Source organism: Hominiventricola filiformis (genome assembly GCF_020686965.1).
Classification (GTDB): domain Bacteria; phylum Bacillota; class Clostridia; order Lachnospirales; family Lachnospiraceae; genus Hominiventricola; species Hominiventricola filiformis.
Genome location: NZ_JAJEPS010000005.1, coordinates 115,343 through 215,354, shown reverse-complemented (window position 1 = coordinate 215,354; position 100,012 = coordinate 115,343). Strand labels below are relative to the sequence as shown.

Here is a 100,012-nt window from a genome sequence, read left to right as displayed (position 1 = left end):
TATTTTTTGCTGATAATCCCTTATTTACTGGGATCTCATGAAATATCGGCATAGTTTTTTTATCGGTATAAGTCGTGCTAAGCCGATATCGGCTTAACACGACAAATGCGATTGAAGGATTCAACCGCCAGCTCCGGAAAGTAACCAAAAGCAAGACGGTTTTTCCATCGGATGACAGCCTTTTAAAAATGCTGTATCTTGCGACTATGGACATTACCAAGAAATGGACAGGACACCGACAGGATTGGGGACAGATCCATTCCCAGCTTGAAATCTATTTTGAAGAGCGTCTGGCTGGACGCAGCCTGTAAAAACAGCTTGTTTTAGGCAGGTCTTATTGACATGCCCCAAAACTTCTGTATAATGCAGATATGGGCAGAATCCGGAAAATCGGCTCTGCCCATTTGTAACTATTCACAAATCTTATATCAGTTTTTATAGTTTACACAAAACTTGAAACGGTCTCTCCGCACCCTCCACTCTTTTTTACTTACTTGTCTACTTGACATGGGGCTGATCATTTTTTGTTTTCCCGTTCGCTTTGTCCATTGTAAATATAACACACTTATTTTCGAAAAAAAATACTGTAAAGGTACTTCTTTCATACTGAAAAAGTACTATTTTGGTACTATTTATCAAATTTGTGCTCAGCCAACCATTGCATTTCGCTTTTTAGGTTAAGTAACAAATCAATTACAAAAATACTCTTTAGCGATTTTTCCTCCGTTCCGAAATCCAATTGATCGCCATGACAGATTTTATTTCTCAGCGGGTTATGATCACGATATTCTTCCCCATGACTCGTTAGCACTACATTGTATATGTAATCAGTCATTGCTTCCCAATAAAAGACAGCATTTTCTGTCATTGCAGCCAACCTCAAAATCATATGCTTTTCGCTTGTCTTCGCAAATTTCTTATGATTCTGAAAATCAACCTGGTAGAGTTCACAAATCTCCTTCTCATCATCTTCCGAGCATATTAAGCCATTTTCATCTGTATAATTTGAAATGTCACAAATCAAACCATCCACTTGACACATCATGATAGAAGTCGCACCATAATAGCATCCAGAGTTGTGAAGATTAACTGCCTCCTCCAATAGCAGCAATCTCTCTGAATCATCCTTCAATAGTTTCCTCCATCCGCCTATTATATTATCTAATTTCTCAGAATTATAGTAATTGCAGATAGATGCAGCCAATTCATCCAATGGATAGTTTTCTTTTTTATCCCCACATAGACCCGTAATGATTTCTTTTAATTCCTCATCATCTTCAAGAAATAGTGGCCATGTAATGCTTTTTAACGTATATAGATATCTTAGGTTACCTAGAGTCTTAAGAAATGACTCCGGAATCTCAATTTTAGGAATTGTAGTAGTGATAGCCGCAATTGTTTTACCTAACGATTCTAGTGCTGGCCGAACGGATTCCATTATCTGTTGCTGATATTCAAAAATGGGGCGGATAGTCTCACTAATTCTACGAGCATTTTCCATAAAGGTTTGCGAGATACCTTGATACTGCTTCATACAATCAGCAATTTGTTTTACCGCAGAAACAACTCCCGGATATGCTTCTATGGAGCGGGATGCAATCTTTGCAGCATCTGATAAGGCCTCCATATTTTGAATATAAACAGATGGAATAGTATCCTCTTCCTCTTCGCCCATCGCCCACAGTATAAAATCAATCTTTTTGGTATCACTGATTGATGAATAATCCGGAAAACGACTATCAAAGGATGTTATATATTCGTTATAGCTTGCCTTGTTTGCCTTAAGATCACTATACCATTGTACAATGACATCATATAACTCAATTGTTTCCTCGAGTTTTTGCTGTCCTCGTTTATTTGAAGATTTAATTCCAATTCTATCAAGAACCTTCGAATCCCAAATTGGCATATTCTCATCTATAGATGCCAGCATCTTACTCGCAAAGGATGCCTCAACTTGTCCGGTTCCTTCGTACAGTTCCGTTATAATTTCTTTGTAGGAACAATTCCTCTTTTTCTTCCTTTCGAAAATCTCAAAGAATACTTTCCGCCATTCTGCATTTCGCCTTACCTTGTAAAAAAAGTCAAATTCCCGCTGAAAATCTTGATCATCGGCAACGTTAACCGTCTTTACTTTGCTCATAATATTCATATAGTGTTGAATATCCTGTGCCCTTTTTTCAAGATTATCCAATGCTTTCTCAATGTCATGATTCATTTATTATCCCTCTGATCAATCCTCATTCCACATTCTTCGTTCTTCCCGGCGACGCTCTTCTTCCTCTTCTACCTCGCGGCGATACTCACTGTCATCCCAGTTATAAACGTATTCACCACGATCTATACTGAAGCCGTCTCTTTCTATATATTCATGTTCGCCGGAATCATAATTGAATGCATATTTTGCCATGGCTTATTCCTCCTCCAAAACAAATGTCAGCATATCATATGCTGCCTGTTTCTTCGCATCTTTCTTAGACGAAGATCTTCCATTGGTTACAGTATCTTTTTCTTTTATAGAGCATTTACAATTCCAAACCGGATTACCATCTTCGTCATGTGTTTCTTTGAAGTCATATTGAGGGATAGAGAAATAGCCTCTTCTGGCAAGGATCTCCAACTGCCCGATGGAATCATTATAATTCGGATCATCAATCTCATCTCTAATAGAAAAGAGCATATCCTCATCTTTCAGATATTCATACGCCAATCTCGATGCGTCCATCCTGGCCAGATTCTTTGATCTGCCGTATCCGACGAAATGATAATCAATTCCCGGTATTTGAACTTCACACGCAAAGTGCGTATCCTGCTCCGCTTCTCCACATATACACTTATGATGCCTTAGCATATACCATGTCCCCTGCATGGAAGTAGGATAGAAACAGTGAAGTGGAATGTTTCCTGAATTAGCCGATGACCAAGCTTGTATCTCAGCCACATAGTTTACGTCTTCATCAAACATGAGCTCGCCTGGATTCAGCATAACATTCATGCTATCTTGTAATGCTTCAATATCCCAATTTGAATCCAAGGCTATCGCACCAAGAATCGCTTCAAACAGATCCTCTTTAACCGATAGTGAATCCTGAATGTTTTTCTCCACATCTCCTTTTCCCATTATCAGAAAGTAGGCTATCCCTAAGTTGTCGATTGCATCTGCAAGAGTGTTCTTTTGAACCAATTGCTTCTTAATCTCAGTTAATTCTCCCTCATCCAAATCAGAAATAAAGGTTCCCGTTTCCTCGGTCTTACCCCACTTTTCCCAGTTCTGATACTTCTTTGAATAATGGCCGAATTCCTCGGAGAGCTGCTTCACGACAACAAAATCCAATGCCTTGTCTCCGATAAATTCAAGGACCTCATTATCCTGTCCTCCATTTTCCATTGAATAGGAGCGACGAGTAAATGCTTGAACAAGCAGCTCCTGGTTTTTGAACGTGTATCCAATTTGATCTTGGATAAATTTGATTTTTTTCTCGTCCATAAAAAAAGACCTCCTAGTATTTATACTAAAAGGCATAAAGATAGTCTGGCAGAAAATCCACGTATCCCGGGTACGCTGAATAAGCCAGACATGATAGATTAAATTTGATTCCTTGTTCTTGAGAGTTTACCGATGCTCACTTTCATAAGCAAAGATAAACATGCATAAACAATGTCTCATATTTAACTTATTATGCCTTTTTCAAGTAAAGATTAACACACTTCAAATAGAAACACAAGATATTATAAAAGAATTTAAGGGTTCGAGACATGCTCAAACCCTTAATGTATACGGATTTCAGAGTGCGCCAATTTTTTCAATCAGCATATCACACCAATCCTGCACTGTTATGACAGCCAGCAAAAGAGCCATGATATCTGCAAAGATCAGAGACATAAGAAAGACATCTGACCATCTCTTGCAGACAAGATAATATATAATACCGCCTCCTACAATCATAGTAAGAAGCCCCACGATAGATTCAGTGAGCTTTAGTGATGTTGCTAATAGCCACTTGATAAAGAACAAAACAAAGACCACCGGAAGCAGCATGATCTTGAATAGTTTTCTCAGTATAAACATATTAACCGATCCTCCCTTCGCGCAGTTCGTTCATCACCTTATAGGCAATCAAACGTAAAACATATTCCGGCATGGCTCTCCGACCAAGCTCCCACTCTTGCATGGTACGATAAGGTACACCTAACCACACAGAAAAATCAGTCCTGCTTATACCAGACTTTTCCCTGATCATTCTGAAGCAATAAGCCAAGCGGCGACGCTTTGCATTCTTATCATTCTTATCATATTTTTCTACTTCAATCTCAATTCCTTCGATGTTATATATCTCTTTCTTCATAGGCACTTCCTCTATGTAGTCAGTGACTACATGTCAAGAAATATCCTGCAGTACAAAAAAAGGAGCCGCTCCCGACTCCTTATTTCTGCTTTTCCGCTTGTTTTTTCTCGCTTGCCGCTTGTTTTTGCAAATCCAAGTAGAAAACCATGATCAACTCCCTGCTTCGGCATTCTTATTCTTCCATTCTTCCAATAACGAGAATAGAACTTTCTCCATCTGTGACTTGGTATAAAATGTTGGGAAGTAGTTCATTACATATTACTTGCTATCCATCATACCTTATTCTTTCTACCAGCGTTTCCTTTTTCAGATTACTGCTTAAAACGCAGGAAAGTACAATCTGCAACAGACCGACCAAAAAAATCATAATAAAAATTGGTACGATTGGAACATGATAGATATTCATTCCAAATATTCCATTATGTTTTGCATAGGAAAAAAGTGCATAGCCGAGCGGCAGACCAATGATCAAAGCTACGCATATGGTACCAACCGTAAAAATCAGTCCCTGTAACTGCAGGCATAAATTTAATTGTTTATTTGTCATACCCACAGCCTGTAATATACCATATTCCTGCTTTTTTGTCGTAATATTCATGATCATGGTATTCGCCATATTCATAAACCCGATGAGTCCTACAATAGCCATAAACAGATAACAGCCAAGCTTCATCATGCTGCTTGCAAATTCGGCAGATTGTAACTGCGCATGATAAGTATCCATTTTTATATGCGAAGTATTAGAAATCAAAGTATTCAGACTTTGTTCTACAGATGCCACATCTTTTTTATCACAGTCCACCCACAGATAGCCATAGGCTGTTCCTCTCGGATTCATGGAACGATATACACCTTCCGGAATGACAAGATAAGTGTCCGCACTTACAAAAGATCCTGCAATCATTCCCTGATAGGTATAGGTTCCACTTCCATTCTCAAAGTCAAATGCAATGGATTCACCCGGAGCATATCCATCTTGTTCCATCCACGTTGACCAGCCAAAGAAAATATCACCATTCTTTACCGCCTGATCATAGTCCATAGAGCCAATATCCTCTTCTTGGCGCATAAAATCAAAATCCTTTTTACTCACAATATCAGCCGGAAATCTTGTTCCGTTCAGATTTACAGAGACAATCTCTCTCGTCATGACATCTGTGACTCCCGGAATGCTTTTGATTTCTTCAATCAGCGAATCATTCAATGGGTTGTTCTGTAGGATTGTGTCCAGATTATTCTCCGAATAGGCTTCATCATAATTCTGGGAATAATCCAGCTGCAACTCAAATTGTCCATGGTTGATTGCAATCCGCGCCTCGTGCTCCGTGTCAATATTCCCAACATAATTAGAGATAATTACAAACAATACACAGGAAAGCCCCATGGTAAGAATCGTAGCAATGGTTCTTTTCGGATTACCTGTCACATTTGCCATTGCCATGGAGAAAACGGTGACATCTTTTCTGCCTTTTCGTCTGCCCTGTTTTTGCGTTTTGGAGCCGTCAAGATACCGTGTCGCTTCAATGGGGGAAATCCGGGAAACAATTTTCATGGGTTTGCGCAGAGCCAAAACGACCGTAAGAAACGATACAAAAATGCAGATGAGCATAATTGTCAGTGAAAACAGAGGCACCTGATGGTTCTTGATTCCGGACGATACCAGATTTCCCTGCTCCACCAGCCAGTTGAAGCTGACTTTTGCAATCAGGAAACCAAACAGCAGTCCCAGCGGTATCGAAGGAACCGCCAGAAGAATGCCCTCACGAAAGATCAACTGCTTCATCTGCTTTCTGGTTGCACCCAGCGCCTTGATTTTTCCGTACTCCTGAACCTTCTGGGCGATCCCGACCTGGAAGATATTATAAATGACCACAACGGAAAACAGCACGATTCCGAGGATCAGGGTTCCACAAACCACAATCATTTCATAGCTCGGCTGCAATACCCACTGCAGGTAGAGGTCATTGATGATCACGTTTTTCTGGTCAATGCCGCAGGAATCCGCGATTTCTTTTATAACAGGCGCAACATTATTCATAGATACATTTACAGAATCGCTCAAGGTAAAATAGATATTATATTGCCTGTCACCCTCCGCAACACGCTCATTATAAAAATCCTGCGAACCGAATACAACATAGGAAGCCTCGATGGTATATTCATCCCGGTCATATAAAATCCCGCTGACAGTAAATTCCACCGGTGCGTATTCCGACTGCATGCCGGAACGGTACTCCAATGTTACGGTGTCTCCGACCTTTACATCATGGTATCCCACTGCATCAAAGAAAGCGCGTCCTGCGGCAATTTCCTGCGCCTTTTCCGGATAGGTACCTTCCTTCAACACATATTCCTGATTATAGAGAAGCATTTTCCTGACCGTTTCATCCGCACTGACAAAGCCGCCATTTTCATTTCCTTTCAGGATGCCCTCCGTACACATGATACCGATATCAGATATCTCAGCTCTGCGTTCCACTTCTTTTAATTGCGTACCATCTGCGGCGATAAACAGGCCGTAGTTGCTCCCGTATGAGCTTGCCGCCTGACTTTTCTGTAAATGAATTACCCCATTTCCCACAGTACTGATGATAACAAGCAGCATCGTGGTCAGACAGATTGCCATCATGATCAGTATACTTCTTGTCCTGTTCCTTTTGTCATTGCTATATGCAATCCTGCTTATTGTCTTCATCTGAAATCCACCACCTGTCCGTCCTCAATCACCAGAATACGGTCAGCGACCTGTGCAATTTCGTCATCATGGGTAATCATTACAATTGTCTGTCCATATTTTTTTGCTGTCATCTTAAGCAGAGCGATTACCTCATCACTGGTCTTAGAATCAAGATTTCCTGTCGGCTCATCTGCAAATATAATTTCCGGACGATTCACCAGTGCTCTTGCAATTGCTACTCTCTGCTGCTGTCCTCCGGATAACTGATTTGGCAGATTATAAATCCGGTTTTCAATCCCCAGAGTTGCAATAATATCATTTACATACGCTTCATCCACTTTTCTTCCGTCCAGCCCCAGTGGCAGTACAATATTTTCCCAGACATTAACAGATGAAACCAGATTAAATGCCTGAAAAACAAATCCGATTTTTCTTCTGCGGAAAACAGCAAGGGCATTTTCCTTCATCCTGTATAAATTTTTCCTGCTAAAGTAACACTGCCTTTTGTCGGGGTGTCTAGCCCTCCAAGCATATGAAGTAATGTACTTTTACCGGAACCTGACTTTCCAACAATTGCAACAAATTCTCCCCGCTCAATCTGAATGTCCACCTGATTGACCGCCTTGACCTGATTCTCACCTACGCCATAAAACTTACAAAGCTGCTTGGTTTCTAATATCACACTCATGTGTTGCCTCCTTTTCATCTTACATCCAAATTGTATCAGGGCAATCTTTCATTTCACTTTCAAAAAACGAGCAGAAGTCTTACAGAATTGTAAGATTTCTGCTCACTTAAAATTTAACCAACATATGGTAATTGAATCACAAACGTGCTTCCTTTTTTCTTTTTGCCGGAGGTTACCGTAATCGTACCTGAGTGTTTTTCGATAATTTCTCTCGATAGAAAAAGTCCGATTCCTGTACCACTCTTTTCCATGACCTCCTTGGAACTTCCTCTGTAAAATCGTTGAAAAATTTTGTGATACTCATTCTGCGGAATACCGATTCCCTGATCCTCAATTTCCATTCTTACAAGATCGTTTCTTTTTTGTAACCGGATAAATATTTTTGAACCACACGGACTGTACTTGACCGCATTATCCAGAACGTTGATCACAGCTTCACCAAGCCATCTTTTATCCTGCATAACCATGCATGTTTCCAGCTCTTTTGCATAGTCAAAAACGAATTCAATTTCTTTTTCATCCGCTTTTGGATAAGTACAGTTCACAGCATATATGACAGTATCCATAAGCGGAAGTTTTTTCTTATTAATCTGAATCAGTCCAGTTTCCATCTTGGATATTTCAAGAAGCGACTGCAATAATGTCTCCAGTCCATCCAGCGCACTCCGACAACGGATACGAAACTCCTCCTGTTCTGTGGCACTTAAGTCATTCTGCATCAGCACACTAAAACATGTATCCAAAGCTGCAACCGGTGTCTTTAACTGGTGAGAAATATCAGAAACCATTTCTTTCGTGTTCTCCTTTTCTGCCCTTGCTTCTTCCTTTATCAACTGAATATGATGTCCGATTGCTTCAAGCTGGTCATTCAATTTTTCCAGTTCTGCATGATTTTCCGTTTTCAGTAAATCATCAAATTTATTTTCACGGAATCCGATCAGAATTTCTTCCAACTGGTCTAAAATTTTCTGATGACACGCATCTTCTTTTTTCTTCCAATAAAGTAAAAAAGTCAAAAGAAGCACGCATATCACAGTGCTTACAGCACCGGTCACCATAACCTGATGCCGGAATTGCGAATAAAATGCATTCCCTTTATTCCCCCAGTATCCATATTGCTCCAATAATCGCCTTCCCTGTTCGTTAGTTTCAATATCCTTATCCTTAAGCAATTCCGAAACAGCATCCAGCCCGGAAAATTCTTCCTTTGCAGCAATCTCTGTCATAAGATTCATTTTATATTTATAATCTTCATAAAACACATACGTGGTAAAGCAATTTAATATTGCAAACAATAATATGACAGGTAATACCAAGGAGAGCACTACTGTAATCTTCTTGCGATATCTCTTTGTCACTGCCTTACCTCCTGATTCCATATATACCCAAGACCTCTGATATTCTTTATATAGACCGGTGCAGCCGGATTGTCTTCGATTTTCTCACGGAGTCTTCTGATATTGACAGCGATTGTATTTTCATCCACAAAATCCCCTTCCAGATCAAACACATTTTCCAATATTTGTGTTTTTGAAAGAATCTGTTTCGGATTCTGAAGAAAAAAAGTCAGCATTTTCAACTCCGTTTTTGTCAGACTGATTTCACGACTCTTTATCAGGACTTTCATTTCTCCTGCGATAAATACGATATCTCCCGAAATCATCTTTCCGGCTTCCATTTTCTCCTGTCTGCGGCGGAAATGTGCTTCTATTTTCAAAAGAAGTACCGAAAGACTAAACGGCTTTGTAATATAATCATCTGCCCCTGCTTCATATCCCATGACCTGATCCATCTCCTGATCTAGTGCTGTAAGACAAATAATGTATGTATTATAATTGCATCTCATCCACCTTACAAATTCCAGTCCATTCCCATCCGGAAGATTCACATCACAAATGGTAACATCCACATTATGATCACTTGCAATTCTTTTCGCTTTTTTCACTGATTCTGCTGAAAAAACCTCATATCCGGATTTTTTCAGTGAAAATGTAATTCCACGATTTAAATTTTCATCATCTTCAACCACGAGTATACCTGGCATAGCATCTGCACCTCTCTTTATTAACTATTTCCTAATTCTTCAAACATTTCATTACCTCTGCCAATTCCTATTTGTATTTCTGTTTGTTTTAAAAATGGGCAACTCCGATTGGAATTGCCCACTCATTGCACTAATTATGCGATTTTTTCTTGCTTGCACCGATTTCTGCATCAATTGATGTAAGTTTACGGTACATCTTTACATCATCTTAATAGAGCTTTGCACCTGCCGGAATATGGTTATCAACCATCAGAAGATGCAGTTCTTCATCCTCTGAATCCTTCAGGTTATTCACTGCTGAAAGCAGCATACCGCAAGACTCGATTCCCATCATCTTTCTTGGCGGAAGGTTGGTGATTGCGATCAGTGTCTTACCAACTAATTCTTCCGGCTCATAGTAAGAGTGGATTCCGCTTAAGATCGTGCGGTCTGTACCTGTTCCGTCATCCAGTGTGAACTGAAGGAGCTTCTTGCTCTTCGGAACTGCTACACACTCTTTAACCTTTACGGCACGGAAATCAGATTTGCTGAATGTATCGAAATCAACCTCTTCTTCAAATAAAGGCTCAACCTTTACGTTGGAGAAGTCAATCTTCGCGTTGTCTTTGAAGAATCCGTTGTTGTCGTTTGCAGTTGCTTCTTCTACTGCTCCGGATTTTCCTGCTTTTTTGTCAGAGTCAAGACTCTTCATTGTCGGGAATAAAATTTTGCTCTCTCCATCCCGCCCCATGCCGCTCCGTAGTGCGCAAAATCCGCATAATTGCTGGGTTTTTGAAACTATTTATCATTCGTCCTGTGTCCTATTTGACCGTCCGCTTCACTCGAAAAGTTGTATAAAAATTGTAGTTGTTTGTAGGCATATTTTTTTGTGAAAAAGTGTGTCAGCTCCAAAATGTCAAAAATTGGATAAATTTTCCATGAAAAGGACTGGCACATTGTAGAGCCATGAAGAACATCCCTGATACTGTTTCTTTATCGCTTTTAGCCTATATTATAAGGTATCAATGCTAAAACTGCGGAAACCAGCAATGCACAAACTGCTTATTTGCAGCTCATATAAATATGAGTATACCCCCATCAGTTATTCAAGTCAACATTTTTCAGCGAACTACTTGTCTGCATAAAAAACTAGGAGGTTCACTATGCCAGAATACCAACTTCAAATCAAACAAGTGGTAGATTACCCACGATGCCGGATTTATCGTGAGTTCATCCACAAACTGATCAACGACCGGAGCATCCGCATAAACGGAGGCTCCGGCCTTTTTCATTTTACTGTACTTTGCAGCTATGCAAACTTCCGCACCTCATATCGCCGTATTGACGGGATCAGTTACACAGTCTCCCCCGGCGAATGGGTCTGCACCGTCAAGGAACTGTCTTGCTGGTTCCGCACCCGCTTTCATCGGCAGGCGCTGTCCATGCTGGATACCCTTCAGAAGCAGCACTTGATTTCCTATACACTGCTGGGCCGTGGCAATGTAGTCAAATATAAAATCCTCCACTGGGCCCGCCACAATTCCGCACTGGAGTACAATGCCCCTTGCCAAAAGGATACCGGTTTTTTCTTCCTGCCAGTCTCTGTTGCCCTGGAACTGGTCAGCTCTGCCCGCTGCTCTGAAATGGACATCGTTCTGGATCTGTGGGTATCCGCTGTCTACAACGATACGCAGGTGCAGGGGTCAGAGGTCGGTCCGGTAGCCTACTTTCGCAATGGTACAGGAAACCCGTTGGTCAGTTATACCGAACTCTCCTGCCGCTGGGGGCTGTCACGCGCTACCGTATGCCGGATACTGAAAAAGTTGGACGGTCTTGGGTATATCTCTATCATGTCGTTTCCCGGCCGGCATGGAAGCGTGATCTACCTGCAGAACTACCTGTCCACCATGTTTGAGATTTCCGATGTTTTAATCGACAAGGAGGAAGTTGCCATGACCTTAAACATTCATCTGGAGCTTCCGGAAACTGCTGAAACCGAAGAGAGCCATTCTATCTCTGAGCATGAGGTCATTGTTTCGGATGCACTTTCCAGCGTTTCAAAATCGCACATTGAAACGATACTCCGCAAGATGGCTGACATCCTATCTACGCAAGGGATTTCCTGCTTTTCTTGCCCACTCTCCTGCTATAAGTTATATCCCTTATCGGACGACTGCTGGGAAGAGTTGATTCCGCGTGCGCGAGGGAAATCTACAGTCCACTTTGGTCTGACCATCCTCTGCGGCACAAACACTTCAATCGCCACTTTTGAACTTACACTCACTCCCTCTGAGGAGCACGAAAATAGGAGGAACCTGAAATGAGAAAATTTGTTGAACCTGATGTTGCTGATAATCCCCTGTACCATGATACCTGGAAACTGCTGAAAAAATACCGGGATGTTGTGTGGAGCCTGGAGCTTTCTGTCCAGCATGTCCGCACCAAGTTTGAGATTGAGTATGGTACCTCCATTGAGGATTTTCTGGATTCAGTCTATCTGGCTGGCGCTGATTTGGCCGGAAGCGACATCGAGCATCATGCCAAATGCATTGAACGCAGCCACAAAATGCTCAAGCTGCTGGATTCCGCAATCGAATTGCTGCGTACCAAGCACAAAAACGGTGAGGCATATTACTGGTTGCTGTACTACTCCTTCCTCTCGCCGCAGCAGCTCAAAAATGTTGAGGAAATTATCGAGACCCTGCGACCGCATATCCGCGACATCAGTTTCAGAACTTACTACCGCAAACGCCGGGAAGCCATTGAAGCCCTCAGTTCCGTTCTTTGGGGCTATACCTCCAAGGACAGTTTAGACATGCTGGAGCAGTTCTTCCCAGAGCCAAAATCATCTTCCGGACAATCGGGCAAATAATTGGCACAATTCGGGAACAAAATTGGCATGGTTCTGCTCTTTCAGTGTAAATACCGATGTGTTAAACTGAATATGCTCAAACTTGCACCCAAAACCGAACAGGACAGTAACGGCACCTTTCATCAGGGTGCTTTTTTGCTGCCCAGATGGCCGCCCGGCCATTTGAAAGCCCACATTTGTTTTGACAGGTGTGGGTTTTTCTGTTCCCTATTGAGCATCAAAAAATCATTCAGAATTGGAGGATCGCAAATTGAAGAAAACGAAAACCCCTCAAACTCCGCAGCTTCAGGAGCCGGATACCCAGTCCAAGCGCAGGCTTTCGCTGCCCAAAGTGGCTTACAGCGCCTTCCTGTGTGTGATGATGTCCATGATATTCTGCCAGCCGGCTTATGCGGCAACAGATGTATGGACCAAGGCCAAAGAGATCATGCAGGATGTATACACCCAAATCCTTGCCATCTCCACTATCGCCGCCATCGTCACTGCTTCGGTAGCCTTGCTGCTCATGAACTTCTCCCGTTCCGGACGGACGGTGGATGAAAGCCGCGCCTGGCTCAAACGAATCTGTATCACCTGGGCTATCCTCAATGGCTTGGGCTTTATCATGGCGTATGTGACGCCGCTCTTTAGTGGCGGACAATGGACAGGCTGATTGACCGTCTGACTGCTCGCCGGAAAGGAGGCTTGCATTTATGGGCATTTTAGACGGCATAGTGGAATGGATCGCAGAACAGGTAATGGCCGGTCTTGATCTGGTGACCACATCGGTTTTGGGTGCGCTGGGCTGTGATATGGCTGTATTTCTGCGTTATTTTCCCGCAGCAGAGACTATGTACTCTGTTTTCGTGGCTCTGGCAATCGGGATCATCCTGCTCAACTGGGTCTGGCAGTTATTCAAAAACTTCGGTCTTGGCGCAGGTGTGGAAGCAGAAGACCCGGTAAAGCTGAGTATCCGTTCCGTTATTTTTATCCTGCTGACGCTCTTTTCAGATGAAATCGTCAATATTGTTCTTACCATCGGCGGCACCCCCTACCACTGGATCATGGACTCTGACCTTCCTGCATTAAGCTTTGCAGACTTCAATTCCGTAATGCTGGTCATCATCGGTGTGTGTGCCAATGGGGCTGTGGCGCTGATTACCTTGATTTTGGTTCTCATCCTGGCCTGGAATTACCTAAAACTTCTGTTCGAGGCAGCTGAACGGTATGTGCTGCTCGGTGTACTGGTCTACACGGCTCCTGTGGCTTTTTCTATGGGCGCCAGTCAGACCACAGCAAACATCTGGAAATCCTGGTGCCGGATGCTTGGCGGTCAAATTTTCCTATTGGTCATGAACGCCTGGTGCCTGCGCCTGTTCACAAGCATGGTGGGGTCCTTCCTTGCGAACCCGCTTTCGTTGTAAGGAGGTCTTATCCTTGAAGAAACTCAAAAAAATTTTGTTTGCGGCCTTTACAGTCGCAATTCTCTCCTGCCTGCTCTGCCAGCCGGCTTTTGCCGCTATCTCCGAAAGCGATGTGCAGGCTCAGGTAGACGCTGTGGGAAAAGAAGCCGTTTCCGGCAATGTGTTTATCTGGTTTCTCTGTGCTATCGGCTTTCTCAAAGTCGGCCAGAAAATCGATTCCTTCCTCTCCAGTCTTGGTGTCAATGTAGGACATACCGGCGGCAGCATGCTGGCTGAGGCTATGATTGCTGCCAGAGGCATCGGCGGCATCAAGAACTTTTCCAGTCACCACTTTGGCGGCGGGAGAAACAGCAGTTCCACCAATGTCAACTCAAACGGTGGTAAAGGCAGCGGCGGCTTTGGAGCAGGGTTTGCCAGCGGCGGTCTTTCTGGAGTGGTGAGCCGAAAAGTCACAAACAGTGCCATCAAAACAGCCACCACAACTCCCGGCTCCAAGCCTTCCGGTCTTGGCAGTCTTTTAGGCGATGCTGCAGCCGGAGGAATCGGCGGCCATATGTACGCTTCTTCCGTTAGTAAGGGCGGCAATTTTGCCAACAATGTAATCGGCAGCGTAGCCACGGGCAGTATCAGCCAGATGGGGGCCATTTCCGGTGAAAAAGCCGCCGAAGCCCTGCACTCTTACATGGGATATGCGGCACTGGAATCCGGAGCTGAAAATGTTCCGACCTTCCAAAATGTCGAAATTGGCGGCGGCCGCATCACCGGCACAGAAGTGACTGCGGAACATCCCGAAGGCATCTCCTTTGGTATGTACCACGCAGACCAATATGTTGCCCCGGAAGGCCAGTACACCACCGTTCATGCCGTGGATGGCACAGCATGGTATAAGCAGTACGCTGTGGATGCTGTTGACAAATCGCCCTATATGGCTCCTGACGGTTCTATCGCCTTCAACGAGTCCATTGTCAAAAAGCTGCCTCCAGCCCCGAGGAGAAAGGACAAGATATAAATGCCAGAAGATCAAAAAAGCAGTTTTTCCGAAGCTGTGGAGACCGGTGCCTCCGCAGCGCATACCATCCGCGGCGCAATCAAAACCGGAAAAGCTATTTCCTCCGCTGCCAAAGGCGCTGCCGCAGGCGGTCCTTACGGTGCAGTTGCAGGCGCAGTGTGGGCAGGCCGGAAGCATATCGGAAAAATCATTGTGGCAGTCATTGCCCTGCTTATGCTGCCGGTATTATTTGTTCTCATGCTCCCCGGTCTTATTTTCGGCGGACTGACCAATGCCTTTTCGCCATCTGACCCCGAAATTCCGATTTTGAATAGCAAAACAGCGATTATTGAGAACGCCAACGAGATCACCTTTACCCTCAACGGCATCTTGGGCGAGGCACTGGATGATGTACTTGCCCGGATCGAAGCTGACTTTGCGGCATCGGGAGCCGACCATATGGAGGTCAAAAACGCCTATTCCAGCGGTCCCATTTATAACGCCAACCTATTTATCTCTCAGTATTGTGCGGCCAAAGACAAGGATTTTGAAAGCATTTCTCTGAATGACCTTGCCGCCACCCTGCGGGAAAACAAACAGCATCTATATTCCTACACCAGCAAGCAAGAGATTCGTGAGAGCACCGTGACTGATCCGGAGACTGGGGAAGAAACAACGGTGTCCGAAACATGGATGGTCTATACTGTCCGTTACAACGGTGAGTCCTATTTTTCTGATGTTGTATTCCAGCTTACCGATGACCAAAAGGAGCTTGCATCTGATTACGCTTCCAACCTAAGCCTGTTCTTGGGCGATGGTCTGCTGCAAAATCTGGAAGCGTGGACCGGAAACAGCATCACCGCTCTGGGCGATGTTACTTTCACCGACGGGATCACACCTGTTGTTTACTACAATCAGCTGGATGAACGCTATGCCGGTAAAGCATATGGTACGGACAATATTGGCGGTTATGGCTGCGGCCCTACCGCTATGGCAATCGTGGTGTCCTCTCTGACGGACGATATGGTTGACCCTGTGGAGATGGCCGAGTGGTCTTACAACAACGGCTACTGGTGTAAAAGCAGTGGTTCTTACCATGCGCTGATACCTGCCGCCGCTGGGGAATGGGGGCTTCCGGTTTCCGGCTGTACCACTGCGGAACCACAGCGCATCACAGACGCACTGGCTAATGGTAAACTGGTAGTAGCAATCATGTCTGAAGGCCACTTTACCTCTTCCGGTCACTTCATTGTCCTGCGTGGCGTAAAAGACGGCAAGATCATGGTGGCTGACCCTGCCAGTTACACACGGAGCGAACAGCTCTGGGATCTGTCCATTATCTTAAATGAGGCCAGCCGGCGCGCTGGAGCTGGCGGTCCGTTCTGGATTATCGGCTGATGTGCCCGCCCGGCTTCGGAAACGAGGTTAATCATGAATCATAAAATCGACCGAGATACCTACATAATACCACCGAATTTCATCGAGTCAGGCACCTTCTTCGGTGGTATGTTCAAAGCCCGCAATGTGATTGAAGCCGGTATCCTGGCATTTGCCATTGGTGTGCCGGTTTTTTCATTGCTCCCTCTTGGCCTGACTGCCCGTATCATCGCTTTGTGCCTGACCGCACTGCCAGCAGCATTGGTGGCGCTTATCGGAGTTTCCGGTGAGAGCCTTTCCTCTTTTCTGCTGATTTTCATAAAGTACCTGCGAAACCGCCGCATTGTAGGCGGTAACAGCGCAGAAGATGCGGTTCCTGCGGCAGAGCATGGCGGCAAGCATATTAAAAAGAAGGTACACAAGCCCGACAAGGCTCCCAGACGGTCACGGCGCTCCGGCAGAGAGGATTTCCCAGCGGAGTTTGATGAAGTTCGTAGCTACGAGATCCGCCAAAAACTCCGTCCTGTGAAAAAGCAGAAGCCTGCCAAGGAGAAGAAAGCCGCCAAGCAAAAAAAGAAGGTCTCCAAGGAGCGCAAAGTAAAACGCCCTATCCGCACTCAGGAGCCGAAGCCCGCCTGCCTTAACCCGGTAGCAGATTATCTGCCGATTTCCAAAATTGAAAACGGCATCATCTACACGAAGGACCACCGCTATGTCAAGGTCGTCGAGGTAGTACCCATCAATTTTATGCTGCGCAGCGCCCAGGAACAGCGGAACATCATCTATTCCTTTGTATCCTACTTGAAAATCAGCCCCATCAAGCTGCAAATCAAGGTACTGACACGTCGGGCAGAGATCAACCGCCATCTGGATACCGTTCGGAAGGAGATGGAACAGGAGACCAATGAACAGTGTCTGCTCATGCAGGAAGACTACCTCCAGTTCGTTCAGCAGATCGGTTCCCGTGAGGCAATTACCCGACGTTTCTTCCTGATTTTTGAATATGAGCCGTGGAGCAACACCAAGCGCTCTGATGAAGAAGGCGAGGCAATCAATGCCCTGCAAAGTGCAGTCCATACTGCTACCAACTACCTCCGTCAGTGCGGTAACGAGGTCATCGTTCCGGAAAACTGGGATGAGTTTACCGTAGATGTCCTCTATAACCTGCTCTGCAGAAATGAAAGTGCTGTAAAGCCGCTCTCCGTCCGGGCACAGGAGGTTGTGGCTGAGTACCTTGCCAAAGGGCGCGACAGTGAGATCGACCATATCCCTGCCACCGAATTCTGTGCGCCAAAAAGCATTGACTTCACGCATGGTCACCATATCTGCATTGACGGTCTGTATTATGCTTATTTGCTGGTGCCCTCTGATGGCTACAAAACGCAGGTTCCAGCCGGCTGGCTCAGTCTTATCGTCAATGCCGGTGACGGGATCGATATGGATATGTTCCTCTCCCGTCAGCCCAAAGAAACCATCATCCAGAAAGTCGGACAGCAGCTGCGTATCAACCGTTCCAAAATCAAGGACGCCAGCGACACCAACACCGACTTTGATGACATTGATGGCGCTATCCGAAGCGGGTACTTTCTCAAAGAGGGCCTTGCCAACAACGAGGACTTCTACTACTTGAATCTGCTGATTACCATTACTGCCTCCAACGAGGAAGACTTGGAATGGAAGGTCAGCGAGATGAAAAAGCTCCTGCTCTCACAAGACATGAACGCCTGCACCTGCCATTTTCGGGAGGAACAGGCGTTTTTATCTGCCCTTCCATTGGTGGCAATGGAAAAGAAACTGTATGAGCGCGGTAAACGCAACCTGCTGACAGGCGGTGCGGCAAGCTGTTATCCCTTTACCTCCTATGAGATGTGTGATGATAACGGTATCCTGCTGGGCGTCAACAAGTACAACAGCTCCCTTATTATCGTGGACATCTTCAATTCTGCGGTCTATAAGAACGCCAATATGTCGATCCTTGGCACGAGCGGAGCCGGCAAAACTTTTACCATGCAGTTGATGGCGCTGCGAATGAGGCGGAAAAATATCCCCATTTTCATTGTTGCGCCCCTAAAAGGCCATGAATTCCATCGCGCCTGCTCCAATGTGGGCGGCTCCTTTATCCAGATTTCACCGGCCAGTCCCCACTGCATCAATGTTATGGAGATTCGGCGGGTAGACCGCTCGGTGAATGAACTTCTGGACGGTCCAGGCATCCAGTTATCTGAACTTGCAGCAAAGATCCAGCAGCTCCACATATTTTTCAGTCTGCTGATCCCCGATATGTCTCACGAGGAACGACAGCTTTTGGACGAAGCCCTTGTTCGTACCTATAACACAAAAGGCATCACTCATGATAATGCCTCTTTGGAAGACCCTGCAAAGCCCGGCCAGTACCGTGAGATGCCGGTGCTTGGTGACCTGTACGAAATTTTGAAAACCTCCAAGGAAACGATGCGCATGGCCCACATCCTAAACCGTCTGGTAAACGGAAGCGCCAGCACCTTCAATAAGCAGACCAATGTTCGGCTCGACAACAAGTACACTGTTTTGGATATTTCCTCCCTCACGGGAGATCTGCTCACCGTAGGTATGTTTGTGGCGCTGGACTTTGTTTGGGACAGAGCCAAAGCCGACCGTACAGAAGAAAAAGCCATCTTCATCGATGAGTGCTGGCAGCTTCTATCCGGCGCCGGTGCTGCTGGTGTAAGATTGGCTGGCGATTTCCTTTTGGAAATTGCCAAAACCATACGCGGTTACGGCGGCGCCTCGATTTTTGCAAGCCAGGATCTTGCCGATTTCTTTGACCTTGACGGCGGCAGATTTGGTAAGGGCATCATCAACAACTCCAAGACCAAGATCATTCTGAATCTGGAGGACGACGAAGCCCAGCGGGTACAGGAAGCCCTGCACCTGTCCGATGCTGAAACAATGGAGATCACTCACTTTGAAAGAGGTCACGGTCTGATTTCTACCAATAACAACAATATTATGGTGGAATTCAAAGCCAGCCCTCTGGAAAAGGATCTGATTACTACCGACCGCCGCGAGCTGCGTGAAATCGTAGAGCGAAAACGCCGTGAACAATCCACATCTGCCGAACAGCAGATATAACAATTTGAAGAGCGAGGTGATTCCCATGTGCAACTTTCCTGCCAGACGCCGCTATGCGTCTGCTTTGCGTCTGCATTACGCCTAAAAGCCAGTTTTGCCAACCAGATCATCTTTTGGCTTACACTGACTGGCTTTCCTTCCTATTTTAATGCGTCTTGAATACGCCTATATTACGCCATTGGAGGTGATACCCATGAAGACCAGGGCTGAAATCTATGGAAATGAAGCTGCGGCTCTGCTGCGGATCGTCACGATGTATCCCGGTCTCAATATGCAGCAGCTTCTTTGCTTTCACCCTGGCAAAGAAGAAATCATCAAGACCCTGCTCTCCCATCTACAAAAGCAGGGCCGTATTTTTCAAACTGATACAGGCGGTTACTTTCCGTCTGGTTGGGCAGCAAAATCAGACAACTCCCTGATACGGGCTGCCTGGGTACTCTTGGATTTTATCGGGCAGGTGGAATACCATGCTCCCGGTGATTTTCCGGTCAAGCTTATCTTCTTTGCAAACGGTGAACTATACGAAATCGTCTACGCAGCTTCCGGCCAGGAGGCCCTGATCAACCATGCGCTTCGGGATGACCGCAGCGGTGGACGCCGCATCATTTTGGTCGATAATCCGGAAGACATTCGCCGCATTGACTGCCCTGGCATTTCCGGTTTCTGCACCGTGGATGCAGCGGGCCAGGTGCATTACTTTAAGAAAACAGGAGGAACTTGATTGGAACGAAAAATCATCTCACACCGAATCGGAAGCATTCTTGATGATATATCCCGTTTGAGCAATGCTCTTTACGCGATGGATACCACGGATATTCAGCGCTATCCGGACAACTATGAAGTCTTATCCACTGATGCCGCCCTGCGGGCAGAGAAAATTGCCTGCAGGCTGCGGCATTTGATATATTCCAGCACCACCATCCGCAAAGGCGATTACCTGACATCCGCCGGTATTGTACACGGAATTGAGGTTGTCTATGAGGACGGTGTACTGGAGGTCACCCTGCCTGGTCTGCTCCCAAAACGCAAGCAGAGGCAAAACACTGAGTTTCTGCTCGACCCGTTCTACTTCTCATTGGAGCAATACGCCAAAGAGCATCCCATGCCCCGCTTCAGCGATTGTGTGGTGTGCTTTACGCAGGTTTATGACCAGTGCCTTCCCACCCGGCGTATCCGTGACTACGACAATCTGGAAGAAAAGCAGCTTCTGGATGTCCTCTCCACCTTCGTCATGGCTGACGATACCGGCCTGCTCTGCGATGCCTACAACACCGCTGCGCTGGGCGAAAAGGACTGTACCAGAATCAGTGTCATGGAAAAAAAGCGGTTTCCCGCCTGGCTTGCTGAGCATGAAAACACCCTAAAATCCATCTCGGATTTTTGAGCATTTTCAGCCATTGCTTGTCCGACCTGCCGCAACATCGTATTTAGCCCCGGATTTCGGGGCTTTTTTCTGTCGTTACACCACGGATTTTTACCGAAGTTCCTTGCAGTCTCGGTAAAAGCCACACACCACAAGGAGGTGATCACTTGGGAAATTCCCACAGCCAGACACGATGGCGTACAGGCTTCTCTCTCTGACTGCCATCTCCGGCGAGTTCCCCACAGACCAGCTTAACAGACTTCCCGGCAGTCCATATTATCTGGAGTCTGTTGTCACTGCACTGAAAAAAGACGGGCTGCTGCGTACCTATTACCGGGATAAACTGCGCGGCTACCGTCTGGGGCCGCGAGCCAAAGCCACTCTGCTGGAAAGCCGGCCGGACAGGTTTGCCAGCTACCTGACAGGAGATACCGACACCAACCGTTTGAAATGCGAAATTGACCGAAGACTCCGGCTACACCGCCTGGCAGAAACCTATGTGACCATGGATAATGCGGGTGTATGTGTGTATCGGGATGAAAAACCGGCAATTTTTGCGCCGGATGGTTACGCTGGCGGCAGGATTGTCTATCCTGCTTTTTTCAGTTCCAGAGAAGTGAAAGAAATGGGGATCGACACCACGAAGATCCGCAGTTCCCGCTCCACCGGAATACTCCTTGCGCCCTCCGGCATCTTCGTGACCTACAACAGCAGCAGCGCCCTGATGAAGTGGCGCTACAAATCGGAAATGCGGGTCAAGGCATTGATTTGGAGCGTAATCTGCCAACAGCGCCTGGCCCCACAGTTTCGCCATGAGGATGTTCATGGACTGATTCTGGGCAACAGCATGGATCTGGCTTACCAGATTTTGACCAGCACCGGAGGACGCAAACATGATTTCTTCATGCTGGATGGCAGCTATGAGCATTTTCTTTATCTTACCAACAACCATCAGGGGGAGGTGATACTTGCACTGCTGTGCGACCCTGTGAAAACTGCGGAGCTGGACCGCATTCTGCTCCAAGGTCTTACTGCGAGGCAGCCCGGACTGGCTATTGAGCATGACGGTGTTTCACCGGATGGCTCACCAGTCCTGTTTGGCTATTTCTGCGATCTGCCCCGTATCGCACGCTTCAACACCTCCCTCGAACTATCCGAGCGCCCAGGCACACTGATCTGTTTTGACTTCCAGGCAGAGGTACTTCGCAGCTACTGTGGTTCCCGGGTGCGCTTCCAGACCATTGATTTCACAAAATTCGAGGGGAGGTTGTTCCCATAAACAAGAAAAAACTGATCGTAAGCCTGATTGCAGCGCCCTTTGCCATTCTTGCGATTCTATACGCAGGCGGCTTTCTGGCACAGCTTTTGGGTAACTATGCAACCTGGAAACAGGGCGGCGGTATTCCCGGCGACGGTACTTCACCGCTGGCCGCTTCGCCCGACTTCCTTCTCTGCCTTTCCTCTGTGCTCAGACCGCCTTATGGCGTGTATGGCATTTTGATCTGCATTGGCTTGTTAGCAGTGCTGCTCATCATGGTCATGCGCATGGGATATGGTGATGCCGGTGAGTATGATGAAGACCGCAATTTCTCCTACTCCGCCAAAGGCACTTATGGCACCTCCGGCTGGATGTCCCGCAAAGAAATGTCCGGCGTACTGGATCTGGTGCCCGATCTGCGCAAACACAAGGGTGTTGTACTGGGTATGCTGGATGGCAAAGCAGTCTGCATACCGGAAGATACCAGAATCAACAGTAATCTGGCAGTCTACGGCGCCAGTGGTTCCATGAAAACCCGTTCGTTTTGTATGAACCGTATCCTTCAGGCCACTGTCCGAGGTGAAAATGGCGCCGGAGAATCGTTGATCATCTGCGATCCCAAATCGGAATTGTACGAGAAGTCAAGCGAATTTCTCCGCAGCCGGGGCTATTGTGTCAAGCTATTCAACCTCGTTTCGCCTGAAAACTCAGATTCCTGGTGTTGCCTTGCCGAAGTTGAGGGACAGGAACTAATGGCCCAGCTTTTTGTAGATGTCATCATCAAGAACACCACGAACAACGGCAAGAGCGACCATTTCTGGGATGCCTGTGAGATGAATCTGCTCAAGGCCTTGGTACTGTATGTGGATCAAGGCTATGCGGAAGAAAACCGCAACATTGGCGAAGTCTACCGGCTGCTGACTCTCAATGGGGAATCCCAACTTGACACATTGTTCGAGGCGCTTCCTTCCACGCACCCTGCCAAAGCACCCTACAGCCTGTTCAAGCAGGCCAGCGACACAGTGCGAAGCGGCGTGATTATCGGTCTGGGCAGCCGCCTGCAGGTATTCCAGTCTGAGCTGATCAAAAAAATTACCGCTAAGAATAAGATCGATCTGGAGCTTCCGGGTCAGCAGCCCTGTGCCTACTTCCTCGTTACCAGCGACCAGGACAGCACCTTTGATTTTCTGGCCTCGCTGTTTCTATCTTTCTGCTTCATCAAACTGGTGCGATATGCAGACCACAACTGCGAGGGCGGCAAACTGCCTGTGCCTGTCCATATCCTTGGGGAAGAACTGACAGCGTGCGGCACGATCCCCGACCTCTCCCGCCGGCTCAGCGTAATACGCTCCCGGAATATCTCCATGTCCTGTGTGTTCCAAAATCTCGCAGGATTGCAGAACCGATACCCGCAGAATTTGTGGCAGGAGATCATTGGAAACTGTGACGCGCAGTTGTTTTTAGGCTGTACAGACCAGCTTACTGCCGAATTTATTTCTGCCAGGACAGGGCTTGCCTCCGTAGCAGTATCCAGTAAGTCCAAACAGCTGGGCACCTGGCGTATCTCCAACTATACACCGGAGTTTCGTGAGACCTCCGGTGTTGGAAAACGCCCTGTACTTACTCCTGATGAAGTCCTGCGGCTCCCGCTGGATCAGGCGCTCATCATCATCCGTGGCAAGAAGGTTCTGCAGGTAGACAAAATGGATTACTCCAAACACCCGGAAGCCAAGTACCTGCGTTCCTGCAAAGCATCTGCCCATGTACCGGAATGGCGCCGCTTGGAAGAAGAAGCCGCCAAAACACCGCAGCCCGCGCCGAAACCGGCTCCTGCAGCAAAGAAGCCGGCAAAGCGCAAAGCCACCAAACCGGCATCCCCCACGGATAAATCACCCAAAGAGGCTCCGGCCCCCAAATCTGCCGGTACGCCGGAAGGCATTATCACCACAGACAAGGATTCCATCCTGTCTTAAACAAAACTATCAAATTCATAGGAGGTTTTAATCTATGGCAACCAAGAAAAAAGAACTTCTGGAACAGGAGGCTCCTGTTACCGAAACCGTTATGTCGGAAGGCGAAACTCTGCCGGCCGATACTGCTCAACCTGAATCCCTTCCTGCTGATACTGGCAATAGTCTGGATTTGAACGAACTGCTGGGGCAGATGGATCAGCCCCTGGAGGACACCTCTGCCGAAGATATGGCTGAAGATCCCCTTCCTGAACTCACCGAGGAGGAAATGTTCGGAGATACGCCTGCTGAAACAGACGATCAAAGCGCTGCTCCCACTGATATGCCGGAAGACTTTGATGTGCAGCCGCCTGATGTTTACGAAGATAACGCCGACGCTGTGCAGGAACCCCCTGCATCTCCCAAGCCCAAGCGTACCAGCCGAAAGAAGAAAGAAGCTGCTGCTCCTGAAGAAACTGTCACAGAGGAAGTCCCTGCCGAAACAACAGAGTCGGCGGATACAGCCGACTCTATTCTTGATACGGAGGAACCTGCTGTGGAGCCTGATGTTCCTGTCGTGGAAGAAGCTGCCGCTCCTGCCCCTACTCCTTCTCCTCCCCAGCGCCAGCCCCGCCCCCAGCGCGGCGAGGCCCCCGTCCTTACCATCCGCAGCCGGGATGATGTCGAGACTGCCGAAGACCGTGATGATGTAATCTGGCATGAGATCCATAATGCCTACCGCACCCGCAAGATCATCACCGGCAAGCTGGGCGGCATTGAACAGCTGGACAACCGCAAGACGGTGGCAGTTGTGGATTACAAGGGGTTCCGTGTCATTATCCCTATCAAGGAAATGATGATCAATCTGGGCCGCAGTCCTTCCGGTCAGGAATACGCCGACCTTATGCTGCGCCAAAATAAGATCCTTGGCAACATGCTCGGTGCTGACATTGACTTCATCGTGCGTGGTATCGACTCCAAGACCCGCAGCGTAGTTGCCAGCCGCAAGGAGGCCATGCTGCGCAAACGCCAGATTTTCTATCTGGATACGGATGCTGCCGGTATGTACCGTGTCTATGAGGGCCGCATCGTCCAGGCGCGTGTGATTGCAGTGGCTGAAAAGGTTGTGCGCGTGGAAGTTTTCGGCGTTGAAACCTCCATCCTTGCCCGTGACCTTGCCTGGGATTGGATCGGTGATGCCCATGAGCGTTTTTCCGTAGGCGATGAGGTTCTGGTCCGTATTCTCAGCGTGCGGCGCAACAGTCTGGAGGACTTGGGCATCAAGGCTGACATCAAGAGTATTTCCGAGAACACCGACAGGGACAACCTGCAGAAGTGCCGTATCCAAGGCAAGTATGCCGGCCGTGTCACAGATGTCCACAAGGGCGTTGTCTATGTGCGCCTCTCCAATGGCGTCAATGCGGTAGCCCACTCCTGCTATGACTACCGGATGCCCGGCAAAAAGGACGATGTATCTTTTGCCGTCACCCGTCTGGATATGGAGCGGGGTGTGGCCGTAGGTATTATCACCCGGATCATCCGTCAGAACCTGTAAGCAAAGCGCCTGGGAAGCAGCGGCGAACTGTTTCCCAGGCTTGCTTTTTATCATTACCGAAACTCCCACCGCATATCCTCTCCACACGACTGTTCTCTTAAATCCTCTATATAGATTTTTATTTTTCATTTGCGTTGATTTTTCACAAAAATGCGGATATAATATATTATAGCAAGGATTTAGGAGGTTGTTTTATGCTGATTCAATTTAGTGTAGAGAACTTTCTCTCTATCAAAGATAATGTCGTGTTATCCCTGCTTGCCAGTAAGGATAACGAACATCCGGAACACCTGATTGTGGACGGAAACAAAAAGCATTTGAAGTCTGCCGTGATTTACGGTGCCAATGCTTCCGGAAAGTCCAATGTCTTGAATGCATTTTGGTTCATGGTAAATTATGTGCTGACTTCGCATAACCAGCAGCTCCACAAAACCATTGAGCGTTCGCCGTTCAAGTTTGACCGGGAAACACCCTCTCGCCCCAGCAGCTTTGAGGTCATCTTCACCACAAATGGCATCCGATATGCGTATGGCTTTTCTGTAACAGACAAAGCTGTTATTGAAGAATATCTGTATTACTATCCCAATGGCAGGCAGGCACTCATTTTTGAGCGAAAAGACACAAAAGATTTTCGCTTTACCGTTGATGTCGATGAACAAAATACTCTCAAGGATCGCACTTCGGCCAACAAGCTCTATCTGTCTGTCGCATCAAACTGGAGCTATTCCAAAGTGATTCCGGTTCTGGAATGGTTTGCTTCCTGCCAGATCATCACGAAAAATTCTGTTGCAGACGCCTACGGCCTTGAAGCAGAACAACTCAAAGATGATGACTACCGGCATGTGATCGCCTCTATGCTGCGTGTTGCAGATTTTGGCATACAGTCCCTTCAGATGCGTGATACAGAACCCGCTCCTTCTCAGCGTAATGATATCTTTACCAATATCGAGGCCATTCACACGGTACAGGATACAGAGGGAAATACTTCTTCCTACGCGCTGAACATGGCAGAGGAATCTGATGGCACCAACAGTTATTTCAAACTGATCGGTGTTGTAAAAAAGGTGCTGGATGAAGGAACGCTTCTTGTCGCTGACGAGATGGACGCTCATCTGCATCCTCTTCTGACAAAGCATCTGGTCTCGCTTTTTAACAGCGTGGAGTTCAATCCAAATGGAGCCCAGTTGATTTTCACATCACACAACACCAATCTTCTTGACCTGGATGTACTGAGGAGAGATCAGATTTGGTTTACCGAAAAAGACGAGCAAACAGCGGCTACCGATCTGTTCTCCCTTTACGATTTTTCCATCCGCAAGGATGCCAAGGTGGAGAAAGGCTATCTGATTGGCCGTTATGGTGCAATCCCCTTTATCAAGGGAGGGCTGTAAAATGGCACGTGGAAAAATTGAAAAGCGTGGACAGCGACGCAGAAAAATAAAGCCTGTCATTCTGATTGTAACGGAGGGTTCTCAAACTGAGCCTAAGTATTTTGAACACTACCGCAACCGTCAGACAAACATTGATATTCGTGTGGTCGGCAGCCGCACCAGCGGAGGTGAAACAGATTATCTCAGCCTGATCCGGAAAGCCGTGGAATATCAGAACAAAAATCAGATTTCCGTATCAGAGGGAGACTCTGTATGGGTAGTTGCAGATGGAGATGTGAACTACAACAACCCTGACCCCATCACTGCAAAGGACAGTCTGCTCTCCAAGGCAAGGAAAATGGCAGATGCGAAGGGGATTCAGATTGCACTCTCCAATCCCTGCTTTGAATTTTGGTATCTGTTGCATTTCCAGTACACCACCAAATTTTTCAAAGACTACCCCGCAGTGAAAAACGCATTGACCACTTATCTCCCTGATTATGAGAAAGCTGGCGATGTATATAACCAGTTAGCAGAGCATACAGCCATTGCGATTCAGAACGCCAAACGTGTAGAGCAATACCATCTTCAAAATGACAGCAGCAAACCGTTTGGAATTGCTGTCAATCCATTTACCGACATCTATCAGCTGGTGGAATCACTGCTGTAATGTTGCAAAGAAACATGGTTGGCACAAAATTGTCTCTACATTGGCACAGTCCTGCCCTTTCGCCGTAAATCCATATCTGTTATACTTGGTACAGTCAAAACTTTGCATAGCAGCCGCTCCGGTTTGGAGCGGCTGTTTTCAATTTCAGTAAAGGTGGTGGTTTCTATTCTCTTTCAAAAAGCCCGGAAGGTGCTGAACAACGAGCGGGGCGAGGCCAACTATTTCAGTACGGTGGTCTTCATCTTCATCGCTGTCCTGCTGCTGGCCTTCATTATTGACCTGTTCAGCATCATTTCCACCAAGCAGGAACTTGACCATGCCGCCGATCAGATGGTCAAACAGATCCAGCTTTCCGGCGGCGTCAACGGCGAGACCGATGAGCTGTTTGAATTTTTGAGTTCTCAGATCGAAGGAGCCGAAAATATTTCCTACTCCATTGACGCTACCTACACATCACCCAGGCCATCCGGTATGACAAATGCCATCCAGTTGGGCACCCCCTTCTTCATTACTATCGAGGGAGATGCTAAACTGGGCGGGTTCTGGAATTTTGACCTGGTAAACATCACAGTTGTTGCCCGCGGCAGCGGCGTCAGTGAGCACTACTGGAAGTGAGGTGACCTATGAAACGTATATTCCTGCAGCTGAAACAGCTGCTGCGAAACGAACGGGGCGAGATCACCTTTTTCGCCTGCTTTTTTGTGGTAGGCATCGTGATGCTGATTTCCTTCCTGCTCCTGTACGCTTCCATCCGGATCACCTGCATCAACATCCGCAACGGCGCTAAAATGGAGTTAAATAACCTTAGCGGCACGATTTATGCAGATACCTACCGTTCCCAGCGTGAAACTAACTTTGAAGAGTACCTAAATACCCTTTACTCCAGCAGTGACTATACCGACATGCTGGAGGCTACAGTGGCAGGTGGCCTGGACTCCAAGATTCCGCTTTCAACGGAGGATTACAAGGTTTCCGACATCAGCCTGGAGTTCAATGTAGAGGATGGACGGGTTGAGTACATCTTTTACTGTGACGTGGAGTTCTATGTGCGGATGTTCGGCCACAGTTATCCGGCTATCACCCAACGGGTGGAGCTGACAGGCTACCACAACACAAAATTCTAACCCTACTGTTGAAAGCCCGGCACATTCTACCGTATAGGCTTTATATAACAGCAAAAAAGGAGTGTATGTAAAATATGAAGAAGTTTTTCCAATCCAAAGGCTTTATTGTTTCCTCGCTGGCTCTCCTCTGCGTCACTATTCTGGGTGTCTGCTGGTTCGTAAGCCGCGACCGTACCGGAGATTTTAGGCCGGATGAATCCCCACCCAGCAGCGTCACCGGCGATTGGTCAGATGGCGGCACACAGACAGATGGTGATAATGGAGCAGATGCTTATGCCCCCGGCCAGTCCACAGATGCCGAAGAAGAATATCCCAAAGTAACCTCCCAAACGGAGGATGAGGTTGTGATCGACTTCACCGATACTGAAAAGCTTGAAGAAACGCCTCCTCCGGTGCCGGAAGGTAAGACCGAAATCAAAGATCCTGGTCAGGAGCATACCGTCAATCCCGACCCGTCAGTTCCGGAGGTTACTGCCCCGCCCGCCGAGCAAGCGCCGCCCAGCAATGAGCCGGTTCCAGGCTCCAGCAACGGAAATGGAGCTGTATATGATCCGGTGTTTGGCTGGGTTGTTCCCGGCAATGTACAGCAGTCCACCGGTGACAGCGATGGAGATCTGAACAAACAGGTCGGCAATATGGGCTGATTTACTACAACTGAATATGGCACTACTTGGCCGTCACAGGATTGTGGCGGCCTTCCTATTTTCAAAAGGAATGGAGCGTGATGTATTTGAAACGACTTCTCGCCTTCCTATGCTGCTTTACCCTTGTTTTCTGTCTATTCCCCTCCTCTGCCTTTGCAACGGGCGGAAATGGAAACATAGATGGCGGCGGTGGCAGCATGGGTCATGGCACAAGCAGCAACTTCTGGAACTCAGGCAACGATGGCGTCCGCATTACTGTTGTTGACGCATCCAGCGGAACTGCCGTATCTTCTCCGCTGGACTTTTCAAACCGGACGCAGAAGACCAGTCTTCTCCATTTTGGGAAAGTCAACAAACTGCAATACCTGGGCGGCGCCGGCCTCTCCCTCCAGTCCGGCGTTGCCTATTCCTGCATTAGACCTACGCAATCTATGCCCACAATCGTCAGCAGCAAGGGGCAGAGCAACATCGAAGCCATCAAACGGTATTTCTGTTCTGAATATGCGTGCATGATGGTCGCTCAGGCAGCCGGAGTCGATTATGAGCGGATGATTGCCGGCGAGTACAAGCTGCTGATCGAGCCCATTGCCTATTTCACGCACAACGGCCAGTATTACTGTATGACAGCTACTGCCGCCGGCCTGTATGATCAGATGTCCGGCGGCAATCTGCGGAAAACCATGACCTCGCTTACCCATAAAAATCTGCCGCTGTCAATGTTCCTGGAATTCAGCGACCTTGGCATCTCCGCCTGGACAGGCAGCACCACTGGAAAGCAGAACAATTCCGACATCATCAGCACCCTTGGCGTTGGTATCGTCTGGTTTGATGAAGCTCCGCCGGAAGGAGAAATTGAGGCCCCTGATGTCGAATACCGAGTAGATACGGATGTGATCACCGCCGTCACACTGCGGACAGATCAGGATCTGACGCCGGATAATCCGGCATCGGTTACCTTCCATATTCTCGGCACCACCTACCGGGTCAATGATATAGTGATCCCAGCCGGTGACAGTCAGGTAGTCTGGGTCAAATGGCATACCCCCTCCACCCCACAAACCGTGACCATTACAGTATCTGTCAGCGGTGCCTATACCGCTCAGGATACCTTTGTCGCAAAAATCGTGGATCTGAATGAGCACATTCCACCTGACCCTGTGGCAACCGACACGAATCCCGGCTACTCTGTGCCGCCCCTACCCAGTGAAACGCAGAAGCTCACTGCCAACTGGGGCGTCTGGAGCTGCTACTGGGTGCCTGTATGGGTATGGTGCGACCACGGTGAAGATGGCGGGCACTGGGTGGATGAAGGATATTGGGAATACGAATATACGGGCTACTCCGCTTCCATCAGCGGCGAGATGTCCCTAATGCCAGATGATATTGTACCCACAGCATCCGGCAAGACGATGAAAAGCGGGTACGGCGTTAAAACCGAAGTGCGGGCAACGCTGTCCACAGATGCCCCGACCAGCCACATTACTTATCCCCAAACTGCTTTTTCCGTATTTCCTGAGTTCCAGTATCAGACCTATCTGCGGCTTCTGCAGCGTTCCGGCGGCCAAAGTGCAAAATTCATCTTCAAGCCCAACGAGTTTTCCACCTATGACCGGACAGTGCATTTCACACCGCTGTGGTTCCCAGATGCCACCGACTACACCATCTATACACAGGTGTGGGATACCTGGACTCCTGACGGCATGTTATCCATCAACCTAAATGACTATGTTTCGATCCAAGGGAGCCTTTATGATGACTGGTATACCAATCGAGAATAACCTCTGGACAGCTTACCTGCTTACCATATTTTTTGTGGTGGCCGGCTTTGCTGTCTACGATGTGCTTTACAGACGGGTGCCTGACCGGGCACTCGTCTTTTTTATCCCCTTAGCTGCCCTGGCGCCGGTCCTGCAGGGGTATTTCCTGTTAAACCATGGGCTCCCGCCGCTCTTCCTCTGGCCGGTCGCTACCCATGCCCTGGTAGGCGCCCTGCTCGGCTTTTGTATTCCATTGGCAGCTGCACTGGCAACAAACGGCACCGGTCTGGGCGGCGGGGATATCAAGTTCTGCGGGATATTAGGGCTGGTCTATGGCCCTTCCGGCATGGCGCTGGTCTTTCTGACTGCCGCTGTTACCGCAATGCCTGTGATCTTTCTTCTCAGGCGGCTTTATCGAACTGGGCAGCCCCTTGCTATCCCGTTCCTGCCATTTCTCGCCTGTGGCTGCTGTACAGCGACCCTGGCCCAACTATTTTTAAGATAGGAGACAACGCTTATGAAACTGAATAACCGATTCATCTTCGGGATCCTCTCTCTGCTGTTGGCGGCAGTTATCGCCTTTGTGGCACTTCCAACCATCGCCCGTCAGACCAATGGAAAAGAGGAAATCGTCCGTATCACCCAGCCGGTATTGAAAGGCGAGCAAATCTCGTCAGAAAATGCCGAGGTGGTTGAGGTAGGCGGCTATAACCTCCCCTCCAACATCGCCCATCAGCTCTCCGATGTAAATGGTCTTTACGCTACCGCCGACTTGGCTGTGGGTGACTATATCCTTACCAGCAAGATCAGCTCTGTACCGGTTTCGTCCGATGTGGCGCTCAACAGCATCCCTTCCGGTAAGGTCGCTATCTCGCTGACCGTTAAAACACTTGCTTCCGGCCTCTCTGACAAGCTTCAGCCCGGTGACATCATCCGTATTTACCACTTTCTTGATACGGCGGCCGAAGTACCGGAACTGCGTTTTGTCAAAGTATTGTCCGTCACAGACTCAGACGGCATCAATGTGGATAATGCCAAGGAGCCCACGGAGGATGAAGAAAAGCAGCAGTCAGCCACCATCACTGTGCTGGCAAGCCCTGAACAGGCGAAGATCATTACCGGTCTTGAAAATGACGGCGTAGCTCATGTGGCTCTTATCTCCCGCAACAATGACAAACTGGCAGATGAGCTGCTTGCCGAGCAGGATAAGACTCTGCAGGAAATCTACTTCCCCGAAACTTTGATTGAGGAAGAAGCTGCAGATGCGGAAAATTCTGATGTTGAAAGTGAACCCCAGGAAACGGAAACTGCAGAGTCTGCACAATCCACTAATGAAACTGCACCCTCGGCAGAATAATCAAATCAAGGAAGGAGGATCTTCGTTATGGGTAAAGTTATCACCGTCTGGGGAAGCCCCGGCAGCGGCAAATCCATGTTCTGCTGTATTCTGGCCAAAGCCCTGACCCGGGACAAGCGGAAAGCCATCATTATCAATGCCGATATGAATGTCCCTATGCTGCCGGTCTGGCTACCGGAGCAGATCATCCAGACCAATACCTCTATCGGCCAGGTTTTGAGCAGTGTGGAGATTGATACATCTCTGGTCGCCAGTCATGTGACAGTGCTGAAAAACTATCCCTTCATTGGGATGATGGGCTATGCGGCAGGAGAAAACCCGCTGAGCTACCCAGAGGTCAAATATACCATGGTACTGCAGCTCATTCATGCTGCCGCCAAACTGGTAGATTTCGTCATTCTGGACTGCAGCACCAGCATGACCAATGTGTTCACTCCCGCCGCCATTGAAGCCGGCGATGTGGTCATCCGTATCCTCACCCCGGACCTAAAGGGCATCAACTACCTGAAAGCCCATCAACCTCTGCTTGTGGACGAGCGCTTCCGGTTTTCTGAGCATATGACATTCGCCGGTCTGGCCCGTCCCTTCCACGCCTTGGATGAAATGGGCTATATCATTGGCGGGTTTGACGGCCTGCTTCCCTACAGTAAGGAGATCGACCGCTGTGCTACCGAAGGCGGTATGTTCAAGGCTATCACCTACTGTAACCCCAAATACACTGCTTCACTGAACAAGGTACTGGAAATTCTGGAGCAAATGGAACTGGCCGAACAGTCAGAGGATGATGCAGCGTATGAATGTGAGGAGGATGCCGATGAGTAATTTGAATGATATATTCTTCACACCGGCCGCCAATCAGGAGCTGACCTATGACCAGGTACTGGAGGATGTACAGCGGTATTTTGCCGAAAACCATGCCTCCACCATTGCTGAAGCTGGGGAAGGCAATGCAGAGCGTGCCACAAGCCTGCTGAAAGAACTGATGGAACACTACATTGTCAAACGCAAATATGCCCTTGACGGGCTCTCTACAAAAGAACTGTGTTCCAAGCTCTATGAAGACATGGCCGGCTACTCCTTTTTGAAGAAATGGATCTATAAGCCTGGTGTTGAGGAGGTCAACATCAACGCCTACAACGACATTGAAGTGATCGAATCCAGTGGGCGCAGTATCAAGATCTCTGATAAATTCAGTTCGCCCCAGCACGCCATCGATGTGATCCGCCGAATGCTCAACGCCTGCGGCATGGTCATTGATGATACTATGCCCAGCATTGTGGGATTTCTGGACAAAAACATCCGTATTTCAGTGGACAAAACTCCCATTGTGGATGCAGATGTAGGCGTCAATGCCTCCATCCGTATTGTCAACCAGCAGACCGTCAGTGAAGAAAAACTGCTGAACTCCGGCAGTGCCACCGCTGAAATGCTTCACTTTCTGACTGCCTGTATACGATATGGGGTGTCCGTCTGCATTGCCGGCTCCACCGGCTCCGGCAAGACCACGATCATGGCCTGGCTGCTGTCCAATGTGCCCAATAACCGGCGCCTTATTACCATTGAAGAAGGCAGCCGCGAATTTGATCTGGTCAAGCGGGATGCACAGGGCAATATCCTCAATTCCGTGGTACATCTGCTGACCCGCCCCAGCGAGAACCCTGCGCTGAACATCAATCAGGATTTTCTTCTGGAGCGGGTGCTGCGTAAGCATCCGGATGTCATCGGTGTAGGTGAAATGCGGTCAGCGGCAGAAAGCCTGTCCGCAGCCGAAAGTTCCCGCACCGGCCATACCGTATGTACCACCATCCACTCCAATTCCTGCAACAGTACTTACCGCAGGATGATGACCCTTGCCAAACGCAAGTACAACATGGATGACTCCATCCTCATGCAGATCATGGTAGAGGCGTATCCCATCATCGTCTTTACCAAGCAGCTGGAGGACCGTTCCCGTAAGATCATGGAAATCATCGAGGGCGAGGACTACCAGGACGGGCGGTTGATCGCCCATTCCCTATACAAATATGAAGTGGAGGACAATGTAACTGATGACCGTGGTGAAACCCGTGTGGTGGGGCACCATAAAAAAATCGGCTTGATCTCCGATTCCTTGAAGAAAAGGCTGTTGGACAATGGCATTTCCAACAAGGAATTGGAAGAATTCATGCAGCCGCCAAAGGAGGTGGGTTAATTGCAATGGATCTATCTTATCTGTTTTATCCTGCTCAGTGCTGGGCTTTTGGCTCTGTTTGGTGTGAAGCCGGGTGATTTTATTGACGCCCTCTTCCGCTCCCAGCGAAAATCCGCCACCTTGTCTGATGAACTGAATGTTCTTCTGGGCACACCAGCCAAGGGTTTTTTTAATCAGGATTACGAACTGAAACAGATCTTGAAGGGTACCGGACGGGCGGACCGCTATGAGGCAATAAAACGACTGTCCCTGATTCTGTTCGCTGTGGGGGCTGTGCTGGCTCTTTTGATTGGGAATGTGTACATGGTGCCCATTCTGGGTATCGGTTTTTCCCTTATACCGATCTGGTATCTGCGCAGCACTGCCGCCAGCTATAAAAAGCATCTGAATGAAGAACTGGAAACCGCTATTTCCATCATCACGACTTCCTACCTGCGCACCGAGGATCTGATCCGTTCTGTCAAGGAAAACCTGCCCTATATCAATGAGCCGGTAAAAGCCAACTTTGAAGCCTTCGTTTATGAAGCGGAATTGATCAATGCCAACATCACCAGTGCTATCAACAGCCTGAAGATGAAGATTCCCAACCGGGTCTTCCATGAATGGTGCGGTACCCTCATCCAATGCCAGTCCGACCGCAGTATGAAGAATACCCTGCCTACCATCAACCAGAAATTCTCCGATGTGCGTGTGGTGCAGTCGGAACTGGAGGCAATGATGCAAGGACCGCGGCGTGAAGCCATCACCATGATATTTCTGGTTATCGCCAATGTGCCGATGCTCTATTTCTTGAATGAGGATTGGTTCCACACCCTTATCTTCACCACACCGGGCAAAATTGCACTGGCAATCTGTGCAGCCATCATCCTGTTTGCGCTGACCCAGATTATGAAACTGAGCAAGCCCATCGAATATGGAGGTGATAGCGTATGACCTTTCTGGCGCTCATCGCCATCATCTTCTTCGGTTTTGCTGTCTACAACCTGACCTGTGCCTTTGTGGACATCCCGACCAAGAAGACCTCACAAATGATGATGCTCTCCCGCAAACAGCAGGGCACCAAAAATGAAAAGCTGCTTGATGTCTATGTGACAAAAATCGCCGGTTGGATCGCCCCTTATTTGCGGCTGGACCGGCTCAAGCGCAATAAGGTGCAACGCGCTCTGGACATTGCAGGTCTGCAGCTTACCCCGGAGGTCTATACAGCCAGAGCCTGGGTAACTGCAGGGGCAGTTGGCCTGTGTGCCATCCCCATGGCATTTCTTATTCCGCTGCTGGTACCTATTTTGATTGGCCTTGCGGTAGCGCTGTGGTTTTCAACCTACTATGCAGCCTTTGATTTTGTTAAAAAGCGCCGCAAACTGATCGAGGGAGAGATCCCCCGATTTGCTTTGACCGTCGGCCAGAGCCTTGAAAATGACAGGGATGTACTTAAAATTCTGACTTCCTACCGCCGTGTGGCTGGGAAAGACTTCGGCGCCGAGCTGGATCAGACCATTGCTGATATGAAGACCGGCAACTATGAAAATGCCCTCATTCGATTTGAAACCCGCATTGGCAGCCCCATGCTGTCCGATGTGATCCGTGGCCTGATTGGTGTCCTGCGCGGCGATGATCAGCGGATGTACTTCAAAATGATTACTTTCGATATGCGCCAGATCGAGCAGAACAATCTGAAGAAGGAAGCTGCCAAACGTCCCAAAAAGATTCAGCGTTACTCTATGATGATGCTGATTTGCATTATGATTATCTATCTGGTGGTGCTCTGTACCGAGGTTATGAGTTCGCTCGGGGCGTTCTTTGGCTAATTGGTATCCGACCCGGTACTTCCGGGCGTTTTCATACCTGCTCCTCATATGGAAGACAAATACACAGGGAGGTGAGCGTTTGTACCCAAGCGATTTTCCATAGCGACAGGCACATTATTTCCATTGGTCCTAACTGAGCCGGTCTGTTTCATCAGCCCGGCTTCATTTTTTACAGGAGAATGCCTATGCCCAAAAAGAAATTTTATCCGCCGAATGATACCGGCACCAAAAAACGCCGATTTCGTTGCTTGCTGTTCCAGCGGCCTAAAGCATATCCGAACCGGCCCCGTTCCAACAAAAACAATCTGATCAAGCCTATCCGCCGCGCTTAACAGACGGTGGACTTGATATACCTACCCAACCACAAATCAAACACATAACAGGAGGTTAACCATGAGAAAATTCACGACCCGTATCTATACCAAAGCCAACTATCTGCTCAACCGCGGCCGTATGGCATTGTCCAATCAGCGCGGCGATTTTTACATTTCGGATGCCGTCAAGATCATTATCGCCGTAGTTTTGGGTGCGCTGCTCCTGGCGGCTCTGACCCTCATCTTCAACGATACGGTCATCCCCCGCATCACTGAAGAGATTGAAAGTCTGTTCTCCTAAGCACCAAATCAGGGGCCAGTTTGCAGAACTTCTGCAGCTGGCCCCTTTTTTATTTGCAGATAACGACTAATGGAGGTGAAAGCATGAATCAAAAACCGTGTCAGTTCTATTCCTTTCTGCAGGCAGTCCGGGGTAACTGGCGCAACGCCCTGTTCATCCGCTGCAGCGGTTCACTTTGTCCAATGATCCGGCAGGCATCCTGTGAGGGGTTCCTGATGGCAGCAGACGCAGGCTGTCAGCCGATCTTTCTGTCCGTCCAGACAGTGCGGAAGCTGAGTGGAGAAGCAGTGGACCCCGAAGAATGCTCTGCAATTCTGGAGTGCCGCTCGTTCCGGACTGCTTATACCAAGTTTCTGGAATGGCATACCTCTTCGGACCATGTATGTCCGTTTTTACAGCTATGCCCAGACCGGGATACCTACTTCGGATGATTCTGCCTGTTAAGACGCAATGCCGCCGTCATCGGCGCGTAATGGAGGTGATTTTATTGAAACAAAAGCAAATCAAATGTCCTTATTGTCATGCTCACGCTTCTCTTCGGCCTGCAAGCCTTGTGTATGGATCTACTCCACAGACCAGAGGAAAATTCCTGTATGTCTGCGACAGATGGCCGGCCTGCAATGCCTATGTCAGTGCTCATGAGCGCACATTGCTCCCCATGGGGACACTGGCGAATGGCGATCTGCGCCACAAACGCATTCTGGCCCATCGTGCCCTAAAAAAACTGCAGCAGGACTGCCATATGGAAAAATGGGAGGTCTATATCTGGCTGCAAGCCAAACTGGGGCTTGATGCACACCAGACCCACATCGGCCAGTTTTCCGAATATATGTGTGAGCAAGTCATTTCCCTCTGTCAGCAGGCTCCGGCGTACACATCCGGGCGTGCTGCCTGAACGGAGGTGAAGCCTGATGAAGCAAAACTTTAAGCTTACCAAAGACCAGCAGACACTGGTAGAAAAAAACCTATCCATCGTTCACTGGGTCATTGTCAACAACATCCATGTAAATCCCGGCATCTGTGGTCTGGAGTACGGAGATCTGTTTCAGGAAGGATGCCTGTGGCTCTGCAAGGCCGCTTTTACCTACAATGCCGGACAGGCGCAGTTTTCAACCTACGCCAAAAAGGTTGTGAAAAATGGACTCCTCTCCTACTGCCGAAAAATCTGTAGTCAGGGGCGGCACATCAGTCGGCTGATCATCGGAGAACAGGGCGAGCTGGCCGCAGATGGAGAGCAGGTAGACCAGCCGGATGACCATTTTGACTCCCACCTTTCTCGTCTGGAGACCCTTGATCTGCTGGAAGCCAGCAAACAGAACTATCAGGGCGTTGCCAGACTTGGCATCGAAGCACTGGCGCTGAAGGTTCAGGGAATGCGCATTACAGACATCGCCGCCCTCTATCAAGTCCCTCCTTCCCATGTGGGCGCCTGGATCTCCCGCTCCCTGGAAAAACTTCGCAATGACCCTGACTTTTTAACCTGCCTGCTTTGATCTGTTGAAAATCAGCATCAATAACAGTAAGGGATATGTATAAAAAGGAGGTATCGAAATATGGCAATCAAAACCCTATACACTGCGGTCGGCCGGTTTGAACGAAGGACAAACGGCTGCAACCGCAGTTGTCCAATCATCCTGTTAGGCGGTCAGGAGTACATGGCCGATATGCAGGAAATGGTGATTTGGAGCATGCTCAACTGGAGAATCCTGCGCTGGGATGACATCGCACAAGAATACGAAAAGCTAGCCACCGCATCCGGTTACTGTACCGAGCGTTCTTGGGAAGACTGTACAAACCGACTGCTTACCCGCGGTCTTCTGGTATCCGGCAGCGGTGAAACAGAATACGATGCTCTGTATGACCTGCTTGGTTCGCTCAGCATTATCCCAACCAGCGGACCGTTCTTCCTCCGGCTCGCCTCTTTTGTCAAGCTGACGCTGCTGGCACATGTTCCGGTATCCGCTGCGCGGAAACTGTTCCAGAAAGATAAACGCACCAAATACGAAGTTCTGGTCATGCGCCTTGCCGGCCAAGCCCTGCTCTCCACTGCAGAGATCATCAAGTGCATAGATAAAAATATTTCCCGCCTCCCCAATGAATGTGCGCTTTTGGATTCCCTCTACGGAGATGAAACGACCACCAGTGACAACATTGCCAGCATGGTCAAAATCAGCCAGAGCAGCAAGCCAGTGACATTAGCCGTTGCCAATCTTTATCTGCGGCAGCAGATTATCTTTGAGAGGGTATGAGCATGATGAAACAATGGACTCTTTTTCCCACCGTATTGCAGCGAAAGTTTCTGCTCACTCTGCTGGCCGGAATCGCCAGTGCGGGAATCAGCGTCATCATCTGCGTGGCGACTAAAGATCATATCCTGCTGGCATTGGGGATTGTCGTACTCTGCGCCTGTCTTATATCCTGTCGATGGATCTGGGCGACTGCAGCACATAAGAACTACGAGGTAGTGGAAGGCATCTGCGCCGGTATCAGTACACCTATGCTCCGCCACTACCGCAAAGTACATCTGATAGACAGCCATGGTATAGAGATCACACTGCTTCTCAGTAAATCGGCCCGGCTTAAAATAGGCGCACCCTACCGATTTTACTTTCAGAAAGGGGCGCGGCCTGCCGTGGGAAATGACTATCTGGACGCAGCCCTTTCAACGAACAGCTTTTTGGGCTATGAAGCAATCAGCGAGCCGGAGTAACATCCCGATCCGTCCTCTGAATCCTAAAAATGCGAGGTGGTTTTGAGCCACCTCGCTTTCTTAAAGGGCATTTTGCAAATCACAATGACCAACGCCTGATTTCCTTATATTTTGCAGAATACATTCCTTCTGTCCCTATTTATTGGGTAGATCAAGGAAAGGAGGGTTTCCTATGTATAAGCCCCATACCATCGAACAATATAAAGTCTATCGCTTTCTGGAAGAAAACTTTGCGCTGGAGCATTTCCTGCTCGCTCCTTTGTCGCGCTTCGGACTGATGCTGGAGGACAAAACCGGTGAAAAAATCGCGTTTGCCTTTCTCAATGACTGTGTACAGGAAATACCTATACCAGCTCCAGCTGCTCCAGAAACAGTAATCGCTTTTCTAAAGCAATTCCGCAGCCTTACGCCCCGCCCAGTCGTCCATGACTTTGAAGCGCTGACCCGCTGGTGGCTGGACAATCCCAACCCGCTTACCTACCAGCAGGCACTTGGTATGTCCGATGATCTCTACCACCATTTTCTGTCCCATCCTTTGATCAGTGAAGATGACGCCCTTCGGCTGGCACGCAAAGGACTCGTTACCGAATCGGAATATAATGACCTGCAGCTATGGTATTTCAACGGCCATACAATGTCCTGCTGGTTTGGTCCTCTGGGAGTAGATGGCACCGGAAGCCTATACGGCCTGACCTTTGACTATCAAACGGCATCCCCAACAAAGACTCAGTTCTACCTATTGGATGACTACTACCGCGTTATGAACCATCTTACAGAGTAAAACCTTTTCAACTACTACATATCGTACTTGTCGCTGGCTATAAATCTATATATAGTGTTTTACATCTTGACAGGCACAAGATGCAGTGCTATACTGTATCTGTAATTGATTTTTGTGCGTATCCCATTTGGGAATACAGGTCTTTTTGATCTGTACCGTAGGCCAAAAGCCTGCATTGCACACGCTGTTAAGTTTGTATGCAAGTGTCAGTGATTTTTTGCGCCCTTTTAGGGTCGAAAAACTGCTGGCACTTTTTTATATAGATAATAATGCCAATGGCAGAAAGGAGTGTTATGGCACAGATTTTTGTGTTCGGGCGCGTCATGAACGACCTCGTACCCAAAGAAAGCCAGTCCAAACAAAGCTATGTATGCTTTGATCTGATGGAACGCACCAAAAACTGGACGCAGTTCTATCAGGTGTGGGCCTGGGATGCAGATGTCACCCGGCTCATGCAATTCAAGGTCAAAAAAGGCAGTATGATCTGGCTTGCCGGCTCACAGCGGCTGGTAGATGTTCGCATGAAGGACGGCAAATTGGAAAAGAAACTGAAGGTCAGTCTAAATGACTTCGGTTTTCTCCCCAAACAGCCCGCCGCGGCGAACAGACAAGAGAATGACCCGGACATTACGGCGGAACCCGCACTGCCTCCCGCGGAGGTATTGGACGGTGACCGTGAATCCCTGCCGGAGTAGTTTACTTCGGCTCCTAAGAGGGACCGTATCAAGTTTTTCAGAATGAAACTGAAAGCTTGGTGCGGTCCCTCTTTTTTTGTTTTCCAACAAATTCAGAAAAAAGGATGGTATCAAACATGAATAATGACAGAGGACTTTTGAGTGGCAGCATCACGATCCTGATTGGTGCGGTCATCGCAATTATGGCTCTCGTGCGCAGGCCCTGGCAGATCTGGCTGCTGCTGGGCGTTTTCACTCTCTGGGGACTGTGGGTAGTTTTGATCCTGCTTCTCCCCTATATGCAGCAGGCCCAACGGCGTCGCCAGCGTCAACAGCGCACCAGACAGCTCCATGCAGAAGGCATCCAAACACGAAGTTTTGAGATTCCTGACTTGGGCGGCACCAACTCCGATGACCTTCTGGTGCGCCACACCAACCATCGTATTCTGGCATATCTGCGCTCCGCTTATCCGCAAGCCACCTTCGAGTGGTGTGAAAAGCAGCCGGAGCAGCTGATCCGCAATGGCGGTACCGGCCGAATCCGTGTGTTTGGCATTGACGAGTTTGATCACGCCGATGTGACACTGGATCAGAACGCCAATATCAAATGCGATATGGTCAAAATCGTTCCGCTGTCCAAGGTCGGCGGAGAAACTAACGAGGATGATGCAACACCTCCGAACAGGCAGCCTGTTGATCCCCGTATCTGGTATGAAACGCAAGGACGCTCTGTACTGGAAGCACTGATCTCCGACCTTAATTCCCGTGGGCACAGTAAACTGACGCTTCGGGAAGACGGTGATATCTGCATTGAGCAGGGCGAAGATGCTGTTTCTCAGGAGCATCTGAACAACTTTCCCCAGAAGGTCTACTGGCCCCGTCTGGCAGAGGTTCTGGAAAGCAATGGTCTGGCCGCTGAAGTCACTGCCCAGGGCATTCAGGTGTCCTGGTAATGCTTCTGCTGCCAAGGAACACAGAGAAAGGAGTGAACTTGACGAATGAAATCAGGACTTACCATCGTGGAAATGGCACAGCAGATTGAACGCCAATCCAAACTCAAGCAAGACTATTTGCTTGATACCCGTCGGCTTCAAGTAGAACCTTTTGGTTCTCAACTTTATCTCCACACCTTTGATGACCACGATGACCCACTGGTGGAGCCACTGGAGATCAACCAGATCGCCCATCGGCAGATCGGCACACATCTGAAGATTCCGGCTGCTTACTATGACCGTATGCTTTCCGATTATCCGGAACTGCTGGCGGAGAATGTGAATTCCTGGTTCCAGCGGGAACCGACCCAGCGTATGGTCCGCACCCTGGATGGCACTGTACGGGCGTTTTTGAGCAACCGCTATCGCCGCATTGACAACCTGGACATTGCAGAAATCGTCCTTCCTGTCATTCAGCAAATGGAGGACGCCTATTTTGAAAGCTGCCAGATCACGGACAGCCGTATGTACATCAAGGTAGTCAACAAGCGGCTTGAAGCCGAAGTTGTACCCGGTGACATCGTGCAGTCCGGCGTTATCATCAGCAATAGTGAGGTTGGACTGGGTTCCGTCAACATCCAGCCTTTGGTCTATCGGCTGGTATGCAGTAACGGCATGGTTGTCAACGATGCCCAGACTCGCCGTACTCACATCGGACGGGTCAATGAGGCAGACGAAAACTTCCAACTGTTCTCACAGGAGACATTGGCCGCTGATGACCACGCATTTGCCATGAAGATCAAGGATACCGTGATGGCCGCCGTGGATGAAACACGGTTTACACGGGTAGTCGGCATGATGCGTGAAGCCACAACCGTCCAGATGAATACCACTGATATTCCCAGTGTTGTCCGTCTGGCAAGCAAGGATTTCAATATCACCGAGGAAGAAAGCACCGGCGTTCTGCAGCGTCTGATTGAAGGCAAGGATCTGACCCTCTATGGGCTATCCAATGCCGTAACACGCTTTAGTCAGGATGTGGACAGCTATGACCGCGCCACTGCCCTGGAGGGGATCGGATACAATATCCTGTCCATGCCCCGGCAGCAGTGGAACCGTATCAATCAGATGGCCGCCTGACCATCTGCAACCATCACATTTTTAAGGAGGAACCACTATGTATAATCAGAACAGCGATTTGATGAAACAGGAAAAATTCATGCTCCCCACTATGATCGAAAGCGATTTCAGCGCCGAGGAACTGGCCGAGGACGCCGATGGTCTGCAGATGAGCTTTCCGCGTGTCAAGATTCCCGCCGGCGGCACACTCCAGTTCGAGATGCCGTCCGATGATCCGGACAATCCTGACTATGAAAAGACTCTGGTAGGCGTCATTCTGCATAGCCACGCCACCTGCGCCTACTGGCCGGCCGGCAGCGAGTACGATGACGATACCACGCCGCTTTGTTCTTCTGCGGATGGCAAGATCGGCATCGGTACACCCGGCGGTGCCTGCGCCACCTGCGCAATGAACCGCTTTGGTTCTGCACCTGATGGCAGCAAGGGAAAAGCCTGCAAAAATATGCGTATACTCTACCTGCTCCGCAGTGGAGAGTACATGCCTCTGCAGATAAATCTGCCCCCCACCAGCATCAAACCTTTCAAAGACTTTTTGAATCGAGCTTTTATGTTCCGCTGCCGCGCCACCTGCGGAAGCATCGTGCAGATTGGTCTCAAGCGTGAGAACAACGGCACCAATGACTACAGTGTTGCTACCTTCAAACTGCTGCAGGATTTCCAGGGCGAGGAACTGGCTCAGATCCGGGCTTACGCCAACAGTTTTAAGGAGCAGATCAAACTCCTGCTCCAACAGCGTACCGAAATCACTGAGGAGCAGCGCGACACCGGCTGCGATTATGTAATCGAGCCTGGCGCCATGACCAACGAGCCGGCAGACGGTCACTATACTGTCAGCCAGATCAATGGTGACTGCGAGCAGCTGCCCGCATAAGTATCTTGATGTGACCTGCGCCACATGACACATGAACAAAGGGATGCCTTCGGTTGAACACACCGGAGGTATCCCTCTTTTTTTATTTAAGGAGGAAAATACAATGTTATGTGAAGTACCATTAACCAAAGAACAACAGGCATTTGCCACCGCCCATCATAGCCTGGTCTATAAGTTTCTGAACGAAAACCGGTTGCCAGAAGATGAATTTTACGATGTAGTCATTTTCGGCTATCTGAAAGCCGTTCGGGATTACTTTTCTGATCTCACCGCACAACAGTTCACTTTTTCCACCATCGCTAATCGGAGAATGAAATTCTGCTTATTCGATTACTTCCGTACCCAGGAGCGCCGCAAGCGCAATATGGAGGTTCTCAGTATTCATGTCGGATTATATCCTGATGGTGCACCTTTAGAAGATACCATTCCTGCCCATGACCCAATCATGCAGCAGTTGGAAATGGATCTTCTGCTCCACGAACTGGCCGGCAGAGTATCCAAGCAGCAAATGGATATTGTGCATCTGAAACAGGGCGGCTATGGTATCCGTGAGATTGCCCGCACCCAGAAGGTTCCTATGCGGCGCATTAAAGAGCTTCTGGCCGAAGTCCATGATGTGCTGTTGGACATTTGCTATGGGTAAACCCATTACAGATACGAAATACCCTTACATCCACATTTTCAAAAAGATTGGAGGTCAAACCGAATGAAGAAAGAAAAGAAACAGATCGTTTTGAATGGTTCTCTGCTACGTCCACTGTCTGTTGGGCGGGGTGCGCTTCTGCACGCCGGAGGAAACATCTACCACACTTCGCGTGTGGTGGCGATTCTGGAGGAGTCGGAGGATTGCGTCCGTTTTGAAACGCAGAACTCCCACTACCATCTGTCCATGTCCCCTTTTCCGCTGGCGGCTGTCAGTCCGCTCCCTGTGAGATTGGCCGCATGTGCGTGAAGGGACTGTAAATGGATTGGAACAGCCGGCTCCCGCTGACTATTCCACAAGTTCTGGCCGTGGCGGATACCATTCCGTCACGGCTCTTTTTATGGAGGAACAAAATGAACGAAGAAATCATGAATGAAATTCAACCAGTCCGCCCCAAAGACCAGTTTACCTTTTCCTGCCGTCAATGCGGGGCGTGCTGCCGCAATATCGAAGGCTGTGTAATGGTGGAGAGTCTGGACGCCTACCGCCTGGCTCGCTATCTCCGAACAAAAGGTGAGCCCATTGAAGGAATAGAGGATTTCCTGTTCCGCTACTGCGAACCGGAACCACTGACCGAAGAAGGCTTCCCTATCTATATGCTCAAGACAAAAGCCCCAAACGGCCCCTGTATCTTCCTTATGGATGGGCGCTGTTCCGTCTACCCTGCCCGTACCCGTACCTGCCGTATCTATCCTCTTACCGTAGGTCCAGGGGAGCGTGGCCGTGATTTTGAATACTGCCTGTGTCTGGACCGGCACCGGAGCCACTTTACCGGCAGCCGGGTATCCGTCAAGGACTGGTTGTATCAGAATTTTAAGAGGGAAGACAAAGAATATGTAAAGCGGGAATATGAGATCGCCACCGAACTGGGCAAACTGATGCGCGCCATTGACCCTGACATGCGGCAGGGCATTGTATTCAAGGTGATCTACTACCGCTATTACAATTTTGATTTAGACCAGCCTTTTCAGCCTCAGTATGAGCAGAATAACCGGCACCTGTTAGCAGACCTGCACCGGATTGCCAGGGAACAGTAAAAGGCAAATGGCTTTTAGAAAGGGGGCCTCATTTTATGAATTTACACGAAACAGCAATGGGGCAAAGATTTTTTAATGTTCAGCTCCCTGCACTGATCAACACACTCAAAGATATTGCGGCGGCGCTTTCCCGCCCTGCACCATCTGCTATATCCTTTCCGGCAGACCCACGCTTTCTCACTTCGCTCTATTATGGCGAATATGAAGCAGATGTGTTCAAGCTTGATAAACGCCTCACACCTTTTAATCAGGCAGTACAACAGAAAGAAAAAGCTCTGCTCCCGCTGCTCTCCAACGAGGCATCCATCGCTTTTGAACAGTATCAGACTGCGGTACAATGCCGCAATTCTGCTGTATTGGAGCAGGCATACGCCTCTGGTTACCGTACCGCTGTGCAGATGTTTGCGGCAGGCTTAGGCCCACAGCCGCCAATACCGGAACATGAGGAGGATAGCAATGGATGAGAACAGACTGCCCGAACTGCCCCAGGAAGCTTTTCGGCCAATGATCGCACAATCAGTCCAACTGGAACAGTTTTTGGGGGAAGAACTGATTTTTTGCTTTCGGGATCTTGATGGCGTCCATACCTTTACTACCTGCTATGGCGATATCTACAAAACAGTCAACGCACTGCGGGATTATGTCCGGCTTCTGGAATCGGTGTGCGATCAGTGGGAGCTGACTGGATTCCATCGTGCTACCTATGAGTACCATGCAGAAAAGCTACGTAAAATTGCGGACAAGCTGCAAGCTGGTATCGGCTACGACTATGACAAAGCCGTGGAACGATGCAAAAGAAAACGAGCCCAAAAGTCCCACAGCAGCGATGTCGGGGAAGATGCCCTTCTGCTGACGGTACGGGCTGCCGACAAGTCCACTGACAATGAAAAGGAGGCTGCGCCTTATGAGGAAGATACCCCTTGGGAACCTGAACTCGAATAACCCTATAAAAACATCTGTTAAAAAGTATCATGCAAACGTTGCCCGGCAATCTTCCAGAGAACGGAACCGATTGCTGGCCTGCAAGAGCTTTGCGTTTACCCACGCCAATGTGCATGAGCACTGCCGCCACTTCCGGCGCGGATAACCGCCCGGAAGTTACCCACGGAGGATGCCTATGGAACGAGATGAACTACGCACCACTTTAGTGAACCATCTGGAAACCCTGCGGCGCAATCTGCAGGTCGTATCCATGGAGGTGCTGAAAACCAAGTACAAAAAACCATTTGATGCCTTGCGGCAAGACATCTGTAAAGCCGCTACCGCCTATACCCGCTTTCTGGTATTTGACGGTATGCGGATCAAACACAAATACTTTGATGAGGCCGTACCCTATATAGATGCAGCTGTGAAGCAAACCAAGCGGCTCAAACAGATCTCAGATGCTGCCTTTCAGCGCCAGGATATTGACGAGATCGAATCCCTCGCCCTTGCCCTGCGCAAAGAGATAGAAGCAGCTCTGCAGCCCTTCTATATGGGACATATGTGCCTTTATGTGACGCCGGAATGCTTTGACGACCCGCCCAAGACGCCGGAAGTCTACAACGATGCAACCGCCTGCGTCTGGCGGGATGGTACATGGCAGCTTCTGGAGGATACCAGCAATGGGTTCCTACTCTTTGTTCAATCCAAATCCAAGGAGGAAGCTGCCGCATGAAAAATACATCTCAGCAATATCTAAACAGCGAAGCACACGGTTATCTCATGGAGGCCAAAGCCTGCAAGCTTTTGCTCAAAGACTTGGAGCGCATCCGCGCCAAGCTCAAGCGGCACATCGAAAAGGAAGCCGCAGACCGCGAGGCAGAATTTGAAGCAGCTATGCAATACCATAGCGAAAGCGACATCCAGGAAGCCTACGGCTGGGAATTCATCAGCGAACAGCAATATGAGCGCTATCTGGAATTGTTTCGTCAGGGACGCAAAGCACTTGACGAACACAGCCCCACTGTTACAGAACTGGCTCTCTCCATCCTGAACCGCATCTTTCTGGATATTGATAGGGACTGCCGCCAATGCGAGTTTGAAGCCCTGTCACCGGAAGAACAGCTTGCCGAGTTGAAGCGTGCTGAAGAATCCAGACAGGCATGGAAGCAGTATATCGCCAGTCTGAAGGAAATGATCAACCCCTCCGCTGCGCAGGAATGACCCTTAAAATCGCTACTGAAATTTACTTTGCAGACTGCCTACTTGCAAAATCAGATTTTTTCGGCTAAAATAGGTATATAATAATATATCAGCCGAAATTAAGAAAGGAGGAACGCCTGTGTATATCACCCGACACATGGAGAAACCGGTGATGGAGCTGAATGAACAGTATCCTGTGCTTCTGCTTACCGGCCCAAGGCAGGTTGGAAAAACTACCATGCTGGAACATTTGATAGAGGTCGAGGGCAAGGGGCGCAAAAAGGTCTCTTTGGATGATCTGACGCTGCGGGAACTCGCCAAGACGGACCCAAAGATGTTCTTTCAGCTGTATCAGCCGCCGCTGCTCATTGACGAAGTGCAATACGCACCGGAACTGTTCCCATATATCAAAATCATGGTAGATGAACGCCATCAGCCCGGCGATTTCTGGCTGACGGGTTCTCAGCTTTTCAAGATGATGGAGGGCGTACAGGAATCTCTGGCAGGCCGGGTGGCTCTGCTCCACCTCTCACCGCTTTCCCAGAGTGAGATCATGAAACGGCCTCCTGAACCACCGTTCAGCCTGGAGCTGCCTCTTTTGTCCGAACGGCAGAACGGACGCCAAATGCTGAACACGCCAGAGGTCTTTCAGCATATCCATCAGGGCGGGATGCCTGCCCTGGTCACAGGAACCTATTCCAATGCCTCCATCTTCTATTCCAGTTACATTGACACTTACATGGAACGGGATGTGCGGCGGCTGTCCAATGACATTGACAGCTTGAAGTTTTTGCGGTTCCTGCGTTCTGTTGCCGCCAGGACTTCCCAGCAGGTCAATTACAAGGGCATTGCCGATGATGCGGAGATCGACCAGACCACAGCCAAAAACTGGCTTCATGTTCTGGAGGCGCTGGGGATCATCTTTTTATTGGAACCCTATTCCAATAATGTCCTCAAACGCACCGTATCCACACCCAAGCTCTACTTCTACGACTCCGGCATTGTCTGCTACCTGACCCGTTGGAGCAGTCCGGAGACAGCCATGGAAGGAGCCATGAGCGGCGCACTACTGGAAAACTATACCGTAGCGGAAATCATCAAGACCTATCAGAACGCCGGCCAGGAGCCATTCCTGTACTATTACCGGGATAAGGATGCCAGAGAAATCGACCTGATCCTGGAGCGTGACGGAAAACTGTTTCCCATCGAGATCAAAAAGATGGCCTCGCCGCCAAAGAAATTGACGAAGGTATTTGACCTGATCGACAAGTCCCCACTGCAGCGCGGCACTGGTGCTATCCTGTGCATGGCTGACCAGTTGGGCGCTTTTGATCAGAACAATCTGATCGTGCCTATCTCTTTGATTTAACGAGGAACCCTGCCGCATTACCTGCGGCTTATAACCGAAAGGATCGACAGACTGCATTTAGCGGCCTGCCGGTCCTTTTTTCATTTAGGAGGAAACACCTGATGATAAAACGACAAATATCTTTTCTGTTTGAAGATCCCGGATTCTGTATAGATGTATTCTGCACCATTGCAGAACCGGTACGCTACTACAACCGGGATACCGAAAGCGGCGCATGGTACAGCTCTACACCGGACTGGAATGAAAATGGCAGTCTCATCCGGGAAGACCTCATCTTTGAAGTGATTGCAGATGGCGTAGTCTGTGCACTGGACGGCAATGGTAACTTTGAAGGCAAGAAACCCTTCGTACCTTTCTGCCAATTCCGCCAATCGCTGGTGCAGTCCGTTCATACACAATATCCGCACCTGCAGAATCAGGAAGCACTAAGGGAAAAGCTGCTCTCCCTGCCGGATGTCATAGAAACGGTTGGGCATGGTTGGTACTGGGAAAACTGGCTCTTTGCCACCGATTTTGAGAACACCGTTGAGGAAGCCGTAGACTCAGCTGAATGGCTAAATAGTCAGTTCCACATTCTGGCTGTCCGCTATACCCACAAGCCCACCGGCTTTGTGTTTACCAACTACCGTTTCCGGGACAAAAGAGCCGAAGCCAAATCTTCCGGACATGACCTACTGCTCTATGACTGGAAAGACCAATGACCACACTGCGTCAAAAAATGCAGCAACTATACACAAGGAGGATGCAAAATGAAAATCCACGAAGATCGTTCTCATATGAATATTGATACCAGATGGTTTGAAAAAGGCTATGTCAAAGAAGATGTCCACTCCCTGCGCCTGCAGTCTCTATGCACCGAAGCAGAGGCAGCAGCCAACAAACAGTTTTACGACAGCCACACCCGCGAAGAATGGGATCAGTATATCCGCCAAGCAAGTTTGGAGAGCAGCGCAGCAATGAAACCCGTCATGGAAGCTATCGCACAGGACTTTGTCTGCTACCAGTATGACGAAAATATCCCTGTGTCCTATGGCAGCGACCGATGGGACCTGTACTTCTGGTGTAATCCCTTTAACGGCGCCGCAGACGCATCCGAACGGGATTTCTCATATTTCACGCTGACCTTTAACGAGCGTCAGACGCTGGAGAAACGAAAAAAAGTCTGTCAACAGGTGCTGGAGCTCCTATGCTCACGCTTTCAGGAGCATCCCCATCTCCATGTAGCCGTACAGTATTCCATATGGTTTGACCATCCGAAGATCCACGATGCGGTGGAGCGCGCAAAGCCCCGTCTGCATGGGCTGCGCTGTATCCAGGAGCAAAAAGAAGGAAAGCTGCTCCTGCAGGACGGTACCCTGCTCTTCAAGCCAAAATACGCAAAGAAATATGCCCGCACGCTGAGCCAGAGCCAGATTCTGTCCCTTAGTTGGGAACTGGGCGTGGAGGACGAAGAACCTGATACCGATGCGGCACCTGTTACCTTGCCTTACAAGAAATTTGGCGCCACGCACCCCATCCAGCTGCAGGTGACTTCCTACCTGAATGGAAACCTTGCCATACAAATGGTGACATGGGAAAGCGGCGACCCGGAACCCTGGGCGACTCTCACCGTCAACCTGCCCGGCCAACGGCAAAAAGACCATGCCTTTATCGACACCAATGCCGATTCGGAATTTCCCACCTGGCTCATCCGACATGGTCTGGCTATCCCAACCGGCCGCACCATGCAGAGTGGGTTCTGCACCTATCCTGAATATCGTTTTCGTGCCAACCGGCTGCAGGAGCTGGACCCGGAAGGGTATGCAGGCTACCTGAAAAACTTTGAAAGGCGGTGCAGCGCATGAAATATAAGGCAATTTATGATGTACTGAATGAAAGGCGGCAGACTACCCCCGGTTTCTGTTACCATGACCGCAGCGGCTGGCGTGCTTACCCCCAGACCTACATGACCATGCAGTGCCCTTTATGGATTATTGCTGAAGATGCTGCCACGGGCAGGCGTCTGTGGATCACTCAGGAGGGCACCCGATTTAGCATTTCCATTCGAAGGATGGATGAACAGCGGCACAACTATGGCCCTACCTATCGCATTACTTGTGAAAACAGGACAAAGCTGGCTCAGGTTCTGCGCTATCAGTTCGAGTCAAAAACTTTGGCTGTGTAGCTGACGATGACCAGAGAGGAACTGCATTCCTCTCCCTGCTCCGGTTTCCTTGTCCGGAACACACACTAAGAAGCACCGGAAATCTGCATTTTTGCAGACGTCCGGTGCTTCTTTGGAGGAAAACGCTTATGAATACTCTCGCATTTACGCTGGGCGAATACCGATCCCAGCTGACTTTGAAAATCAGTACCTATCCCAACGGCAATCTCGCCATCAAGCTTTATGAAAAGGATCACGGCATCCTGATTTTTTGGGAAACCCTTACCACCAACTTAACCGGAATCCGGCCCGACCACTGCGCTTTCATCAATATAAAAGCCGCAGACGGACTTTTTCCAGTCTGGCTGTCAGACAATCACCTTGCGGAACCTACCGGGCAAATTCTTGAATCGGATGGCTGCCTTTACCCTGAATACCTGTTTAATGGCAAAGAACTGGATGCCCTGGATCATGAGGGGCATACCCTCTACATCCGGCGGCAGAAAGGCGAGCTGGGGCGCCGCTTTGAGCGGCTGTATCTTGCCCTGCGAAGACTGGCGCGAGAAATCAACGGATTCAGCTACACCGATTACAGCGGCTGGCGGTGTCTGGATGGGAGTTCCTCCACCCTGCCCCTCTGGATCGAGGCATTTGACCCTTCTCATGGCCGCAAATTCATCTTCACGCAGAAAGGTCCCGCACTCCAAACTACCATCCTCTATGCAGATGGTACAGAGAAGCAGCGCATCTATCGGCGTAAAGAGGACATGGCAACCGAGCTGATGGCCATGTTTCAGGAAGAATTGCGTGTCTACCCTCCCTGGTCTGAAGACCGGAGGAAACGGTACGAATATTAAAGGAATAAAATTAGGAGGACATCATCATGAAGATCCATATCTATCCCAAATCCATGTTGGAAACCGTATGGCAGCAGGACAAACTGCTGTTTACCCCAGAAGCGGAGCAACCACCCCTGTGTCTTCGATGTGGGCAGCCACTGGACCACCGGCTGGTCATCAACGCCCTGAGCCGCTATGCAGATGTCCATATCTGCGAGGCGTGCGGTATGGATGAAGCCCTGCGTGATGCCAACCGTTGCCCACTTCCTCTAACAGAATGGGCAGCTGTCAAAAACGGTTTGAGCCAGCAGCAGACCGATTTTGAAGCTCCGCTGCTGACTACTTCCTGCACCTTTGAAGATCTATTCCAGCAGGGTTCCCGGCCTGCCAGCGAGATAGCCTATTCCCGTTCTGATTATGATGGATGGAAATGGTGGACCACTTGGCATCAGTGCCAAAAGAGCGCGCCCATTCTGGAAGCTGCCCATGAAATTGATGCTTTCCAGAATGCGCTGTTCCAACTGCCGGAGTTTCGGAATTTGGACACCTTGACACGGTTCTGCCGAGGGTACGCCCAACCCACCAGCGAGCCCACCGAATTCAATTTGTATTCGGAAACTGCTCACTTTTATATCTGGCTGCGGTTGATTACCAGGCGTCGAGATTATAATGCCTATGTGCATTACTATCTGAAAGGTTAAAAAGTCTGCAACGCACCGGATACAGTATGCCTATCGACTCTGTATTCGGTGCATTTTTCTCTATGAAATAGTTATTTATTTTTATGTACACTTATAAAATCTTGTTGCAAAAGTCAACCTGCTATATAATTATAAAGAAATATATTTTTCAAAATCTGTCCGTTGTAATATTTCGCAGACATTTGCCTGTTATAATATCCGCAAAAGCAAAGGAAGTTGAGGGATTTTTGAGATTTACCATATATCATATAAAGAATGGAGGTGCATGATTTTGAATCCTAAATTACTGATCGTTGATGATGAACGCGGTATTGTTGATATGATACAGAGTTATTTTCAAACACGATATGATATTCTGACCGCTTATAGCGGCCAAGAAGCACTCAAAAAAGTAGCCTACAAACCAGATTTAATTTTATTAGACATCAATATGCCTGGAATGGATGGCCTGACTGTATGCCAGAAGATACGGGAACACATAGCCTGTCCCATTCTTTTTTTGACTGCTCGTATTGAATCCAGCGATAAGATTATTGGATTTCAGGCCGGGGCGGATGATTATATCGTCAAGCCCTTTGATTTGGATGAATTGGGGGCGCGTATTGCTGCACATTTGCGCCGTGAGCAGCGACGCCAAAATAATTCGGCAGTACGCTTCTTTGGTGAATTGATACTGGACTATTCCGCCCGAACAGTTACAATCAATAATCAGAACATCCCGCTATCTAAGAGGGAGTTTGAGATTGTAGAACTTTTATCCCTCAATGCAGGACAGGTTTTTGATCGTGAGCGGATTTATGAGCGTGTGTGGGGATTAGATGGGGACGGAAACAGCGATACAATTATGGAGCATATCCGGAAAATACGCGCTAAATTTGCAGCACATACATTGCACAATTACATTGAAACAGTTTGGGGGTGTGGGTATCGGTGGAACGCCTAAAAAATATGGGACTAAAGAAATCTTTCCTGTTATTATCCCTCTCCTGTTTAGCGGTGGCATTTCTCCTGCTTGGTGCGGTTATCTTTCTTTGCCGTGGCATTGAAAACTATTATCCTTTAGGCGGTGTAGAAATCCTATCGGATGGTTCAATCGTACCCCTGCCATCTCCTACGGCGTCACAACAGCGCATTTTGGCTATCCTAAATATTGTGCAGACGCTTTCCTGTATTCTTTTCCCGGTAGGTGGATTGATTGTTTCAGTCTTTCTTTTTTATTATCTCAAATTGAAGCAGCCTATTTCCTGCCTGCAAAATGGCATTATGCGGATTCAGAATAATGATCTGGATTTTTCGCTGCCGATTTTGTCTTACGATGAAATGGGACAACTATGTGCTGCCTTTGAAGAAATGCGGAGTGAACTTCTGAAATCGAATCGGCTGTTGTGGCAACAGGCCGAGGAACGCAAACGGCTCAATGCCGCATTTTCCCATGATCTGCGTAACCCGATTACGGTATTAAAAGGAAGTGTAAAACTTTTACGGCAAGGTATTCAGGACGAACAGACCATAGACCGGCTGGAAAGTTACACTTTACGGATTGAGCAGTATGTAGAAGCTATGAGCAGTGTTCAAAAGTTGGAACAACTCTCTGTTAAGCCAAAAGAAATCAGACTATCCGTTTTGCAGAGTGAATTGCAGGAAACAGCACGACTGTTGGCGCTATCCAAAAAAGTTTCTGTTTTAGTCCCATCAGGCGGAACTGTTTGTATAGATCACGGGCTATTTCTTACCGTAGCGGAAAATCTGATTGGAAATGCGGCGCGATTTGCAGAAAAAGCAATCTCTATTCAAATAACGCTGCAAAATGATTCTATGACCTTGAATGTAGAAGATGATGGTGCTGGTTATCCGCTGTCTCTCGTGCAGAATGGGCCAAACCCTTTTGAAACGACAAGTAGTAATTCCTCACATTTCGGAATGGGGCTTTACAGCAGCAGAATTTTATGTGAAAAACATGGTGGCCGATTGATTTTGGAAAATAGGGTTGGGGGCGGTGCATCCGCAACTGCTATTTTTCATTTCGTGTAATCCTTGAGCGATTTTTGAGATTTATCATTTACACTCTCCTTATACCACAAATAAGGAGAGTGTTTTTTATGAATATTGAGGCAAAGAATTTATCAAAGATTTATGGTGACGGTGAAAACCGAGTGGTGGCTTTGGATCATGCGAATCTCGAAATTGTATCCAGTGATTTTATTTCTATTATGGGACCATCTGGAAGCGGAAAAAGTACCCTGCTTCATTTGCTTTCCGGCTTGGATAAGCCATCTTCCGGCTCGCTGACCTATGATGGTAAAGATATTTACAGTTACAGCGATAAGGAGTTGTCGGCATTCCGCCGGAAGCGGATTGGATTTATTTTTCAGCAATTTAATCTGCTTCCGGTTCTGACGGCGAAAGAAAATATTATCATGCCTCTTTTGCTGGATAAACAAAAACCGGATGAAGCATACCTGAAACAGCTTACAGAACTGCTTGGCATTCAGGGCCGCTTGGAACATCTGCCCCATGAGTTATCCGGCGGCCAGCAGCAGCGTGTAGCCATCGCCCGCGCTTTGATTGCAAAGCCGGATGTAATTTTTGCTGATGAGCCTACGGGAAATCTGGACAGCAAAAGCGGCGGCGAAGTCATGGAACTGCTTCAAAATGTATGGAAAAAGATGGGTAAAGCTCTCGTTGTCATTACCCATGACAGCCGTATTGCGCGAATGGCAGACCGCCAGTTTCAGATCGTAGATGGTGTGCTTGCGGAGGTGACAGCGAAATGAAATCTTATCGTACATTAGCATTGAAAGAACTACTGTCCCAAAAAGTCACTTCTATTCTTATTTTGATTGCCGTTGTGCTGTCTACTATGATGACAACCATTGTAGGACAATCCATTGGCGTACTTAGTGCAATGCGGGAACAGCAGGCCATCGCTATCGGAGGAAACCGATATGCCACTTTTTTGCAGATGAATGCAGAGCAGCTTCATGCACTGGAACAGGATGAGCGTCTTTCCTATGTAGGCAAATCTATTTATATGGGAAGTTTAGAACTCTCCCCATCTCTTACTCTTGGTTTGATGGAATATTGGGATGATACTGCCGCTATCTATCCATCCAGTACCAGTGTAGAAGAAGGTCGTCTGCCGGAAGCCCCGATGGAAATAGCGCTTTCTGAAGATATTCTGAAATATCTTGGCTTTGAGGGCGGTATTGGAGATAAGATTACACTTTCACTGCAAAAAAATCTTCGCCACAACATTGCGGACAGCTATTCCTATACAGCAGAATTTGTTCTTACAGGGATATTGAAAAATAACTACTTGGGATATACAAGCGGCACTGTTACGGGAGTTGTAGGGGAAGGAACTGCTGAACAACTTTTAACGGAATCTTATATTTATTACAATGTGGATATTCGGACTGCCGATAAAAAGAATTTTCAAGCAGTTGTCGATGACATCAATAAGGAATTTAATATCCATGAGCTTGATACCAGCTATAATATTGTATATTTGAACGCCTTGGGAATTTCCTATACTGCAAATTCCGAGGGTGCTAATGATAAGGGATTCTCTTTTATGACAGTCGCAGGGATATTAGTGGGTACTTTGATTTTGCTGGCTGCTGGTCTTGTGATTTACAACATTCTGAAAATATCTGTATCAAAACGGATAAAGGGATATGGAACACTTCGGGCTATTGGAGGCGAAAAAGGACAGCTTTATCAGATCATTGTAATTGAAGTAATCCTATTGTGCCTGATGGGGATTCCTATTGGTATGCTTCTTGGTTTCCTGAGTGCCAGAGGAATTTTAGAGGCAGCTACCGGCCTGGTTTCCCCTGAATTGTTCTTGGTTCAGGATGCTTCTGAATTGAAAACTCTAATAGCAGAGAACAGTTCTTTGAATGGAACCTTACTGGTTTTAAGCGGAGCAATCACTTTGGCGTTTGCGTTGTTTGCAGCATTACCAGCAGCCAGATCAGCCGCAAGGGTATCTCCCATTATGGCGATGTCTGGAACAAATCTAAAAATTCGGCGCAGAAAGCGTAAAACAAAGAAAATCCATCATTTTGAAGCATATTATGCCCGCCTGAACTTAAAGAGAAATAAAGGCCGTACTGCAATTACAATTTTGTCCCTTGTTATGAGTATCACGGTTTTTATTGCCCTGCAAGGGTTTTCCTCTCTCCTGAACGCTGCAAGCGCCCTGCAAGATAATCATGTAGGAGATTATCAGATCACAAATGAAAGTATTGGATTTACCACAGATGATCTGAACACTTTGCGGAAAAATGAAGCTGTGCAAAGTGTAGCCGCCATACAATTTTCGCTTTACGAACAAAATGAAAATGGGCTGCTCGATGAAATCAGTCTTGAATTTCAACTGAAACCCGGCGAAACTTTTCAGGTTGTCGGATTGAACAATGAATATTGGGATTATTTTATGGGGGATCAATTACCAGAAGAACAGCTTGGACAACTGAAATCAGGGAACGCCTGTATAGTAAGGAATCCTATTCCCATGAGCTACGGCGAAGATGTTCTTGAATTTACAAATATAGAGGCCGGAGAAAGCATCTGTGTTGCGGGAATGGAGCTGAATGTTTTGAAAACCTTGGATGGCTATGACGGTTATCTTGGTATTGGAAATGGCGGTTTCACAAATGGTGTTCAAGTGATCGTTGATGATGCTATCTATGAACGCCTGACGGGAAAAGATACCTATTCAGAGTTTTTGCCTACACTGAACGAGGGTGCTGACAGGGAAAACTTTGATACATTTATCGAGGCGTTTTGTAACAGAATACCGGGGACAACATTCTTGTCATATGAAGAAACCGACCAGCAACTAAAAGAGAGCTTTGCACAAATTCAAATGCTGGCATGGGGGCTGATTCTTTTCGTTGGCCTGATTGGTATTCTTAATATCATCAATACCGTTTACACAAATATTCACACCAGAGTAACAGAAATCGGTATGCAGCGGGCCATTGGAATGAGTGCCGATAGCCTTTATAAAACTTTCCTTTGGGAAGGTGCATATTACGGAATCATTGCCTCTGTGATTGGAAGCGTGCTGGGATATGTTTGTACGATCTTCATTGAGGCGGCCACGAGCGACACCATCCAGCTTGTTGCAATCCCTGTCATGCCCATTCTTGAAGCAACCCTCTTGGCAGTAGGAGCTTGCTTGCTGGCAACAGCAATTCCGCTACGGAAAATTTCAAAAATGAATATTGTGGATTCGATTGAAACGGTTGAGTAGAACACTATTTTTTGAACTGTCCGAACTTTCTAATATTTTGTGGACATTTAGGTTTTAGAATGACCTTATCAGTGAAAGCAGGTGGATAAAGAAGCTTTTGTCTATTTGCTGTGCTGATTCTGGTACAGTTGGCGGCCACTGGCACAACAGTTTTCCGCATTTACCCCAAGCAAAGGAGGCGAACAATATGGGCAAAATTTTAATATTATCCGTCACTGACCACGAAGAACATATACTCAATAAAATTATGGAAACTATCGCAAACGAGCCGAAGCTTAACCATATTGCGCCTCCTCTCCCTTGCAACATTCTTTCTTTTAAAAATCTGGAAATTCGGCTAAAGGAGCAGACAGTATCCTGCAGAGGTCAACTTGTTACTCTGACTCACCATGAGTTTGCTGTCCTTACATATCTGGCTCGTCATCCCAGCTGGGTATTCTCAGCCAGCCAGATTTATGAGGCCGTATGGGATAGAGACGGTGAACACTGCGGCACCGCCGTTGCCAGTGTCATCGGTCAGATCCGGCGCAAGTTGACGCCGGATACACCAAAGAGTGGCTATATTCGCACTGTACTGGGTAGTGGATATAAATTTGAATCCGTGATATAGGAAATGCCGGACATAGGCTTATTGGCTCTGTCCGGCGCTTCTTTTTATATAAAATAAGGCTGCAAGTATTGCTTCCTGTATTACTTGAAAAAAACATATATAAATTCGACAAACGGCAGTCTACTCTTCCCCAAATAGACTATTTACAGTTTTGAACCACAAGGCGGTGTAATATCCAATCCTTCAAGAAAGTGTATTCCCCAGTTACACATAGAATCTAATACCGGAATGATACTTTTTCCAAAGGCGGTAAGTGAATACAAGGTTTTAGGTGGTTTTTCTGGAATTACTTCTCTGTGAATCATGCCACATTCTTCCAAATCGCGAAGTTGTTGTGAAAGCATTTTAGGTGTGGCTTTTGGAATTAAGCGTTGTAATTCCATGTAGTGCAAAGGTTTTTCTATCAAATGCCAAAGAATGAGAGGTTTATATTTTCCTCCAATCAGAAAAAGTGTGGCTTCCACTGGACAACTAAATTGATCTTTTTGATAATTCATTTTTATATATTCACTCCTTTTTGGGTACTTTCTTTGAGGGAAGTATCTACCTGAAAAGTGCAATCTTGTTATTCTACTGCACCATGTTAAAATTAGTACGACGATTGAACATGTCAACTAAATTATACAGCACCAAGAAAGGATTGACCATGATGAATTTTATTGAGATTGCAAAAAAACGGTATTCTGTACGCAATTACAGTGGCAAAAAAGTGGAGAAAGAGAAGCTTGATAAAATTTTGCAGGCTGCTCATGTTGCACCAACAGCAGCAAACCTACAGCCGGTTCACTTAATTGCAGTAGAAAGCAAAGAGGGACTGGAAAAAATCAGCAAAGGGGCAAATATTTATAATGCTCCTCTTGCAATTATTGTATGTGCAGATCATAACAAAGCATGGGTTCGCCCCTTTGACCAAAAGCAAACCGGAGACATTGACGCAGCTATCCTAACAGACCATATGATGTTGGAGGCAACAGAATTAGGTTTAGGTACCGTATGGGTATGTTACTTTCAGCCTGATGTTATCCGGAAAGAATTTGATTTACCCGATAATTTAGAGCCAATCAATATTTTGGTAATCGGTTATGGAAATGAAGCGCCATCAGATACAGAAAGACATGAACACATGAGGATTCCACTCACTGACTTAGTTTCGTATGAAAAACTGTAACCGAGTATGACTCGATTTCCGAAATACTTCCGAACTATCTTCAACTCATTGCTTCCAAAAATAGTTGATGTTATAATTGCGGGGAAACAACTGAATAAAAGTGTCTTCGGGGCAGGGTGAAATTCCCGATTGGCGGTAAAGTCCGCGAGCGTAAAACGCACGATTTGGTGTAATTCCAAAACCAACAGTATAGTCTGGATGAAAGAAGATATGGTTAGATTTCCGCAGATTTTAAGGGGCTTACTTTCTTTTCTGTGGCCTAATTATAATGTTAACACCCGAAAGACCTTTTCTTTTGGGTGTTAATTTTTTGCCACGGAGGAAAGCAATTATGAACAGTAAAACAAAAAGAGTCACCACTATTGGGATGCTATGTGCGATCACTTATGCCACCATGGTTGTCGGCAGGATTCCGATTATTCTATTCTTAAAGTACGACCCATCCGATGTTATTGTAACTTTGGGCGGCTTTATTTGGGGACCGATGACTTCTTGTATCGTATCTGTCATTGTGGCAATCCTTGAAATGATTACAGTAAGCGATACTGGAATATTAGGTTGTATCATGAATATCGTACAAACACTATCTTTTGCGTGTACGGCATCTGTCATTTACAAAAAAAAGCACACTTTATCTGGTGCAGTGATTGGTCTGGCATCGGGATGGCTCATAACGGTTGTTGTTATGCTGTTGTGGAACTATTTGGTAACACCGCTTTACATGGGGTATCCAAGAGAAGCAGTTGTAGAATTGTTACTTCCTGCCTTTCTTCCATTTAACTTGTTGAAAGGTGGGTTAAATGCATCCATTACCTTTTTACTGTATAAGCCCATAGTTACCGCTTTGAGAAAAAGCGGATATGTTGCTGCTTCGGAAAATGAAGCAAGACAAAAGCATACTGGTCTGCTTATATTGGCAAGTTTTATTATTGTAACTTGTGTTTTGATTATCCTGTCAATGAATGGGATTATATGAGGATTGAAATGAAAGAAAAACTAAATGAGCCTATTTACACACTAACAGGAACCGTTATACATGGCCGAGGTATTGGAAAGCATGTGGGGACACCTACCGCGAACATAGCAATCGAAAAAAAAGATTTTTTGCCAAAGACAGGAGTATATGTGGCAGATATTCTTTTAGGCGATAAGAGATATTACGGTGTTACCCACATTGGGACGCGCCCTACACTTGATAATGATAGCTTTGTTTCAATCGAAACATATATTTTTGATTTTGATAAGGATATATATGGGTGTACGATAACTGTCAACCTATATAAGAAATTGAGGGAAGTCAGAAAATTCAATGAATTATCCTTGCTGCTTGAACAAATTGCGAATGACCGGACAATGGCACAAGAATTTTGGGGATTAAAGCAAACAAATCACACCTTACACATTGATGTTAACCGGCATTGTGTAATATTAGAACAGCAGGAAGTTTATTTATCAACAAACGAATTTGAAGTCCTTTATCTGTTACTGCAATCTCCTCAAACTGCATTCACAAAAGAACAGATTTATGAACAGATTTGGCATGAACCCACAAATAACCATTTGCATGCAGTAGAAAACACGATTTTTCAAATACGAAAAAGGCTAAAGCCATATTGCATGGGACACGAGTATATAAAAACAGTAATTGGCTATGGTTATAAATTCAATTCCGAGTAAGGTGGTAAACACAAGAGCAAATAGCGCCATTCTCAAAATTTTGAAGTCTTCGTGTTCAGCAACCTTTTATAAACAGAAACGGCTCTGATACTATCCCCCAGTTCATTTAGGTTTCACCAAAAACAAGACCACTGCTTATTCATATAGAGAGAAGAAAGGATGTGAACAATATGGGCAAATTTTTAATATTATCCGTTGCAGACCATGAAGAACACATACTCAATAAAATTATGGAAGCCCTTGCAGACGAACCAGAGCTTGACCATATTGCTCTCCCACTCTCGGATGACACTCTCCCCTTTCCGGAGCTTGAGATTCGCCTGAAGGAGCAGGCAGTATTCTGCAGAGGTCAACTTGTTACACTAACTCATCATGAGTTTGCTGTCCTTGCTTATCTGGCTCGCCATCCTGGCTGGGTCTTTTCTGCCAGCCAAATCTATGAGGCTGTGTGGGCTGCGGACGGTGAACACTGCGGTACCGCTGTTGCCAGTGTAATCGGTCAGATCCGTCGCAAGTTGACACCGGATACGCCGAAGGGCGGTTATATCCGGACTGTACTGGGCAGCGGATATAAATTTAACAGTTCTCCATTTTAAGTCAGCAAGAAAGGCTCCGAGGCCATAATGATCTCGGAGCCTTTCTCATTGACTTAAATCTTAAACAACTTAATCGCCTTCAACAAAATAATGCTCAATTCCTGGTACAAATCCTCATCCAGCACACCATCAATAATGGCATACTTGAGCAGCAATGGTCGATACATCTGCAAAATCGTCGTAATGGCATCCTCGTTTCCCGCCTTGGCGCTGAGAAGCAGACATTCAAAATTCATCTCTTGTCACCTCCTTCAATGCTCTTTCTGATTTTCTGAATCGTCCTATAGTAAAGCGCAGCTGCCCCTTTGTAGGACAGTTCAAACTTTACTCCCAGAGTTTCAAAATCTTCTTCCTCCAGCGTTCGAGCCAGAAAGATCTGGCGCTCCCGTTCATTGAGTTTCTGAAGTGCCTCCAGAAGCGCTCCATTTTCAATGACATCCATAAGCGGCAATTTGTCTAAAACCACTTCCTCTGAGCTTGGTTCGGACTCATAGACCACTTCCACAGTACTCTCTATACTGCTGCGCTTATAAAGCTGGATCAAATAATCTTTTCTGCGGCGCTTGACCGCCGAAACTAAATATGCTGTAAACCTGAATTGCAGGTCATCTTCTGCCTGTCCATTGTTCCGTTGCCACATGGCTTTACCTCCAAAAGTCTCAAGAATTTCTATGAATTTCCTGAGCTTCTGGCGGTGACCTGCACCGGACAAAACCTGGCTGTGATAAACAAAAACAGCCAGCTTTGTACCAATGGACAAAACCAGCTGTTCCCTGAATTGCTGCATCGAGCAGTTCAATAGATACCATCCGAGCAGGTGGAGGTTTTTCCTTATGTGGAGAAAACTCTCTCGTCCTGCCTCGACGATATACCCCTATTGAGAGCCGTTCATGAAAAGCCGTGTGTCCTGGAGTTATGAAAGCAATGAACTGCTCGATGTTGTGGAATCCTTTTTCCATAACATCGTTACTCCCTGTCCGCAGTTATGCGGACGGCACACAGGCGGCCTGCATCATCCCCTTTCTTTCGCGATATGGCAGCGCAACGCTGCCGCCCTGCTGATAATTGTTAAATTGTGAAATAATACTTTTTTCAAATGCTATTCCAACTATTCTATGAATCTATGAAATTAAAACAAAAGGCGGCCTTCATCCTTATTGTCAGGATAAAGACCACCCTCTTCTTCCGATTTTCATTGGGTACTGTACTGATCTCATCCCCCCACCTCCACTTATCGAGTTTTCATTGGTTTTGGGATCACTGCCATAATTACAGTGTAACTGACAGTTTTCGGAAACTTTTGGAGTAGCATTGGAGTCGCTTTCGAGTAAAAAGAAAATCATTCGACATTATATGACAAAACAGGCTCTAAAACGGACACACTGCTTTTCAACCTCTCTCAGTGTCCCGCTTTAGAGCCCTTCCTTTATTTTTTAGTTATATCTTCCTCTGTTACCTGGGCTGTATCTGGATGGATATAAATGATCTGGAGTCCTTTCTTCTTGGCATAGTTGACCGTCTGCTGGGTTCCGGACCGCATATTGTGTGCATTATCATAGACAGCTATCATATGCCCGGCCTGCTCCACCATATAGTAATTGCGTTTCTTATAGCTTTCGCTTGAGGGCATTTCGCCCAGCACTAAGACCTTCTCAGCATATCTGCAAATAAAATCCATCCTCTTTCGGTGCCAGTCATCCCAGTCTGCATTGTAACCCTCAAAAGGGAGAGCCAGACACAATTCCACATCTTGATACGCTTGCTGCTCTTTCATACGTAGCAGGAGCTCCGCTGCCCACATATCAACGCCCATTGCTCCTCCAACCCAAAAGCATCGTACTCCCTGATGATAGAGTCGTATGAGTTGCTCCTGCAGACACTTTTTAATCCGTTGGCAGCGTTTATCCTTTTCATTATATTTGAACTTAAATCTGGTCGGTCTGTGACCTGTAATCACACACGAAAAACTGTTCATATAATTCTCCTTTCCTGGCGTACTCCTCTGCATATTATACTTGCCATGGACGAGATAAATCAACCATGACCGCTTAATAATCCATGTCATAGCGGATAAAATGTAACTATAGCATGGAGGTGACGCATGGAAAATCTACTGAAAGATATGGGTAAACGGATCTTCGACCGGAGGAAACAACTAAATATGACCCAAGAAACTCTGGCAGAGCTGGCTCATGCCACACCACAGACCATCTCCACCGCAGAATTGGGTCAAAAGGCTATGCGGCCTGAGACGATCCTCAAAGTCTGTGATGCACTTCACATCAGCACCGAGTATTTGTTGCGAGGCGTCATCACAGAAACAGATTCCTCCCTTCTTATGGAGAAGATTTCCACACTAACACCCAAACAATACAGGCATTTTGAAGATATTTTAGACAGTTTTATCGCGGCCATACAGGAAGAGGCATAGGAGCATCGCTGGCTCCCATGCCTCTTTTGATTATCCCCGGCTGCGGAATGCAGACAAGGCACCAGCAATCAGTCTGCGTGTCCTATCGTCCATTTCCGAATCATCGTCCACTTCCTGTGCAGTTGAAGGCATCACAGGCGCTACGGGCCCCTCAACCAATCTGGCTGTGATCGCCTGCTCTTTTGCTTTTTCCTGTCCCATACCTTCCTGCCGCAAAATCTCTTTGACGATAGCCACTACCGCTTCTTTGCTGATAATAGAAGCATTTAGTGGCTGCGGCTCCTGCCCAAAGTGCTCATTATAGTAGACCACTGCATTTGCCACATATTGCGCTTTTGTGCGGGGACTCTGTAACTCCAGTAATCCAATGGCAGTCTCGTGTATGGGATCGCCCTCATTAAAGCGCAGCGTAAACCGTCCTCGTTCTTTTTTCTCGCCCATACCATCACCTGCCTGCTGTTTCAATCCGGTACAGATACTCATAGCCATCCGCATTTGCATTGATTTTCGGTACGAAGAATGGTGTTCCCACCTTGCCCGAAGTTTCGATCTGCCGCTTCAAAAGAATGGCGCCACCGCCTACAAATACTACCTTGCAATATTGCAAGTCCAACATTCGCTCCCGCAGCGTGCTGAACAGGTCATTGATAAATTCCTGCGCCATCTGTTCTGTCAGCCGTATGGCTGCATCCGGATATTGAGTCTTTTTTCCCATCAGGATAGCGTCCACATCTCCTTCATCCAACAGCAGGTCCAGCTCCGAATTCACCTTTGAACGCACCTTATTGTACAACAGAATTACACCATTTTCTAACGAATCACAGGAGGTAAGGTCAATCTCTCCATTTTTCATCAGCAGATAGTCAGCCGTAAACCCGCCAATATCCAGAATCACCGCTTTGGGTTCCTCCACGAGCGTGTGAAGCATGGTGGCTGCTGCTGCGTAAGCCTGGGGGAAGCAGGCCGCATCTTCAATATAGATGGAATACGGCTTCCCCTGCATCTCAAACCCTATCACTCCTCGCTGTCTGAAGTATTGTGTGAACCGTTCCACCTGGGCGCCAAAGTGTGCCGGCGGCAGTCCAACTGCCAGTTGGATACGCTGAACCTCCGAGGAATATGCCCCCCTCGCTTCAATCTCTCCAGCCAGAGCAAATAGGGTCAGGATAAAGAAGCGATCATCCTCCGTTTTATCTTTCCGATAAGGAATCCGCTCAGTAGACAGCGTATAGTAGGTATTCTGATACCTCAGCACATTCTGTCCAAAGGGACGGGTGACACTCTGCTTCAGACCGGACACAAAGGGGTTGCAATGAACCGTTTTAATTTGTTTGTTGCCATGATCAACGCCAATAAGCATATGTAATGCCTCCTTTTTGCTTTATACATATCCTTTACGCCTATATGACGCCTATTCTCAACAATCACACACTATTTTCTAAAAACAAAAAGCAGGAGACCCATCATAAAGGTTTCCCGCTTTTGGCTGCTTCATAATGTGCGCAGCTAATATATATTTGATTGTTCTATTCTGCCATACCCTGCGGAACTTCAAATTTGTATCCGCTCCCCAAAACAGTACGGATATAACCCGCTTTCGGCATATCCGGTGTCAGTTTTCTGCGGATCTGACCAATGACGCTGGCAACGGCTGTTCCGCAGTTTTCACCATCCTCACCCCATACTTCTTCATAAATCTGCCCGGCAGAAAATACCCAGGACGGGTGGTTTGCCAAGTATACCAATGTCGCAAATTCCCGATGGGTCATAGAAATTAACTCGCCGTTTCGGTGTACCGTTCTCTCCTTCAAGCGAAGCTCCAATCCCGGAAAAACAAGAGTATTACAAGGATGAGATGACACAATATGGTCAAATCCTGGCTCGGCTGCAATAATCTCCATAATTCTGCTAAGTATGTATTCTTCATGGTCTGTTACCGACAATACAAAGATTTTTCCCATATGTCCCTCCCTTATTCATAATTAGAATGCTGATACCCTGCAGCCAATATAAAGTTTACTTGTTTATTTCAGTAATAACGACTGTTCCGTTTTTATCCAGCAAAGGGGTAATCCCCGTATCATGGACAAGGTAGTTTACACCTGTTTCGGTGTCTACAACAATACTCAAGGAAGTTCCCTGTGTATAGATTGTTTCAAAGCGCTTTTCTTTGTTTGCCATAGTAATCCACTCCTTTGCATAGTGTAAGGTATCAGCATTTCTAATTTATTACTCTATGATAAAGGCCAAATGTTGCAAAAATCTCCTAATCGCTTTCTTTTTCGGCAAGAAAACAGGCGGAATTGCTTCATTTTTGTAGCAATTCAATTTTCATCTCATTTCAGGCCGAAGAATAACCCGTTTGAATAAGAACATTGTTGCACCAAAATAGGTCAGGTAGATTGCACAGAATAGCAGAATCGTCACCAGACCATAAAGAGGTACAAGTCCCTGCTGCAAGATTGCTTCTCCGAAAAAGAACTGTGCCCCTGTGATCAGCAAAACCGTCAGTAAAAGAGGGAATAGCAGTGGGATCAAAAAGACTGTGGACAGTTCCCTGCGGATCAGGGAAGCCTGCCTGCGGCCCGGTACACCCAAACGGTCAATGACTGCATAATTCTTCTGGTTTTTGTCTATGGCAGAAAGCTGCTCAAATGCAAGAACCGAGCAGGATAGAATGATAAAAATAATGCTTAAATACAATCCGCAGAACGAAATGGCTGTAAATCCAGTCAGCGAATTGGCAACGCCCCACGCCTTTACTGTAACACCCATCGTTACTTTTTCCGGGAGCTGTTGACCTGCCTGCAATTCCGGCTGCCATTTCCCACTGTTCAGGAATTGCTTCAAGTCGCTTTTCAATTCCGGGTATCCGCCATCTTCCAGTTTCATCGCCAGACGGATTTTTTCTCCGACGAATTGTGAAGCTGCTTCATCCGGCAGAACAAGTACATATCCCTTCGTTCCGGCCATTTGATACTGCTCCATCGGCTCCGTCAGAATCGGTGTCTCTGCAATAGTCAAGGTTCGACCATTTAATGTGATCTCTGGCTGCTGCTTCAAGCCCTGCCGGATTCCGTCCATATAGTTCCATGTATCACAATGAACCAAAAACTCGTTGTCGCTCATGGAAACAGGAGAAAGTCCCAAAATCTCACGCAGGTGGTTATAGTCGGACAAGGACAAGGCTTCGATCGGTTTTTCAGGAACCGCATACAGATAATAGCTCACAGAATCCTCGACTCCACAATGCTCCTCTGTAAAGGAAACGATGGAATCCATGCTGGATTTCTCCAAAGGTGCATCAATCGCCACGCCTGCATCATAGGGATAGTAGGCTTTCATGTTGGCTTTGTAGCCTGCTCCCATTGTAAGCCCCACAAACATGGTTGCCAGGGATATGGTTAAAAGAATCGCCACCACAGCCATTGTCCGGCCAGCAGAATGGATGCGCCGCCCAATCTGCCCCAGGAAGAACAGATTTTCTTCTTTGTACTTATGGCGCAGATTTTGTTTTGCAAATCGGTGCAACAAAAGCGGAATCTGGCGATGCAGCTCGTAAACACCCACCAGAATGAGCAGGCAGGCTCCGCCAAGGTACAAAAATGCTTCATTGGTTTGTGTCTGAAGCATCCGCCCAAGCAAAATCACGCCTGCAACCATTGCAGCGATTGAGAGCAATACTACCAAAAGACTATGGCGGAATGATTTGAAACGGTATTCTTCATTCTTGCGGTTATCATACAGCAGATCGATTACTTTCTGATGCCGGATAATCTTTGCTGCTCGGAGCATCCCAAAACCATACATCAAGGCAAAAAACAAAAATGTTACTGCCCATGCCTGGAGAGAAAAGGAAACCTGATAGGTATGCGGCACCTCAAAGATATTTTTTACCACCTGATTCAGCAAACCGGAAAGCCCTGTGCCAACCAAAGAACCAAGCAGAAAGGCCCCAGTGCCGATGATACTGTTTTCAGCAAGGAACAAATTCCGTACTGTCTTTGATTCCATGCCAATCAATTCGTAGGTTGCAAACTCCTTTTTCCGTCGTCCCAGCATAAAGCGGATCGCATAACCGATCACAAACGAGGACATAAAAGCAACCAGAGCTGACATAAGCAGAATTCCAGTAGTCAGCATCGACATATTTTCTGCCATAGCAAGAACATCTGATGAAAAGCCCAATGCCAAAAATGAGTACATCAATGCCGCAGTCAAGGTAAGCGTCACAAAGTAAATGATATAATCCCGCAGGCTTCTGCGAATATTTTGAATTGCTAACTTCCAGTACATCATCACACCCCCTCAATCTGAATTGGATGTGGATTTGCTGAATAATATCCATGTGCTGATATAATAGCAAACCAAAAGCAAAATAAGTACAGCGACCGTAATGCCCACTTGCAGGAGCAATTTATCAAATCCAATATAAGAAGCAATCTCATTTGAGACAGATTGAATAAAATAAGCTACCACAACGAAGGATACAATAACCGCTACTGTAATCGGTAAACCAAACCACACTCTAAGCTGTTTTCGCATCAATTTCTTTATATCGGATTCCTCTGTCCCCAATTTACGCAAAACTCCAAAACGATATTTATATTTTCCTGCATCTAAGAGTTGCTGCAAAGAAAGTATTGTGAGGCACATTACCATTAAAACCACAGCGCCATAAATCATCGCTGTCTTTAGAATGAAGTTCATACCCTTTGTTTCATTGATTTGCAGCGTACTCAATCGAATGGAATACCCAACACCCTTTTCCGAAAGTTCTGGATAGACCTTTATAAACCTGTTTTCTAAGGCCGCTGCATCTGAGTAGGAAAGTTCTTTTGATGTCTGGATATAACGGTTCCGCTTGACAGAAAGAAGGTTTTGACAAACACTATCTGGAAATACATATACAACTTGTGTATAGGAATTGTATAAGGTTTCGCCCATTGCCTCTTGATAACTGGCCTGTTCAGAAAGCGTTAACCTTCCTACATCGGTATCTACCACTGCATGACTGCGTATAAATTCTTCTTGTTCATCCGTTGTTGCAGTTGTATGCCATTGGGTCGTAAACTCATTTTCTTCAAGCGTAATAGCCTCATATCCCAGCATTTCCCTGATAGCATTATAATCGCTAAGAGAAATAGCAACCACAGGAAATTCATGTTTTACACGGTCATGAAAATCTTCACAATTTGGAAGATAAAGGCTAAAGGCACAGTCTGCGCTTACCGCAATTCCTTCTTCCGTCAAAAAATCTGTGACCGCTTCATAATCGCCTGTTGGCAAATCCTTTTTTTCGTACACATCATTATATCGGGAATTGATCTGAACATCATACATGGAGCGACTATCCAAATACCCCGTACTCCATTCTGTCAGTACTGGTGCGATAATGAACATAAGAATGGCTATTGTCAGCGTAATGCAAATCAAGGTCATTGTTTTTGTCGTTGTTGTGAGCTTGGATATGATCTGTCCAAAGAAAAACAGGTTATTACCTTGATACCTGTGTGCAGGGGATTTGCTTTTCCATGCAACAATCGCGCTGCTGGACAGATAAATAATTCCGCATATCAAAAAAAGTAAATCTGCAACAACGAACAGCAAATATTGATTGATCGTACCAGCGCCCAGAGTTAGATAATACTTGCTTTCAAAAACCGGTACGAGAGCTGCAAGTACAGTATTTGGAACTGTGCAGGCTAAGAGACCGATAAGCAAAGTTTGCAATGTCCATACTTTCTTTTTGAGTAGCCAAACGAACGACCACAGCAGGGTGAGCGCCGGAAAAATGATATTTCCCCAAAACAAGATGTGGAGAGGAAAAGCAAATCGTGGATCAAAGAAAAAGATCATCTTTTGAATCCCTGTTTCCAACATCCATATAGAAAGCACCAAGTAGATCACAAGGATTGTCGGTATAAACCGGTTCTTCTTCAAATCAGGTTCATTTTGTCTGTCCGCAGACAGCATATCAATAATCTTGATCTTACGAATAGTACGGACATTGAACAGTCCAACCACGAAAAAACTGATTGTGAAAAAGCCGACTGTCCAAAGAACGGTATCGGGGAACAGTGTCCATGTCAGCTCATAACTATGACCATAGGAAGCGAGCAGCATAGCGGACATAAATTGCGAACACAACACACCAAGAGCAATACCAAGAGCAATAGATATAGCCCCCATCAAAAAAGTTTCTGCAAAAAAGAGCCAGCCGATTGTTTTTTGCTCCATCCCCATAATAGATTGTACGGCAAATTCCTTTTGCTTGCGCCGCAGCATATAGCTGTTTACATAGCGTATCAGGAACAATAACAACAGCGTGATCGCACAGACCGCCAATTTGATACCATCACTAAACGCTGTAATTTCATAAGCAGTTCCAATATCTGGCTGGTAGTAGCTGCTCGATATAGATAGAAACGCATAAAACAAAGTAACGCAGATCGTCAAGGTAACAATATAGATTAGATAGTCCTTTGCAGAGCGTTTCGCATTTCTAAAAATCAATTTAGCGTACATCGCTCATGCCTCCTCCCATCATGGTGAGGACATCCAGGATTTTTTCAAAGAAAGTCCTGCGGGAATCACCACCCTTACGGATTTCCATAAAGATTGCCCCGTCCCTCATAAAGAGAATACGATTGGCATAGCTTGCCGAGAAAGCATCGTGTGTCACCATCAGGATCGTGGCTCCGAGATCTTCGTTGATACTCTGGATCGTCGAGAGCAGCATCTGGGACGAGTGACTGTCTAACGCACCGGTGGGTTCATCCGCCAAAATCAGCTTAGGCTGGTTGATAATGGCTCTGGCACAGGCGCACCGCTGCTTCTGGCCGCCGGACACCTGATAGGGGTACTTATCCAGAATATCCGTGATATTCAGCTTTCCGGCCATTTCCCGCACCCGCCCATCAATCTCGCCTGCGGGAACCTTGTTGATGGTCAGCGCCAGGGCTATGTTTTCCGAAATGGTCAGCGTGTCCAGCAGGTTAAAATCCTGGAACACAAATCCAAGATTTTCCCGGCGAAACCGGGCAATTTGTTTTTCATTGATTTCCGTCACATCGGTTCCATCCAGATAGATATGTCCCGCACTGACGGTATCAATGGTGGAAATACAGTTGAGCAGGGTAGTCTTGCCGGAACCGGATGCTCCCATGATTCCTACAAATTCTCCCTCTTGAACGGAAAAGCTGATGTCCTGAATTGCTTTTGTAACATTCCCGCCATTTCCGTAATATTTTTGGATATGATCCAGTTTCAAAATTTCTTTCATTTTTATCACCTCTGATCTCTATTGTAAAATAAGAGCGGCTTCGTTTGTATCAAGTTTTCTTACAAAGTTCTAACAAAAATGTAAGAAGTGCAGAACGCTTTTCAGTCCTGCACTTCATGAATCAGACAGTTGATGTGAAAAGAAAGGGAAACGGCTGTGCCATGTTCCGACGATTCCGCCGCAATGCCAATGCCCAGCTTTTCACAAAGCCGTTTGCACAGATACAGACCAATTCCTGTGGATTGCTGAATCTTGCGACCGTTCTGGCCTGTAAATCCCTTTTCAAAAATACGGGGCAGATCGGACGCAGCAATTCCGATTCCATTGTCCTCCACGACAAGGACAACCTGATCTTGCCGTTTATGAGTAGAAATGCGGAGAACCGGTTGTTCCGTACGATACTTGACCGCATTGGCAATCAGTTGGTTCAGAATAAAGCGCACCCACTTTTCATCTGAATAAACCGTGTCCTGCATTTCCTCCACTTCCAGACGCATACCACCTTGGAGCAGCAGATATTTATTATCTGCAATCGCCTGATGCACCACTTGGGACAGTGCCATTTCCCGGACAGAATAATCTTTCTCTGTATGCTCACTGCGGGCGTAATAAAGAGCCTGTTCGGTAAAACGGTTGGTCTTTTCCAGTTCCAGCAGAAGTTCCTTTGTCCAGTCCGTCCGGTGGTTTTCACATAGGAGTTTCATGGCAGTAATGGGCGTTTTGATTTCGTGAATCCATTGCTCAATGTATTCTTTGTACTCCAGGCGTTCCCGCTCGACTTCTCCAATCTGTTCCAACATGGATTTTCCAGCCATTTTCAAAAGCTGATAGTAAACCTGATCCTCGGCCTGTTCCGGCAGCTCCATCACTTCGGAAATGAGGTATCTTTCGGAAAGCTGCTCCGCCATATCCAGAAGTTTTTTCATCTGCCGCTTCCGTTTCCAGTAAGTGAGGACAAGTCCCGTCAGCAAAATCAATGCCCATACAATCAGGATCAATACTACTGCGGAAACCGAATTGCCGCACACCAGCAGAAATACAGTGAGTGCAGCCATACAAACAAGGTTTGTCAGCAGAAATGGCAGCCTGTTTTTCCAATATCGTCTGCTGTTCATATCGTGTACCCCTGTCGGTGCTTTGTCTTGATAAAATCCGTCAGACCGATGCCCGCCAGTTTTTCCCGGATGCGGTTGATATTGACGCTCAAAGCATTGTCATCCACATATAGCTGATTGTCCCACAAATACTCAATCATATCTCCGCGAGAACAGATTTTTCCACCGTTCTTGAACAGGTAATAGAGAATTTTCAATTCGTTCTTGGTAAGTTCTACGCTCTGTCCATGATAGTCCAAACTGCTGGATTCCAGACGCAGCACCGCATCTCCATAGACGATCTGTTCCCGTTGCTGTGTGGGATAGGCTTTTTTCAACAGAGAAGCGATTTTCGCAAGCAGGATCGCTGTGTTATAGGGCTTCGTGATAAAAGCGTCTCCGCCCAGCATAATGCTATTCAGCTCGTCCATATCCGTGTTGCAGCTTGTCACAAAGATGATTGGCACTTCGGAAAATGTGCGAATCTCGGTGCAGAGAGAAAAGCCACTGGTCCCCGGCAGTTTGATGTCCAGCAAAATCAAGTGTGGCTGCTCGGCTTTGATCCGGTCGATCACATCAGCAAATTTCTCCGGAGCCACCGTTTCATAGCCGTTGCTTTGCAGCAGCGTTTTCAATTCATTCCGTATCAACGGATCATCTTCTATTATCAATATTTTTTCTTTCATATCAGCCTCCGTAAAAAAATACGATATGCAGTTGCTCATTCTCCCATTGACATTCGAATAAGTCAAGTATATATGTTAAAGCAAACTACCCTTTAAGCCTTTTTTGAAAACCAGTACAGCTCTTTCGGTTCCCCAAAAAGACATCGTAACAAGTCGATAGCTTTCCTTTTCCATTTCTTCTATTTTTGCATTGATTTTCTCTGTTACATTTTCCACGGTAATTCCTTCTACTAATTCTGTCCGATACATTATATTTTACCTCCATAAGCACTCAATTCAAAACCAATTTGCTTTTTCTGCTTTGAATTGAGGGGTATCGCCTTCCTGGTATGGATTATAGGTATTGCGATTACACCCAAATTCTTTTAATGCCTTTATTTTATTATCCTCTGTCCATTCAACCAGCGAGATTCCATCAAATTCCTCTATACTTCCATTGTTCATTTCATTTTTGAAATACCACTCCACAATCGTTTGATCTCCCTTATGAAAAAATTGCTTGATTTCCCAAATGACCACCTTGCCACGGGTATTCCATTCCTGAAACCAATGCTTTACTGTTTTTCGGTTGTTATACTGGGGACTCCAGCTTTCTGTATAGATCACATCTTCTGTAAAAATATCATCAATCCCCATATCCTGCTGATTGAGCCACATATCAAACCATAATCGGATTGTTTTTTCTCGTTCATTCATGATATAAACACCTCACCATTCTTTTGTCTTACCTTCGCGTTTGTTCTGCATCACCTGGGTTTGATATACGAGGACAGGAATCAGAGAAACCAGGGCAAGCACACCAAAAACTGCCGAGCGATTTACAACCGCAAATATTGCGAACATAAGCAGGAGCAGCAGCCACGGATTACGCAGATTTCTGTAATAGTTTTCCTTGTCCTCATAAGAAGTATGAAGTTCAAACGGCTTACCGTCATTATCTTTTTCTACAATCAACAGTTCCCGATTAAAGGTGGTGGCATTTGTTGCTATGCGTCCGCCTTTTTCAGCCCATGGCCGTAGGCGTACTTTACCAACAGAGTAGTTCAGGTTGATGTTTTTATAAAATACTTTGTAACCCATCCCCTCTAAAAACTCATGATAATCGGACGCGTTGGCTTTCGATTTTTGCCCGATAAACTCCACGCAGTATTTTACCTGATCCGGTTTACACGCCTCAAATTCATACAACATTTTTTCCGTCCGAATCAGACGATAGCCCTTTTCAGACATTTTATTCAACCAATGTTCCTGGGCAGTCAACAAACCGCCAAAGAAACGATAACACTTTTTGCTCATACTGCACCTCCAATAATTCCATTGGCCACTCCTACAAGTTCATTGAGCCTTATAAGTTCCTTTTCTGCAATTTCTTTTCCTTGTGTTGTGATGAGATATTCTTTTTTCCGTCCCGCACTATCTCCAAAAGGTGCAATCCAGCCTTTTTCCTGCAACGAGTTCAACGCACCATATAAAGTACCTGCCCCCAGCGTGAGCCGCCCTTTTGTACTATCTTCAATAAATTGCATGACAGCATATCCATGTTTCGGGGTATAAAGGGAAAGCAAAATAAAGAATGTCACCTCTGTGAGCGCACCGCCTTTCGCATTGTCTCGCATAACACCTGCCTCCTTATTACGGTTACTGTAATAAATATATCACTAACCGTAATAGAAGTCAATAACGATCCAAAATATAACAGCAAACTTAAAAAGCGGGGCAGCACACGCCGCCCCGCCGATTCTATATGCTTATTCCATCGCTCGCATTTCTTCCACAAGCGATTGATTTTTCTGCCTGCGCATTGTCCAGAAGGACAGAATCACCTCCAGGCCAAACAGCACCAGAACGAACAGCCCCATTTGCAGGAAGGGGAAGGAATATGGCATGATGACTCCATGGAAAGTCATTTCACTGAATTTCCGGGCAGCAATCACTGCAATCGGGAGGCCCGCTACCAGGGTTGCCAGCGCAGCAGAAAACGCATAGCAAATTCCCTCATAGATGGTCATTTGACAGAGCTGTTTTCTGGTCAGACCGATGGCACGAAAGACGCTGTTTTCCCTCTTTCTGGACATCTGATTGGAGAGGGTTGTGTTGATGAGATTGACCACGCCAAAGAGGAATACCAGCCAGGACAGCGCCTGAAACCCTCCAAAAACGACCCGGTTTTCCATTTCCTCATAATCCTTATGTATCCCAATGGTATCCAAGTCAAGATCCGGATTGGAAGAAATGATCGCACTCAGACTGTTTTCAATCTGCTCCGCCTTTTTGGGATCGCTGACAATGCTCCAGGAATAATCAAAACAGTTGATCTTTGGCATTGCTTCCTGAAATAGCTCTTTGGTTGCAACCATGCAGGTGCTGTCCAATGCCAGAGGACCATGACCATTTTTAAGCCCATCGTTTATGAGCAGACCGGAAACAGTGACAGGAATCTCTTGATCCCCTATGGTAAGTTTGATAACTGACCCCACATCTACACCGATCATATCTTCTGCATAATCCATATCAAGTGCAATACTATGGGAATCTTGAGGTAAAGTTCCGGACACAAGCGCCGCTTCCATTTGATCCCTGTTTCGGTCACTCAACAGATCACACATTCCGCCGGAAGAACTTTCCTCATTTTCAAACCGCACATGAACCGCCTGACGATTTTCTATCACATCTGTTACGCCATCCACGGCCAGCACCTCCTGCCGAAGCGCTTCATTCAAAGGATTTCCTTTTGACATCACCTCATATTCTGTTTTTTCAGAATGGATATAGATTTTATAATCCCCATCCGGGAAATACTGTCTTGCGATCCGCTCCGGCGAACGAACCAAAAGAATAGAAGCTGTCACCAAAAGGATCACCCCGCCCAGACTCAGGGAAGCCACGATACTGATCGTCTTTTTGCGGTCACGCCTGAAATTTGCAATTCCCATGGAGAGGGGATTTAACCGCATATTCTTCTTATGTGTGTGGGCCTTTCCGCTCTGATTGCCGGTAAAGCGGACTGCTTCAATCGGGGAGATACTGGCGGCAATCTTTACCGGTCTGCGGATCGCAATGGATACCATAAACCAGCCAAGCAGTGCAGTCAAAACAATCGCGGCTGCATAAAATAGCAGATTAAACCCACGGGGAAACAGTGCAAACCCGGCTGCACATCCCAGCAAAATACCGATACCAATGCCAGCCCATCCTAAGAAACGGCCTTCTTTTTTGACAATACGGCGGATCTGTTTTGGCGTTGTGCCGATGGTCCGCAGTTGTCCATAGCTTTGGATTTTATCATTGATAGAAATTCGGAAGATACTTTGTATCACAACATACCCTCCGATGATGACCAGAACTGCAATTCCGGCAACCAGCGCCAGCATACTGACATTCACAGGCTGCTTATAGAACTTCATATAGCTGAGGTTCATGATCGGCATTTCCAGCTGATATTCCTTGGCAATCTCCCTGCTGCGGGCAGTCAGCTCTGTTTCATCCATTTGCTGCTCATTCTTAAAATGCACATAGGCTCGATAATCAGCGGGGTCATAGCCGCTCCATCCTTTCAGGGCTTCTTTGGAAAGAAGGATGGAAGATCCATTTACCTCTTTTTCCTTATAGCCTTCCATAATGCCAGTCACCGTGTATTCTCCGTGAAAGCTCTCGCTGCTTAGCATAACCTTTTCGCCAATCCCGGCGTCTGCAGCATAGTTGGAAAGGAAATAACGGCTCACCACCACCTCATCCTCCTTTTGGGGCAGTCGGCCTTCCAGCAGCTTCATCTGGTCACGGGCAATATACATCGTTTCCTCATCACAATAGATATAGGAGGCATTGTATCCCTGCTCCGCAGGTTCCACAGCCAGCATATAATACTCTCCTACCCTTGAGAAGTCATCCAGCCCCTTCAGGGTGGACACATCTTCCTCAGTAATCCTGGTATAGACCGCCTCATAAGTATCCTCCACATGATTTTTCTCTATCTGCCGGGTAGACAAAGCCATCACAATCGAAAAACAGATCAGACAGGATGCCAGCGCAACGGCGATCACCACCATCAAATTCCGGCGTTTTTCGCTTTTCAAACTTTTTCTTGCCAGTTTCCTGACAATATTTCCTGTATCATTTTCAAATGGTACTGTCATTTTGATCATCTCCTTTAAGTCTTATATTTCTGCTGTCAGCAAAGCGGCGGCTTCACATCGGAAGCCGCCGCCTCTGGTTAGTCCATGGTCTTGATCCGCTCTACAAGGGAAAGCCGTTTAGAGTAACGGACAGCAACCACAGAGAAGATTCCGGTCACGACCAAAAGTGCCAGAACAAAAACAACCGTTTCCATCAAAGGGAATTGATAGGACAGTTCCCCGAAAATATTAAAACTGCTGATCACATAGTCAAAGATCCAGCCCAGTATCCCGCCAATGCCAACCGACAAAAATACCGTAACCCCTGCGTACCACAGGCATTCTGCAATCAGCATACGGGAAACCTGCTTTCCGGTCATTCCCACAGACTGCAAAATCCCAAGCTCCTGCTGCCTTGCCAGCAGATTGGTCATCAGGGTGTTGACCAGATTTACCATGGAGAACACAAACAGGAACGCCAGCAGCAGATAAACACCGCGGGTCATCATCTTTAGCTGCGATTCCAGGGATGCCGCATGGTCTGCTCTGGAAAAGACCGTCAGCACCGGATTTTCCAGCAGGCTGAAAATAGATGCCCTGAGCGCATCCGAGTCCTCCGATGTATGGACATTCCAAACAGCCTCTCTGTTCTCAATGTCCGGGTAGAGCTGATCGGCCAGTTCTTCTGTAAGGGTAAACAGGCCCCATGCGCCGGTGCCTGATGTCACTGACGGTTTCGCAATCCCCATGACCGTTACTTCTATGGCCTTACCGTCCATGGATTCAAAGGTCAGTACATCCCCGACAGCAGGCGTATAGCCATAAAACATACTTAAAAGATGATCTTCCGAATCAGTCACGACCACACCGTTGTTCGCGGCAAGCTCCTCATAATCTGCGCTGCCCTGTTCCAGATTTTCCTCCGGCAGCCACTGTTCCATCTGCTCTCTGTCAAACACAGGGAACTTTAATGCAACACTTTCCTGAGGGAGTTTCACCGTTACGGATGTCACTTCATGGCTGGTGATAGATTCCACACCATCTATGGCAAGAAGCTCCTGACGAAGTTCTTCTGTCAATGGATTTTCCCGCGCGATGGCAGGCAATCCTTCCGCGCCTCCCGAATCCATCCAGCTGACCTCATAGTTACAGTGATCTCCCATGGCTTCTATCGCCATCTTTTCGGGACTGATGGAGTTGAGTACCGTAGCGGCTGTTACCAGAAACACACCCGTCAATCCCAGAGATACCAGAGTGATGACCGTCTTTTTCCTGCTCCGCCTAAAGTTCATCTGTGCCATGGAGAACGGCGTAATGCGGTGGTTTTTCTGATCTTTGCGGTCTGTTGCCGTTTCATAACCACTGGAGCGGACCGCTTCGATTGGGGATACCCTCGCCGCCATTCGGACAGGCGCATGAATGGACAGAAATACCGTCAGGGCGCAGGCTGCTGCGGTCGCAGCCAGATAGGGCAGATTGCCCATCCAGCTCCAATGTGCCGGGAAAATAGCAAACCCGATAGACCCTCCAACCAAAAGCCCCAGCGGGATACCACAAAGAGATAACAGCAATCCCTCCCGCCGCACGATCCGCCGGATCTGTTTTGGTGTTGTGCCAATCACTTTCAGGCGTCCATATTCCCGCATTTTGCCCTTTACGGAAATGAAAAAGATACTGTAAATGACCACGGCACAGGCAACCAGCAAAAGGATTGCCACGGGAATGTAATATTTCATCACGCCGGACTTAAAGCCCTGCATATCGAAATAGTTGGAACTGTAAAAAATCTGATCCTCTGAGACATCGTTGGCAGAAAGGAATGCTGCAATATCCGCCTTGAGCTGCTCCAGCTCCATACTATCAGCACCAGTATAACGAAGCCGAAATTCAAACAGCGGCTCTCCCTGCGCCATCTCCTCCACAAATGCTTCAGATACATAAAGCTGGAACATACGGGAGTCATTCTCCACATCCATGATACCGCTGACGGTATAGGTCTGCTTTCCGTTTCCAAGATTCACTTCTATGGTCTGCCCGACTTCTGCGGGGATTTCAAAATAATCAAGAAATGCCCGTTCTACCAGAATTTCATTGGCAGCCTGCGGAAGTGTCCCAGTAAAGGAAGGCTTCTTACCCAATTCCATCCAGTTGGCATCCGCATACTCCACAGTCAGAACGCTGTCACCATAGCGGGCAGAACCGTAATTCTGGGAAAGGCCCCAGCGTTCCACTTCCGGGCAGTCTTTCAGTCTTTCAATCGTATCATGGTCACAATTCACCACAACCGCCTGATACTGTCCCCGAATGTCCGCCTCCAGTTTTCTGTCACTTCCCGCTCCTGCACAAAAAATCGCTGCCATCAAAGCGGCTGCCAGAGCAATCGTTACGATCACAAACAGGTTGCGCCGCTTATCTGTCTGAATACTTCGTGACGCCAATTTTTTAATAACCGGCCCTGTATCATTTTCAAAAGGCAATGTCATGTCTGCCACCTCCTTTATCCAACGATTTTGCCATCCTCAATCCGCACGATACGGTCTGCAAGCTGGGCAATGGCATCATTATGTGTGATCATTACCAGCGTCTGGTTAAATTCACGACTCGTTCTCTGCAAAAGCCCCAGCACATCGGCGCTGGTCCTGCTGTCCAGGTTTCCGGTGGGTTCATCGGCAAGGACGATAGCGGGCTTTGACACCAGAGCGCGGGCGATAGCCACACGCTGCTGCTGGCCACCGGAGAGGTTGTTTGGCATATTCTTCAGCTTATCCTCCAGTCCCAGCATGGACACCACATCCGCCATGAATTTCTGATCCACCGTATCCCCATCCAGCTCCACCGGCAGGACGATGTTCTCATGGACATTTAGGATCGGCACCAGATTGTAGTTCTGGAAGATAAAGCCGATATTGCGGCGGCGGAAGATGGTAAGCTGCTCATCGTTCATCTTCGCCAGCTCCTTATCCCGCACCATCACGCTGCCGGAGGTGGGTGTGTCCAGACCGCCCATCATGTGAAGCAGGGTGGACTTACCGGAACCGGAAGTGCCGACCACCGCCACAAATTCGCCTTCCTCCACAGAGAAGTTCACGCCATCCAGGGCGCGGGTAATGTTCGGCTCTGTGCCGTAGTATTTTTTCAAATCCGTTGTCTGCAAAATTTTCATAACAGTTACCTGCCTTTCTTAATTTGTTGCATATAGAGTAAAGGAGAAATGTTGCAGAATTGTCCTAAACGCTATAAAAATCCATGGTGAATTGCTTCAATTTTAGGACAATTCATTTTTCAACTTCGCAAAGGGAACCCTCTGGTGTCGCTTCCCCGTCAATGAAAGTAATCTGATGAATAGCGGTAATATTCTCGTTATATTCTTGCCCCTGACTTTCCAGATAGGCTTTGATTTCTGCCGGATCTGTAATGTCGTTTGCGGTATAATCGGTAAATGTAACCTGATGAACAGCCATAATATCGGCAGTATATTCACCGCCTTGCTGCTCAATGTAACTTTGAACTTCAACGGGGTCAGTAATATCTGTAATGGTATATCCTCCGTTAACAGTGTTCTCTTTGTTTTCTTGTGCCAGTACTTCATTGTGGCTCTCTGCTACATGACAAGCTGTACATGGTATCAATAGCATCGCAGCAGCTATAAATGAAATCACCATCGTTTTTTTCATGGTCTTTGCCTCCTATTTGGGGTGAGGACATAATTGTAAATCATGAATGTCCGCGAAATGTTACAATGCTCGGACATTTCAAAAATTCTTATGACAATTCCCGTATTTGATCTACCAGAGATTGTTTTTTTATCTGCCGAATTGCGAAACACGAGAAAAGCATTTGGACAGCAAGCATCAGTATAAAATAACTGAACATTTCAACTGTCGGAAAATGATAGCTTACTTTTCCAAAAATACTCATTGCACTAAAGACGGTGCAGAGAAGATACCCGATAAGAGTTCCGCATGATATGGAAAGAAGCAACACCCCTAATGTATAGAACAGGCCCTCTATCAATAACATTTTTGAAAGCTGTTTACTGCTCAAACCAACTGCTTGCAAAACACCCAATTCTCGCTTCCGTGTCAAGATGTTTGTTATCAGTGTGTTTAGCAGATTGATAATGCCAAAAACCCCAATAAACATAATAAAAATGTAGACTGGCATACGATAGTTCAATAGTTTTTCGTTGTATGCCTCTACCCAATCATTCAAGGTACTAACATAGAGGCTGGAAGTCGGTGGAATTATCTTTTGTATTTCATCTTTTGCGGCTGCCCATTTACTGTCATCTGTATCTACAATAAATTGATAATTGAGGTTATCAATAGGAACGATCTTTGACAGCATTTCTAAAGGAATAAATAGCGTATCATATCCGCCATACGGGATATTCGCATCCACAATTCCCATTACTTTTACTTCCAATGTTTGTCCGCCAACTTCAATCAGAAGTTCGTCCCCAATCGCGGCATCCCACCCAAAAGTTTCTTTCCACTGTGGGCCATTTTCAATAATAATGCCATTATTATTAAGTAGTTCCTGCAAATCCGCTGTACCATCAATCAAATATTGTTCAAGCAATTTTTGAGAGCTTGGCGTATATGCGTCTGAAACAATCGGTTCAATATCTCCCGTTGGCATACGAACATTCAAAACGGTGCCTTGGTATTCTTTTATTTCTTCCACACCATCTATGTCCAAAATGGATTCTCTAAAATCTTCTGTAAGCAGATTCGATTTTTGGAGTTCTGAATATTGTTCGCTGTTATGTGCCTGCGGCCCGTAATCGCCTAATTCAAGGCGAATTTCTCCGTAAGGAAAACTCCTACGCGCCATCGCTAAGGGATCAATGGAATTAAAATATGCAGAGCTTGCCATCAGCAAAATTCCACATACCCCTAACGACAGGATCGTTAAAGCGGTTTTCTTTCTGTTCCTCGCAAAATTAAGGAACGCTAAATTTTTCGCGGATAGAGAACGATGTAACACTTTTGTACTGTTTGACATTACATCATTATTGCCCGCCATATAACGGACTGCTTCAATAGGCGTAACATGAGCAGCAATTTTGGCTGGCTTAATTACAGCAATCATAACGCATAGATACACAAACAGAGCTGTGACAGCGGCAATTACAAATACCATTAAAGTGTTCCAGCCTTGCGGGACAAGGACATATCCCGCTATTGCACCGGCTAATATTCCAATCGGAATAGCAATTCTGGAAAGATGAAATCCCTCTCTAAAAACGATTCTTTTCATCTGTTTTCCAGTTGCCCCTATTGTCCGCAGTTTTCCATATTCTTTTGTTTTTCTGGCTATGGACACATAGAACAGACTGTAAATAACAAGGGTACACGCCAAAGCGATAATAAGACTGATAAATGCTATTACAGTGATATATTGACTGCTTCTCTGTTCAATGAGAGAAAAATAATATGTTGAAAACTGCATTTGCTCCGGCTGTATTTCCAATTCTCTGCACAATGTTGATAATTCAGCTTGTATAGCAGCCTTAGACCAACCATCAGATTCATTCAAACGGATATAAGCGGAGTATGCCGGTTCGCTGATCTTGTTTTCAATATAGGACTGCGACACGAATACGGAATAATTTGAATTTTCGACAGGCAAAATACCACATAAGGTATAATCTTTTTCTCCATCTCCCAGATTTAACGATATAGTATCGCCTATGGATTTGGACAATCCAGCTCTATCAAGAAACGCCTTTGTGATAGCAATTTCATTTGTAGATTTGGGCAATTTTCCCTCTAAATCAGGATATTTTGCTAATTTCATTAGTATTTCATCTATTGAACGAACGGTTAATTTGTAGTCCCCATAAGATACTAAACCCAATAAATGACTTACCCCCACTTGAACCCTATCGTCATTTACTAATTTCGTAATGGTATCATTATCGACTTCATTGATAATTGCTTGATAACGCCCAGCCGCATCATTTAATGATTTTCGCTGAGAAGCAAAAAAATACAAGGTCGTTGTCATTATCAAGCAGGTAGCTAAGGCAATCGTAATGATAATGAGGATGTTTCGACTTTTATCTGCTTTTAAGTTTCGTTTTGCCAACTTCTTTACAATGATACGGGTATCATTTTCAAATGGTAACGTCATAGCCATTCACTCCTTTCGCTGTTATCCTAACCCCCAAATGTTGCAGAAATATCCCAAAGGCTCAACAGTTTTAGGGTGAATTGCTTCAATTTTAGGACAATTCATTTTCGTGTGTCTTTTTTATAAAGCCGGATAGATATAAGCAAAACCATTGCTAACTGAATTACAACAAAAAACAGCGTCAGCCAAACGCTCTCATAATAAGAAATATCTGTCCAGAAGATCACCAGATCTACCAGAGCCACCACACCAGCCGACCATCTGATTTTTCTTGGAAAGAAGTGCCGGAGCAGCAGAACAACAACGACCGGCGGGATCAGCAAGCAAGCTGCATTGATGAGTAATGTCTTTGTGATTTCCATAAGGCCACCTCCAATTTCATGATGTTGCTGTCAGCATAAATCCCAAATGTTGCAGAATTGTCCTAAAATCCATTGTCCTCTAAAAATTTTTCAAAAAAGGCAGCCTGCCAAAACAGACTGCCTCAGAATTATTTTATGGGCAGGAACACGGAAAAAGTTGATCCTTCCCCAACTTTAGACTCGACGGTAATATAGCCGCCCTGCATGGTAATGATCTCACGGGCAAGGTATAAGCCGATTCCGACCCCATCTATATCATGCACCGCTTCATCCCGATAGAAGCGTTTGAAGATCGTGCCCTGAGAATGTTCCGGGATGCCTCTGCCTGTATCCGTCACATCTATCCTCAAATACATTTCCCAATCCCGTACCCTCACCTGGATGCTGCCACCGGCAGAGGTGTACTTTACCGCATTATCCAGAATGTTAAACAATGCTTCGGAAGTCCAGCGGCTGTCATGGGATATTGTCAAATCAGATGGGCAGTCCACCGACAGGCTGATCTCTTTTTGTTCCATCGGAGCCAAAACACCATTGATGGCGCTCACCAGCGTATCCCCGATCACAGCATCTTGTTTCTCCAGCGTAATGACACCCGTTTCCAGACGGGAAGTTTTCACCATTCCCTGAATGAGAAAATCCAGTTTATCCAGCTGTGTGCCTGTGGCCTGCAAAAACTCCTTGCGCTTTTCTTCTGTCAATGGCCTTGTCAGCATCGTATCGTTGATTAGCTTCAAATTTGCGATGGGGGTTTTGGTCTGGTGGGAAATATCCGATACCAGGGATTGCAGTTCTTCCTTTTCTCCCTCTGCCATGTGTCTGGTTTTCTGCATCACATTATAGAGTCGTTCCAGACGATGGCTGATCCGAGACAGCAGTGTTTCCGCTTCATAGTCTACCTGGGGCCGGTCTGTACTGTCCATCATGTGATCCAATGTCTGGCACAAACCATCGGTGAACAGAGAAAGTTTCTTTTGAAAATAGTGCAGAAAAACCATGCCCCAAATATAAAACGCAACTGTAAAAATAATGCAGCAAATGACAACACGCACATCTTTCGTCAACAGGAAAAAAATCAACAGCAGCAATGCGGCAGTGAGCAGAGTCCCCGCCACAATTTTTCTCAAAAATGCCCTGACAGATAAATTTTGCAGCTTCATCGAGGCTCACCGCCAATCCACTGATAGCCCATTCCATAAGCTGTCTTAATATATTTCCGCTCATCTGTTTCGATTTTTTTGCGGATACGGCTGATGATCGTCGTCAGCGTATGCTCATCCACAAAGTCCCCATCAATGTCCCACAGCTTCTCTAAAATCTGCCGCTTGGTCAGAATAATCCGGGGGTTCTTTACGAACAGGAACAGGGTGCGGTATTCCTTCGGTGTAAAGTCCAGGGATTCTCCGGCAAGGGACGCACTTTGTTCGGAGAAGTCGATTTTCAAAAAGCCATCATCAAACAGATCATGCCGAGGTGTCCGCAGTTCCAGATTTGCAAAAACCGCCGCTACTTTTTTGCAAAGCACCGTCACAGAAAATGGTTTGGTCACATAATCCGCACCGCCGACTTCATATCCCTTGAGCATATCGCTCTCCTTATCATTGGCTGTGATAAAGATGATATAGGTATGCTGACCGCGATTCCGGATTTCTTCACACAGATCCAGTCCGCTGCCATCGGGCAGGTTAATGTCCAATAGTGCCACATCAAATTCATTTTCGCGCAGCTTTCTTACCGCGCTGTCAAAATTAAAAACAGAAATGACCTCATATCCATCAGAGGTCAGATTATATGCCAAGGTCCGGTTCAAAAGCTGATCGTCCTCTACAATTAGAATCTTCTTCAAGACCTTCACTTCCTTCCTTATTTTTCAGCTATACTAATAAGATAAACACCAAATGTTACAGAAATGTCCTAATCAGATATTTTTCTTTTTAATTATAGGATAGCCTACTTTTCAGCACAAGGGCAAAAATGCGAATACATACAATAGTTTCAATGTTATGTTGTACAACAAAACGCCGCCGCAAACGATACGATTGCGGCGGTGCTGACTATGTATAAAATCTTTTTGTAGTTACATGGGTATGGTGCAGTTGAATTAAAAAAACCTCTATTCTGCTATACCCTGCGGAACTTCAAATTTGTATCCGCTCCCCAGAACAGTACGAATATAACCCGCTTTCGGCATATCCGGAGTCAGTTTTCTGCGGATCTGACCAATGACGCTGGCAACAGCCGTTCCACAGTTTTCGCTATCTCCCCCCCCCCACACTTCTTCATAGATCTGCCCAGCAGAAAATACCCAGGATGGATGGTTTGCCAAGTATACCAATGTCGCAAATTCCCGATGGGTCATAGAAATCAACTCACCATTTCGATGTACCGTTCTCTCCTTCAGGCGGAGTTCCAATCCCGGAAAAACAAGAATATTACACGGATGGGATGACACAGTATGGTCAAATCCTGGCTCGGCCGCAATAATCTCCATAATTCTGCTAAGTATGTATTCTTCATGGTCTGTTACCGACAGTACAAAGATTTTTCCCATATATCCCTCCACTTTAACATATAGAACCTGCAATGACTTATTTTTTCTATTGTCTTTGTCTGAATACTATTCTACCATCCCTTTTTTCTAACTATTTTTTTCTTCTTAGCAACAGTCAATATCCTAGCGTCTTTCTTTTTATTTGCAAGAATAATTACAGAAATCAAGAATGTCAAAACCATTATGATAAAGGCAGGGAAAATGTGATAAGTATAACCATATTCCGCGCCACAAGTAGGGTCTACTAAAATCATGCTTGCTTTAATCGGATAATAATTTAACAGTGTTCCTTCAAAAGTCCCGAAATATCCATACACAAAAGCTAGCGCAACCCCACCCAAAAAATTGTTTGCCGAACAACAAAATAGCAAAATAATCGGCAAGACTGAAATATAGATTCCTATATTCGCCCCAGTAACACGAATAAACATATTGAGCAGATTGCCAAAATGCACTCCTGGAAATCCAGCAATAACATTGATTACTAATGTTAGCACGCATCCTATAAGGCTAAAGCAGATTGTCAACAACAATAGGACAAGTAGTTTTCCAGAAAGTAACTGTTTATATGGAATAGGAATTGTTGATATATTCTTCATCGTATCGTCTGTATATTCCCTTGTTATAATATAACCTGCTATCAATGCAATGATAATTGGAAAAAACAAGGTACAGTTACTAATCATAACCTGTTGCATAAAATAGTCAAACGTCCATGTCTGTCCACCGTTGGCTGTGGAATAAAACAGTGACAGTAACGGAGAAAGTGTTGCCATAATAATTCCGGCTTTTATTACGGAATATCGCTTTAATTTTAAAAATTCGGTTTTTATAATATTTCTCATATCTTTTACCTCGTCCATTTTTTGTAGAAGCGAATGATCAGCCACAAAGAAAGTATAACTGTAATTGCCATAATAAAAATTGTATGGCAAGTGGTTGGTACAATCGCATAGGCTTCCGGCAAAAGATTGTCTTTTTGCAAATGATCCATCATTAAGCCGCTTGTCCAGTTCATAACACATATAACTGGGAAAGAATTTAAGAAAGCAATTTTTGCAGCACTTATAGATGTTCCAACTGTCCCTAGTATGCCCCAGTTAAAAATAGAATAAAAAAACGCAAGCAGGATAGAAAGCAAAAAACTTTTGTTAAAACAAATAATTAAAAATACAATCGGCAAAGAAGCTGCTACGATAAGAACTCCAAAAATAAGGCTCATAAATATCTTATAAGTCATACCATAAACCATTCCTACATGAAACAGTTTACAAAACAACGCAACAGATAATGTGCTTGTCAGACAAAACGCAACGCTAAAAATAAAGAGCATAGAAATTTTTGCCATAATGAGTTGTGTATTTGTAACAGGAATTGTTCTAAGGTTTTTGGAAGTATCGCAATCTCTTTCTATAAAAAACAAAATAGCGGCAATGATACCAATTAGACATGGAAGCAAAAAAACCAATCCATATCCCAACATCATTGTATAAACATAATCAAATCGGGTTTGAAGATAATGTTCCGTTGTATCTGCACCTGTTCCCGCCTTTGCCATATATGCCAAAATCAACGGAAAAAATAACGATAATGACATCAGTGCGTATAATAATCTTTTCCGCTTTAATTTCCAAAATTCGCATTTAATCAGTTTAAGCAATTCCTTCGCCCCCTGTCACACGCTTGAAGTAATCTTCAAGACTTTCTTCACAGGTATGTGCTTCTGATACCTCCAATCCGTTTTCTACAAAAGCAGTTACAATTTTCCCCACAGGCAACTCCATATTGTGTAGACGCAGATTGTGGTCGTCTTGTATGGAAAAATGGGTTTCGTGGAAATTGCGTTCCAAAATTCTTGCCGCCTGTGCAGTATCAGAGAGCGTAAACCGGATATGCTTACTGCTTTTTTGCTCCAACTCAGCAAGGCTTTCTTCTTCCAGCAATGCACCGTGGTCGATAATTCCAATATCGTCAGCCAGCAAGGAAATTTCTGAAAGAATGTGACTGGAAATCAGAATCGTTTTTCCTCTTGCGTCGCAAAGCTCCCGAATAAAGGAGCGTACCTCTGCAATACCGATGGGATCAAGACCGTTGATCGGCTCATCCAAAATCAAAAGTTCCGGATCGTGCATAACAGCAAGGGCGATGGCAAGCCGCTGTTTCATACCAAGGGAATACTGGGAAAAGAGCTTTTTATCTTTGTAGGGCAGTCCTACCAGATCCAGAGCGTCTTTGACGGCATGATTGTTTGGTACACCCCGCAAGGTGGCAAAGATACGCAGGTTTTCTGTGCCGGTCAGATTGGGATAAAAGCCTGGGGACTCAATCAGGCTGCCGATACGGGGCAGCAATTTCTTTTCATTCCCCTGCAAAGGCTTTCCCCAGATTTTGACCTCCCCGGAAGTCGGATTTGTTAAGCCCAACAGCATCTTCATGGTAGTAGTTTTTCCGGCTCCGTTTCTCCCCAGCAGACCATAAATTCTCCCACGCTTCACATGGATATTCAAGTCAGCCACACTCTTTTGTGAGCCGTATTGCTTCGTCAGATTTTTTGTTTCAATGATGTAATTTGTATCCATATTCAAAACCTCCTGTTCTGTAAGGTATTCTATCACGCCAACCTTGCATTAACCTTGCCGCAACCTTGCATTAACCTTGCAATTTGAAATCCGGCAAAATGACAAAGGCTCCCGCCATAAAGACGGGAACCCGCTTAAATCTCCGAAGGAAAAAGCAAAGCAAATTCAGTTCCTTTTCCCGGTACACTTTCAACTGTTATGCTTCCACCCATCTTTTCTACAAGCTGATGGACAATAGAAAGACCAAGACCGCTGCCTTTTTCAGACCGACCCTTATCACACTTATAAAGCCGTTCAAATATGTGTTTCAAATCTTCTTTCTCAATCCCCACTCCATTATCCGCCAGCAGCAGCTCTATGTTGTTTTCCTTCTTCGATAGGGCAAATTTAATTTTGTCCGCATGGCTGTGAGCGATTACATTTTGAATGAGATTATTGATAATCCTCATATAGCTGTCCGTATCCAATCTTACCCGGATAGGCTGTTCGGGAATATCAATGTCATAATCGACTTGCTTATCTTCAAAAATCGGTATCCAGTCGATCAGGATATTTCTTGTCAACTCTGCGGCTTCAACGCTCTGGATTTCCAAAGCAAACTCGTCGGAATTTAACTTGAACCAGTCAAAGAGTACATCAATATATTCTTTCAAATCATGGGCTTTCCGTCGGGCGGTTTCAATATAATCATCCCGGTCTTTTCCTGTGACCAGTCCTTTGTGTGCAGCGTCAAGATACCCAATCAGAGTGGTAAGGGGCGTTCGCACATCATGGGAAAGGCTCGTCATAAGCTGGCGGTTGGTTTCCTCTGTCTGCCGTACAGTTGAAAGTCTGCTTTCATAGGACACAACGATCTCATTGATTTCATAGGCAAGAGGTGCTGTCAGTTCATTTGTTGCAGACAGAATACGCCGGTTGCCATTTCCGTTTTTCACATCAACCAGCACATCGGTCATTTCTGCGATTTGCTTTTTTACGCGCCGAACGAGAACGATGGAAGTCAGCACAGCTACAACAGCAATCACAATAGACAAGAAAACGATGATTTCCATACCAGCTACACCTCCTTATTAAAGCGGTAGCCAATCCCTTTAACCGTTTGGATATACTTTGGACTGGAAGGATTGACTTCTAATTTTTTACGAAGCCGACTGATAATCGCCATAATGTTACTGTCATCATAGAAATATTCTTCGCCCCATACTTCCTCATAAATCTGCTGTTTGGTCAAAATTTTCCCTTGATGCTTTGCACAGTACAGGAGCAGATCAAATTCCTTTGGTGGAAGTTCAAAAGTGCCGTTTTCCGTCGTAACAGAACGATTTTCAAGGTCAATCTGCAATCCATCAAAATCCAATTTTTGCATGGCTCCGGCTTGCTGATTAAAGCGGGTGTAGCGGCGAATAAGGGACGCAATACGGGCAATCAGTTCATCCATGTCAAACGGCTTTGTCAGATAATCGTCCGCTCCGGCCCGTAAGCCCCGCACTTTAGAAGCGCTGTCATTTTTGGATGTGAACATCAAAATCGGCAAGCTGTTCTCTTTGCGGATTTCTTCCAGCGTTTCAAAGCCATCTATACCGGGCATCATCACATCCAGCACCACAAGCTGGTATTCCTGCTCTTTTAATTTCTGCAAACCCTCTTTTCCGGTATTACAAAAATCGGCTTCTATATGTTCCGATTGCACACTGCGTTTAATCAAAGCACACAGTTCTCTGTCATCATCTATAATTAAAATTTTATTCATGGCTCAGCTCCTTCCCTTGTTTTGTCCGGCCATCAATCGGCTTCTCTGCAGTTTTGGGGATCAGCCAAACACCGGCCATTTTCACAGCGCCGTGGATACGCCCACCCGCACAATAATAATTTACCCTGCGAGGTGTCACGCCCCACTGTTCGGCGGCATCTTTTAGTGTCATATAGTCCATTTTGCACCTCCATAGGACATATTATAGTTCCTTATCTCGAATAATACAAGCTGACTATTGTGATTATGCTTACATAAAGAGCCGCAGATCATCTCTGACCTGCGGCTCCGTTCTCCTATTAACCTGTTAAGTATGTATCCCGTATTTCGCCGTTTGGATGTTCTCTTCGCCATGCAGGATTACCCCGCCGCAGGTCTTGGCACCCTGTACCATGTAGCCCTCAAAAAAGAAGCTGTAAGGCAGGTAATCATCCGTCAGGACGATGCGTTCGTAGTTGTACCAATTAAAATGCTGATCCAGAAACTTTCCCAGCTTGTGCCGCAAGATAGGATTCCCCACTACGGCCTTGAGATTCTTCCTGCTGTGAAACTCCAGCTTTGGCCTGTTCTGTTCCGGAATGGACAGCAGCCGCCACCGTGTTCCATCGGCGACTTCTTCCTCACCTGCCGCATATGAGCGAAACGGCTCATATGGCAGCCTGACCCGCTCGGTATAACCGGAAACGTTGTCTCTGCCAGCATCCTTCAGCCATGTGAAGGAAAGCTCCAGCACTTTGGCACCGCCTACTGCATCACACAGCCGCAGTTCTGCATAGGAATGGATATCTTTGGTGATCAAATACTTTTTCTCCTCCAACCGCTGCAATTCCTTTTTCAAAATAATAAAGCGCTGCGGTGAGCAACCTTTTCTGGAACAGGTCTTGACGGAAATGCTATCTTGATTCACATAAACTGTTGCCATTGTCCTATTATTCATAATACACCTCATTTCTGCTATTTGCCTCTGCTTGATGCATGGCAGTCTGCATGACCAGGAAGGGGTGCTCTACATACTCCTCTTTTGCTGAGGTATATGCCGCTCCACCCAAAGAGTCCAGATACTGCCATCCGTTTTTGGATTTTGAGATGTACACATAGAACGGTGCAAGCACATACTCATCCCGTTCATAGCAGCCCAGATACCGTCTTGCAAGTACTGCCACAACACCCAGCTCTGCCGCTTTCTGTGTTGTCAGGGAAACTGCCAGTTTCATTACTTCCTCTTTTTCAATATCATTGAGTCCGAAAGTATAGATACTCTCCAGGAACAGCACAGGCTTCTCACTGGTGACAGGCTTTCCGATATCCATGTTCTCCTGCGACAGATCAGCAAAAGAAAAATCGACGGCAGGCGGTTTTTGAAATGCACCTTTTGTCAAGCGGAGACAGGCACGAGCCACCACCGCTTCATCCTTTTTCACAAGGACAATCTTCTTATTAGAGTCAAAGGCAGCTAACAGGCACTCCCTCTGGCTTCCAGTACGGTAAGACAAGCAGGTACTATGAGGAAGTTCACCAAGCCGCAGAGTGTGGTAAAAATCATCCACCTCTTCTGCCCAAAATGCACCTCGCGCCAACGAAAGATTTTTCTTCCAGAGGCTCTCCTGCATCTCGCTGACAGGGTAGCGAATCTCACGCTGCAGGTCACCAGCAAAATATTTGAGTTTATAGAACTGGCCCATCAATTCAGCCTGTACGATCCGTCGCAGCGCTTCAACAGCCAGCTCCTGCCCGTCCAGTTCCCCATAGAGAGCGCATACCATAGCCGCGCCGCCCTGCAGTAAAAATTCCGTGACAGTCTCCCGGTTCTGCTCCACAAAATCGTCCGAAAATGCCAGTTTTTCTTTTAGATCCAGCCAGTCTGCATCTGTTGTCAGAATATCTTTCCGCACCTGCTTCCAATCCGTCATTTCCAAAAGAGCCTTCATATTATTGAGGGCAAATACCACATCCGACTCTGTAGTGAAATCCGGTATGAATGCCTGCAGCTGCGTATAGTGTTGTAGCAGCCCCATGGCAATCCGCCGGGTCAGCCCACAGATATGTCCAAATGAACCCCGATACCATTCGCTAAACGGCCTTTCCAACAGACATTTTCCAAGCTGCTCCAACTCTGCATCTCCTGTATATTGGCTGACCAGATCCCGTTTTATCAGCTGCCGCAGTGTCAGCAAACGCTGATCTATGGAAAGAGGTGTCAGCATAGTGTATAACCGGACATAAACCTCTTTCTGATGCCAAAGCTGATACATTTCCTCAAAGGTGTACTGCTGCCCTTCTTCCAGAAGCGTAAAAAAGCTGTCGCTGCGGTTCACAGAATCGCTGGCTTTCAAATTCTTCAGCGTCAGGGAATTGATGTTACAGTGCTCACAAAAGCCCGGCTCAAACAATAGAGAGTATCGCCCCAAGGACAGGAACACTTCACTGTTCTGATTCACCAATTCCAAAAAATGCTTTTTTCTATGCTCCACCGCATAAATGAGAATTGAAAACTGGAATTGCCGGACAGCATTAAAATCCAGATGGAGCCTGCCGGCATACAGAGCATTCAGATAACTCAGTTGGTTGCATAAAATTTCTTCCCTCTGTTCCTTGCTCAAAGGATGTGGCTGGGAGATAAACCAGTTGAGGTCATATTGTCCGGCATGGTTGTCCAGCCAGAGGTCAAAAAAAGCAGACAAATCCTCTGCGTCATATTCAAATACAGCCAACAGCCGGCGGAATTTTCCTACATCGGTCATTTTCATCCACCGGAGAGCTTTCAGGCGTTCTACTGACAGAAACAGCCGCACACCATACCGATAAAGCAAGATGCAGACTCTCTGGAGCGGACGATTCTGTTCCAACAGTTCCAGAGCTTTCCGTTCATTTTGATGCCAGAAAAACAGATACGAACCAAGAAACGGCTGCCGCATCATATCCCGCTGGTGCTCCGTCAGCATGGAAAGTCCCTTCCACTCCGCAATGGGAAAAGTCTGCAGGTTATCCAATATGACCTGCTCCTCTTCTTCATACATCACAAAGGGAAAATAGTATTTCAGGTATTCAAACCTCAGGGAAGGCAACAGTTCCAATTTCATGACTGCCAGCACCTGCTCTTGGGAATACGCTGTCAGTCTCTCTCCATACCCGTCTGCCGACTCTAAGGCTGAAGCAATTTCTTCATCGCCAATCTCCTGCCTGCACAACGTACCATAGAGCGCTGCAAAGTCCGGCACCCGAACCAGTTCTTCCTGTATCCGCTTTGTCTTTCGGATGTGCAGCCGTTCCTGTAATTGAAGTGTCTCCACCTGTCCACATGCCTGCGCTATGGCATCCTCTGAAAAGCTGCCTGTAAGCGTCGGAAGCAATCCGTCATCTTTCATTCTGGTCAATAGGGTCAGATGTTTTAATGTATTTCTCATGCTGCTTCACCTCCGATCATTGTCAGTACCATATTCAAAATCTCATGCCTTGGCCGGGGTTCAGACTCTACCAGTTCACCACACAGCTCAAAAAAGGCGTGTGCATCTTTGGCATCCATTGTCTGCACACAACCGGCGGGCCATTCCACCAACTTATCAAATGCCATATCCAGTACCTCTTTCTTCTCATCCCTGTAATAATATCCCCCTATGAATTTCACAAGAGATTCGGCGCTGCCGTTATAAAGTTGCTGCAGCTTTTCCCGTTTCTGTATGGTCCGTTTTTCCTGCTCCAGTCGTTTTTCCTGCTCCTTTCTCTCAGCTTCGGCTCTGTGCTCATCCTCCAACTCTTCCTTGGAATAGAATGTTTCCTTCAGCCGGTTGATTTCATAGCCGTTATACTCCCTGTGGAGCAAAAACTGCCGCAACACCGCTGCCAGCGCTTTTTTATCATAAAGGCGTTGGATCTCCGGTGCTTTTAAGGCACTTAAAACGAAGTCCTCATATTTTTCCGGCTCAGTCTGGAAAACTGAACGCTCCACCCAGTCATAGAGCTGTCGATGCTGCTCTGCAGATAGGAATGGACGGCTGATGTATGTTTTATATTCCCTTCTGCTGTAATACCCCTCACTCCTGACAAAGCATTCGTGAAAGTAAAACCGCTTGCCAAATATCGTTTGAAGTTGGGAAAAAGTGTACTCAGCCAGTAGCCTCTCTACAAACCGGAAACACCTCCAACTTGAAATTCTCAGGGCATACTCCCGCAGCAGTTTCAGTTGTGGCGCATCTTCACCATCTTGCCGATGCTGCTTGAAAAACTCCCATAGATTGATTTCCTTCTTTTCCACCAGAAAGGCAAATGCCCGCCTACCGTTCGTATGCCAACTTCTGAAATATTCTCCATAGTCAGCTCCGGTCAGTTCCTGATATCTGGAAAGCCACTGTTTCAAAGGGATCGTCTGCCTGGAATGCAGCATCTGCAGGGTAAACAACTCCATGTAGTTATCCCGCTCCAGTTCCTTCGCCAGATTATCGTACTGAGGATCAAACACATCAAATCGGTACGGAAAATCCTTCTGTATCGTTTGATTCATCCATAACAGTGTTTTCGGTGCTGTGGGGTTCAAACCATATTGAACCGCTTCCCAGAGTCCCTGAAATCCTTCGTACTTGACCGTAAAGCTGTTATAGAACTGAAACAGCCAGCCAAGATACTCGTAAAATTCTTCCGAAAAATCCTTTGGAGCATTCAGAAGCATCCGCCCACACGCTGTTGCGATTTTCTCGGCAGTGATACTCTTGGAACTCAACCGGTCCGGCAGCCTGTCCGCCCATACAGCGAGAGAGTTTGCCAAAATGATTTCATCGCAGCGATACCCTGCTTTAGTCAAAACCGAAAATTCGCGGCTGTCGGGCTTCATATTCATATACGGCAGTTTCATCAGCGTGCGCAGCACCAGGTCGGCTTTCCCGCGGTACCTCTTTGCCTGCTCTGCATAGAACCGGATGAACCATTCCAGCACACCAAAATCATATACCAGTGAAAGTGTCAGATTTTGTGTGAATAGATGACTGAGTTGGGTATGCATCACCTCATAGCCGCGTTCCCTATCATCAAATAACGACAGTACAAACAGGGCTTCTTCCGTTCTCGTACACTCCCTTTCTGCCAGTTTCTCCAACAGGGCATGGCGCTGTGCCGCATCTGTTTCCAGAAGATACAGAGCGCCCTGCAGGTACACATCTTCTCCGGCAGACCGCCGCAATTTCTGGAGGAATGCTCCCCGCTGATTGCCCACAAACATATTGTCAGACTGGATCGCACAGGTATTTCCCAGCGCCAGGGCCAGAGCGCGGAGAACCCGGACATCATTGCCCAGTTTTTCCTCAAACCGCTCCAACACCTCGCCAGGATAACGCAGATGATATGGTTCAAAATAGCCGGACACATCCGTTTCCACCTGCCATATCTGCATCGCCCTTGTTTGTCGGTAAGTCCTTCTCGCCGTATCGTCCTGAGAAGTCTGTACTACCAATTCGGCAAAGGCATGGTAAAGCTCCAAATCAATAGCCCTCTGATATACCCGGTAAACCGGTATCCTGTCGATATGCATTAAAATCCCTCCTACTTGAAATCTTCCATAAAAGATATGGGGAGAGAGCCGCAACATGGCTCTCTCCCCATTGATCAACTGACAGCATACCGATAGTATGCTATATTTTCTTACTCAGCGCCGGCCATGCTGAAGAACTCCGCAGGTGACAGCACCGTAACGCCCAAATCCCTGGCCTTGGATAACTTGCTGCCGGCATTTTCGCCACAGACCAGATAATCCGTCTTCTTGGACACCGAGCTGCCGGCATGGGCGCCCAGTGATTCAATCAGGTCATTGATTCCGTCCCGGGTGTAGGGTTCCACCTTGCCGGTAACTACGATAGTCTTTCCCACAAAGGGATTATCCTGCTCCCTGTCTTCGCTGTGTTCTACCACAGCAGGCTTTTGAATATTCATCATAGTCTGTAACTCCTCCCAAATACAAAAATTATCTTCTACACAGAACCAGTCGTGGATATTGTTATGCAATGTCTCCCCGAAATCCGGAAGCTGCCGGAAATCATAGCCGCCATAGACCGCATCCCGAAACTCATCCAAATCATAGTGGAACACACGACCCAATACCTTGCTGGCAGTGTTGCCGATCATAGGAATATCCATAGAAATCAGATACCGCTCAAAGGTGGTGTTTCGGCTCTGTTGGATAGCGTCCCAAAGGCGCTGCCAGGACTTTTCACCAAACCCATCCATGCGGACGATTTCAGCCCGGTAACGATCCAGACGGTAAATATCCAGATAACTATGGATAAATCCCTGACCGATGAATTTTTCCAATGCAGCCTCCGACAGCCCTTCAATGTCCATTGCCTTCTGGCTGACAAAATGGACGAACTTTTTCAGCCGACGTGTCTCGCAGTCAGGGTTATCACAGTACAGCGTCTTGATGATGCGATCCTCGCCATTTTCGCCCTTTCCACTTGATTCATGGATGCGGGTAGGCTGTCCACAGCAGGGACAAACACGGGGAATCGTATCCACCATAGAGAAGCCGCCTCTGTCCAGATTTTCTTCCACGTGGGGAATGATCATGTTTCGTTTGCTTACCAGAATCCGATTTCCAGCCATCAGTTCCAGATCCTCAATAAAGGACAGGTTGTGCAGACTGGCCCTGCTGACCTCACAGCCATCGATTTCCACCGGCGTAAACACTGCTACCGGAGCAATCTCTCCAGTTCTGCCCGGCGTCCATTCGATGTACTGCAGCAGGCTCTCATGCAGGTCATCTTCAAACTTATAGGCCAGACCGTCCTTATAGTGATGTCCGGTGCGGCCGCAGCTCTGGGCATAGGCGATGTCGTTAAACGAAACCACGATACCGTCAATGGGGATATCTTTGTCAGTGGCATATTGCCGCAGCTGATAGATACCGGCTTCCACATTTTCCAGCGTCAGTTTCTGCTTTGTGACCAGATACTTACAGGGCTGGAACCCCAACGCGCGCAGTTCCCGTAGCTTATCTGATTTCCGGGTCAGGTGCGGAAAGCCCTCCAGCACACCAAACGGCATGAAAACCAGCCGACGCTCCTGGCATATCTTGGCATCCATCAGACGGATGGAACCGGCAGCCAGATTGCGGCCGTTTTTATAGGGCTTACCGCTGCTGTCCTGTAGGCTGGTCTTCAGTTCCTCAAAATCACTGGGTCTGATAAAGCCCTCGCCCGTCACAACCAGTCTCTCTTTGTAGGTGATGTGGGAAGGGATACCGCTGATGGCTCGGGTGTTATGGGTAATGATCTCCCCTTCGTCACCATCGCCACGGGTAGCCGCCTCCAGAAGTTCTCCATTCTCATAGGTCAGCTTTACAGTCAAGCCATCCAGTTTGAGCATCAGCATCACCTGCTGCTCACCCATGAAATTCAGAAGATCCATACTGCTCTTAGTCTTATCCAAAGACAGCAGCGGGATCTCATGTCTGGTTTTCTCCAGCCTGCTCACCGCAGGATAGCCTACTGTCTGGGTTGGCGAATTTGCCATTTGGATTCCCGTTTCCTGTTCCAGCTCTTTCAACTCGTCAAAGAGTCTGTCATAGACCTCATCTGACACACTGGGAGCGTTGCGGTTATAATACTCATCCCGATAACGGTTGAGCCGGTCATTCAAGTCTCTCTGCTTTTCAAAAATATTCCGTTCCATTATGCTGCCTCCTTTTCAAGTACCCGGAAGGACATAACCAGTTCTTCTTCCGTATGCTTCTGTTCACTGTCGAAAACACTGCAAACACCGTCTGCAAACTGCCAGTGGGCGGCTCTGCCCCACCAAAGGATCGGGCCGCGGCCGCCGTTGCCTCTGTTGGCAGACGCATCTGGCTGATTCGCTACGGTACTATAAAAGCCCTGCGTGTTTACCAGCGTAATGTTCCGTATCTGCCCAATACATTCCGGCCGACAGTGATCCAATATCTCCAACTGCGTCCCTTCCCGAAGTGTCCTGCGCAGCTGATTCAGGTTTTTGATCATGCAATTTTCTCCTTTCCCCGCCCCACAGGGCAATCCTGCTGTGCGGTATGCAGCCCATTTCTGCCGGCTGCATATCTGCCAAAATTCAATTCATGGACAATACGCTGAATGGCGTCATCATCGTCCCACGCTGCGTGAAGCGTATTCCGCTCTGGCCCGGCTCCCACATGGACACATACCTTTTCACTGCCAACCTGCAGCAGCACATCCTGTCGCCTGGCGCAAACCACTGCCAGATTTCCAATTTGTTTCATGCTCTGCTCCTTCCTTCTTCATCAATGACCGGACGCCCTCAAGGACGCCCGGCCATTCTCATTTTGTCACGCTGCAGCAGCCAATGCCGGAGACTGGATGCTATCCGTGTTTTCCATCAGGTCAGCCATCAGCACATCCGCCAAAAGCCTTCCTGCCAAATGGCCGGTATGAATGATGACCCGATCCTTCTTCAACTGGATAAACTCCTTCTCACGAAGAATCCTGCTTTCCGCAGCCAGCGCCTTGTCGCTTTCTGTCAGCCTGGCAGTAATCACCCGCTGCCACTTCTGCAGAAACTCGGTCGCCTGC

At 46.8% G+C, this 100,012-nt stretch carries 107 protein-coding genes, 3 pseudogenes and 1 riboswitch (1 of these 111 only partly in view); of the genes and pseudogenes, 60 read left to right on the top strand and 50 right to left on the bottom strand.

Going from position 1 to position 100,012, the window contains the following annotated elements:
- Positions 1-83: 83 nt before the first annotated feature.
- Positions 84-311 (top strand): annotated as a pseudogene (locus LKD36_RS07520) (transposase); the annotation flags it as partial.
- Positions 312-628: 317 nt separating this feature from the next.
- Here the strand turns inward: LKD36_RS07520 and LKD36_RS07515 are convergent.
- The 10 genes and pseudogenes from LKD36_RS07515 to LKD36_RS07470 form a co-directional block, all read right to left on the bottom strand.
- Positions 629-2,218: a hypothetical protein gene (locus LKD36_RS07515; RefSeq protein ID WP_308459200.1), complete on the bottom strand. Its 1,590-nt coding sequence runs from the start codon at positions 2,216-2,218 to the stop codon at positions 629-631.
- Between the two features lie 15 nt (positions 2,219-2,233).
- Positions 2,234-2,410, bottom strand: a complete 177-nt coding sequence (locus tag LKD36_RS07510; protein WP_308459199.1) for a hypothetical protein — start codon at positions 2,408-2,410, stop codon at positions 2,234-2,236.
- A gap of 3 nt (positions 2,411-2,413) precedes the next feature.
- Positions 2,414-3,487, bottom strand: a complete 1,074-nt coding sequence (locus tag LKD36_RS07505) for a ribonuclease III domain-containing protein (protein ID WP_308459198.1) — start codon at positions 3,485-3,487, stop codon at positions 2,414-2,416.
- 297 nt (positions 3,488-3,784) lie between these two features.
- The gene (locus LKD36_RS07500) at positions 3,785-4,069 is read right to left on the bottom strand and encodes a hypothetical protein (protein WP_308459197.1); all 285 of its coding nucleotides are present in this window, start codon (positions 4,067-4,069) and stop codon (positions 3,785-3,787) included.
- Between the two features lies 1 nt (position 4,070).
- Positions 4,071-4,346, bottom strand: coding sequence for a helix-turn-helix domain-containing protein (locus tag LKD36_RS07495; RefSeq protein WP_308459196.1), 276 nt, complete (start codon positions 4,344-4,346; stop codon positions 4,071-4,073).
- 265 nt (positions 4,347-4,611) lie between these two features.
- Positions 4,612-7,041: an ABC transporter permease gene (locus LKD36_RS07490; protein ID WP_308459195.1), complete on the bottom strand. Its 2,430-nt coding sequence runs from the start codon at positions 7,039-7,041 to the stop codon at positions 4,612-4,614.
- A pseudogene (locus LKD36_RS07485) lies at positions 7,038-7,711 on the bottom strand (ABC transporter ATP-binding protein). Before LKD36_RS07485 ends, LKD36_RS07490 begins: the two are co-directional and overlap by 4 nt.
- 113 nt (positions 7,712-7,824) lie before the next feature.
- On the bottom strand, positions 7,825-9,090 hold the full coding sequence (locus tag LKD36_RS07480) for a sensor histidine kinase (protein WP_308459194.1): 1,266 nt from the start codon (positions 9,088-9,090) through the stop codon (positions 7,825-7,827).
- On the bottom strand, positions 9,066-9,755 hold the full coding sequence (locus tag LKD36_RS07475; protein WP_118770899.1) for a response regulator transcription factor: 690 nt from the start codon (positions 9,753-9,755) through the stop codon (positions 9,066-9,068). Before LKD36_RS07475 ends, LKD36_RS07480 begins: the two co-directional genes overlap by 25 nt.
- 208 nt (positions 9,756-9,963) lie before the next feature.
- Positions 9,964-10,461 (bottom strand): annotated as a pseudogene (locus LKD36_RS07470) (lysine--tRNA ligase); the annotation flags it as partial.
- 436 nt (positions 10,462-10,897) lie between these two features.
- Here LKD36_RS07470 and LKD36_RS07465 point away from each other — a divergent pair.
- The 54 genes from LKD36_RS07465 (at position 10,898) to LKD36_RS07200 (ending at position 59,043) form a co-directional block, all read left to right on the top strand.
- Complete coding sequence (locus LKD36_RS07465; RefSeq protein ID WP_215725545.1) at positions 10,898-12,058, top strand: MarR family transcriptional regulator; 1,161 nt, start codon at positions 10,898-10,900, stop codon at positions 12,056-12,058.
- Positions 12,055-12,606, top strand: coding sequence for a hypothetical protein (locus LKD36_RS07460; protein WP_006873388.1), 552 nt, complete (start codon positions 12,055-12,057; stop codon positions 12,604-12,606). The genes LKD36_RS07465 and LKD36_RS07460 overlap by 4 nt, the downstream gene beginning before the upstream one ends.
- A gap of 358 nt (positions 12,607-12,964) precedes the next feature.
- The gene (locus LKD36_RS07455; RefSeq protein ID WP_337770380.1) at positions 12,965-13,258 is read left to right on the top strand and encodes a fimbrial protein; all 294 of its coding nucleotides are present in this window, start codon (positions 12,965-12,967) and stop codon (positions 13,256-13,258) included.
- A gap of 40 nt (positions 13,259-13,298) precedes the next feature.
- A complete protein-coding gene (locus tag LKD36_RS07450) occupies positions 13,299-14,009 on the top strand; it encodes a hypothetical protein (protein WP_227589404.1) in 711 nt (236 codons plus the stop codon).
- A gap of 13 nt (positions 14,010-14,022) precedes the next feature.
- The gene (locus LKD36_RS07445; RefSeq protein ID WP_227589405.1) at positions 14,023-15,018 is read left to right on the top strand and encodes a hypothetical protein; all 996 of its coding nucleotides are present in this window, start codon (positions 14,023-14,025) and stop codon (positions 15,016-15,018) included.
- Entirely contained in the window at positions 15,019-16,395 is a 1,377-nt protein-coding gene (locus LKD36_RS07440) for a C39 family peptidase (RefSeq protein ID WP_186872921.1), read from the top strand.
- Positions 16,396-16,428: 33 nt separating this feature from the next.
- Positions 16,429-19,485 carry a VirB4 family type IV secretion system protein gene (locus LKD36_RS07435; RefSeq protein WP_227589406.1) on the top strand — a complete coding sequence of 1,019 codons (3,057 nt, stop codon included), beginning with the start codon at positions 16,429-16,431 and terminating at the stop codon, positions 19,483-19,485.
- A gap of 193 nt (positions 19,486-19,678) precedes the next feature.
- Complete coding sequence (locus LKD36_RS07430) at positions 19,679-20,206, top strand: DUF5697 family protein (RefSeq protein ID WP_173700505.1); 528 nt, start codon at positions 19,679-19,681, stop codon at positions 20,204-20,206.
- Positions 20,207-20,869, top strand: coding sequence for a DUF6100 family protein (locus LKD36_RS07425; protein WP_006873396.1), 663 nt, complete (start codon positions 20,207-20,209; stop codon positions 20,867-20,869).
- 172 nt (positions 20,870-21,041) lie between these two features.
- Positions 21,042-22,127 (top strand): hypothetical protein, encoded by a 1,086-nt coding sequence (locus tag LKD36_RS07420; RefSeq protein WP_006873397.1) that lies wholly within the window; start codon positions 21,042-21,044, stop codon positions 22,125-22,127.
- 11 nt (positions 22,128-22,138) lie between these two features.
- Positions 22,139-24,079: a VirD4-like conjugal transfer protein, CD1115 family gene (locus LKD36_RS07415; RefSeq protein ID WP_349137190.1), complete on the top strand. Its 1,941-nt coding sequence runs from the start codon at positions 22,139-22,141 to the stop codon at positions 24,077-24,079.
- Between the two features lie 34 nt (positions 24,080-24,113).
- Positions 24,114-25,610 carry a S1 RNA-binding domain-containing protein gene (locus tag LKD36_RS07410; protein WP_173885384.1) on the top strand — a complete coding sequence of 499 codons (1,497 nt, stop codon included), beginning with the start codon at positions 24,114-24,116 and terminating at the stop codon, positions 25,608-25,610.
- Between the two features lie 194 nt (positions 25,611-25,804).
- Entirely contained in the window at positions 25,805-27,001 is a 1,197-nt protein-coding gene (locus LKD36_RS07405) for an AAA family ATPase (RefSeq protein ID WP_006873400.1), read from the top strand.
- Position 27,002: 1 nt separating this feature from the next.
- Positions 27,003-27,650 (top strand): RloB family protein, encoded by a 648-nt coding sequence (locus LKD36_RS07400; protein WP_118560360.1) that lies wholly within the window; start codon positions 27,003-27,005, stop codon positions 27,648-27,650.
- A 123-nt stretch (positions 27,651-27,773) separates the two neighbouring features.
- Positions 27,774-28,265 (top strand): DUF4320 family protein, encoded by a 492-nt coding sequence (locus LKD36_RS07395; RefSeq protein ID WP_243167434.1) that lies wholly within the window; start codon positions 27,774-27,776, stop codon positions 28,263-28,265.
- Positions 28,266-28,273: 8 nt separating this feature from the next.
- Positions 28,274-28,774 carry a hypothetical protein gene (locus LKD36_RS07390; RefSeq protein ID WP_215725543.1) on the top strand — a complete coding sequence of 167 codons (501 nt, stop codon included), beginning with the start codon at positions 28,274-28,276 and terminating at the stop codon, positions 28,772-28,774.
- Between the two features lie 74 nt (positions 28,775-28,848).
- Entirely contained in the window at positions 28,849-29,418 is a 570-nt protein-coding gene (locus LKD36_RS07385) for a DUF6550 family protein (protein WP_215725542.1), read from the top strand.
- Between the two features lie 80 nt (positions 29,419-29,498).
- Positions 29,499-31,196, top strand: coding sequence for a hypothetical protein (locus LKD36_RS07380; protein WP_227589409.1), 1,698 nt, complete (start codon positions 29,499-29,501; stop codon positions 31,194-31,196).
- Positions 31,168-31,680 (top strand): prepilin peptidase, encoded by a 513-nt coding sequence (locus tag LKD36_RS07375; RefSeq protein WP_003499633.1) that lies wholly within the window; start codon positions 31,168-31,170, stop codon positions 31,678-31,680. Before LKD36_RS07380 ends, LKD36_RS07375 begins: the two co-directional genes overlap by 29 nt.
- A 12-nt stretch (positions 31,681-31,692) precedes the next feature.
- Positions 31,693-32,532, top strand: coding sequence for a Flp pilus assembly protein CpaB (cpaB, locus tag LKD36_RS07370; RefSeq protein ID WP_003499634.1), 840 nt, complete (start codon positions 31,693-31,695; stop codon positions 32,530-32,532).
- 27 nt (positions 32,533-32,559) lie between these two features.
- Positions 32,560-33,354, top strand: a complete 795-nt coding sequence (locus LKD36_RS07365) for a hypothetical protein (protein ID WP_003499635.1) — start codon at positions 32,560-32,562, stop codon at positions 33,352-33,354.
- Positions 33,347-34,723, top strand: a complete 1,377-nt coding sequence (locus LKD36_RS07360; protein WP_003499636.1) for a CpaF/VirB11 family protein — start codon at positions 33,347-33,349, stop codon at positions 34,721-34,723. The genes LKD36_RS07365 and LKD36_RS07360 overlap by 8 nt, the downstream gene beginning before the upstream one ends.
- Positions 34,724-35,656: a type II secretion system F family protein gene (locus LKD36_RS07355; RefSeq protein ID WP_003499637.1), complete on the top strand. Its 933-nt coding sequence runs from the start codon at positions 34,724-34,726 to the stop codon at positions 35,654-35,656.
- Positions 35,653-36,531, top strand: coding sequence for a hypothetical protein (locus LKD36_RS07350; RefSeq protein WP_050624192.1), 879 nt, complete (start codon positions 35,653-35,655; stop codon positions 36,529-36,531). The genes LKD36_RS07355 and LKD36_RS07350 overlap by 4 nt, the downstream gene beginning before the upstream one ends.
- A gap of 185 nt (positions 36,532-36,716) precedes the next feature.
- Entirely contained in the window at positions 36,717-36,863 is a 147-nt protein-coding gene (locus LKD36_RS07345; RefSeq protein WP_006873413.1) for a hypothetical protein, read from the top strand.
- Between the two features lie 61 nt (positions 36,864-36,924).
- Positions 36,925-37,146 (top strand): DUF6133 family protein, encoded by a 222-nt coding sequence (locus tag LKD36_RS07340; protein WP_003499639.1) that lies wholly within the window; start codon positions 36,925-36,927, stop codon positions 37,144-37,146.
- 83 nt (positions 37,147-37,229) lie between these two features.
- Positions 37,230-37,577, top strand: a complete 348-nt coding sequence (locus LKD36_RS07335) for a hypothetical protein (RefSeq protein WP_003499640.1) — start codon at positions 37,230-37,232, stop codon at positions 37,575-37,577.
- A gap of 56 nt (positions 37,578-37,633) precedes the next feature.
- Entirely contained in the window at positions 37,634-38,041 is a 408-nt protein-coding gene (locus LKD36_RS07330; RefSeq protein WP_243139228.1) for a zinc-finger-containing protein, read from the top strand.
- Positions 38,042-38,057: 16 nt separating this feature from the next.
- Positions 38,058-38,639 (top strand): sigma-70 family RNA polymerase sigma factor, encoded by a 582-nt coding sequence (locus tag LKD36_RS07325; protein ID WP_050624190.1) that lies wholly within the window; start codon positions 38,058-38,060, stop codon positions 38,637-38,639.
- A gap of 60 nt (positions 38,640-38,699) precedes the next feature.
- On the top strand, positions 38,700-39,395 hold the full coding sequence (locus tag LKD36_RS07320) for a hypothetical protein (RefSeq protein WP_003499643.1): 696 nt from the start codon (positions 38,700-38,702) through the stop codon (positions 39,393-39,395).
- A 2-nt stretch (positions 39,396-39,397) separates the two neighbouring features.
- Positions 39,398-39,856, top strand: coding sequence for a hypothetical protein (locus LKD36_RS07315; protein ID WP_308459193.1), 459 nt, complete (start codon positions 39,398-39,400; stop codon positions 39,854-39,856).
- A 172-nt stretch (positions 39,857-40,028) separates the two neighbouring features.
- Positions 40,029-40,637 carry a hypothetical protein gene (locus LKD36_RS07310; protein ID WP_003499645.1) on the top strand — a complete coding sequence of 203 codons (609 nt, stop codon included), beginning with the start codon at positions 40,029-40,031 and terminating at the stop codon, positions 40,635-40,637.
- A gap of 293 nt (positions 40,638-40,930) precedes the next feature.
- Positions 40,931-41,332: a single-stranded DNA-binding protein gene (locus LKD36_RS07305; protein ID WP_003499646.1), complete on the top strand. Its 402-nt coding sequence runs from the start codon at positions 40,931-40,933 to the stop codon at positions 41,330-41,332.
- Between the two features lie 116 nt (positions 41,333-41,448).
- Positions 41,449-42,264 carry a hypothetical protein gene (locus LKD36_RS07300; protein WP_003499647.1) on the top strand — a complete coding sequence of 272 codons (816 nt, stop codon included), beginning with the start codon at positions 41,449-41,451 and terminating at the stop codon, positions 42,262-42,264.
- Between the two features lie 117 nt (positions 42,265-42,381).
- Positions 42,382-43,383 (top strand): DUF932 domain-containing protein, encoded by a 1,002-nt coding sequence (locus tag LKD36_RS07295; RefSeq protein WP_243034108.1) that lies wholly within the window; start codon positions 42,382-42,384, stop codon positions 43,381-43,383.
- A gap of 37 nt (positions 43,384-43,420) precedes the next feature.
- A complete protein-coding gene (locus tag LKD36_RS07290; RefSeq protein ID WP_003499649.1) occupies positions 43,421-44,254 on the top strand; it encodes a hypothetical protein in 834 nt (277 codons plus the stop codon).
- Positions 44,255-44,357: 103 nt separating this feature from the next.
- Complete coding sequence (locus LKD36_RS07285) at positions 44,358-44,897, top strand: hypothetical protein (protein ID WP_003502011.1); 540 nt, start codon at positions 44,358-44,360, stop codon at positions 44,895-44,897.
- Between the two features lie 63 nt (positions 44,898-44,960).
- Positions 44,961-45,206, top strand: coding sequence for a hypothetical protein (locus LKD36_RS07280; RefSeq protein ID WP_003502009.1), 246 nt, complete (start codon positions 44,961-44,963; stop codon positions 45,204-45,206).
- Positions 45,207-45,310: 104 nt separating this feature from the next.
- On the top strand, positions 45,311-45,994 hold the full coding sequence (locus LKD36_RS07275; RefSeq protein ID WP_003502007.1) for a YkgJ family cysteine cluster protein: 684 nt from the start codon (positions 45,311-45,313) through the stop codon (positions 45,992-45,994).
- Between the two features lie 35 nt (positions 45,995-46,029).
- Positions 46,030-46,458, top strand: a complete 429-nt coding sequence (locus LKD36_RS07270) for a DUF6809 family protein (protein WP_003502005.1) — start codon at positions 46,030-46,032, stop codon at positions 46,456-46,458.
- A gap of 40 nt (positions 46,459-46,498) precedes the next feature.
- Entirely contained in the window at positions 46,499-46,936 is a 438-nt protein-coding gene (locus LKD36_RS07265; RefSeq protein ID WP_270224393.1) for a hypothetical protein, read from the top strand.
- Positions 46,937-47,111: 175 nt separating this feature from the next.
- Positions 47,112-47,651: a hypothetical protein gene (locus tag LKD36_RS07260; protein ID WP_003502000.1), complete on the top strand. Its 540-nt coding sequence runs from the start codon at positions 47,112-47,114 to the stop codon at positions 47,649-47,651.
- Positions 47,648-48,139, top strand: a complete 492-nt coding sequence (locus LKD36_RS07255; RefSeq protein ID WP_227589412.1) for an adenylosuccinate lyase — start codon at positions 47,648-47,650, stop codon at positions 48,137-48,139. The genes LKD36_RS07260 and LKD36_RS07255 overlap by 4 nt, the downstream gene beginning before the upstream one ends.
- A gap of 118 nt (positions 48,140-48,257) precedes the next feature.
- Positions 48,258-49,487, top strand: coding sequence for an ATP-binding protein (locus LKD36_RS07250; RefSeq protein ID WP_331465188.1), 1,230 nt, complete (start codon positions 48,258-48,260; stop codon positions 49,485-49,487).
- 101 nt (positions 49,488-49,588) lie between these two features.
- Positions 49,589-50,188 (top strand): hypothetical protein, encoded by a 600-nt coding sequence (locus tag LKD36_RS07245; protein WP_227589413.1) that lies wholly within the window; start codon positions 49,589-49,591, stop codon positions 50,186-50,188.
- A 48-nt stretch (positions 50,189-50,236) separates the two neighbouring features.
- On the top strand, positions 50,237-51,331 hold the full coding sequence (locus LKD36_RS07240; RefSeq protein WP_227589414.1) for a DUF4313 domain-containing protein: 1,095 nt from the start codon (positions 50,237-50,239) through the stop codon (positions 51,329-51,331).
- Positions 51,328-51,651: a hypothetical protein gene (locus LKD36_RS07235; protein ID WP_006874331.1), complete on the top strand. Its 324-nt coding sequence runs from the start codon at positions 51,328-51,330 to the stop codon at positions 51,649-51,651. Before LKD36_RS07240 ends, LKD36_RS07235 begins: the two co-directional genes overlap by 4 nt.
- A gap of 128 nt (positions 51,652-51,779) precedes the next feature.
- Positions 51,780-52,487: a DUF4313 domain-containing protein gene (locus LKD36_RS07230; protein ID WP_227589415.1), complete on the top strand. Its 708-nt coding sequence runs from the start codon at positions 51,780-51,782 to the stop codon at positions 52,485-52,487.
- 26 nt (positions 52,488-52,513) lie between these two features.
- Positions 52,514-53,170 (top strand): hypothetical protein, encoded by a 657-nt coding sequence (locus tag LKD36_RS07225; protein ID WP_227589416.1) that lies wholly within the window; start codon positions 52,514-52,516, stop codon positions 53,168-53,170.
- Positions 53,171-53,441: 271 nt separating this feature from the next.
- Positions 53,442-54,113 carry a response regulator transcription factor gene (locus tag LKD36_RS07220; RefSeq protein ID WP_431833075.1) on the top strand — a complete coding sequence of 224 codons (672 nt, stop codon included), beginning with the start codon at positions 53,442-53,444 and terminating at the stop codon, positions 54,111-54,113.
- A complete protein-coding gene (locus LKD36_RS07215; protein WP_204987124.1) occupies positions 54,101-55,201 on the top strand; it encodes a HAMP domain-containing sensor histidine kinase in 1,101 nt (366 codons plus the stop codon). The genes LKD36_RS07220 and LKD36_RS07215 overlap by 13 nt, the downstream gene beginning before the upstream one ends.
- A 68-nt stretch (positions 55,202-55,269) precedes the next feature.
- Positions 55,270-55,944: an ABC transporter ATP-binding protein gene (locus LKD36_RS07210; RefSeq protein WP_148336085.1), complete on the top strand. Its 675-nt coding sequence runs from the start codon at positions 55,270-55,272 to the stop codon at positions 55,942-55,944.
- Positions 55,945-55,964: 20 nt separating this feature from the next.
- The gene (locus tag LKD36_RS07205; RefSeq protein ID WP_331465187.1) at positions 55,965-58,433 is read left to right on the top strand and encodes an FtsX-like permease family protein; all 2,469 of its coding nucleotides are present in this window, start codon (positions 55,965-55,967) and stop codon (positions 58,431-58,433) included.
- A 187-nt stretch (positions 58,434-58,620) separates the two neighbouring features.
- Complete coding sequence (locus LKD36_RS07200) at positions 58,621-59,043, top strand: winged helix-turn-helix domain-containing protein (protein ID WP_227589418.1); 423 nt, start codon at positions 58,621-58,623, stop codon at positions 59,041-59,043.
- Between the two features lie 143 nt (positions 59,044-59,186).
- On the opposite strand, the gene LKD36_RS07195 is transcribed toward LKD36_RS07200, so the two are convergent.
- Positions 59,187-59,540 carry a winged helix-turn-helix transcriptional regulator gene (locus tag LKD36_RS07195; protein WP_118024187.1) on the bottom strand — a complete coding sequence of 118 codons (354 nt, stop codon included), beginning with the start codon at positions 59,538-59,540 and terminating at the stop codon, positions 59,187-59,189.
- Between the two features lie 152 nt (positions 59,541-59,692).
- On the opposite strand from LKD36_RS07195, the gene LKD36_RS07190 reads away from it, so the two are divergent.
- The 4 genes from LKD36_RS07190 to LKD36_RS07175 all read left to right on the top strand — a co-directional run bounded on the left by LKD36_RS07190 (position 59,693) and on the right by LKD36_RS07175 (position 62,484).
- Positions 59,693-60,211 (top strand): nitroreductase family protein, encoded by a 519-nt coding sequence (locus tag LKD36_RS07190; RefSeq protein ID WP_227589419.1) that lies wholly within the window; start codon positions 59,693-59,695, stop codon positions 60,209-60,211.
- Between the two features lie 98 nt (positions 60,212-60,309).
- Positions 60,310-60,425, top strand: a riboswitch (FMN riboswitch).
- Between the two features lie 117 nt (positions 60,426-60,542).
- Complete coding sequence (locus LKD36_RS07185; protein ID WP_227589420.1) at positions 60,543-61,187, top strand: ECF transporter S component; 645 nt, start codon at positions 60,543-60,545, stop codon at positions 61,185-61,187.
- A gap of 8 nt (positions 61,188-61,195) precedes the next feature.
- Positions 61,196-61,888 (top strand): riboflavin kinase, encoded by a 693-nt coding sequence (locus tag LKD36_RS07180; protein WP_227589421.1) that lies wholly within the window; start codon positions 61,196-61,198, stop codon positions 61,886-61,888.
- 170 nt (positions 61,889-62,058) lie between these two features.
- Positions 62,059-62,484 (top strand): winged helix-turn-helix domain-containing protein, encoded by a 426-nt coding sequence (locus LKD36_RS07175; protein WP_029465888.1) that lies wholly within the window; start codon positions 62,059-62,061, stop codon positions 62,482-62,484.
- 53 nt (positions 62,485-62,537) lie between these two features.
- Here the strand turns inward: LKD36_RS07175 and LKD36_RS07170 are convergent, their stop codons facing one another.
- The 4 genes from LKD36_RS07170 to LKD36_RS07155 all read right to left on the bottom strand — a co-directional run bounded on the left by LKD36_RS07170 (position 62,538) and on the right by LKD36_RS07155 (position 64,459).
- Complete coding sequence (locus LKD36_RS07170; RefSeq protein ID WP_025529780.1) at positions 62,538-62,720, bottom strand: helix-turn-helix domain-containing protein; 183 nt, start codon at positions 62,718-62,720, stop codon at positions 62,538-62,540.
- The gene (locus tag LKD36_RS07165; protein ID WP_227589422.1) at positions 62,717-63,124 is read right to left on the bottom strand and encodes a sigma-70 family RNA polymerase sigma factor; all 408 of its coding nucleotides are present in this window, start codon (positions 63,122-63,124) and stop codon (positions 62,717-62,719) included. Before LKD36_RS07165 ends, LKD36_RS07170 begins: the two co-directional genes overlap by 4 nt.
- Before the next feature lie 19 nt (positions 63,125-63,143).
- Positions 63,144-63,443: a hypothetical protein gene (locus LKD36_RS07160; protein WP_227589423.1), complete on the bottom strand. Its 300-nt coding sequence runs from the start codon at positions 63,441-63,443 to the stop codon at positions 63,144-63,146.
- 467 nt (positions 63,444-63,910) lie between these two features.
- Complete coding sequence (locus tag LKD36_RS07155) at positions 63,911-64,459, bottom strand: SLOG family protein (RefSeq protein ID WP_118560398.1); 549 nt, start codon at positions 64,457-64,459, stop codon at positions 63,911-63,913.
- Positions 64,460-64,585: 126 nt separating this feature from the next.
- Between LKD36_RS07155 and LKD36_RS07150 the strand changes: the two genes are divergently transcribed.
- The gene (locus LKD36_RS07150; protein ID WP_308459192.1) at positions 64,586-64,915 is read left to right on the top strand and encodes a helix-turn-helix domain-containing protein; all 330 of its coding nucleotides are present in this window, start codon (positions 64,586-64,588) and stop codon (positions 64,913-64,915) included.
- 30 nt (positions 64,916-64,945) lie between these two features.
- On the opposite strand, the gene LKD36_RS07145 is transcribed toward LKD36_RS07150, so the two are convergent.
- The 35 genes from LKD36_RS07145 to LKD36_RS06975 form a co-directional block, all read right to left on the bottom strand.
- Positions 64,946-65,398 (bottom strand): hypothetical protein, encoded by a 453-nt coding sequence (locus tag LKD36_RS07145; protein WP_253057963.1) that lies wholly within the window; start codon positions 65,396-65,398, stop codon positions 64,946-64,948.
- On the bottom strand, positions 65,361-66,275 hold the full coding sequence (locus LKD36_RS07140; RefSeq protein ID WP_227589425.1) for a ParM/StbA family protein: 915 nt from the start codon (positions 66,273-66,275) through the stop codon (positions 65,361-65,363). The genes LKD36_RS07145 and LKD36_RS07140 overlap by 38 nt, the downstream gene beginning before the upstream one ends.
- A gap of 166 nt (positions 66,276-66,441) precedes the next feature.
- The gene (locus LKD36_RS07135; RefSeq protein WP_029465871.1) at positions 66,442-66,876 is read right to left on the bottom strand and encodes a winged helix-turn-helix domain-containing protein; all 435 of its coding nucleotides are present in this window, start codon (positions 66,874-66,876) and stop codon (positions 66,442-66,444) included.
- Between the two features lie 55 nt (positions 66,877-66,931).
- Positions 66,932-67,096 (bottom strand): DUF6440 family protein, encoded by a 165-nt coding sequence (locus LKD36_RS07130; RefSeq protein ID WP_117497604.1) that lies wholly within the window; start codon positions 67,094-67,096, stop codon positions 66,932-66,934.
- Between the two features lie 150 nt (positions 67,097-67,246).
- On the bottom strand, positions 67,247-69,211 hold the full coding sequence (locus tag LKD36_RS07125; RefSeq protein WP_227589426.1) for an ABC transporter permease: 1,965 nt from the start codon (positions 69,209-69,211) through the stop codon (positions 67,247-67,249).
- Positions 69,212-69,223: 12 nt separating this feature from the next.
- On the bottom strand, positions 69,224-71,443 hold the full coding sequence (locus LKD36_RS07120; RefSeq protein WP_227589427.1) for an FtsX-like permease family protein: 2,220 nt from the start codon (positions 71,441-71,443) through the stop codon (positions 69,224-69,226).
- Entirely contained in the window at positions 71,433-72,200 is a 768-nt protein-coding gene (locus tag LKD36_RS07115) for an ABC transporter ATP-binding protein (RefSeq protein ID WP_004840998.1), read from the bottom strand. The genes LKD36_RS07120 and LKD36_RS07115 overlap by 11 nt, the downstream gene beginning before the upstream one ends.
- 101 nt (positions 72,201-72,301) lie before the next feature.
- The gene (locus LKD36_RS07110) at positions 72,302-73,315 is read right to left on the bottom strand and encodes a sensor histidine kinase (RefSeq protein ID WP_227589428.1); all 1,014 of its coding nucleotides are present in this window, start codon (positions 73,313-73,315) and stop codon (positions 72,302-72,304) included.
- On the bottom strand, positions 73,312-73,980 hold the full coding sequence (locus LKD36_RS07105) for a response regulator transcription factor (protein WP_148336070.1): 669 nt from the start codon (positions 73,978-73,980) through the stop codon (positions 73,312-73,314). Before LKD36_RS07105 ends, LKD36_RS07110 begins: the two co-directional genes overlap by 4 nt.
- A gap of 75 nt (positions 73,981-74,055) precedes the next feature.
- The gene (locus tag LKD36_RS07100; protein WP_158575090.1) at positions 74,056-74,229 is read right to left on the bottom strand and encodes a hypothetical protein; all 174 of its coding nucleotides are present in this window, start codon (positions 74,227-74,229) and stop codon (positions 74,056-74,058) included.
- 27 nt (positions 74,230-74,256) lie between these two features.
- Positions 74,257-74,676, bottom strand: coding sequence for a nuclear transport factor 2 family protein (locus LKD36_RS07095; protein WP_004841005.1), 420 nt, complete (start codon positions 74,674-74,676; stop codon positions 74,257-74,259).
- Positions 74,677-74,688: 12 nt separating this feature from the next.
- Positions 74,689-75,276: a DUF2812 domain-containing protein gene (locus LKD36_RS07090; RefSeq protein ID WP_148336069.1), complete on the bottom strand. Its 588-nt coding sequence runs from the start codon at positions 75,274-75,276 to the stop codon at positions 74,689-74,691.
- A complete protein-coding gene (locus tag LKD36_RS07085) occupies positions 75,273-75,596 on the bottom strand; it encodes a PadR family transcriptional regulator (protein ID WP_004841007.1) in 324 nt (107 codons plus the stop codon). Before LKD36_RS07085 ends, LKD36_RS07090 begins: the two co-directional genes overlap by 4 nt.
- Positions 75,597-75,728: 132 nt before the next feature.
- Positions 75,729-78,113, bottom strand: coding sequence for an FtsX-like permease family protein (locus tag LKD36_RS07080; RefSeq protein ID WP_227589429.1), 2,385 nt, complete (start codon positions 78,111-78,113; stop codon positions 75,729-75,731).
- Between the two features lie 77 nt (positions 78,114-78,190).
- A complete protein-coding gene (locus LKD36_RS07075) occupies positions 78,191-80,575 on the bottom strand; it encodes an ABC transporter permease (protein WP_227589430.1) in 2,385 nt (794 codons plus the stop codon).
- A 14-nt stretch (positions 80,576-80,589) separates the two neighbouring features.
- Complete coding sequence (locus LKD36_RS07070) at positions 80,590-81,255, bottom strand: ABC transporter ATP-binding protein (protein WP_003501940.1); 666 nt, start codon at positions 81,253-81,255, stop codon at positions 80,590-80,592.
- 112 nt (positions 81,256-81,367) lie between these two features.
- The gene (locus tag LKD36_RS07065; protein WP_118646858.1) at positions 81,368-81,766 is read right to left on the bottom strand and encodes a hypothetical protein; all 399 of its coding nucleotides are present in this window, start codon (positions 81,764-81,766) and stop codon (positions 81,368-81,370) included.
- Between the two features lie 88 nt (positions 81,767-81,854).
- On the bottom strand, positions 81,855-84,230 hold the full coding sequence (locus tag LKD36_RS07060; RefSeq protein WP_158580898.1) for an ABC transporter permease: 2,376 nt from the start codon (positions 84,228-84,230) through the stop codon (positions 81,855-81,857).
- A 101-nt stretch (positions 84,231-84,331) separates the two neighbouring features.
- Positions 84,332-84,592 carry a hypothetical protein gene (locus LKD36_RS07055; RefSeq protein ID WP_025532026.1) on the bottom strand — a complete coding sequence of 87 codons (261 nt, stop codon included), beginning with the start codon at positions 84,590-84,592 and terminating at the stop codon, positions 84,332-84,334.
- A gap of 128 nt (positions 84,593-84,720) precedes the next feature.
- Complete coding sequence (locus tag LKD36_RS07050; RefSeq protein WP_118646862.1) at positions 84,721-85,752, bottom strand: sensor histidine kinase; 1,032 nt, start codon at positions 85,750-85,752, stop codon at positions 84,721-84,723.
- Positions 85,749-86,438, bottom strand: a complete 690-nt coding sequence (locus LKD36_RS07045; protein ID WP_039959333.1) for a response regulator transcription factor — start codon at positions 86,436-86,438, stop codon at positions 85,749-85,751. The genes LKD36_RS07050 and LKD36_RS07045 overlap by 4 nt, the downstream gene beginning before the upstream one ends.
- A 267-nt stretch (positions 86,439-86,705) precedes the next feature.
- Entirely contained in the window at positions 86,706-87,143 is a 438-nt protein-coding gene (locus LKD36_RS07040) for a winged helix-turn-helix domain-containing protein (protein WP_148336047.1), read from the bottom strand.
- A 71-nt stretch (positions 87,144-87,214) separates the two neighbouring features.
- Positions 87,215-87,988 carry an ABC transporter permease gene (locus LKD36_RS07035; RefSeq protein WP_308459191.1) on the bottom strand — a complete coding sequence of 258 codons (774 nt, stop codon included), beginning with the start codon at positions 87,986-87,988 and terminating at the stop codon, positions 87,215-87,217.
- Between the two features lie 5 nt (positions 87,989-87,993).
- Entirely contained in the window at positions 87,994-88,803 is an 810-nt protein-coding gene (locus tag LKD36_RS07030) for an ABC transporter permease (RefSeq protein ID WP_118646868.1), read from the bottom strand.
- The gene (locus LKD36_RS07025) at positions 88,796-89,722 is read right to left on the bottom strand and encodes an ABC transporter ATP-binding protein (RefSeq protein WP_118646870.1); all 927 of its coding nucleotides are present in this window, start codon (positions 89,720-89,722) and stop codon (positions 88,796-88,798) included. Before LKD36_RS07025 ends, LKD36_RS07030 begins: the two co-directional genes overlap by 8 nt.
- A gap of 134 nt (positions 89,723-89,856) precedes the next feature.
- On the bottom strand, positions 89,857-90,774 hold the full coding sequence (locus tag LKD36_RS07020) for a sensor histidine kinase (protein ID WP_118646872.1): 918 nt from the start codon (positions 90,772-90,774) through the stop codon (positions 89,857-89,859).
- 5 nt (positions 90,775-90,779) lie between these two features.
- The gene (locus LKD36_RS07015; protein ID WP_227589432.1) at positions 90,780-91,472 is read right to left on the bottom strand and encodes a response regulator transcription factor; all 693 of its coding nucleotides are present in this window, start codon (positions 91,470-91,472) and stop codon (positions 90,780-90,782) included.
- Positions 91,465-91,653 carry a helix-turn-helix domain-containing protein gene (locus LKD36_RS07010; RefSeq protein WP_118560428.1) on the bottom strand — a complete coding sequence of 63 codons (189 nt, stop codon included), beginning with the start codon at positions 91,651-91,653 and terminating at the stop codon, positions 91,465-91,467. The genes LKD36_RS07015 and LKD36_RS07010 overlap by 8 nt, the downstream gene beginning before the upstream one ends.
- Positions 91,654-91,779: 126 nt before the next feature.
- Positions 91,780-92,409, bottom strand: a complete 630-nt coding sequence (locus tag LKD36_RS07005) for a hypothetical protein (protein ID WP_118668491.1) — start codon at positions 92,407-92,409, stop codon at positions 91,780-91,782.
- Complete coding sequence (locus LKD36_RS07000) at positions 92,402-94,876, bottom strand: hypothetical protein (RefSeq protein WP_227589433.1); 2,475 nt, start codon at positions 94,874-94,876, stop codon at positions 92,402-92,404. Before LKD36_RS07000 ends, LKD36_RS07005 begins: the two co-directional genes overlap by 8 nt.
- Positions 94,873-96,990, bottom strand: a complete 2,118-nt coding sequence (locus LKD36_RS06995; protein WP_118668489.1) for a hypothetical protein — start codon at positions 96,988-96,990, stop codon at positions 94,873-94,875. The genes LKD36_RS07000 and LKD36_RS06995 overlap by 4 nt, the downstream gene beginning before the upstream one ends.
- A 110-nt stretch (positions 96,991-97,100) precedes the next feature.
- Positions 97,101-99,125 carry an NAD-dependent DNA ligase LigA gene (ligA, locus tag LKD36_RS06990; RefSeq protein ID WP_003501932.1) on the bottom strand — a complete coding sequence of 675 codons (2,025 nt, stop codon included), beginning with the start codon at positions 99,123-99,125 and terminating at the stop codon, positions 97,101-97,103.
- Positions 99,125-99,448, bottom strand: a complete 324-nt coding sequence (locus LKD36_RS06985; protein ID WP_003501931.1) for a hypothetical protein — start codon at positions 99,446-99,448, stop codon at positions 99,125-99,127. Before LKD36_RS06985 ends, ligA begins: the two co-directional genes overlap by 1 nt.
- Entirely contained in the window at positions 99,445-99,702 is a 258-nt protein-coding gene (locus LKD36_RS06980) for a hypothetical protein (RefSeq protein WP_025529721.1), read from the bottom strand. The genes LKD36_RS06985 and LKD36_RS06980 overlap by 4 nt, the downstream gene beginning before the upstream one ends.
- A 66-nt stretch (positions 99,703-99,768) precedes the next feature.
- Positions 99,769-100,012: the end of a PcfJ domain-containing protein gene (locus LKD36_RS06975; protein ID WP_118668488.1), read on the bottom strand. Its footprint extends 1,943 nt past the window's final position; only the last 244 of its 2,187 coding nucleotides appear in the window; the start codon falls outside the window, past its right edge; its stop codon occupies positions 99,769-99,771.

Excerpts from the sequence above, each read along its gene's own strand:
- LKD36_RS07515 (WP_308459200.1), bottom strand. The coding sequence starts at position 2,218 with ATGAATCATGACATTGAGAAAGCATTGGATAATCTTGAAAAAAGGGCA.
- LKD36_RS07510 (WP_308459199.1), bottom strand. The coding sequence starts at position 2,410 with ATGGCAAAATATGCATTCAATTATGATTCCGGCGAACATGAATATATA.
- LKD36_RS07505 (WP_308459198.1), bottom strand. The coding sequence starts at position 3,487 with ATGGACGAGAAAAAAATCAAATTTATCCAAGATCAAATTGGATACACG.
- LKD36_RS07500 (WP_308459197.1), bottom strand. The coding sequence starts at position 4,069 with ATGTTTATACTGAGAAAACTATTCAAGATCATGCTGCTTCCGGTGGTC.
- LKD36_RS07495 (WP_308459196.1), bottom strand. The coding sequence starts at position 4,346 with ATGAAGAAAGAGATATATAACATCGAAGGAATTGAGATTGAAGTAGAA.
- LKD36_RS07490 (WP_308459195.1), bottom strand. The coding sequence starts at position 7,041 with ATGAAGACAATAAGCAGGATTGCATATAGCAATGACAAAAGGAACAGG.
- LKD36_RS07480 (WP_308459194.1), bottom strand. The coding sequence starts at position 9,090 with ATGGAATCAGGAGGTAAGGCAGTGACAAAGAGATATCGCAAGAAGATT.
- LKD36_RS07475 (WP_118770899.1), bottom strand. The coding sequence starts at position 9,755 with ATGCCAGGTATACTCGTGGTTGAAGATGATGAAAATTTAAATCGTGGA.
- LKD36_RS07465 (WP_215725545.1), top strand. The coding sequence starts at position 10,898 with ATGCCAGAATACCAACTTCAAATCAAACAAGTGGTAGATTACCCACGA.
- LKD36_RS07460 (WP_006873388.1), top strand. The coding sequence starts at position 12,055 with ATGAGAAAATTTGTTGAACCTGATGTTGCTGATAATCCCCTGTACCAT.
- LKD36_RS07455 (WP_337770380.1), top strand. The coding sequence starts at position 12,965 with ATGATGTCCATGATATTCTGCCAGCCGGCTTATGCGGCAACAGATGTA.
- LKD36_RS07450 (WP_227589404.1), top strand. The coding sequence starts at position 13,299 with ATGGGCATTTTAGACGGCATAGTGGAATGGATCGCAGAACAGGTAATG.
- LKD36_RS07440 (WP_186872921.1), top strand. The coding sequence starts at position 15,019 with ATGCCAGAAGATCAAAAAAGCAGTTTTTCCGAAGCTGTGGAGACCGGT.
- LKD36_RS07435 (WP_227589406.1), top strand. The coding sequence starts at position 16,429 with ATGAATCATAAAATCGACCGAGATACCTACATAATACCACCGAATTTC.
- LKD36_RS07430 (WP_173700505.1), top strand. The coding sequence starts at position 19,679 with ATGAAGACCAGGGCTGAAATCTATGGAAATGAAGCTGCGGCTCTGCTG.
- LKD36_RS07420 (WP_006873397.1), top strand. The coding sequence starts at position 21,042 with ATGGCGTACAGGCTTCTCTCTCTGACTGCCATCTCCGGCGAGTTCCCC.
- LKD36_RS07410 (WP_173885384.1), top strand. The coding sequence starts at position 24,114 with ATGGCAACCAAGAAAAAAGAACTTCTGGAACAGGAGGCTCCTGTTACC.
- LKD36_RS07405 (WP_006873400.1), top strand. The coding sequence starts at position 25,805 with ATGCTGATTCAATTTAGTGTAGAGAACTTTCTCTCTATCAAAGATAAT.
- LKD36_RS07400 (WP_118560360.1), top strand. The coding sequence starts at position 27,003 with ATGGCACGTGGAAAAATTGAAAAGCGTGGACAGCGACGCAGAAAAATA.
- LKD36_RS07390 (WP_215725543.1), top strand. The coding sequence starts at position 28,274 with ATGAAACGTATATTCCTGCAGCTGAAACAGCTGCTGCGAAACGAACGG.
- LKD36_RS07385 (WP_215725542.1), top strand. The coding sequence starts at position 28,849 with ATGAAGAAGTTTTTCCAATCCAAAGGCTTTATTGTTTCCTCGCTGGCT.
- LKD36_RS07380 (WP_227589409.1), top strand. The coding sequence starts at position 29,499 with ATGTATTTGAAACGACTTCTCGCCTTCCTATGCTGCTTTACCCTTGTT.
- LKD36_RS07375 (WP_003499633.1), top strand. The coding sequence starts at position 31,168 with ATGATGACTGGTATACCAATCGAGAATAACCTCTGGACAGCTTACCTG.
- cpaB (WP_003499634.1), top strand. The coding sequence starts at position 31,693 with ATGAAACTGAATAACCGATTCATCTTCGGGATCCTCTCTCTGCTGTTG.
- LKD36_RS07365 (WP_003499635.1), top strand. The coding sequence starts at position 32,560 with ATGGGTAAAGTTATCACCGTCTGGGGAAGCCCCGGCAGCGGCAAATCC.
- LKD36_RS07360 (WP_003499636.1), top strand. The coding sequence starts at position 33,347 with ATGAGTAATTTGAATGATATATTCTTCACACCGGCCGCCAATCAGGAG.
- LKD36_RS07350 (WP_050624192.1), top strand. The coding sequence starts at position 35,653 with ATGACCTTTCTGGCGCTCATCGCCATCATCTTCTTCGGTTTTGCTGTC.
- LKD36_RS07345 (WP_006873413.1), top strand. The coding sequence starts at position 36,717 with ATGCCCAAAAAGAAATTTTATCCGCCGAATGATACCGGCACCAAAAAA.
- LKD36_RS07340 (WP_003499639.1), top strand. The coding sequence starts at position 36,925 with ATGAGAAAATTCACGACCCGTATCTATACCAAAGCCAACTATCTGCTC.
- LKD36_RS07335 (WP_003499640.1), top strand. The coding sequence starts at position 37,230 with ATGAATCAAAAACCGTGTCAGTTCTATTCCTTTCTGCAGGCAGTCCGG.
- LKD36_RS07325 (WP_050624190.1), top strand. The coding sequence starts at position 38,058 with ATGAAGCAAAACTTTAAGCTTACCAAAGACCAGCAGACACTGGTAGAA.
- LKD36_RS07320 (WP_003499643.1), top strand. The coding sequence starts at position 38,700 with ATGGCAATCAAAACCCTATACACTGCGGTCGGCCGGTTTGAACGAAGG.
- LKD36_RS07315 (WP_308459193.1), top strand. The coding sequence starts at position 39,398 with ATGATGAAACAATGGACTCTTTTTCCCACCGTATTGCAGCGAAAGTTT.
- LKD36_RS07310 (WP_003499645.1), top strand. The coding sequence starts at position 40,029 with ATGTATAAGCCCCATACCATCGAACAATATAAAGTCTATCGCTTTCTG.
- LKD36_RS07305 (WP_003499646.1), top strand. The coding sequence starts at position 40,931 with ATGGCACAGATTTTTGTGTTCGGGCGCGTCATGAACGACCTCGTACCC.
- LKD36_RS07300 (WP_003499647.1), top strand. The coding sequence starts at position 41,449 with ATGAATAATGACAGAGGACTTTTGAGTGGCAGCATCACGATCCTGATT.
- LKD36_RS07290 (WP_003499649.1), top strand. The coding sequence starts at position 43,421 with ATGTATAATCAGAACAGCGATTTGATGAAACAGGAAAAATTCATGCTC.
- LKD36_RS07285 (WP_003502011.1), top strand. The coding sequence starts at position 44,358 with ATGTTATGTGAAGTACCATTAACCAAAGAACAACAGGCATTTGCCACC.
- LKD36_RS07280 (WP_003502009.1), top strand. The coding sequence starts at position 44,961 with ATGAAGAAAGAAAAGAAACAGATCGTTTTGAATGGTTCTCTGCTACGT.
- LKD36_RS07275 (WP_003502007.1), top strand. The coding sequence starts at position 45,311 with ATGAACGAAGAAATCATGAATGAAATTCAACCAGTCCGCCCCAAAGAC.
- LKD36_RS07270 (WP_003502005.1), top strand. The coding sequence starts at position 46,030 with ATGAATTTACACGAAACAGCAATGGGGCAAAGATTTTTTAATGTTCAG.
- LKD36_RS07265 (WP_270224393.1), top strand. The coding sequence starts at position 46,499 with ATGATCGCACAATCAGTCCAACTGGAACAGTTTTTGGGGGAAGAACTG.
- LKD36_RS07260 (WP_003502000.1), top strand. The coding sequence starts at position 47,112 with ATGGAACGAGATGAACTACGCACCACTTTAGTGAACCATCTGGAAACC.
- LKD36_RS07255 (WP_227589412.1), top strand. The coding sequence starts at position 47,648 with ATGAAAAATACATCTCAGCAATATCTAAACAGCGAAGCACACGGTTAT.
- LKD36_RS07245 (WP_227589413.1), top strand. The coding sequence starts at position 49,589 with ATGATAAAACGACAAATATCTTTTCTGTTTGAAGATCCCGGATTCTGT.
- LKD36_RS07240 (WP_227589414.1), top strand. The coding sequence starts at position 50,237 with ATGAAAATCCACGAAGATCGTTCTCATATGAATATTGATACCAGATGG.
- LKD36_RS07235 (WP_006874331.1), top strand. The coding sequence starts at position 51,328 with ATGAAATATAAGGCAATTTATGATGTACTGAATGAAAGGCGGCAGACT.
- LKD36_RS07230 (WP_227589415.1), top strand. The coding sequence starts at position 51,780 with ATGAATACTCTCGCATTTACGCTGGGCGAATACCGATCCCAGCTGACT.
- LKD36_RS07225 (WP_227589416.1), top strand. The coding sequence starts at position 52,514 with ATGAAGATCCATATCTATCCCAAATCCATGTTGGAAACCGTATGGCAG.
- LKD36_RS07210 (WP_148336085.1), top strand. The coding sequence starts at position 55,270 with ATGAATATTGAGGCAAAGAATTTATCAAAGATTTATGGTGACGGTGAA.
- LKD36_RS07200 (WP_227589418.1), top strand. The coding sequence starts at position 58,621 with ATGGGCAAAATTTTAATATTATCCGTCACTGACCACGAAGAACATATA.
- LKD36_RS07195 (WP_118024187.1), bottom strand. The coding sequence starts at position 59,540 with ATGAATTATCAAAAAGATCAATTTAGTTGTCCAGTGGAAGCCACACTT.
- LKD36_RS07190 (WP_227589419.1), top strand. The coding sequence starts at position 59,693 with ATGAATTTTATTGAGATTGCAAAAAAACGGTATTCTGTACGCAATTAC.
- LKD36_RS07185 (WP_227589420.1), top strand. The coding sequence starts at position 60,543 with ATGAACAGTAAAACAAAAAGAGTCACCACTATTGGGATGCTATGTGCG.
- LKD36_RS07180 (WP_227589421.1), top strand. The coding sequence starts at position 61,196 with ATGAAAGAAAAACTAAATGAGCCTATTTACACACTAACAGGAACCGTT.
- LKD36_RS07175 (WP_029465888.1), top strand. The coding sequence starts at position 62,059 with ATGGGCAAATTTTTAATATTATCCGTTGCAGACCATGAAGAACACATA.
- LKD36_RS07170 (WP_025529780.1), bottom strand. The coding sequence starts at position 62,720 with ATGAATTTTGAATGTCTGCTTCTCAGCGCCAAGGCGGGAAACGAGGAT.
- LKD36_RS07165 (WP_227589422.1), bottom strand. The coding sequence starts at position 63,124 with ATGTGGCAACGGAACAATGGACAGGCAGAAGATGACCTGCAATTCAGG.
- LKD36_RS07160 (WP_227589423.1), bottom strand. The coding sequence starts at position 63,443 with ATGGAAAAAGGATTCCACAACATCGAGCAGTTCATTGCTTTCATAACT.
- LKD36_RS07155 (WP_118560398.1), bottom strand. The coding sequence starts at position 64,459 with ATGAACAGTTTTTCGTGTGTGATTACAGGTCACAGACCGACCAGATTT.
- LKD36_RS07150 (WP_308459192.1), top strand. The coding sequence starts at position 64,586 with ATGGAAAATCTACTGAAAGATATGGGTAAACGGATCTTCGACCGGAGG.
- LKD36_RS07145 (WP_253057963.1), bottom strand. The coding sequence starts at position 65,398 with ATGAGTATCTGTACCGGATTGAAACAGCAGGCAGGTGATGGTATGGGC.
- LKD36_RS07140 (WP_227589425.1), bottom strand. The coding sequence starts at position 66,275 with ATGCTTATTGGCGTTGATCATGGCAACAAACAAATTAAAACGGTTCAT.
- LKD36_RS07135 (WP_029465871.1), bottom strand. The coding sequence starts at position 66,876 with ATGGGAAAAATCTTTGTATTGTCGGTAACAGACCATGAAGAATACATA.
- LKD36_RS07130 (WP_117497604.1), bottom strand. The coding sequence starts at position 67,096 with ATGGCAAACAAAGAAAAGCGCTTTGAAACAATCTATACACAGGGAACT.
- LKD36_RS07125 (WP_227589426.1), bottom strand. The coding sequence starts at position 69,211 with ATGTACTGGAAGTTAGCAATTCAAAATATTCGCAGAAGCCTGCGGGAT.
- LKD36_RS07120 (WP_227589427.1), bottom strand. The coding sequence starts at position 71,443 with ATGTACGCTAAATTGATTTTTAGAAATGCGAAACGCTCTGCAAAGGAC.
- LKD36_RS07115 (WP_004840998.1), bottom strand. The coding sequence starts at position 72,200 with ATGAAAGAAATTTTGAAACTGGATCATATCCAAAAATATTACGGAAAT.
- LKD36_RS07110 (WP_227589428.1), bottom strand. The coding sequence starts at position 73,315 with ATGAACAGCAGACGATATTGGAAAAACAGGCTGCCATTTCTGCTGACA.
- LKD36_RS07105 (WP_148336070.1), bottom strand. The coding sequence starts at position 73,980 with ATGAAAGAAAAAATATTGATAATAGAAGATGATCCGTTGATACGGAAT.
- LKD36_RS07100 (WP_158575090.1), bottom strand. The coding sequence starts at position 74,229 with ATGTATCGGACAGAATTAGTAGAAGGAATTACCGTGGAAAATGTAACA.
- LKD36_RS07095 (WP_004841005.1), bottom strand. The coding sequence starts at position 74,676 with ATGAATGAACGAGAAAAAACAATCCGATTATGGTTTGATATGTGGCTC.
- LKD36_RS07090 (WP_148336069.1), bottom strand. The coding sequence starts at position 75,276 with ATGAGCAAAAAGTGTTATCGTTTCTTTGGCGGTTTGTTGACTGCCCAG.
- LKD36_RS07085 (WP_004841007.1), bottom strand. The coding sequence starts at position 75,596 with ATGCGAGACAATGCGAAAGGCGGTGCGCTCACAGAGGTGACATTCTTT.
- LKD36_RS07080 (WP_227589429.1), bottom strand. The coding sequence starts at position 78,113 with ATGACAGTACCATTTGAAAATGATACAGGAAATATTGTCAGGAAACTG.
- LKD36_RS07075 (WP_227589430.1), bottom strand. The coding sequence starts at position 80,575 with ATGACATTGCCTTTTGAAAATGATACAGGGCCGGTTATTAAAAAATTG.
- LKD36_RS07070 (WP_003501940.1), bottom strand. The coding sequence starts at position 81,255 with ATGAAAATTTTGCAGACAACGGATTTGAAAAAATACTACGGCACAGAG.
- LKD36_RS07065 (WP_118646858.1), bottom strand. The coding sequence starts at position 81,766 with ATGAAAAAAACGATGGTGATTTCATTTATAGCTGCTGCGATGCTATTG.
- LKD36_RS07060 (WP_158580898.1), bottom strand. The coding sequence starts at position 84,230 with ATGACGTTACCATTTGAAAATGATACCCGTATCATTGTAAAGAAGTTG.
- LKD36_RS07055 (WP_025532026.1), bottom strand. The coding sequence starts at position 84,592 with ATGGAAATCACAAAGACATTACTCATCAATGCAGCTTGCTTGCTGATC.
- LKD36_RS07050 (WP_118646862.1), bottom strand. The coding sequence starts at position 85,752 with ATGAAGCTGCAAAATTTATCTGTCAGGGCATTTTTGAGAAAAATTGTG.
- LKD36_RS07040 (WP_148336047.1), bottom strand. The coding sequence starts at position 87,143 with ATGGGAAAAATCTTTGTACTGTCGGTAACAGACCATGAAGAATACATA.
- LKD36_RS07035 (WP_308459191.1), bottom strand. The coding sequence starts at position 87,988 with ATGAGAAATATTATAAAAACCGAATTTTTAAAATTAAAGCGATATTCC.
- LKD36_RS07025 (WP_118646870.1), bottom strand. The coding sequence starts at position 89,722 with ATGGATACAAATTACATCATTGAAACAAAAAATCTGACGAAGCAATAC.
- LKD36_RS07020 (WP_118646872.1), bottom strand. The coding sequence starts at position 90,774 with ATGGAAATCATCGTTTTCTTGTCTATTGTGATTGCTGTTGTAGCTGTG.
- LKD36_RS07015 (WP_227589432.1), bottom strand. The coding sequence starts at position 91,472 with ATGAATAAAATTTTAATTATAGATGATGACAGAGAACTGTGTGCTTTG.
- LKD36_RS07010 (WP_118560428.1), bottom strand. The coding sequence starts at position 91,653 with ATGGACTATATGACACTAAAAGATGCCGCCGAACAGTGGGGCGTGACA.
- LKD36_RS07005 (WP_118668491.1), bottom strand. The coding sequence starts at position 92,409 with ATGAATAATAGGACAATGGCAACAGTTTATGTGAATCAAGATAGCATT.
- LKD36_RS07000 (WP_227589433.1), bottom strand. The coding sequence starts at position 94,876 with ATGAGAAATACATTAAAACATCTGACCCTATTGACCAGAATGAAAGAT.
- LKD36_RS06995 (WP_118668489.1), bottom strand. The coding sequence starts at position 96,990 with ATGCATATCGACAGGATACCGGTTTACCGGGTATATCAGAGGGCTATT.
- ligA (WP_003501932.1), bottom strand. The coding sequence starts at position 99,125 with ATGGAACGGAATATTTTTGAAAAGCAGAGAGACTTGAATGACCGGCTC.
- LKD36_RS06985 (WP_003501931.1), bottom strand. The coding sequence starts at position 99,448 with ATGATCAAAAACCTGAATCAGCTGCGCAGGACACTTCGGGAAGGGACG.
- LKD36_RS06980 (WP_025529721.1), bottom strand. The coding sequence starts at position 99,702 with ATGAAACAAATTGGAAATCTGGCAGTGGTTTGCGCCAGGCGACAGGAT.